Source organism: Aquidulcibacter paucihalophilus (genome assembly GCA_030285985.1).
Lineage (GTDB): Bacteria > Pseudomonadota > Alphaproteobacteria > Caulobacterales > Caulobacteraceae > Brevundimonas.
In genome coordinates, this window is the sequence record CP127384.1 from 451050 (window position 1) to 564520 (window position 113471).

At 68.4% G+C, this 113471-nt stretch carries 109 protein-coding genes (2 of these 109 cut by a window edge); 70 read left to right on the top strand and 39 right to left on the bottom strand.

Annotation, left to right across the window (positions count from 1 at the left end):
- The 3 genes in view from KB221_02320 to KB221_02330 are tightly spaced (at most 35 nt apart) and all read left to right on the top strand, a layout consistent with a single transcriptional unit that may run on beyond the window.
- Positions 1-224, top strand: the final stretch of a protein-coding gene (locus KB221_02320; protein WIY69866.1) for a helix-turn-helix domain-containing protein. 598 nt of this gene lie to the left of the window's left edge; only the last 224 of its 822 coding nucleotides appear in the window; the start codon falls outside the window, past its left edge; it ends in the stop codon at positions 222-224.
- A 35-nt stretch (positions 225-259) separates the two neighbouring features.
- A complete protein-coding gene (locus KB221_02325) occupies positions 260-715 on the top strand; it encodes a DUF6265 family protein (protein WIY69867.1) in 456 nt (151 codons plus the stop codon).
- The gene (locus tag KB221_02330; GenBank protein ID WIY69868.1) at positions 670-1209 is read left to right on the top strand and encodes a GNAT family N-acetyltransferase; all 540 of its coding nucleotides are present in this window, start codon (positions 670-672) and stop codon (positions 1207-1209) included. Before KB221_02325 ends, KB221_02330 begins: the two co-directional genes overlap by 46 nt.
- Here KB221_02330 and KB221_02335 read toward each other — a convergent pair.
- Positions 1206-1427, bottom strand: coding sequence for a hypothetical protein (locus KB221_02335; GenBank protein WIY69869.1), 222 nt, complete (start codon positions 1425-1427; stop codon positions 1206-1208). The genes KB221_02330 and KB221_02335 overlap by 4 nt on opposite strands.
- 106 nt (positions 1428-1533) lie before the next feature.
- The gene (gene ubiG, locus KB221_02340) at positions 1534-2337 is read right to left on the bottom strand and encodes a bifunctional 2-polyprenyl-6-hydroxyphenol methylase/3-demethylubiquinol 3-O-methyltransferase UbiG (GenBank protein WIY69870.1); all 804 of its coding nucleotides are present in this window, start codon (positions 2335-2337) and stop codon (positions 1534-1536) included.
- A 55-nt stretch (positions 2338-2392) separates the two neighbouring features.
- Between ubiG and KB221_02345 the strand changes: the two genes are divergently transcribed.
- From KB221_02345 to KB221_02390, 10 genes are all read left to right on the top strand, one after another.
- Positions 2393-3667 carry an aspartate kinase gene (locus tag KB221_02345; GenBank protein WIY69871.1) on the top strand — a complete coding sequence of 425 codons (1275 nt, stop codon included), beginning with the start codon at positions 2393-2395 and terminating at the stop codon, positions 3665-3667.
- 110 nt (positions 3668-3777) lie between these two features.
- Entirely contained in the window at positions 3778-5982 is a 2205-nt protein-coding gene (ptsP, locus tag KB221_02350; protein WIY69872.1) for a phosphoenolpyruvate--protein phosphotransferase, read from the top strand.
- A 194-nt stretch (positions 5983-6176) separates the two neighbouring features.
- A complete protein-coding gene (locus KB221_02355) occupies positions 6177-7274 on the top strand; it encodes a helix-turn-helix domain-containing protein (protein WIY69873.1) in 1098 nt (365 codons plus the stop codon).
- A gap of 56 nt (positions 7275-7330) precedes the next feature.
- A complete protein-coding gene (gene ispG, locus KB221_02360) occupies positions 7331-8479 on the top strand; it encodes a flavodoxin-dependent (E)-4-hydroxy-3-methylbut-2-enyl-diphosphate synthase (GenBank protein WIY69874.1) in 1149 nt (382 codons plus the stop codon).
- Positions 8480-8521: 42 nt separating this feature from the next.
- Positions 8522-8695 (top strand): hypothetical protein, encoded by a 174-nt coding sequence (locus tag KB221_02365; protein ID WIY69875.1) that lies wholly within the window; start codon positions 8522-8524, stop codon positions 8693-8695.
- Between the two features lie 2 nt (positions 8696-8697).
- On the top strand, positions 8698-8973 hold the full coding sequence (locus KB221_02370) for a type II toxin-antitoxin system RelE/ParE family toxin (protein ID WIY69876.1): 276 nt from the start codon (positions 8698-8700) through the stop codon (positions 8971-8973).
- A 28-nt stretch (positions 8974-9001) separates the two neighbouring features.
- A complete protein-coding gene (locus tag KB221_02375) occupies positions 9002-9598 on the top strand; it encodes a glutathione S-transferase N-terminal domain-containing protein (GenBank protein ID WIY69877.1) in 597 nt (198 codons plus the stop codon).
- Positions 9599-9655: 57 nt separating this feature from the next.
- Entirely contained in the window at positions 9656-10603 is a 948-nt protein-coding gene (locus KB221_02380; GenBank protein ID WIY69878.1) for a CsgG/HfaB family protein, read from the top strand.
- A gap of 307 nt (positions 10604-10910) precedes the next feature.
- Positions 10911-11273, top strand: coding sequence for a DUF4810 domain-containing protein (locus KB221_02385; protein ID WIY69879.1), 363 nt, complete (start codon positions 10911-10913; stop codon positions 11271-11273).
- Positions 11270-11959: a DUF799 family lipoprotein gene (locus tag KB221_02390; protein ID WIY69880.1), complete on the top strand. Its 690-nt coding sequence runs from the start codon at positions 11270-11272 to the stop codon at positions 11957-11959. Before KB221_02385 ends, KB221_02390 begins: the two co-directional genes overlap by 4 nt.
- Positions 11960-12010: 51 nt before the next feature.
- Here KB221_02390 and KB221_02395 read toward each other — a convergent pair whose 3' ends face one another.
- Together KB221_02395 and KB221_02400 are read right to left on the bottom strand one after the other, a co-directional pair.
- Positions 12011-12790, bottom strand: a complete 780-nt coding sequence (locus tag KB221_02395; GenBank protein ID WIY69881.1) for a sulfite exporter TauE/SafE family protein — start codon at positions 12788-12790, stop codon at positions 12011-12013.
- A gap of 64 nt (positions 12791-12854) precedes the next feature.
- Positions 12855-13484 carry a response regulator gene (locus tag KB221_02400; GenBank protein WIY69882.1) on the bottom strand — a complete coding sequence of 210 codons (630 nt, stop codon included), beginning with the start codon at positions 13482-13484 and terminating at the stop codon, positions 12855-12857.
- 165 nt (positions 13485-13649) lie between these two features.
- On the opposite strand from KB221_02400, the gene prfA reads away from it, so the two are divergent.
- Positions 13650-14717, top strand: a complete 1068-nt coding sequence (prfA, locus tag KB221_02405) for a peptide chain release factor 1 (GenBank protein ID WIY69883.1) — start codon at positions 13650-13652, stop codon at positions 14715-14717.
- Here the strand turns inward: prfA and KB221_02410 are convergent, their stop codons facing one another.
- Complete coding sequence (locus KB221_02410; protein ID WIY69884.1) at positions 14718-15938, bottom strand: YihY/virulence factor BrkB family protein; 1221 nt, start codon at positions 15936-15938, stop codon at positions 14718-14720.
- A 74-nt stretch (positions 15939-16012) separates the two neighbouring features.
- Between KB221_02410 and KB221_02415 the strand changes: the two genes are divergently transcribed.
- The 6 genes from KB221_02415 (at position 16013) to KB221_02440 (ending at position 21401) form a co-directional block, all read left to right on the top strand.
- A complete protein-coding gene (locus KB221_02415) occupies positions 16013-16801 on the top strand; it encodes an MOSC domain-containing protein (protein WIY69885.1) in 789 nt (262 codons plus the stop codon).
- A complete protein-coding gene (prmC, locus tag KB221_02420) occupies positions 16798-17688 on the top strand; it encodes a peptide chain release factor N(5)-glutamine methyltransferase (protein WIY69886.1) in 891 nt (296 codons plus the stop codon). The genes KB221_02415 and prmC overlap by 4 nt, the downstream gene beginning before the upstream one ends.
- Positions 17689-17984: 296 nt before the next feature.
- Entirely contained in the window at positions 17985-18941 is a 957-nt protein-coding gene (locus KB221_02425) for a DUF4167 domain-containing protein (GenBank protein ID WIY69887.1), read from the top strand.
- 78 nt (positions 18942-19019) lie between these two features.
- Positions 19020-19697, top strand: coding sequence for a DUF4893 domain-containing protein (locus KB221_02430; protein WIY69888.1), 678 nt, complete (start codon positions 19020-19022; stop codon positions 19695-19697).
- Positions 19698-19710: 13 nt separating this feature from the next.
- Entirely contained in the window at positions 19711-20904 is a 1194-nt protein-coding gene (locus KB221_02435; GenBank protein WIY69889.1) for an NAD(P)/FAD-dependent oxidoreductase, read from the top strand.
- 86 nt (positions 20905-20990) lie between these two features.
- Positions 20991-21401: a hypothetical protein gene (locus tag KB221_02440; GenBank protein ID WIY69890.1), complete on the top strand. Its 411-nt coding sequence runs from the start codon at positions 20991-20993 to the stop codon at positions 21399-21401.
- 6 nt (positions 21402-21407) lie between these two features.
- On the opposite strand, the gene KB221_02445 is transcribed toward KB221_02440, so the two are convergent.
- Complete coding sequence (locus KB221_02445; protein ID WIY69891.1) at positions 21408-23021, bottom strand: serine hydrolase; 1614 nt, start codon at positions 23019-23021, stop codon at positions 21408-21410.
- Between the two features lie 78 nt (positions 23022-23099).
- Positions 23100-23747, bottom strand: coding sequence for a LysE family translocator (locus tag KB221_02450; protein ID WIY69892.1), 648 nt, complete (start codon positions 23745-23747; stop codon positions 23100-23102).
- Positions 23748-23977: 230 nt separating this feature from the next.
- Here KB221_02450 and KB221_02455 point away from each other — a divergent pair, with 230 nt between their 5' ends.
- The 3 genes from KB221_02455 (at position 23978) to KB221_02465 (ending at position 29515) form a co-directional block, all read left to right on the top strand.
- Positions 23978-26242 (top strand): TonB-dependent receptor, encoded by a 2265-nt coding sequence (locus KB221_02455; protein ID WIY69893.1) that lies wholly within the window; start codon positions 23978-23980, stop codon positions 26240-26242.
- 136 nt (positions 26243-26378) lie between these two features.
- Positions 26379-28967 carry an ATP-dependent chaperone ClpB gene (gene clpB / locus KB221_02460; GenBank protein ID WIY69894.1) on the top strand — a complete coding sequence of 863 codons (2589 nt, stop codon included), beginning with the start codon at positions 26379-26381 and terminating at the stop codon, positions 28965-28967.
- A 206-nt stretch (positions 28968-29173) separates the two neighbouring features.
- The gene (locus tag KB221_02465) at positions 29174-29515 is read left to right on the top strand and encodes a GIY-YIG nuclease family protein (GenBank protein ID WIY69895.1); all 342 of its coding nucleotides are present in this window, start codon (positions 29174-29176) and stop codon (positions 29513-29515) included.
- 4 nt (positions 29516-29519) lie between these two features.
- Here the strand turns inward: KB221_02465 and KB221_02470 are convergent, their stop codons facing one another.
- On the bottom strand, positions 29520-30035 hold the full coding sequence (locus KB221_02470) for a GrpB family protein (protein WIY69896.1): 516 nt from the start codon (positions 30033-30035) through the stop codon (positions 29520-29522).
- A 92-nt stretch (positions 30036-30127) separates the two neighbouring features.
- Between KB221_02470 and KB221_02475 the strand changes: the two genes are divergently transcribed.
- The 3 genes from KB221_02475 to KB221_02485 all read left to right on the top strand — a co-directional run bounded on the left by KB221_02475 (position 30128) and on the right by KB221_02485 (position 33050).
- Positions 30128-30586: a hypothetical protein gene (locus tag KB221_02475; protein ID WIY69897.1), complete on the top strand. Its 459-nt coding sequence runs from the start codon at positions 30128-30130 to the stop codon at positions 30584-30586.
- A 539-nt stretch (positions 30587-31125) separates the two neighbouring features.
- The gene (locus tag KB221_02480; GenBank protein WIY69898.1) at positions 31126-31554 is read left to right on the top strand and encodes a DUF2141 domain-containing protein; all 429 of its coding nucleotides are present in this window, start codon (positions 31126-31128) and stop codon (positions 31552-31554) included.
- A gap of 35 nt (positions 31555-31589) precedes the next feature.
- Positions 31590-33050, top strand: a complete 1461-nt coding sequence (locus tag KB221_02485; GenBank protein ID WIY69899.1) for a carotenoid oxygenase family protein — start codon at positions 31590-31592, stop codon at positions 33048-33050.
- A 9-nt stretch (positions 33051-33059) separates the two neighbouring features.
- Here KB221_02485 and KB221_02490 read toward each other — a convergent pair whose 3' ends face one another.
- On the bottom strand, positions 33060-33839 hold the full coding sequence (locus KB221_02490) for a LytTR family DNA-binding domain-containing protein (protein WIY69900.1): 780 nt from the start codon (positions 33837-33839) through the stop codon (positions 33060-33062).
- A 119-nt stretch (positions 33840-33958) separates the two neighbouring features.
- On the opposite strand from KB221_02490, the gene KB221_02495 reads away from it, so the two are divergent.
- Complete coding sequence (locus tag KB221_02495; protein ID WIY69901.1) at positions 33959-34483, top strand: DUF2306 domain-containing protein; 525 nt, start codon at positions 33959-33961, stop codon at positions 34481-34483.
- Here the strand turns inward: KB221_02495 and KB221_02500 are convergent.
- Entirely contained in the window at positions 34480-35178 is a 699-nt protein-coding gene (locus KB221_02500; protein WIY69902.1) for a TetR/AcrR family transcriptional regulator, read from the bottom strand. The genes KB221_02495 and KB221_02500 overlap by 4 nt on opposite strands.
- 177 nt (positions 35179-35355) lie before the next feature.
- Between KB221_02500 and KB221_02505 the strand changes: the two genes are divergently transcribed.
- The 8 genes from KB221_02505 to KB221_02540 all read left to right on the top strand — a co-directional run bounded on the left by KB221_02505 (position 35356) and on the right by KB221_02540 (position 47042).
- Positions 35356-37554, top strand: a complete 2199-nt coding sequence (locus KB221_02505; GenBank protein ID WIY69903.1) for a TonB-dependent receptor — start codon at positions 35356-35358, stop codon at positions 37552-37554.
- A 147-nt stretch (positions 37555-37701) separates the two neighbouring features.
- Positions 37702-39045, top strand: coding sequence for an MFS transporter (locus tag KB221_02510; GenBank protein ID WIY70853.1), 1344 nt, complete (start codon positions 37702-37704; stop codon positions 39043-39045).
- Between the two features lie 82 nt (positions 39046-39127).
- Positions 39128-40318: an ADP-forming succinate--CoA ligase subunit beta gene (gene sucC / locus KB221_02515; protein WIY69904.1), complete on the top strand. Its 1191-nt coding sequence runs from the start codon at positions 39128-39130 to the stop codon at positions 40316-40318.
- 53 nt (positions 40319-40371) lie between these two features.
- A complete protein-coding gene (gene sucD, locus KB221_02520) occupies positions 40372-41274 on the top strand; it encodes a succinate--CoA ligase subunit alpha (protein ID WIY69905.1) in 903 nt (300 codons plus the stop codon).
- 76 nt (positions 41275-41350) lie between these two features.
- Positions 41351-41719 carry a hypothetical protein gene (locus KB221_02525; protein ID WIY69906.1) on the top strand — a complete coding sequence of 123 codons (369 nt, stop codon included), beginning with the start codon at positions 41351-41353 and terminating at the stop codon, positions 41717-41719.
- A 285-nt stretch (positions 41720-42004) separates the two neighbouring features.
- On the top strand, positions 42005-45010 hold the full coding sequence (locus KB221_02530) for a 2-oxoglutarate dehydrogenase E1 component (GenBank protein WIY69907.1): 3006 nt from the start codon (positions 42005-42007) through the stop codon (positions 45008-45010).
- Positions 45011-45078: 68 nt separating this feature from the next.
- Positions 45079-46620: a 2-oxoglutarate dehydrogenase complex dihydrolipoyllysine-residue succinyltransferase gene (gene odhB, locus KB221_02535; GenBank protein WIY69908.1), complete on the top strand. Its 1542-nt coding sequence runs from the start codon at positions 45079-45081 to the stop codon at positions 46618-46620.
- A gap of 2 nt (positions 46621-46622) precedes the next feature.
- On the top strand, positions 46623-47042 hold the full coding sequence (locus KB221_02540) for a hypothetical protein (protein ID WIY69909.1): 420 nt from the start codon (positions 46623-46625) through the stop codon (positions 47040-47042).
- On the opposite strand, the gene KB221_02545 is transcribed toward KB221_02540, so the two are convergent.
- Positions 47039-48217: a CaiB/BaiF CoA-transferase family protein gene (locus KB221_02545; protein ID WIY69910.1), complete on the bottom strand. Its 1179-nt coding sequence runs from the start codon at positions 48215-48217 to the stop codon at positions 47039-47041. The genes KB221_02540 and KB221_02545 overlap by 4 nt on opposite strands.
- Positions 48218-48222: 5 nt before the next feature.
- Complete coding sequence (locus tag KB221_02550) at positions 48223-48489, bottom strand: DUF6356 family protein (GenBank protein ID WIY69911.1); 267 nt, start codon at positions 48487-48489, stop codon at positions 48223-48225.
- Between the two features lie 95 nt (positions 48490-48584).
- On the opposite strand from KB221_02550, the gene KB221_02555 reads away from it, so the two are divergent.
- Entirely contained in the window at positions 48585-49775 is a 1191-nt protein-coding gene (locus KB221_02555) for an acyl-CoA dehydrogenase (protein ID WIY69912.1), read from the top strand.
- Here the strand turns inward: KB221_02555 and KB221_02560 are convergent.
- A complete protein-coding gene (locus tag KB221_02560) occupies positions 49772-50566 on the bottom strand; it encodes a DUF3313 family protein (GenBank protein ID WIY69913.1) in 795 nt (264 codons plus the stop codon). The two genes, KB221_02555 and KB221_02560, sit on opposite strands and share 4 nt — an antisense overlap.
- A gap of 139 nt (positions 50567-50705) precedes the next feature.
- Here KB221_02560 and KB221_02565 point away from each other — a divergent pair, with 139 nt between their 5' ends.
- From KB221_02565 to KB221_02580, 4 genes are all read left to right on the top strand, one after another.
- On the top strand, positions 50706-51575 hold the full coding sequence (locus tag KB221_02565) for a response regulator transcription factor (protein WIY69914.1): 870 nt from the start codon (positions 50706-50708) through the stop codon (positions 51573-51575).
- A gap of 7 nt (positions 51576-51582) precedes the next feature.
- Positions 51583-53031 carry an ATP-binding protein gene (locus tag KB221_02570; GenBank protein ID WIY69915.1) on the top strand — a complete coding sequence of 483 codons (1449 nt, stop codon included), beginning with the start codon at positions 51583-51585 and terminating at the stop codon, positions 53029-53031.
- 27 nt (positions 53032-53058) lie between these two features.
- Positions 53059-54372 (top strand): trypsin-like peptidase domain-containing protein, encoded by a 1314-nt coding sequence (locus tag KB221_02575; protein ID WIY69916.1) that lies wholly within the window; start codon positions 53059-53061, stop codon positions 54370-54372.
- 363 nt (positions 54373-54735) lie between these two features.
- Positions 54736-55068, top strand: a complete 333-nt coding sequence (locus tag KB221_02580) for a DUF2794 domain-containing protein (GenBank protein WIY69917.1) — start codon at positions 54736-54738, stop codon at positions 55066-55068.
- A 120-nt stretch (positions 55069-55188) separates the two neighbouring features.
- Here the strand turns inward: KB221_02580 and KB221_02585 are convergent, their stop codons facing one another.
- A complete protein-coding gene (locus tag KB221_02585) occupies positions 55189-55947 on the bottom strand; it encodes a Bax inhibitor-1/YccA family protein (GenBank protein ID WIY69918.1) in 759 nt (252 codons plus the stop codon).
- 124 nt (positions 55948-56071) lie between these two features.
- On the opposite strand from KB221_02585, the gene thpR reads away from it, so the two are divergent.
- The 4 genes from thpR to KB221_02605 all read left to right on the top strand — a co-directional run bounded on the left by thpR (position 56072) and on the right by KB221_02605 (position 59352).
- Positions 56072-56611, top strand: a complete 540-nt coding sequence (gene thpR, locus KB221_02590) for an RNA 2',3'-cyclic phosphodiesterase (protein WIY69919.1) — start codon at positions 56072-56074, stop codon at positions 56609-56611.
- A gap of 47 nt (positions 56612-56658) precedes the next feature.
- Positions 56659-57144: a GNAT family N-acetyltransferase gene (locus KB221_02595; protein WIY70854.1), complete on the top strand. Its 486-nt coding sequence runs from the start codon at positions 56659-56661 to the stop codon at positions 57142-57144.
- 84 nt (positions 57145-57228) lie between these two features.
- Positions 57229-58464 (top strand): NAD-dependent epimerase/dehydratase family protein, encoded by a 1236-nt coding sequence (locus tag KB221_02600; protein WIY69920.1) that lies wholly within the window; start codon positions 57229-57231, stop codon positions 58462-58464.
- A 3-nt stretch (positions 58465-58467) separates the two neighbouring features.
- Complete coding sequence (locus tag KB221_02605; protein WIY69921.1) at positions 58468-59352, top strand: SDR family NAD(P)-dependent oxidoreductase; 885 nt, start codon at positions 58468-58470, stop codon at positions 59350-59352.
- Positions 59353-59412: 60 nt separating this feature from the next.
- Here KB221_02605 and KB221_02610 read toward each other — a convergent pair whose 3' ends face one another.
- The 13 genes from KB221_02610 to KB221_02670 form a co-directional block, all read right to left on the bottom strand.
- Positions 59413-60030 carry an EipA family protein gene (locus KB221_02610; GenBank protein ID WIY69922.1) on the bottom strand — a complete coding sequence of 206 codons (618 nt, stop codon included), beginning with the start codon at positions 60028-60030 and terminating at the stop codon, positions 59413-59415.
- A 104-nt stretch (positions 60031-60134) separates the two neighbouring features.
- Positions 60135-60665 (bottom strand): TIGR00645 family protein, encoded by a 531-nt coding sequence (locus KB221_02615; protein ID WIY69923.1) that lies wholly within the window; start codon positions 60663-60665, stop codon positions 60135-60137.
- A 2-nt stretch (positions 60666-60667) separates the two neighbouring features.
- On the bottom strand, positions 60668-63076 hold the full coding sequence (gene pheT, locus KB221_02620) for a phenylalanine--tRNA ligase subunit beta (GenBank protein ID WIY69924.1): 2409 nt from the start codon (positions 63074-63076) through the stop codon (positions 60668-60670).
- Entirely contained in the window at positions 63073-63504 is a 432-nt protein-coding gene (locus tag KB221_02625; GenBank protein ID WIY69925.1) for a hypothetical protein, read from the bottom strand. The genes pheT and KB221_02625 overlap by 4 nt, the downstream gene beginning before the upstream one ends.
- A 20-nt stretch (positions 63505-63524) precedes the next feature.
- Positions 63525-63935, bottom strand: coding sequence for a hypothetical protein (locus KB221_02630; protein WIY69926.1), 411 nt, complete (start codon positions 63933-63935; stop codon positions 63525-63527).
- A complete protein-coding gene (pheS, locus tag KB221_02635; protein WIY69927.1) occupies positions 63935-65011 on the bottom strand; it encodes a phenylalanine--tRNA ligase subunit alpha in 1077 nt (358 codons plus the stop codon). Before pheS ends, KB221_02630 begins: the two co-directional genes overlap by 1 nt.
- An 87-nt stretch (positions 65012-65098) precedes the next feature.
- Positions 65099-65455 carry a 50S ribosomal protein L20 gene (gene rplT, locus KB221_02640; protein ID WIY69928.1) on the bottom strand — a complete coding sequence of 119 codons (357 nt, stop codon included), beginning with the start codon at positions 65453-65455 and terminating at the stop codon, positions 65099-65101.
- Positions 65456-65504: 49 nt separating this feature from the next.
- A complete protein-coding gene (rpmI, locus tag KB221_02645; protein ID WIY69929.1) occupies positions 65505-65702 on the bottom strand; it encodes a 50S ribosomal protein L35 in 198 nt (65 codons plus the stop codon).
- A 170-nt stretch (positions 65703-65872) separates the two neighbouring features.
- Positions 65873-67870 carry a S9 family peptidase gene (locus tag KB221_02650; protein ID WIY69930.1) on the bottom strand — a complete coding sequence of 666 codons (1998 nt, stop codon included), beginning with the start codon at positions 67868-67870 and terminating at the stop codon, positions 65873-65875.
- A 43-nt stretch (positions 67871-67913) separates the two neighbouring features.
- Positions 67914-69185 carry an MFS transporter gene (locus KB221_02655; protein ID WIY69931.1) on the bottom strand — a complete coding sequence of 424 codons (1272 nt, stop codon included), beginning with the start codon at positions 69183-69185 and terminating at the stop codon, positions 67914-67916.
- A gap of 75 nt (positions 69186-69260) precedes the next feature.
- On the bottom strand, positions 69261-71246 hold the full coding sequence (locus KB221_02660) for a S9 family peptidase (protein WIY69932.1): 1986 nt from the start codon (positions 71244-71246) through the stop codon (positions 69261-69263).
- A gap of 128 nt (positions 71247-71374) precedes the next feature.
- The gene (gene infC / locus KB221_02665; GenBank protein ID WIY69933.1) at positions 71375-71896 is read right to left on the bottom strand and encodes a translation initiation factor IF-3; all 522 of its coding nucleotides are present in this window, start codon (positions 71894-71896) and stop codon (positions 71375-71377) included.
- Between the two features lie 137 nt (positions 71897-72033).
- Positions 72034-73011 (bottom strand): glycosyltransferase family 9 protein, encoded by a 978-nt coding sequence (locus KB221_02670; GenBank protein ID WIY69934.1) that lies wholly within the window; start codon positions 73009-73011, stop codon positions 72034-72036.
- A gap of 74 nt (positions 73012-73085) precedes the next feature.
- Between KB221_02670 and KB221_02675 the strand changes: the two genes are divergently transcribed.
- Positions 73086-73838: an alpha/beta hydrolase gene (locus KB221_02675; protein WIY69935.1), complete on the top strand. Its 753-nt coding sequence runs from the start codon at positions 73086-73088 to the stop codon at positions 73836-73838.
- 26 nt (positions 73839-73864) lie between these two features.
- Complete coding sequence (locus KB221_02680; GenBank protein ID WIY69936.1) at positions 73865-74092, top strand: hypothetical protein; 228 nt, start codon at positions 73865-73867, stop codon at positions 74090-74092.
- A gap of 43 nt (positions 74093-74135) precedes the next feature.
- On the opposite strand, the gene galU is transcribed toward KB221_02680, so the two are convergent.
- The gene (gene galU / locus KB221_02685; protein ID WIY69937.1) at positions 74136-75014 is read right to left on the bottom strand and encodes a UTP--glucose-1-phosphate uridylyltransferase GalU; all 879 of its coding nucleotides are present in this window, start codon (positions 75012-75014) and stop codon (positions 74136-74138) included.
- A gap of 127 nt (positions 75015-75141) precedes the next feature.
- The gene (glmS, locus tag KB221_02690; protein WIY69938.1) at positions 75142-76956 is read right to left on the bottom strand and encodes a glutamine--fructose-6-phosphate transaminase (isomerizing); all 1815 of its coding nucleotides are present in this window, start codon (positions 76954-76956) and stop codon (positions 75142-75144) included.
- A 166-nt stretch (positions 76957-77122) separates the two neighbouring features.
- On the opposite strand from glmS, the gene glmM reads away from it, so the two are divergent.
- Both glmM and KB221_02700 read left to right on the top strand, forming a co-directional pair.
- Entirely contained in the window at positions 77123-78472 is a 1350-nt protein-coding gene (glmM, locus tag KB221_02695) for a phosphoglucosamine mutase (protein WIY69939.1), read from the top strand.
- A gap of 17 nt (positions 78473-78489) precedes the next feature.
- Positions 78490-79569 (top strand): putative sulfate exporter family transporter, encoded by a 1080-nt coding sequence (locus KB221_02700; GenBank protein WIY69940.1) that lies wholly within the window; start codon positions 78490-78492, stop codon positions 79567-79569.
- Here KB221_02700 and KB221_02705 read toward each other — a convergent pair.
- Positions 79548-80873, bottom strand: coding sequence for an FAD/NAD(P)-binding protein (locus KB221_02705; GenBank protein ID WIY69941.1), 1326 nt, complete (start codon positions 80871-80873; stop codon positions 79548-79550). The genes KB221_02700 and KB221_02705 overlap by 22 nt on opposite strands.
- A 19-nt stretch (positions 80874-80892) precedes the next feature.
- On the bottom strand, positions 80893-82392 hold the full coding sequence (locus KB221_02710; protein WIY69942.1) for a phosphomannomutase/phosphoglucomutase: 1500 nt from the start codon (positions 82390-82392) through the stop codon (positions 80893-80895).
- A 155-nt stretch (positions 82393-82547) separates the two neighbouring features.
- Between KB221_02710 and gpmA the strand changes: the two genes are divergently transcribed.
- The 4 genes from gpmA (at position 82548) to KB221_02730 (ending at position 86595) form a co-directional block, all read left to right on the top strand.
- Positions 82548-83270, top strand: a complete 723-nt coding sequence (gene gpmA / locus KB221_02715; protein WIY69943.1) for a 2,3-diphosphoglycerate-dependent phosphoglycerate mutase — start codon at positions 82548-82550, stop codon at positions 83268-83270.
- Entirely contained in the window at positions 83267-83905 is a 639-nt protein-coding gene (locus KB221_02720) for a bifunctional diaminohydroxyphosphoribosylaminopyrimidine deaminase/5-amino-6-(5-phosphoribosylamino)uracil reductase RibD (protein ID WIY69944.1), read from the top strand. Before gpmA ends, KB221_02720 begins: the two co-directional genes overlap by 4 nt.
- Before the next feature lie 186 nt (positions 83906-84091).
- Positions 84092-85366: a pentapeptide repeat-containing protein gene (locus KB221_02725; protein ID WIY69945.1), complete on the top strand. Its 1275-nt coding sequence runs from the start codon at positions 84092-84094 to the stop codon at positions 85364-85366.
- Positions 85363-86595, top strand: coding sequence for a pentapeptide repeat-containing protein (locus tag KB221_02730; GenBank protein WIY69946.1), 1233 nt, complete (start codon positions 85363-85365; stop codon positions 86593-86595). Before KB221_02725 ends, KB221_02730 begins: the two co-directional genes overlap by 4 nt.
- A gap of 103 nt (positions 86596-86698) precedes the next feature.
- On the opposite strand, the gene KB221_02735 is transcribed toward KB221_02730, so the two are convergent.
- The gene (locus tag KB221_02735) at positions 86699-87175 is read right to left on the bottom strand and encodes an Hsp20 family protein (protein ID WIY69947.1); all 477 of its coding nucleotides are present in this window, start codon (positions 87173-87175) and stop codon (positions 86699-86701) included.
- A 271-nt stretch (positions 87176-87446) separates the two neighbouring features.
- Between KB221_02735 and KB221_02740 the strand changes: the two genes are divergently transcribed.
- The 5 genes from KB221_02740 (at position 87447) to KB221_02760 (ending at position 93331) form a co-directional block, all read left to right on the top strand.
- Positions 87447-88280, top strand: coding sequence for a methyltransferase (locus tag KB221_02740; GenBank protein WIY69948.1), 834 nt, complete (start codon positions 87447-87449; stop codon positions 88278-88280).
- Positions 88281-88545: 265 nt separating this feature from the next.
- Positions 88546-89409 carry a methyltransferase gene (locus tag KB221_02745; GenBank protein WIY69949.1) on the top strand — a complete coding sequence of 288 codons (864 nt, stop codon included), beginning with the start codon at positions 88546-88548 and terminating at the stop codon, positions 89407-89409.
- Positions 89406-90461 (top strand): alpha/beta hydrolase, encoded by a 1056-nt coding sequence (locus KB221_02750; GenBank protein ID WIY69950.1) that lies wholly within the window; start codon positions 89406-89408, stop codon positions 90459-90461. Before KB221_02745 ends, KB221_02750 begins: the two co-directional genes overlap by 4 nt.
- A gap of 233 nt (positions 90462-90694) precedes the next feature.
- Positions 90695-91555: a universal stress protein gene (locus KB221_02755; protein WIY69951.1), complete on the top strand. Its 861-nt coding sequence runs from the start codon at positions 90695-90697 to the stop codon at positions 91553-91555.
- A 180-nt stretch (positions 91556-91735) separates the two neighbouring features.
- A complete protein-coding gene (locus tag KB221_02760) occupies positions 91736-93331 on the top strand; it encodes an MBL fold metallo-hydrolase (GenBank protein WIY69952.1) in 1596 nt (531 codons plus the stop codon).
- 31 nt (positions 93332-93362) lie between these two features.
- Here the strand turns inward: KB221_02760 and hisN are convergent, their stop codons facing one another.
- On the bottom strand, positions 93363-94148 hold the full coding sequence (hisN, locus tag KB221_02765; GenBank protein WIY70855.1) for a histidinol-phosphatase: 786 nt from the start codon (positions 94146-94148) through the stop codon (positions 93363-93365).
- Positions 94149-94290: 142 nt separating this feature from the next.
- On the bottom strand, positions 94291-94668 hold the full coding sequence (locus KB221_02770) for a helix-turn-helix transcriptional regulator (protein ID WIY69953.1): 378 nt from the start codon (positions 94666-94668) through the stop codon (positions 94291-94293).
- A 193-nt stretch (positions 94669-94861) separates the two neighbouring features.
- Here KB221_02770 and KB221_02775 point away from each other — a divergent pair, with 193 nt between their 5' ends.
- Positions 94862-95116 carry a GlsB/YeaQ/YmgE family stress response membrane protein gene (locus KB221_02775; protein ID WIY69954.1) on the top strand — a complete coding sequence of 85 codons (255 nt, stop codon included), beginning with the start codon at positions 94862-94864 and terminating at the stop codon, positions 95114-95116.
- Positions 95117-95187: 71 nt separating this feature from the next.
- On the opposite strand, the gene KB221_02780 is transcribed toward KB221_02775, so the two are convergent.
- The 3 genes from KB221_02780 to KB221_02790 form a co-directional block, all read right to left on the bottom strand.
- A complete protein-coding gene (locus KB221_02780; GenBank protein WIY69955.1) occupies positions 95188-95694 on the bottom strand; it encodes a superoxide dismutase in 507 nt (168 codons plus the stop codon).
- A 237-nt stretch (positions 95695-95931) separates the two neighbouring features.
- Positions 95932-97761, bottom strand: a complete 1830-nt coding sequence (typA, locus tag KB221_02785) for a translational GTPase TypA (GenBank protein WIY69956.1) — start codon at positions 97759-97761, stop codon at positions 95932-95934.
- 185 nt (positions 97762-97946) lie between these two features.
- Entirely contained in the window at positions 97947-100004 is a 2058-nt protein-coding gene (locus KB221_02790) for an oligopeptide transporter, OPT family (GenBank protein WIY69957.1), read from the bottom strand.
- A 138-nt stretch (positions 100005-100142) separates the two neighbouring features.
- Here KB221_02790 and KB221_02795 point away from each other — a divergent pair, with 138 nt between their 5' ends.
- The 12 genes from KB221_02795 (at position 100143) to gyrB (ending at position 112279) form a co-directional block, all read left to right on the top strand.
- Positions 100143-100601 (top strand): cytochrome c, encoded by a 459-nt coding sequence (locus KB221_02795; GenBank protein WIY69958.1) that lies wholly within the window; start codon positions 100143-100145, stop codon positions 100599-100601.
- 96 nt (positions 100602-100697) lie between these two features.
- Positions 100698-101561 carry a bifunctional DNA-formamidopyrimidine glycosylase/DNA-(apurinic or apyrimidinic site) lyase gene (mutM, locus tag KB221_02800; protein WIY69959.1) on the top strand — a complete coding sequence of 288 codons (864 nt, stop codon included), beginning with the start codon at positions 100698-100700 and terminating at the stop codon, positions 101559-101561.
- A gap of 106 nt (positions 101562-101667) precedes the next feature.
- Positions 101668-102207 carry a DUF1697 domain-containing protein gene (locus tag KB221_02805; GenBank protein ID WIY69960.1) on the top strand — a complete coding sequence of 180 codons (540 nt, stop codon included), beginning with the start codon at positions 101668-101670 and terminating at the stop codon, positions 102205-102207.
- 10 nt (positions 102208-102217) lie between these two features.
- Entirely contained in the window at positions 102218-102667 is a 450-nt protein-coding gene (locus KB221_02810) for a hypothetical protein (protein WIY69961.1), read from the top strand.
- A gap of 139 nt (positions 102668-102806) precedes the next feature.
- On the top strand, positions 102807-103595 hold the full coding sequence (locus KB221_02815; GenBank protein ID WIY69962.1) for an enoyl-CoA hydratase-related protein: 789 nt from the start codon (positions 102807-102809) through the stop codon (positions 103593-103595).
- A gap of 3 nt (positions 103596-103598) precedes the next feature.
- A complete protein-coding gene (locus KB221_02820) occupies positions 103599-104354 on the top strand; it encodes a DUF4241 domain-containing protein (GenBank protein WIY69963.1) in 756 nt (251 codons plus the stop codon).
- A 94-nt stretch (positions 104355-104448) separates the two neighbouring features.
- The gene (gene rpsT, locus KB221_02825; GenBank protein ID WIY69964.1) at positions 104449-104718 is read left to right on the top strand and encodes a 30S ribosomal protein S20; all 270 of its coding nucleotides are present in this window, start codon (positions 104449-104451) and stop codon (positions 104716-104718) included.
- Between the two features lie 461 nt (positions 104719-105179).
- Entirely contained in the window at positions 105180-106610 is a 1431-nt protein-coding gene (gene dnaA / locus KB221_02830) for a chromosomal replication initiator protein DnaA (GenBank protein WIY69965.1), read from the top strand.
- A 207-nt stretch (positions 106611-106817) separates the two neighbouring features.
- On the top strand, positions 106818-107936 hold the full coding sequence (dnaN, locus tag KB221_02835; protein ID WIY69966.1) for a DNA polymerase III subunit beta: 1119 nt from the start codon (positions 106818-106820) through the stop codon (positions 107934-107936).
- A 69-nt stretch (positions 107937-108005) separates the two neighbouring features.
- A complete protein-coding gene (locus KB221_02840) occupies positions 108006-108290 on the top strand; it encodes a GIY-YIG nuclease family protein (protein ID WIY69967.1) in 285 nt (94 codons plus the stop codon).
- Between the two features lie 60 nt (positions 108291-108350).
- On the top strand, positions 108351-109481 hold the full coding sequence (gene recF, locus KB221_02845; protein ID WIY69968.1) for a DNA replication/repair protein RecF: 1131 nt from the start codon (positions 108351-108353) through the stop codon (positions 109479-109481).
- A 359-nt stretch (positions 109482-109840) separates the two neighbouring features.
- Positions 109841-112279, top strand: coding sequence for a DNA topoisomerase (ATP-hydrolyzing) subunit B (gene gyrB / locus KB221_02850; protein ID WIY69969.1), 2439 nt, complete (start codon positions 109841-109843; stop codon positions 112277-112279).
- Between the two features lie 6 nt (positions 112280-112285).
- Here gyrB and KB221_02855 read toward each other — a convergent pair whose 3' ends face one another.
- Together KB221_02855 and KB221_02860 are read right to left on the bottom strand one after the other, a co-directional pair.
- Positions 112286-112720, bottom strand: a complete 435-nt coding sequence (locus tag KB221_02855) for a hypothetical protein (GenBank protein WIY69970.1) — start codon at positions 112718-112720, stop codon at positions 112286-112288.
- A 61-nt stretch (positions 112721-112781) separates the two neighbouring features.
- On the bottom strand, positions 112782-113471 hold the 3' portion of the coding sequence (locus KB221_02860) for a DNA cytosine methyltransferase (protein ID WIY69971.1). It continues 480 nt past the right edge of the window; the window shows 690 of its 1170 coding nt (coding positions 481-1170); its start codon lies beyond the right edge, outside the window; it ends in the stop codon at positions 112782-112784.

The following is a 113471-nucleotide window of genomic DNA, read 5'->3' on the forward strand; positions in this document are numbered from 1 at the left end:
TCCGCTTCCGCCGCGTCTTCGATCACGCCGCCGAACCCGGCCCCGAGGCCCTGGGCTGGCTCGAGGCGGGGCTGGAGGCCGGCTATTTCGATCAGCCCCAGCTGGCCCGCGACTTCCGCCGCTTCCTCGGCTGCACCGCCACCGAATGGGCCCGCGACCAGGCCGGTCTGGCGCGACGGCTGGCGTCGCAATCCTACAAGCCGGGACCGCTGTCGCCGCACTAGGGTGCCGCTAATGCCGAACCCAAGGGGAGTTTCCCATGCTGACCGCCGCCCTCGCCGCCGCCCTGATCCAGACCGCCGCGCCGGCCACGCCTGACATGTCATGGATGGCCGGCTACTGGCTGGATTGCGCCAACGGCCGCGAGGTCTCCGAGACCTGGAGCGATCCGCGGCGTGGTCTCAGCGTCGGCCACGCCCTGACGGTCGAGAACGGCCGGGTCTCGTTCGAGGTCTCCCATCTCCGGCGCACGGCCCAGGGCTTCGCCTATGTCGCCCAGCCCGGCGGCGCCGCGCCCACGGTTTTCGTCCTCGCCGAAAGCGGCCCGAACCGCGCGGTCTTCGCCAATCCGGAAAACGACTTCCCGACCCGTATCGTCTATGAACGCGACGGCGACGCCCTCAAGGCCCGGATCGAGGGCGAGATCAACGGGCAGGCGCAGAGCATGGAATGGACCTTCACCTCGGCCCCGCTGAACACACGCTGTCCCGGCTGAACTGGCGGGCGATGAGGGCGGCTGATCTGGACGCCGTCGCCGCCATCGCCGCCGTCGGTTTTCCGGATCATTTCGAGGACCGCGACTGTTTCGGGAACCGGCTGGTGCTCAACCCTGCCGGTTGCTTCGTGCTGGCCGGGGAGGACGGCGCGCCGCACGGCTATCTGGTCGCCTATCCGTGGACGGCCGACGCCGCCCCCGCGCTCAACACCCTGATCCCGGCGATCCCGGACGAGGCGGCGGTGATGTACCTGCACGACCTCGCTATCGGCCCTGCGGCGCGCGGCGGCGGCTGGTCCCGCCCTATCGTCGAGCGGCTGGCAAAGGACGCGTGCGCTGCCGGCTGGCCGGCCCTGACGCTGGTGGCCGTCAACGACGCCGCGCCGTTCTGGGAACGGCACGGCTTCGTGGTCGCCGATCCGCCGGGCATGGCGGACAAACTGGCCGGCTACGGCCCGGATGCCCGCTACATGGTCCGGCGTCTGAAGGCCTAGCTGCGGGTCCAGCCCTTGGCGGCCATGCACTGGCGGAAGGCATCGCTGCGCGGGCCCTCGCCGGTCGAGGCGCGGCATTCGGCGCGCGCGCCGTCGAAGGGCTGGGCATTTTCGCCGTGCCAGCCGAAATCATCATCGTGGTCGGCGTCGATCACGGTGATGCAGGCCGAGGTCATGAGGGCGGCCGACAGGGCGGCGAGGATCAGCAGGCGTTTCATGGGGGGCTCCTGTGCGGGAGGTGGAGGGGAGCCCCGTCATCCCACCGTCAAGCTTTCCTGTCCCGTTACTTCGAGGTCAGGTCGATGAACCGCCGATGAACCGCCCTCAGTCGCGCGTCGCGACCATCATGTAGTTGATGCCGACGTCGTCGCTCTCGCTCCACCGATCCGTGAACGGATCATAGACCAGGCCAAAGGGCCCGCTGACCGCCACCGGCTCCTCGCCCAGCATCCGGCGGATCTCCTCCGGCTTGAGGAACTGGCTCCAGTCGTGCGTCCCCGCCGGTACCCAGCGCAGCACATATTCCGCCGCGACCTTGCCGAGCGCCAGCGCCTTCAGCGTCCGGTTCAGGGTCGCCACGATCATCATCCCGCCCGGCTTCACCAGTCGCGAACAGGCGCGGATGAAGGCTTCCGGGTCGGCGACGTGCTCGATCACCTCCAGCGTCAGCACGACGTCGAACGGCCCGGCCCCCCCGGCCTCCAGCTGTTCGACCGTCGCGGCGCGATAGGCGATGTCCAGTCCCTGCTGTTCCGCATGGGCCCGCGCCGTGCCGATGTTCTCGGCCGAGGCGTCGACGGCGGTGACCTCAAACCCCATCCGCCGCATCGGTTCGGCGATCAGCCCGCCGCCACAGCCGACGTCCAGCAGGGTCAGGCCCTCGAAGGCTCCCCGCGTCCTGACATCCCGCCCGAACCGCTCCGACGCCCGGTCGCGGACAAAGGCCAGCCGGGCCGGATTGAATTTGTGCAGCGGCGCAAACGGTCCGTGGGCATCCCACCATTCCGCCGCCTGGGCCGAAAACCGGGCCACATCGGCGGGATCGATCGAGGGGCCGGCGGCCCCGTCGTCGAATTCCGCGCCGCTTTGGGGTTTGCGCGTTGATACCGTGTCGTTAGAAGCGGCCATGGGCCGAGGGATGAACCCGCGCGGCCCTCCACGCAAGATGGGGCGATCCGCCACGATGACGCGGCCAGCTACGACGCGACTGGTGATGAAGTTCGGCGGCACCTCGATGGGCGACCTCGAACGCATCCGCCGCGCCGCCCGTATCGTCGCGGCCGAGGCCGCCGCGGGCAAACAGGTCGCCGTCGTCGTCTCTGCCATGGCCGGCAAGACCAATGAGCTGGTCGCCTGGACCGACGGCGCCGGCCGACCGGGTGCGGGCATCGCACCGTCGGACGACGAATACGATATCGTCGTCGCCTCGGGCGAACAGGTCACCGCGGGCCTCCTGGCCCTGACCCTGCGCAACATGGGTCTGAACGCCCGCAGCTGGATGGGCTGGCAGATTCCGATCCTCACCGACGACGCCCACGGCCGCGCCCGTATCGAGGACGTGCCGGGCGAGGTCCTGGGGGCCGCCATGGACAAGGGCGAGATCGCCGTGGTCCCGGGCTTCCAGGGCGTCAGCCGCTCGGGCCGGATCACCACCCTGGGCCGGGGCGGCTCGGATACCTCGGCCGTCGCCGTGGCCGCCGCCCTCGACTGTCCCTGTGACATCTACACCGACGTCGACGGCGTCTACACGACCGACCCGCGCATCGAATCCAAGGCCCGCCGCCTCGAAAAGATTTCCTACGAAGAGATGCTGGAAATGGCCTCGCTCGGGGCCAAGGTGCTGCAGACCCGTTCGGTCGAACTGGCCATGGCCAAGCGCGTGCCGCTGCGGGTGCTGTCCAGCTTCATCGAACCCGACGAAAACGGCGTCCTGCCCGCCAAGTCCGGCACCCTGATCTGCGACGAGGAGGAAATCGTGGAAAAACGCATCGTATCCGGCGTGACCATGAGCCGTGACGAGGCCCGCATCACCCTGCTGGGCCTGTCCGATCGGGTCGAGGCCCCGGCCGACGTCTTCACCCGGCTGGCTGAGGCCAACGTCAATGTCGACATGATCGTGCAGAGCCAGGCCCGCAGCGGGGACGCGGTCAACCTGACCTTCACCACCGGCCGCCGCGACGCCGCCCGCGCCGCCGAACTGATGCGCGCCGCCCAGGGCCAGCTCGGCTTCGAGGAGCTCCGCGTTGACGAGGACGTGGCCAAGGTCTCGGTCGTCGGCGTCGGCATGCGAAGCCACGCGGGCGTGGCCCAGACCATGTTCCGGGCCCTCGCGGACAAGGGCGTGAAGTTCCAGGCCATCTCGACATCCGAGATCAAGATCAGCGTATTGATCGACGCCGCCTATGCGGAACTGGCGGTTCGTGCGCTTCATGCGGCCTATGGACTGGAACAAGTCTAGGAATTGAGCCGGACGGTGCCCATCTGCGGCATCGTTCATTGGGAGGGGCCATGCCGGTTGGCGGATTGACGACGGGGCCACGGAACCTCCTTCGCCAGATTCGCGAAGCCATGGCCGGCGCGTCCCCGGCCCAGGACCGGCTCGATACCGTCGTGCGCATCATCGCCCAGTCGATGGTGGCCGAGGTCTGTTCGATCTATCTGCGCCGCGCCTCGGGCGAGCTTGAGCTGTTCGCTACCCAGGGCCTGAAGCCCGAAGCCGTCCACACCACCCGCCTGCGCCCCGGCGAGGGTCTGGTCGGCGAGGTGGCGCGCACCGCCGCCCCCATCAGCCTGTCGGACGCCCCGGCACACCCCAGCTTCGCCTACCGGCCGGAGACGGGGGAGGATCCGTACCACGCCTTCCTCGGTGCCCCCCTGCTGCGCGGCGGCCGGGCCATCGGTGTGCTGGTCGTCCAGAACCGCTCCGAGCGGCGCTATGACGATGAGGAAGTCGAGGACATCCAGACCATCGCCATGGTCCTGGCCGAGACCGTGGCCTCGGGCGAACTGCTGGCGCAGGACGAGCTGCGCGACATCGAGGTCGCGCCGCATCGGCCGGAGCGCCTCAAGGGCCAGCGCTTCGCCGAGGGCCTCGCCTATGGCCACGTCATCCTGCACGAGGCGCCGGTTCCGCCCGAAAACCTGCTGGCCGAGAACCAGCAGGTCGAGGAGATCCGCCTGCGTGAGGCCCTGATCACGCTCAAGGCCGGGATCGACTCCATCCTCGACGGAGGTCAGGGCAAGCTGGCAGGCCAGTCGTTCGAGGTGCTGGAAACCTACCGGATGTTCGCCGACGACCGCGGCTGGAACCGGTCGCTGGAAGAGGCCGTGCGCACCGGCCTGACCGCCGAGGCCGCCGTCGACCGCGTCCGCAATGAGCACCGGGCCCGCTTCGCCCAGGCCCGTGACCCCTATATCAAGGAGCGGCTGCACGATTTCGAGGACCTGGCCAACCGCCTGCTGCGCGTCCTCGCCGGGGACCGGCCGGGCGAACGCGACATTCCGCCCGACGCCATCCTGGTCGCCCGTAACCTCGGCCCCGCCGACCTGCTGGAGTATCCGCGCCACAAGCTGCGCGGCCTGCTGCTTGAGGAAGGCTCGGCCGCCAGCCACGCCGCCATCGTCGCCCGCGCCCTGCAGATCCCCTGCGTCGGCCGTATCATGGGCCTGCGCGACCGTCTGTCCGAGGGCGACCTCGTCATCGTCGACGGCGAGACGGGCGAGACCTATCTGCGGCCCCGCCCGGACATGCTGGCCGCCGTCCAGTCGCGGATGCTGGTCCGCAGCGAACGCCAGGCCGAGTTCACCAAGCTTCGCGACGTCGCCGCCGTCACCCTCGACGGGACCCGCATCACCGTCCTGACCAATGCCGGTCTGGCTGTCGATCTGGAGAATCTGGACGCAACGGGCGCGGAGGGCATCGGCCTGTTCCGCACCGAGTTCCAGTTCATGGTCTCCGAGGAACTGCCCCGGCTGACCAGCCAGACCGCCCTGTACAAACTGGTCCTGGACACCGCCGGCGACCGGCCCGTGACCTTCCGGACGCTGGATATCGGCGGCGACAAGGTCCTGCCCTATCTGGAGACGGAGCGGGAGGAGAACCCCGCCCTCGGCCGCCGCGCCATCCGCCTCGGCCTCGACCGGCCCGGCCTGCTCCGGCTGCAGCTGCGCGCCCTGCTGACCGCCGCCGCCGGTCGCGAGCTGCGTGTCATGTTCCCGATGATCGCCACGGTCGACGAGTTCCGGGCCGCGCGCGAGCTGGTCGACGTCGAATGCGCCTGGGCCAGACGCCGGGGCCGGGCGCTTCCGGCCCTGCTGCGCGTGGGGGCCATGATCGAATGCCCGTCGCTGCTCTGGCACCTCGATGCCCTTCTGCCGCTGACGGATTTCGTCTCCGTCGGGACTAACGACCTGTTCCAGTACATGTTCGCCGCCGACCGAACGAACCCGCTGGTCTCCGACCGCTACGACCCGCTCTCGCCACCCGCCCTGCGCGCCCTGGCCGAGATCCAGAAGAAATGCGCCGACACCGGCACCCCCGTGTCCGTCTGCGGTGAACTGGCCGGCCGCCCGCTTGAGGCCTTCGCCCTGCTGACCCTCGGCTTTACCCGACTGTCGGCCCCGGCCGGCGGCGTCGGACCGGTCAAGCGGATGATCCTGTCCGCCGATCTGACCGCCGCCCGGCGCGGCATGGCCAATCTGCTCGGCTCCTCCGCCGGCTCGATCCGGGGCGAGCTGGAATCGCTGGCCCGGAAGTTGAACGTCACGATCTGAACCGTCCCGGTCCGACACGCCGGGATGCCTAACAAATCGTTGATCGGGCGGCTCTTATGAGTTATCCACAAGCCGGAACGTGGTGGTCTGCGGGGGCAGGTCCGGGCTGTCATCCCGATATGATACAGGCCACGGGTTCGAGTATGGCGATGCGTGAGGAACCCTCGCGCGCGCAGAGTGTGGGGTCAGGCGTAATGGCGCTGGATACGGGGGGCATCTCCCAGGAGCTCAGGGCTCATCCAGACTGGAAGGATGTCGTTCCTTCCGTCACCGACGCTCCGACTCTCGGCGACGGCCTGCGGATCGCCCGCGAACATTCCGGCCGCTCGCTTGCCGAACTGTCCAGCCTGACCCGCGTGCCGTCGCGCTACCTGACCGCGCTGGAGCAGAACGACTTCTCGACCCTGCCCAACCGCGTCTTCTCGATCGGCTATGTCCGCGCCTACGCCGGCTCGCTGGGCCTCGACGAACAGCTCGCGGTCGAGCGGTTCAAGCGCGAAAGCCCCGATCCCTCGGTCCCGCTCCAGGCCCCCGTGGGCGTCGCCTTCGAGGAGGTGCGTCGTTATTCGCCCCGCCTGATCGCCGCCGGCATGGCCCTGGTCCTCGCCGTGGTCGGCTGGAACGTCTTCCAGCGCGTCAGCCTGATGCGCGCGCCCCAGCCCTCCGACCTGACTGCCATCCCGGAAAGCTGGACCCTGGGCGCCGTCCCCGGCCAGCCCGCCGCTCTCAGCCTGGCCGCGCCGCGGCCGGCACCGCCCGACCAGACCATTCCGGCCCTCTACATCACGCCCGGCCTCGAGGCCGAACTGACCGGCGTCGATCCGGCTTCGCCCGAAGCCATCGCCGCCGCCACCGCCGGCGCGCCGCCGGTGCAGCGGGCCTTCAATCCGCGCGGCGCCATCTACGGCGCCTCGGCCAACGCGTCCCAGGTGGTGATCCAGGCCCGCAAGGCCGCCAGTCTGGTGGTCCGCATGGCTGACGGCCGGGTGCTGTTCGCCCGCCAGCTGGCCGCCGGCGACGCCTGGCGCGCGCCGGCCGGGGTCGCGGCTGTCGTGGACGTCTCCAGCCATTTCTCGGACTTCGACGTCTATCTGAACGGTGAGCACGGCGGCACGCTGACGGCCGAGCAGACGCCGCTCAGCCAGCTGAACACCCGCGCCCAGGCCCTGGCCCGTCAGGCCGCCGCCGAGGTCGCGGCCCGGACCCAGGCCGCCCAGATCGAGGCCCAGGCCGAGGCCCAGGCCCGCGCCGCCACGGTCCAGACGGCGATGGCCACCACGACCGGCGGCTGATTGCGGCAGTCTGCCGTCGTGGCCATGCCGCAATCGAACGCCTATGTTGCGGTCGCATGAGCTCTGACCTTTCCCACGTCCGCCCGTGGCGCCACATCGAGCGCCGCAAGAGTCGCCAGATCATGGTGGGGAACGTCCCCGTGGGCGGCGACGCGCCCATCACCGTCCAGTCGATGACCAATACGCCGACGTCCGACGCGGCGGCCACGCTCGAGCAGATCCGCCAGCTGGAAGAGGCCGGCGCCGACATCGTCCGCGTCTCCTGCCCGGACGAGGCCTCGACGGCCGCCTTCCGGACCATCGCCCGCGAGTCCCGGGTCCCGCTCGTCGCCGACATCCATTTTCACTACAAGCGCGGCATCGAGGCCGCCGAGGCCGGGGCCGCCTGCCTGCGCATCAATCCGGGCAACATCGGCTCGGCGGACCGCGTCCGCGACGTCATCCAGGCCGCCCGCGACCACGGCTGCTCCATGCGTATCGGCGTCAATGCCGGCTCGCTGGAGAAGGAGCTGCTCGAGAAATACGGCGAGCCCTGCCCCGAGGCCATGGTAGAGTCCGCCCTCAACCACGCCCGCATCCTGCAGGACCACGACTTCCACGAGTTCAAGATCTCGGTGAAGGCGTCCGATCCCTTCCTGACCGTCGCCGCCTACCAGCAGCTGGCCGACGCCATCGACTGCCCCCTGCACCTCGGCGTCACCGAGGCCGGGCCGCTGCGCTCGGGGACGATCAAGTCGTCCATCGGCCTCGGCAACATGCTGTGGTCGGGCATCGGCGACACGATTCGCGTCAGTCTTGCCGCGGACCCCGTGGAGGAGATCAAGGTCGGCTTCGACATCCTCAAGTCGCTGGGGCTGCGCCACCGCGGCGTCAACATCATCGCCTGCCCCTCCTGCGCGCGTCAGGGGTTCAACGTCATCGAGACCGTCGGCATCCTGGAGGAGCGGCTGGCCCATGTGACCACGCCCATGTCGCTGTCGATCATCGGCTGTGTGGTCAACGGCCCGGGCGAGGCCCTGTACACGGACGTCGGCTTCACGGGCGGCGGGGCCGGCTCGGGCATGGTCTATGTCAACGGCCGGATGGCCCACAAACAGCACAACGACGGCATGGTCGACCACATCGTCGAACTGGTCGAGGCCAGGGCCGCCGAGCTGGACGCCGCGCGGGCGGTAGAAGCAAAACCGCCGGTCGCCGTAGGGTAGCAACCGGTTGCGGGCTGGCAGGGGCGGGCGCATATTCCGCCCATGCCCGCGCTCGATCCCACAGAATCCGAGTTTGGCTCGACCGAAGAGGCCGAAGCCTATGACGCTTGGTTCCGGGCGAAGGTAGAGCGGTCTCTGGCGGATACCCGGCCTCCGATTCCGCATGAACAGGTCATGGCGGAAATGAAGGCCTTGATCGAGAGCTACCGCAGATAGTCGTGGCCCGGGTCGCCTGGGCCGAAGATGCGCGGTCCGACCTGCGCTCGATTCTTGCCTTCATCGCCGAGCGAAATCCCGATGCTTCCGAGGCTATGAACAACCTCTTCGAGGCCGCTGCCGACCGGCTTGCCCGGTTTTCGATGGCAGGGCGACCCGGGCGCCGAGCCGGCACGCGGGAGATGGTCGTCCATCCCAACTACATTCTGGTCTATCGCGAGGAAGAGAAACTGGTGCGGATCGTGAACGTGCTGCACACCAGCCGACAATACCCGTGACCGGTCTCCTGAATCTGGGAAGAGCAGCATGAAACTCTACATCACCGTCCCGTCCCCCTTCGCCCGCAAATGCCGGATCGTGGCCCGTGAGAAGGGGCTGATCGGCCGGATCGAGGAGATCGTGGTCGATCCCTATGCCAATGCGCCCGAGCTGCTGGCCTCCAATCCGGTGGTCCAGGTCCCGACCCTGATCGCGGAGGACGGCCTGCCGCTCAACGACAGCCCGGTGATCTGCGAATACCTCGACAGCCTCGGCGACGGCCCGCGCCTGCTGCCGGCCGACGGTGCCGACCGGCTGCGCGTGCGGCGGCTCGAAACCCTCGGCAATCAGGCACTGGAGATGGGCGTCAAACTGGTGCTGGAAAAGCGTCGTCCCGAAGCCGAGCGGTCGCCCTCGTGGATCGCCCGCTGGACCGAAAACATGGCCCGCGCCCTCGACGCGCTGGAGGCCGCCCGTCCGGACCCGGACCGGCTCGACATCGGCGTCATCACCGCCGGCGTCGCCGTCACCTGGATCGGCTTCCGCCATCCGGACTTCGACCTGGCCACCGGCCGGCCGGGACTGGTGGCCCTGCAGGCCGCGCTGGAAGCCCGGCCGAGCTTCGCTGACACCCGGCCAAGTTGAGATTGCTTGCTGATACCTCTCGCGTGTGCGACTAGCTCCAAGGAGCTAGGGGGCGTTATGAAATATTTGGTTGGTTTGGGGGCCTTGGCGGGCGCCCTGGCCCTTGCTGTGCCAGCTTTCGCTGAACTGCCAGCTTTACCGAGCTTCGCGGCCGAAGCGGCTTTCTCAAACCCGCAGGAACAAGCGCCGACGTTGAGAAGGCGAATTGCCGTAGGGCGATTCAGCAATAGCTCCCCCTACGGCAGGGCCCTGTTGTTGCCGGGTGAACCGGACCCGATTGCATCGCAGGCGTCGGACATGCTGACCAATGCACTGGTCGGCTCCGAAAAATTCATTGTGTTCGAGCGCCAGGATTTGGATGCCGTCACGAGAGAAAGGACCATCTCGGACGTCGAAGGCGCGACGCTGAGCGGTGTCGACGCTTTGGTGGTCGGTTCGGTCACCCAATTGGGGCGGCGCAATGAAGGCCAGGCTGGCTTTCTCAACTCTCGCCGCCGCCAGACTGTTGCCGCCACCGTGGAGATTCGACTGGTCGATATCCGAAGCGGGCACGTCTTCTTCACAACCTCGGGAACGGGCGAAGCGTCTACCGAAGTGAGCGAAGTCGCCGGATTTGGTTCGCGAGCAGGATACGATTCGACCCTGAACGACCGCGCAATCGCCGCGGCGATTGCTGACACCATGACCAACGTCATACGGCGCCTCGAGGAGCGCGCATGGTTTACGGATGTCCTGCGTGTCGATGGTTCTCGCGTCTTCATAACCGGTGGAGCCTCGCAGGGTATTCGGCCGGGTACCGAGTTTGTTGTCGAGACTGCGGGTGATGTCGTGATCAGTGGTCAAACCGGTTTGCCGATCACCCTTCCTGGAGCTCCTGTCGCTCGTATCCGTGTCGATAGCTCGTTCGGTGACAGCGCTGAGACTGAAGGATCGATCACTTCGATCACTTCCGGCTCCCTGGAGGGCCAGAACCTGCATCGCCTTCGCGTCATGGAGATTCGCTGATGCGCCTGCCAAAGATACCCGCGGTCGTTGTGATGATGGTCCTGTCGGGATGTGCCTCCTACCCCACGTCGTCCGTCAGCCAAGGAGCGGCGGACGCCGGGATCTGGATTTCCGGGGCTCCTGCAGGAGCGCAAATCCGTGTCGCCGGCACGGTCTTGGGTCCAGTGATTTCATTCGGCGACAGTCGCCATGTCGCGCCTCTCGAACCGGGACGGCATGAAGTTGAGATTGTCTCCGCTGGTGGTGAAGTCGTCTCCAGACAGGTTGTCGTCCTGTCTGCGGGCGCGAAATATGAGGTACGCGTGCGATGAGGACCGTCAGTAGGCTGCTATTGATCGGGGCTGTGCTTGCGGTGTCCGCCTGTGCGCCAGCGTCGCGATTCGAGTGGGGAACGTATGAGAGTACTCTTTACGCTTACTCCAAGACCCCAGAGGCGAAGGAAGCCTATAGAAACTCATTGGTTGCCGCTCTCCGCAACGGAGAGGCTTCCAACCGGGTCGCGCCGGGTCTGAATGCCGAGCTGGGCTACCTCTATATGGAGGAGGGGCGGACAGCAGAGGCGATCCAGTGTTTTGAAGCCGAGAAGCGTCTGTTTCCGGAAGCTCAGCAGTTCATGGATGGGGTGATCATTCGGTTGCGCTCCGGTGAATCCGTAGGAGCAAACCGATGAGCATCGTTAAGAACATCAAGACTCTCGTGATTCTAGCCGTGGGCGCTTTGTTTTTGACGGCCTGCGTCACGGCGCCCGCGCCGAAAAACTACTCGCCATTTTACAATGAAAATCCGCGGAGCATCCTTGTGGTGCCTGCGCTGAACAATACAGTTTCCGTCACTGCTTCTGACTTTTTTGTTTCCACTGTATCTCGACCCTTCGCAGAGCGTGGTTACTACGTTTACCCGGCCTACATGGTGAAGCGTGTTCTCGAAGACCAAGGTTTGTCTGACGCGGGGCTTGTCCATTCTGCTGACGCATCTCGTCTCGGAAATCTGTTCGGATGCGATGCAGTCTTGTTCGTTGAAATTCAGCGGTGGGAAAGCCAGTACATTGTGATTTCGACGTCGACGAACGTGCAGTTCGACTACGTCCTGAAAAGCTGCAAGACTGGCGAAGAGCTCTGGCGCGATACTCAATCGCTGACCTATTCGCCTCAAGCCTCAAATTCGGGCAACCCGCTTGCTGACCTGCTGGTTCAAGCGATCGTTTCCGCGATTGAGAAGGGGGCCCCGAACTACATTCCTCTTACGCAGCAGGCTAACCTGCTCGCTTCCTCGATGCCTGGCCAAGGACTGCCTGCCGGTCCCTACCTCCCGACCACCTATGGTCAGGATCGGGCACAGTTCCCGGCGGGGCAGTAAAATCCGACGATGAGGGCGGGACAGGCGCAGGCCGGTCCCGCCCTTGTCGTTTCACCCCAGCACCCCCGCCAGCTGCAGCCCCTGGAACGCCGCCAGCGCCAGCAGCAGCAAGCCGACCGCATAGGTCAGGACCTTTCGCGGCACCCGTTTGGCGATCAGGCCCGCGAACGGCGCCGCCAGCAGCCCGCCGGCCACCAGACCGCCCACTGCCGACGCGTGGTTCTCCAGCGCGCCCGCCTCGGCCCAGTGTCCCGTGACCAGGGCCCAGACGAAGGTCGCGCTGATGGCCACGGTCAGAAAGAACTCGGCCGTATTGACCGTGCCGATGGCGCGGCGCGGCTCCTGTCCCGCCGCGACCAGGGTGGAAGACACCGTCGGACCCCAGCCGCCGCCGCCGACCGCATCGAGGAATCCCCCGACCGCGCCCGTCGGGGCCATCAGCCATGACGGCAGGCGGCGTGGCTGGATGTCATGGCCGGCCCGCCAGACGATGTAACCGCCGATCACAGCCAGATAGAGGACGATGAACGGCTTGATCACATCGCCCTCGATCCCGCTCAGCACATAGGCGCCGAGGCAGCCGCCGATCACGCCGGCCAGGGCCAGGGGCCGCAACAGCCGCCAGTCCACATTCCTGTGCCACACATGGCTGCCCGCCGAGGCCGCGGTGGTGAAGACCTCCGCGCCGTGCACGCTGGCCGAGGCCATGGCGGGCGGCACGCCGAAGGCCAGCAGCACCGAGGAGGAGATCACCCCATAGGCCATGCCCAGCGCCCCATCGACGGCCTGGGCCAGCGCGCCGACCACGAAGAACAGCAGGAAGGTTTCCATTCAGTCCGATCTGAAACAGCAAGGCTGACGAAAGCAAAGCCCTGCCCGAACATTGGTTGCGCGGTCAGGCCGCCACAGCGCCGCTGTCCACCGCCCGCGCGATCGCCGCCAGCACGTCCCGGCGGCCATAGGGCTTGAGCACCAGGGCGGTCGCCAGCCGGGCATGGCGCGCCGCCGCCGCCACGTCGCCGGACAGGAACATCACGGGCACGCCCCATGTCTCCTTCAGCGCCCGGGCCAGGGCGAGGCCGTCGCCGTCGCCGATCAGATTGATGTCGACCAGCGCAAGGTCGATCCCATGCAGGCCCGCCGCCGTAATGGCCGCCGCCGGATCCGAAAATGGGCCCACGACGCCGTGCCCTGCCTCGACCAGCACATCCATCAGGTCTGCCGCCGTGACCGGATCATCCTCGACCACCATGATCGTCAGCGGCGGTGTGGTCGGGGCGATGGCTTCGTCTCCGGCCTGCAGCGGCACCGCCTGTCGCGTCAGCACCGCGCGCAGGTCGCGCCACACCCCGGCCGCGGGCCGCTCTGCGTCGAGGTCGAAGATCCGCGCCATGGCGTCCAGATCGACCCGCGCCGCATCGGAAATCTCCGCGGGCGCGGGCTCCAGCAGCCCGTCGTACAACGCTCTCAGCCGGGCCAGTTCGCTCCCCTCGTCCTGCCTCGTCTTCAACGTGCCATCAAACATGCGACCTCCGGTTCCGGATCGAAACTGGGGTCCCGACCGGCCCGGCGAAACCGGCCTGACGGCCTTGTGACGCCCGGTCACGATCACGCCATCGCCGCGCCGCATCGACAGGGCGGCGTCCGTCGGAGTAAACACCGCCTCCCGTTTTGAAGAGGCGCTTCCCCCTTGCGACTGCCCCAGGCCCGGCTCGATCAGGTGCTCGACCGTTTCCACCAGGTGGAGGCGCGCATGGGTGCGGCCAGCGATGGTCAGGAGATCGTCCGGCTCTCGAAAGAGCATGCGGAGATGAAGCCCATCGCCGACGCCGTCATGGCGCTGGCGAAGACGCGCGCCGAGATGGCCGATCTGGAGGCCATGGCGTCGGACCCGGAAATGGCCGAGATGGCCGCCGACGAGCTTCAGACCCTGAAGGACACCCTGCCGGACATGGAGCGGGACGTCGCCCTGCTGCTGGCCCCGCGCGACGCTGACGAGAACGCCTCGGCCGTGCTGGAAGTCCGCGCCGGCACCGGTGGCGACGAGGCCGCCCTGTTCGCGGGCGACCTGTTCCGCATGTACTCCCGCTACGCCTCGACCCGCGGCTGGAAGGTCGAGCTGGACTCGGCCACCGAGGGTGACGCCGGCGGCTACAAGGAAATCATCGCCACGGTTACCGGCGACGGCGTCTTCGGCCGGCTGAAGTTCGAAAGCGGCGTCCACCGCGTCCAGCGCGTCCCGACCACCGAGGCCGGCGGCCGCATCCACACTTCGGCCGCCACCGTCGCGGTCCTGCCCGAGGTCGAGGATGTCGAGATCGACATCCAGGACAAGGATATTCGTATCGACACCTTCCGCGCCTCGGGCTCGGGCGGTCAGCACGTCAACAAGACCGACTCGGCCGTGCGCATCACCCACTTCCCGTCGGGGATCGTGGTGACCTCCTCGGAGAAGTCGCAGCACGTCAACCGCGACAAGGCGATGAAGAACCTGCGCGTCCGGCTGTACGACATGCAGCGCCAGATGAAGGACGACGCCCGGTCCGACTCGCGCAAATCCCAGGTCGGCTCCGGCGACCGCTCGGAACGCATCCGCACCTACAATTTCCCGCAGGGCCGCGTCACCGACCACCGCATCGGCCTGACCCTGCACAGCCTGCCGCAGATCCTCGAGGGCGACATCGACCCCCTGCTGAACGCGCTCATCGCCGAGGACCAAGCCGCGCGGCTGGCGGATCTGGAGGCGGAGTTCAGCTGATCAGGGCTTCCTGATCCGCCGCTTCAGCAGCCGGTCCGACAACGCCTCCGCATGCTTCAGCGTGAACGCCAGCGCCGCCGGCGACCCGCGCTTCGGCCCGACCGTATCCGCCACCACCGCGCCCCGCTCGCCGATCGCCCGCGCATCGCCGGTGGTCGTGTCCATGGCCGTCTGGTGCTCGATCTCGGCGTTCAGCTCGGCCCCCATCAGCACGATCTGGACGGTCAGCCAGGTCCACAGCAGGAAGCCCATCATCGCTGCCAGCGGGCCGTAGTAGGCCGTGCGCACGAAGGTCTGCAGGTACCAGCTGAAGATTAGCGACAGGGTCAGGCTCAGCAGGGCGGCGAAGATCGCGCCCGGCGTCAGCCAGCGCCAGCGCGCCTTCTGACGGCATGGCCCCATCCGGTAGATCAGCGTCAGGGCGGCACCATAGACCAGCAGCAGGACCGGCCAGCGGAACGGCGCCAGATAGCTCCACTCGGCGGCCCAGCCGAACACGCCCAGCACCAAGGGTACGCCGACGATGGCCGCGGCAGTGATCAGGATCGAGGCGAGCCCGCCGACGGTGAAGGCCATGCACATCAGATTGTAGCGGACGATGTTGCGCTTCTCGACCTCGTGATAGGCGACGTTCAGGCCATAGAAGAGCACCTTGATCGCCCCGTTCGCGGTCCACAGTGACAGGGCCAGGGTCCAGATCAGGGTGAAGGTCAGCTGGGTGTTTGAATTGGCCGCCAGCCGGTTCATCTCCTCCGCCAGGAAGCGGGCCACCCCCGACGGCATCACCGAATAGAGGAATGAGATGCGTGAGGCGGCGTCCGCCGGATCGGCGAACAGGCCGTAGACGGTCACGAAGGCCGCGAGCGTCGGGAACAGCGACAGCATGACGAAGAAGGTTACGCCCCCGGCCAGGAATCCTATCCGGTCGCCGAAATAGGACATGCCCAGTCGCCAGAAGATGTCGACCCAGCCCTTGTGCGGAATATGCTCCGGGCGCTGGGCCAGACGCCCCCGGCCGGGTTCCTTCGCCTCGAAATCCTCCGGCGTCGCCGGACGCGGGGGGAGGGGCTCCGGCCGCTCCTTGCGCAGTTCGACCCCGAATTTGTGCCCGCGCGAATACAGCAGGTGCGCCGCGCCGGCACCCGCCGCCAGTCCGCCTGCGACGGCACCGAACACACCCCAGACGCCGATTTTCCCGGCCTTTTTCGATCGTCCCTGCATCCCGGCCACAACGGCTCCCCGTGCGGCCCTGTTCCACCGCTTGCGCAAGGGGCCATGCTCCGGCACGAAACGCCATGGTTGAGCCACTGTTTCCATCCGCCTCCGGCATTGTGACCGCCCTCTGGCGCCACCCGGTCAAGGGTTTCACGCCCGAGCCGCTGGACGCTGTCGACCTGCCGACCGGGGGCTGGTTCCCCGGCGACCGGATGTTCGCCGTCGAGGACGGCCCCTCCGGCTTCGATCGCGCCGCCCCGGAGCATCTGCCCAAGCAGAAATTCACCGTCCTGATGCGCACGGCCGAGGTGGCCGGAGTCCGGACGCGCTGGAATGAAGCGACCCGAATGATCGACGCCGCGTCTGACGATCACGGCTCGATATCGTTTTCCGTCGATGATCCCCGGTCGCGTGACTATTTCTCGGCCTGGCTGGCCGACGTGCTGGGTGACGCCGTCATCGGGCCCCTGCGGCTGGTGTCTGCCGAAGGACTCGACCACCGCTTCATGGACCACCCGCTGGGCCGCATCTCCCTGCTCAATCTGGCCAGCGTGCGCGATTTCGAGGCCCGCGTCGGCCGTCCCGTCGATCCGCGCCGCTTCCGCGCCAACGTCTGGATCGAGGGCTGGCCGGCCTGGATCGAGAACGACGGCACCGACCGCGACCTGGCCCTCGGCGGAGCCCGCCTGCGCGGGGTCAAGCCGATCGTCCGCTGCGCCGCCACCCATGTGGACCCGGACACCGCCGCGCGCGATTTCGATCTGGTCCCGGCGCTGTTCGATCTCTATGGGCACCGCTGGTGCGGCCTGTATGCCACCCTCGCCGCGGGCGGAGCGGTGCGCGTCGGCGACCGTGTGGAGATGACATGACCCAGACCCCCGGTCCGACCCTCGTCGCCGCCTGGAAGGCCGCGACCGCCACGCTCAAGGCCGGCCGTATCGACAGCCCGTCCATCGACGCCCGTCTTCTGCTCGAGGTCGCCACCGGCGCGACCCGCACCGACATCCTGACCGACCCCTACCGCGTCGTGACCGCTGACCAGCAGGCCGCGCTGGACGCCTTCGTCGAACGCCGTCTGCGCCGCGAGCCCGTGTCGCGCATCCTCGGCAAGAAGGGCTTCTGGAAGATCATGCTGAACGTCACACCCGACGTGCTCAGCCCCCGACCGGACACCGAGGCCATTCTCGACGTCGTCATGCTGGCCTTCCCGCCGCACAAGGCCTTCGAGATGATCGACCTGGGCACCGGCTCCGGCGCCATCCTGCTGGCCACCCTGGCCGAGCGATTCGGCGCCCGTGGCGTCGGCACCGACATCTCCTTCGAGGCCCTGGCCGTCGCGAAAGAGAACGCCACCAACCTCGAGCTCGACAACCGCGCCACCTTCCTGCGCACCGAATGGGCCGCCGGTTTCGGCGACGCCAGCTTCGATCTGGTGGTGTCCAATCCGCCCTACATCCCCTCTGGCGACATTCCCGGCCTCGACCCCGAGGTCCGCGACCACGACCCGCTTCTGGCCCTCGACGGCGGCCCCGACGGCCTCACCGCCTATCGCGAACTGGCCCCCGAAATCCGCCGCATCCTCCGCCCCGAGGGCATCTTCGCCGTCGAGATCGGCTGGGACCAGGGCCCGCAGGTCAAGGCCCTGTTCGAGGCCGCGGGCTTCGAGCACGTCATCATCGTCAAGGACCTGTCCGACCGCGACCGCGTCATCACCAACGGCCCGGACCCGAGGACAAACCCCATCCCGAAGATGTAGGCGGCTCCAAACAAACCCCTTGGAAACGGCCCCATGCCGCGCTAAGTCTTCGCCTGTCTCCCACCCAAAACGCACGCCTTGGACCGCTTCAGGCCCATCCACGCGCGCCCGGGACAGTGACGGTCGGGCCAGTCGCCCGGCGGACCACGGGGCCGACAACGGATTTCCGATCACATCGTCAGCGGGGATTGGCCTCGCGCGAGACGGAACGACGACACGGACAGACCCAGGCGCATGGCGCGTCGGGCGGTCCCTCATAAAAAGCACGGTAGCGTCCGATGAGAGATTTCAAGGGCATGAAGCGTCAGCGCGGACGCAACAGAAAGCCCGGCGGCGGCAGCGGCAACAACAATGCCAACGCCACCAACCCGAACCGCTCGTGGGACTCGCAAGGCCCCGAGAACATCAAGGTTCGCGGCAACGCCCAGACCGTCTATGAGCGCTACATGCAGCTGGCGCGCGACGCCTCGGCCGCGGGCGACCGCGTCCTGGCCGAGAACTACACCCAGCACGCCGAACACTATTTCCGCGTCCTGCGCGCCCTCCAGCCCTCGCGTCCCGTGTCCGAGATCGCCCAGCGCGAACTGGCCGGCCAGGGCTTCGACATCGATTTCGAGGACGAGACCGGCGCCCAGGCTGCCGCCATCATGGCCGCCGAAAAGGTCGAGGCCGACCGTCTCGCCCAGATCGAGGCCCGCCAGCGCGAAGCCGAGGAACGCCAGAACGACCGCTCGAACGACCGTCCCAACGATCGTCAGGGTGAACAGCCCCGCCGCGAATGGCGCGACCGCGACGACCAGCCGCGTCAGGACCGCGAGCCGCGCGAACCCCGTGAGCCCCGCGCCGAAGGCGAGGGCGGCTTCAACCCCGACGGCAGCCGTCGCGAGACCCGCCGCGAACGCTGGGAGCGTCGCCAGCTGGAACGCAACGCCCGCTTCGAACGCGAAGGCGGCGAGCCCCGCGCCGAAGGCGACGCCCCTCCTGCCGAGGCCGTTGAGGCTGCACCCGAGGTCCGCGCCGAACGTCCCGAACGCGCCGAGCGCCCGGCCCGCGCGGAACGTCCCGAGCGCAAGCCCCGCCGCGACGCCGGCGTGGCCACCGACGACGGCCCGTCGGCCCTGCCGGGCTTCCTGACCCGTTCGACCGCCCCCGCGCCCGCCGCGCCGGACGCTGTCGAAGCCCCGGAAGAAGCCGCCGCGCCCAAGCGTCGCGCGCCCCGCCGCAAGGTCGAGGCACCCGCCGCCGAGGACTGATCCGCCTGCGACGCGTGCGCGCTTGACGCGACGGCACATGACTGGCCCAAGGAGCGCCAGACCTGTCCCGGAGCGCCCATGTCCCGCCTGTCCCGGCCCGCGGCCCTGATTGTGCTGGCGAGCCTCGTCCTCGCCGCCTGTGCGTCCACGCCCCCGCCCCCGCCCCCGCCCCCGCCTCCGCCGCCGCCGCCGCCCGCCGGGTCCGACGGTCCCGTCGCCCTGCGTGACTGGCGCAGCATCGTCACCGCCGGCGATCGCGACCGCTACAGCCGCCGCGCCGCCGCCTGGTCCCTCGCCCTGCAGCAGGCCCGCCGCCAGCCCGGCTCGGGCGACCTGACCGGCCTGGGCGATCTGATCGACCCGCGCGCGGCCCTGTCATCCGTCGCACCCCCGCCCGGCGACTATCGCTGCCGGACCGTCAAACTGGGCTCCCAGGGCGGCGAGGATGGCCTCGGCTACGTCGTCTACGGCTGGTTCGCCTGCCGTATCGAACAGACCCCGCGCGGCCTGAAATTCTCCAAACTGACCGGGAGCCAGCGTCAGGGCGGTCTGCTCTTCCCGGAGAACGACCGCGAGATGGTCATGCTCGGCTCCCTCGCCCTCGCCGCCGAGCCGCCCGCCAACTCCTACGGCCAGCGTCCCGACCGCGATCTGATCGCCGTGCTGGAACGCATCGGCGACCGCCGCTGGCGGCTGGTCATCCCCTGGCCCCAGGCGGAGTCCAACCTCGATCTGATCGAGCTCGTTCCAGCCTGATCATCATCGGACCATGCCGCCGCCCGTGAGCTCGATCGCCATCATCGGTGCCGGACCCGCCGGCCTGGCCGCCGCCCTGATACTGGCGCGGCAGGGACGGACCGTGGACGTCTTCGAACGCTTCGAACAGGCCGGTCCGGTCGGGGCCGGCTTCATGCTCCAGCCGACCGGCCTCGCCGTTCTCGACGACCTCGGCCTGACCCCGGCCGTCGAGGCCATGGCCCAGCCGATCGACCATCTGTTCGGCCGGGAGTTCCGGCGCGGCCGGGTCGTCCTGGACGTGCGCTACGCCGACCTGAAGCGGCCGCGCCCGGCCCTCGGCGTCCATCGCGCGGCCCTGTTCGACGTCCTGTATCGCGCCTGTGTCGAGGCCGGCGTCCGCTTCGAGACCGGCCGGGAAATGGTCGTCGCCGAAGGGGGCCGGCTCACGGATGTCCGCGGTGCTTCCACCCCCGCCTTCGATCTCGTCATTGATGCCTCGGGCGCGCGCTCGCGGATCGCCGCCGCCCACGGCGCCGCGCCGCGCCCGCTGACCTGGGGTGCCCTGTGGGCGACCGTCCCCTGGCCCGGCGAACCCTTCGACGCCCGCGCCCTGCAACAGGTCTATCGCGGGGCCTCGAAGATGGTCGGCGTCCTGCCCGTCGGGGCCCGGCCCGGCAGCCCTGATCGCCTCGCCACCTTCTTCTGGAGCCTGCGGACCGACGACCATGCCGCCTGGCGCGCCGCCGGCCTGGACGCCTGGAAGGCCGAGGTCCGCGCCCTCTGGCCAGACACCGCCGGCCTGCTCGAGGCCCTGACCGACCCGGACCAGCTGACCCTCGCCCGCTACGGCCACCACACCCTCGCCCGACCGGTCGCCGACCGGCTGGCGATCATCGGCGACGCCGCCCATTCGACCAGTCCGCAGCTGGGGCAGGGGGTCAACATGGGCCTGCTCGACGCATGGAGCCTGACGCAGGCGCTGTCGTCCCATGCCGATCTCCCGGCTGCCCTGTCCGCCTATGCCGCCGCCCGACGCTGGCATGTGCGGTTCTATCAGGCCCTCAGCCTCGGGTTCACGCCCTTCTACCAGGCCGACGGCCGTGTGCTGCCGTGGATCCGCGACCATGTGTTGGGCAAGGTGGCGCGCCTGCCGCTGGCCCCGCGTCTGCTGGCCGCGACCGTCTCCGGCCTGCTGCTGGACCCCCGCCCGCGCGACCGCCGCTGATCCGTCACGCACGCCGCCCTTGACCCTGGCGGCCCCGACGGCGAGTCTGGCGACGCGGGGCGGTCCCGCCCTGTCAGGAGGCTCTCATGCGCGGCGTCAGCATAACCATCGGCTCGGTCATCGCTGTGGTGATCGTTCTCGCCATCGTCATGATCGGCCTGCCGACCTACAACGTCTATTCCAAGCAGATGCAGGGCAAGGCCGCCTATGAGGAGGCGGTGCAGAACCGCCGCATCCGCGTGCTGGAGGCCCAGGCCGCCCTCGATTCGGCCCAGCTCACCGCCCAGGCCGAGGTCGCCCGCGCCCGCGGCACCAACGAGGCCAACCGCATCATGGCCGAAAGCCTCGGCGGCCCGGACAACTACCTGCGCTGGGCCTATATCGACATGCTCAAGGAAACCGCCGGCAAGGCGGGCCGCGAAACCATCTACATCCCCACCGAGGCCGGCATGCCCCTGCTTGAGGCGGGCCGGGTGTCGCGCCGACAGGCGGAGTAGGGGACCTCAAATCTTCGTCAGGCGCAGGTCGTGATAGTCGTAGCTGAAGTCCGCATCCGGACTGACCGCCTTCATCGTCGCTGACACCGGCCGGCCGTTCTCCAGCGTGAAGGTGATGAAGACGTCCTCCTCGCGCCGGTCGGTGAACCGGGTCCGCAGGGTGTCGCCGTCGTACGGCTCGACCGGCCCGTTCAGCGACGGCGTCCGGCTGAAGCTCAGCCACAGCTGCAGGTCCCGAGCCTGTATCGTGATGTCGCCGTACCAGGGGTCGCGCCAGGTCCCGGCATAGGCCGCCAGCGGCAGGGACGGCGGCGCGCCCGCGGCCTGTTTCGCATCGATCTCTGCCGCCGCCGCGCCCGAGGCCGCGTCGCCCTCGCGGTGCAGCCGCTGGCCGTCCGCGATCCAGTCGAAGCCGGTCTTGCCCATCACGATGTCGGTGATGCCGCTGCGCAGCGCCCGCGTCAGGAAGCTTTCCTCGGCATTGGTGAAATACGAAAAGCCGGCGTTGCGTCCGGGGATCAGCACCGTGCCCGAGACGAATCCGGGCGCCCCGCCGCCATGGGTGATCATCCGCTCGCCGCGATAGTCCTGCACCTGCCAGCCGGTGGCATAGGTCGAGGCGATGGCCCGCCCGGGCAGGGTCTCCGTCGGCCCCGCCGAGTTGGAGATGATGATATTGGGCCGCCACATCTCATTGGCCCGCGCCTCGGAATACAGACGCGTCCCGTCCGGCAGGGCACCGCGCGCCAACTGCACCGCGATCCATTTGGCCCAGTCGACCGGCGTGGTGACGAAGCCGCCCGCCGCCCCCGCCGACGACCAGTTCCAGACTTCCTGGATCGACTGGCCGATCGTCTGCATCGCACCCTGGTACCGCAGCGGCGGCCCGACCCGACCGTGCGGCAGGGCCGATTTCGCCGGATCGGCCGCGGTCATCAGCGGCAGGGTCTCGCTCATGCCCAGACGGTCGAGAATCCGCGTCTGGATGAAATCCTCCCACGCCATGCCGGAGGCTGCGGCGACGACCTCGCCGGCCACCACGAACATCAGATTGCAGTAGTGGTAGCTGGTGCGGAACGTGTCCTCGATCGGCACATGCGGCACGGCCGCCATGATCTCGGCCCGGGTCCGGTCGCTATTGGGCCAGAACAGCAGGTCCCCGGCGCCGAGGCCGAAACCGATCCGGTGGCTGACCAGGTCGCGCACCGTGACCATGTCGTTCAGCTCGGGCTTGGACAGGCTGAAGCCGGGCAGATAGGTCCGCACCGGCTCGTCCCACTTCACCTTGCCTTCGTCGATCAGGATGGCGAGGGCGGCGCAGGTCACCGCCTTGGTGTTGGAGGCGATGGCGAACAGGGTGTGCTCATCCACCGCCGCTCCGCCGATCGCCCGCACACCATAGCCGCGCGTCAGCACCGCCTGACCGTCCTTGACCAGCGCCACCGACACCGCCGGCTGCTCCGGAAAACCGGCCATGACCCGTTTCACATAGGCGTCGACCTGATCGGCCAGCGAGGCGCCGTCGTTCGCCGCCGCCTGCGCCCAGCCGGTCGCGGGCAGGGCGGCCGCTCCGGCCACCGAGGAAACCAGGGCCGCGCGGCGGGTGAGGCGGATCGACATGGGGGGACTCCGGACAGGTTCGGCGCGGACGCTAGCCCGCGCGTGCGGAGCCTGTCCATCGCCGCCTCAGCCCCGGCGCTAGGCCCGTGTCTCCCACGCCATCCATACGGCGACCAGGGCGATGCCGCCGGCCATCAGGGCGCGCGCCGCGGGTCCCTGCATGCGTTTCAGCACCAGGCCGCCGGCGCTCGCCGCGCCCAGCACGATCAGCGAATGGATCGCCACCGCCACCGCCAGATGCAGCCCGCCGAGGGTCAGCGCCTGCGCCAGCGGCGACCCGTGATCGGGGCGCATGAAGGTCGGCAGCAGGGCGACATAGAAGACCGCCGCCTTGGGGTTCAGCAGATTGCCTGTCATGCCGCGCAGGAACAGGCCGCGCAGGGTGCTGTGGTCGGGGCCGTCGGGCGCGGCCGGGTCGCTGTCGCCGCGCCAGGCCTCCCAGGCCAGCCACAGCAGGAAGACGACGCCCGCCCAGCGGATGATCTGGAACAGCGGTGGCCAGATCAGCAGGACCTGGGTCAGGCCGAAGGCGGCGGCCAGCATCCAGGCCGCCAGCCCGACCGTCACCCCCGCGACCGCCGCGAACCCCGCCGGCCGTCCCCGCCCGAGCGACACCAGCGCCAGCCAGCCCATGTTCGGCCCCGGCGTCAGCTCGATCAGGGCCACGGCCAGCAGGAAGGGCGCGATGACGGCGGGATCGACGGGCCAGGCGGCATGCGGGATCAAACGGGCGCTCCGGGGGTCATGAAGGTCCGCCTCCGACCTATCCCCCTGCCGGCCGGAAGGCCAGAGACCCGCCGGGACCACCCACGGACACCCCATGCTCTGCGGCGGGGAGGCGGCCGGTTCTGACGGCGGCATAATGAAAAAGATGTAACTCGCTCCGGCTCACCGCGGTCGATATGGAAAGGAAACTTGACGGGCTGACGCCCGATCACGCGCAGGGGGCGCACGCCATGACTTCCATCCGTTTCCTGCTGCTCGTCGGCACGGCCCTTGCGACCTCGTCGGGTGCCGCCTTCGCCCAGACCCCCGCGCCGGCCCAGGGCCAGACCCCGCCGCCGGCACCTGCGCCCGCCGCCACGCCGCAGGAAGAGGCTCCGGCCGAGGGTGCTGAAAAGCCCGCCGAGGCCGCGGCGCTCGACGAAGTGGTCGTCACCGCCCGCCCCAATGACATCCGCACCTCCAGCGAAGGCACCAGCTACAGCCTCGCCAACGATCTCCAGGCCCAGACCGGCACCCTGGCCGAGGCGCTGCGCAACATTCCCTCGGTCGAGGTCGACCCGGACGGCAATGTCAGCCTGCGCGGCGATGCCAATGTCACCATCCTCGTCGACGGCCGGCCCGCCAGCCAGTTCAACGGGCCCAGCCGGGGCCAGCTGCTGCAGCAGATTCCCGCCGCCCAGTACGCCCGTATCGAAATCCTGACCAATCCGTCCGCCGCCTACAGCCCCGAGGGCTCGGGCGGGGTCATCAATCTCATCTCCAAGCCGGCTACGGTCCGGCCCGGTCAGACCACGACCGGCTCGCTGCGCGCCAATATCGGCGACACCGGCCGCTACAATATCGGCGGCAGCCTCTCGCATGTGAACGGCCCGACGACCCTGTCCGCCGACGTCGGCGTGCGCCACGACGCCTATCTGCAGGAGCTCGAGCGGCTGCGGACGCGGTTTGACGCCGGTTCCGGCCGGTTCCTCGAGGCGCGCCAGAGCCAGAATGTCGAGGGCGATTCCGACAGCGTCTTCATCCGCCTGGCGGTCGAGCACAATCTCGACGACAAGACCCAGCTGACCGGCGATGTGCGCCATACGGACGTCGACAGCTTCGCCGACAGTCTCGACCTGTATGAGGCCGACGCCGCCGGCGGCGGCATCGCCTCGGCCTATCGTCGTGTCTCGGGCGGCGGCTTCCAGGGCCAGTTCTCCGGCGCGAGCGCCCGGGTCCTGCGCCGCTTCGACGCGGCGGGCCATGAGTGGTCCAACGAGCTGCGCTACGACCGCAACCGCTTCGGCATTGAGCTCGCCACTCTGGCCGACCAGCTGATCCCGGTGACGGCCCCCTTCAATGAGCTGCTCAGCAACCAGAACCGCCAGGACCAGATCGGGTTCACCAGCGCCTATGTCCGGCCGATGGCCGACGGCGGCCGCCTGCGCCTGGGCTATGAGCGTCAGGGCCTGACCCTCGAACAGGACAACCTCTTCGCCCGCGGTCCTACCCCGGCGACGCTGGTCACCGATCCCGTCGTGTCCAATGAATTCCACCTCGATCAGACGGTGCACGCCGTCTATGCGACCCTGGAACGGCCGTTCGGCGAGAAGCTGACCGCCCAGTTCGGCCTGCGTCTCGAACAGGCGGATCTCGAACTGAACCAGATCACCTCCGGCCTGCGGTCGTCGCAGGACTATTTCCGCGCCTATCCGACCCTGAACGTCTCGTACCAGCTGGACGAGACCCAGACCCTGCGGGCCAGCTACGGCCGCCGGATCCAGCGCCCCGGCCCCGGCGACCTCAACCCCTTCCTGACCTACCAGGACAGTCTGAACCGCCGCTCCGGCAATCCCGACCTGCTGCCGCAGGAGACGGACGCGCTGGAGCTGATCTGGGGCTACCGCCAGCAGCAGACCTTCTACCAGGCCACCCTCTATTACCGTGACACCCGCGACGCCTTCACCCCGGTCACGACCGATCTGGGCGGCGGCGTCTTCCTGACCCGTCCCGAAAACCTCGGGGCCAGCACCTCGACCGGCCTCGAACTGGTGGCCAGCGGGGCCCTGCATCCGACCCTGCGCTACAATGCCAGCCTCAACGTCTTCCGCCAGGAGATCGATGCCGCCGGCCTCGTCGGCACCGTCGACAGCGAGGGCGAGAGCGTCTCCGGCCGTCTGACCATGAACTGGACACCGACACAGGAGGACTTCCTCCAGGTGTCCGGCATCTGGGGCGGCGAGCAGCTGCTGGCCCAGGGCAGCCGCGAACAGTCGACCCTCGTCAATCTCGGCTATCGCCGGAAGATCAATGACGCCTGGTCGTTCAATGTGACGGTCCGGGATGTGTTCGACGATTTCGGCTCCACCACCACCCTGACCACCCCGACCTTCACCGACCGGGCGGACCAGGTGTTCGGCGGCCGCGCGGCCTTCATCGGCCTGACGTGGAATTTCGGGGGCGGTCAGCGGCGGCCCGAACAGTTCGACTTCTCGGCACCGACCACCGGCGGGTGATCCCGCCGGCTTCGGCCGGCTCCCAGCCTCCCCCTTGCGTGGCGTTTCGGTCACACCCACCTGAGCTGCAGCCGCACGGCGCGTTGCTTGCATCAGAGGGCGCGTCGGCGGATTCCGCCTGACACAGGGGACCACATTGAACCTCGACCTCTACTCCGACCGCGCCAAACAGGCCGTCCAGTCCGCCCAGTCGCTGGCCCTCGCCCGCCGGCACCAGCAGTTCGCCCCCGAACACCTGCTCAAGGTGCTGCTGGAAGAGCGCGACGGCCTCGCCCGCAATCTGATCACCGCCGCCGGCGGCGACCCGGCCAGGGCCGAGACCGCCACCGAAACCGCCCTGAAAAAGCGCGCCCAGGTCACCGGCGGCAACGGCCAGATCTATCTCGACGGCGACACCGCCCGCGTCTTCTCCTCCGCTGAAGAGGCCTCGAAAAAAGCCGGCGACGCCTTCGTCACCACCGAACGCCTGCTCAGCGCCATCGCGCGTGAAGGCGGCGTCGCGGCCGAAGTCCTGAAATCCGTCGGGGCCACCCCCGCCGCCCTCGACGCCGCTATCGCCGAGGTCCGCAAGGGCAAGACCGCCGACAGCGCCGGGGCCGAGGACGCCTATGACGCCCTCAAACGCTATGCCCGCGACCTGACCCTGGCCGCCCGCGACGGCAAGATCGACCCGGTCATCGGCCGCGACGAGGAGATCCGCCGCACCATCCAGGTCCTCGCCCGCCGCACCAAGAATAACCCCGTCCTGATCGGCGAGCCCGGCGTCGGCAAGACCGCCATTGTCGAGGGCCTGGCCCTGCGTATCGTCAACGGCGACGTGCCCGAATCCTTGCGCGACAAGACCGTCATGGCCCTCGACATGGGCTCCCTGATCGCCGGCGCCAAATACCGCGGCGAGTTCGAGGAACGGCTGAAGGCGGTCCTCGCCGAGGTCACGGCGGCCGAGGGCGGGATCATCCTGTTCATCGATGAGATGCACACCCTGGTCGGCGCCGGAAAGGGCGACGGCGCCATGGACGCCTCCAACCTGCTCAAGCCCGCGCTCGCCCGTGGCGAGCTGCACTGCGTCGGCGCCACCACGCTGGATGAATACCGCAAGCACGTCGAGAAGGACGCGGCTCTCGCCCGCCGCTTCCAGCCCGTCTTCATCGAGGAGCCCAGCGTCGAGGACACCGTCTCCATCCTGCGCGGCATCAAGGAGAAGTATGAGGTCCACCACGGGGTGCGCATCTCCGACAGCGCCATCGTCGCCGCCGCCACCCTCAGCCACCGCTACATCACCGACCGCTTCCTGCCCGATAAGGCCATCGACCTGATCGATGAGGCCGGCAGCCGCGTGCGCATGGCCGTCGACTCCAAGCCCGAGGCCCTCGACGAGATCGACCGCCGTCTGGTCCAGCTGAAGATCGAGCGCGAGGCCCTGAAGAAGGAATCCGATGCAGCGTCCAAAGCCCGGCTCGAAAAGCTTGAGGACGAGATCATCGACCTCGAGGGCCAGTCCGACGACCTCACCGGTCGCTGGAAGTCCGAGAAGGAAAAGGTCGGGCAGGGGGCCCAGCTGCGCGAAACCCTCGACCGCCTGCGCGCCGAACTGATCGCCGTCCAGCGCGCCGGCGACCTCGGCCGTGCCTCCGAGATCGCCTACGGCCAGATCCCCCAGATCGAGAAACAACTCGCCGACGCCGAGGCCGCGGAGGCCGACAAGTCCGGCCCGCTCACGCCAGAAGTGGTCGACGCCGAACAGATCGCCCAGGTCGTCTCCCGCTGGACCGGCGTCCCCGTGGACAAGATGCTGGAGGGCGAGCGCGAGAAACTGCTGGCCATGGAGGACGCCCTGCGCCGCCGCGTGGTCGGCCAGGACGAGGCCCTCACCGCCGTCGCCGACGCCGTCCGCCGCGCCCGCGCCGGCCTCAACGACCCCAACCGCCCGCTGGGCAGCTTCCTCTTCCTCGGCCCCACCGGCGTCGGCAAGACCGAGCTGACCAAGGCGCTCGCCGCCTTCCTGTTCGACGACGAGGCCGCCATCACCCGGATGGACATGTCGGAGTACATGGAGAAGCACAGCGTCTCCCGCCTGATCGGTGCCCCGCCCGGATACGTCGGCTATGACGAGGGCGGCGCCCTGACAGAAGCTGTCCGCAGGCGCCCCTATCAGGTCGTCCTGTTCGACGAGGTCGAGAAGGCCCACCCCGATGTCTTCAACGTGCTCCTGCAGGTGCTGGACGACGGCCGCCTGACGGACGGCCAGGGCCGGGTGATCGATTTCAAGAACACCCTGATCATCATGACCTCCAACCTCGGGTCAGAGGCCCTGGCCAACCAGGGCGAGGGCGACGACGTCGAGTCGGTCCGCCCCTACGTCATGGAACAGGTCCGCGGCCATTTCCGCCCCGAATTCCTGAACCGCATCGACGAGATCATCCTCTTCCGCCGCCTCGGCCGCGACCAGATGGCCGGCATCGTCCGCATACAGATGGCCCGGTTCGAGAAACTGCTGGCCGACCGCCGCCTGACCCTCTCGCTGGACGACAGCGCCTACGCCTGGCTGGCCGACAAGGGCTATGACCCGGTGTACGGGGCGCGTCCGCTGAAGCGCGTCATCCAGAAGGACCTCGTCGACCCGATCGCGAAGAAGCTGCTGGCCGGGGAGATCGAGGACGGGTCGGTGATCGCCGTGTCAGCCGGGGAGGGCGGGCTGGAGATCGGGAAGGCGCGGGTGCACTAGACCTCCACCTTCGTCATCCTCCGGCAAGCCGCGCCTTCGCGGCGCAGACCGGGGGACCCAGCGGCGCGCGCGAGCGCGACCCTGCCGGGAGCTCGACGTTCACGACAGCCTGCCTGAACAGGTCGCCTTCGGCGCCGCTGGGTCCCCCGGTCTCGCTGCGCTCGCCGGAGGATGACGAAAGGAATGGAAACGTATAAGTTGTGCGTATGCGCACGCACCGCACCTTCATCGCCACCTATATGATGGGCAGCGGACGGAACGGGACGATCTACACCGGCATGACCTCCAACCTGTTCTCGCGGGTGTGGAAGCACAAGGCGCACACCTTCGCCGGGTTCACCGACGATTACGATTGCACCCGACTGCTCTGGTTCGAGCGCCATGCCTGGGTGGTCGAAGCGATCCGGCGCGAGAAGCGGATCAAGAAATGGCTTCGCGACTGGAAGCTGGCGCTGATCGAGAAAGACAATCCAGGTTGGCTCGACCTCGCCGCCGACTGGTTCCCCGTAAATGATCCGAACTGGGTCCCGCCCGAAGAGCCGGACTGAATCATCAGCCCCGCACCGCCTCCCCCGCCACCCGATCCGTCCAGGCCTTCTTGCACGCCGCATACGCCCCGCTGTCCCCCGGATGCCGCGCCGCGCACCGCGCCTTCTCCCGCGCATAGGCCGCCGCCGTCTCCGGCTCGGCCCTCAGCCGATCCCGGAACGCCAGATGCCAGGCGATCATCGGGTCCCCCGCCGCATGGACGTGCAGATGGGCGGCCCGCTCGCCCGTCTCCGGATCGTCCATCGTGAAATACCGCCGCCCGGTCGCGCCGTTCTCGCCGCGCCAGCGCCAGCCCAGCGCCTCCAGCGCCGGCCGCGCCGCCTCGATCGCCGCCAGACTTCCCGCCTCGCCCAGCAGGTCGATCACCGGCTTGGCCGCCAGCCCCGGCACGGCGGTCGAGCCGATGTGATGCAGGGCCGTGAAGGCGTCGGGCGCCGCCGCCCGCAGGGCCGCGATCAGCGCCGCCGCCCGGACGGCCCACTGCGGATCATGGGGCGCGAGCGCGACGGGTCTGGGCATGCGCCATGTTCCCGAGCGGCGCGGGCGGGGTCAAGGCGGGGGAGGGGCTCCAACCGCTTGACCTCATCCCCTCCGCCCCACACCCTCCGCCCATGAAACGCGCGCCCGTCCTCCTCATCCTCGCCGCCGTCGCCTTCGCGGCTTCCGCCGGAACCTGCGCCTGGCTCATGAGCCGTTACACGCCCGGCTACTCCGCCGCGCAGATGTTCATGGACGCGGATCCCGTCGCCAAACTGGTCATTCTGTTCGTCCAGACCCTGACCTTCGGCGTGGTGGTGTTCGGGGTGATCGGTCTGTTCGCGCGCGGCGCCGCCGGCGCCATGCGGCTGCTGCTGGCGCTCGCCGCCGGCCTCTCGGCGGCCCTCGGACTGCTGGCCGGCCTCTACGGCTGGATGAATATCCAGACGGCCATCCGCAACGTCGGCCCCGTCAGGTTCGAGGTCGCAGCGCCGTCCTACGCCGAGACCCTGCTGGCCCTGTCGGTCGGCCTGTTCGGCGCCCTCGTCGCCCTCGGCCTCCACGCCCTGATCGGCCGCCGGCACAGGATGTAACCGGGTCCGGGCCCGACCTTCCCGCCCCCGATCATCCCGCCCTTTCGAACCCCCGACCGTTCCTTCTCGCCCCCTCAAACGCGGGCGCAGACTTTATTTGCCATCCCCCCTCCGGCGCCCGGCTAGACTCCGGGGTCGAGGCCCGCGTGGCCTCGCCGTCGCCTGCCCGGTCTTTGACAATCCCATCCCGACCCCGCCCGACCGCCCCAGGTCCGGCGCGCATCCCCCCAAGGCCGAGGGGCGAGAAGACAGCTTTTCGCAATTTTTCGAGGGTAGCCCGCGCGAAGCGCCAGGCCGCGTCGGGTCGACCCGAAGGGCGGCGCGTAGCAGTCACAGGGCGGAGCCCTGTGACCGCGGCCCACCAAGGATGTTTGTTGGCGTTTCGCGAATGAACACCTGCCGTCATTCGCGAACGGCAGCCGCCCGAAACCGCAATCGACATGGCGGCGGCCCCGGCGGCCCCTCACGGTCCGTCCATCGAAACGGCCCGCCCAAAACCACCTCCGGAAATCGGGCTGCTCACACAAGGGACTTCCGCCATGATCCGCATCGCCTCCGTCGCCGCCGCCCTGCTGCTCACCGCCGCCCCGGCCTTCGCCCAGTCCGCCGACAACAAGGTCGTCCTGACCTTCGAGACCGGCGCCCGCACCGGCATGGTCATGGTCGCCCTGTATGACTCGGCCTCGGCCTTCGACGGCGGCTCGGCCCGTCCCGTCGCCGCCACCGCTGTCAGCGCCTCGGGCAGCCGGGTCGTCGCCACCTTCGAGAACCTGCCCGCCGGCGACTACGCGATGAAGGCGTTCCACGACGTCAACGGCGACGGCGAGATGAACACCAACCCCTTCGGCATGCCGGTCGAGCCCTACGCCTTCTCCAACAATGCCGTCGGCAACATGGGCCCCGCCCGCTGGTCCGCCGCCCATTTCGCCGTCTCCGGCGAGACGACGCAGACCATCAGCATCCGCTGATCCGACCCGCACAGCGCCCGTCAGGAGAGACCGTCATGATCGCCAACCGCCGAAACTTCCTGATGGGCGCCGCCGCCCTGTCAGCCGCCGTCGTCACACCCGAAACCGTCCGCGCCATGGCCGCGCAACAGGCCGCCGCCGACTGGGCCCTGGCCACCGCCGACCTTGAGGCCGACGTCGCGCCGCACGCCATGCACCTCGTCCACGGCCGCGCGCCGGCCGACTTGACGGGGACCCTGTTCCGCAACGGTCCGGGCAAATTCCGGCGCCCCGGCGGCTCGGCCACCCACTGGTTCGACGGCGACGGCCTGATGCGGGCCTTCCGCGTCAACGACGGCCAGGTCACGCTCGACGCCCGGTTCGCCGACACCCCCAAACGCCGCTGGGAAAGCGAGATCGACGCCGTCGTCACCCCCGGCTTCGGCACCCCCGGCGACGACCGCGCCCGCATCGGCTCCAACGATGACGCCAATGCCGCCAACACCGCCGTCATGGTCGCCGGCGACGAGGTCTGGGCCCTCTGGGAAGGCGGTGCGGCCCTCGCCCTGTCGGCCTCGGACCTGTCGACGAAGCGGTTCGTCACCCTGCGCGACGACCTCAAGGGCATGCCCTTCCAGGCCCACCCCCGCTACGACCCCGATGGCACGATCTGGAACATCGGCCTGAACGGCGACAAGGCCGTCGTCTGGCATCTGAATGCCGACCGCAGCCTGAGCACGGCCGAGGTCATCGACCTGCCGCGCGCCAGCTATATGCACGACTTCACCGCCACCGCCCGCCACCTGATCATCGTGCTGCAGCCCTGGGTCTTCGACCACCGCGGCATGCCCTTCTCGAGCCGGTTCGCCTGGCGGCCCGAACTGGGCACCCAGGTGCTGGTCATCGACAAGGCCGACCTGACGCGCCGCCGGATCTATGAGCTGCCGACCTTCAGCTATTTCCACCTCGGCGACGCCTGGGAGGACGCCTCGGGCACGATCCGCTTCGACGTCGCCGCCGGGAAGGACGTGGCCTTCGCCGTCGAGGGCGCCCGCGTCATGGTCGCCCAGCGCGGCTCGGTCCCCGGCGAACATGCCGTGCTGAACCTGATTACGCTGCATACGGACGGTCGCGCCGAGATGGTCGCCTCGGGCGTCACCGCCGAGTTCCCGAAAAGCGACCCGCGCCGCGCCGGCCTGCCCCGCCGCCTGACCGTCCACGTCGCCGGTGAACGCCCCGATCGCCCGCTACCCACCGGCCTCGCGACCTGGGACTGGGACACGGGCCGGTCCGACGCCTTCCTCTTCGGCGACACCCAGATCGTGGAAGAGGCCGTCTTCGTCCCGCGCGGCCCGGATGAGGCCGACGCCTGGCTGATCGCCCCCTCGATCAACCTCGCCGAGGGCGTCACCGAACTGCACGCCTTCAACGCCGCCCGCGTCGCCGACGGCCCGGTCGCGACCTGGCGCGCCGAGGTGGCCCTGCCGGCCGGCTTCCACGGCGTGTGGGCGGGCTAGGTGGAAGCTTCAATACCAGCCGGCGTCGCGCAGGGCCTTGGCATAGCGGCGGCTGACCGGGGCTTCGATGCCGCCCTCCAGCGTCAGGGTCGCGCGGCCGTCGCCACGGCTGACGTCGCGCACGGCCTCCCTGGCGACCCACCAGCTGCGGTGCGTCTGCGCGCCCTCCAGTCCCTCCAGCTCGACGAGGGCGTCGGACAGCCGCATCAGGATCAGGTCCGATCCGCGGTCGGTGTGGATGCGCAGGTAGTGGTCCTCGGACGACACCGCCCGGATGGCCGCGCCGCGCAGCTTGAACGGCAGCCGGTCGATGAACCGCGCCGGTTTCGCCCCGGGCAGGGCCGCATGCGTCTGCACCGGCGTCCGCGCGAGGAAGACGTTCAGGGCGCTGACCGTCCCCGTCACCACCAGCACCGGCCCGATGAAGTCCGGCAGCCGCGCCAGGTCGACCGACCGGTCCTCGTCAAAGAACCAGCCGGTGAAGGCCCAGACCAGGACCACCAGTGGCCCGGACATCACCACGGTCAGGGCCACGACCGCCATCAGGGGCCGCCGGTCCATATCGAGATAGCGCTCGACCAGCAGGGAGCACAGATGCCCCCAGAGCGAGCCCAGCAGCATGAGTGGCAGCCAGTAGCCCAGCCGGAACAGCAGGGAGGTCCCGCTCATGCCGAACGCCTCGGTCAGGGCCAGCAGCAGGCCGGCGGCCAGCGCTACAGCGAGGCCACGCAGCAGCCCGCGATCGATGGAGATGCGCACGACATCCTGTGCCGGCTCGCTCGCGCTCATGCTGGACGGCCCCCTGTCCGCGTGGTCTGTCGGACTGCCTTGAGACCACGAAACGGGCCGGGAATGAAGCGCGGATCTGTCACGGACAAACGACCGACCCTTCGACCAGGACATACCCAATGGAGACCCTTGTGACCCACCAGAGCCCCGCCGCCTCCGCCACCTTTCCTGCCCGTCGCCTGTGGCTGCTCGCCGCCGTCACGGCCGGTGCCGGTCTGGCCCTGGCGGCCGTATCGACCGTCGCCCACGCCCCCGACTGGGCCCTGCTCGCCCGCCAGCCGTGGGTGATCCAGCTCCATATCGCCGCCGCCCTGCTCGCCCTCCTGCTCGGGACGGTCCAGCTGGTGGGGATCAAGGGCACGGGCGTGCACCGGCTGATCGGCTGGACCTGGGTCGTCGCCATGGTGACCGTCGCGATCAGCTCCCTGTTCATTCGCCAGATCAATCCGGGCTCCTTCTCCCTGATTCACCTGCTGAGCGGCTGGACCCTGATCGCCCTGCCCATGGCGCTGTTCGCCATCCGTCGGGGTCGGGTCGCCCGTCACGCCAGCGGCATGACCTGGACCTTCGTCGGCGGCCTGATCGTCGCCGGTGCGTTCACCTTCCTGCCGGGCCGCCTGCTGTGGGAGGTGTTCTTCGGCTAGGCCGGCTCGGGCCCGCAGACCGCCCGGAACCCGGCCGCGGCGAACCGCACGATATAGTCGCAGGCGCTCTCCAGATCCCCCGACCGGCACAGTCCGCCCGATAGCCGGTCCAGCCGCCCGGTCTCACCCAGCGTCAGCGTCAGCGCGCCCGACAGGTTGTGATAGGCCCAGTAAAGATCGACCTCGCGGGCGTCCGGCAGAACCCGCTTGATCAGCTCGATCAGCCGCCGGATCGCCGGATCATAGTAGCGGGCCATGGTCTCGCCGCCGAAGGTCGGGTTGGCGTTGGTCTGGGCCACGAGCGCCGAATAGTGCTTCCAACCCGGCCCGCCCTTCATGGACCACTGGAACGGTGGCCGGAGAAACGCCTCGAACAGGCCCTCCAGCGTCATCGCATCACCCATCTCGGCGGCATAGCGGTTGATGGCGTCGACCCGCTCGTTGTTCCAGACCTCGGCGCGCCGCAGGAAGACCGCGTCGAACAGCCCCCGCTTGGCCCCGAAATAGTAGTGGACCAGGGCCGTATCCACCCCGGCCTCGCGCGCCACTTCGCGGATGGTGACGCCATAGAAGCCGTGTTTGGAAAACAGGTCCTCCGCCGCGTCGAGGATCAGGTCCCGTGTATCGGCGGTGCCTGCGGCCTTTGCCTTGGGCGGGCGGCCCCGTTTTGCGGTCGGCGCGTCGATCTTGGTCATGACGCCGAAGCTAGGCCGCATCGCCCTGCCTGTGCAACGGCGCCACAGGTCGGACCGCAGGTGACCAACGGTAAGCTGGACCGTTTGACAGGCGGCTGAAAACGATTACGTTCCGGAAAATCATTGAACGCTGAATAAAAGCGTCATCGGGCTGGAAATCACAGGACTGGGGCTACCATGAACCGCTATGTAAAGACCGCCTTGCTTGCCGGAGCCGCCTGGAGCGCGCTCTCCACCTTCGCGATGGCGCAAGACGCCGCGCCGCAGGACGGGGCTTCCTCGCTGGACGACATCGTCGTCAGCGCCCGTCGCCGCGACGAACTGCTGAAGGACGTGCCGATCTCGGTGTCGGCCATCGGCGAGGAGCGTCTGGAGCAGACCGGCGCTTCGGACATCACCGCCCTGCAGCAGCAGACCCCGAACGCCACCGTCCAGGTCGCGCGCGGTTCGAACTCGACCCTGATCTCCTTCATCCGCGGCGTCGGCCAGCAGGACCCGCTCTGGGGCTTCGAGCCCGGCGTGGGTCTCTACGTCGATGACGTCTATGTCGCCCGTCCGCAGGGCGCTGTGCTCGACATCTACGACGTCCAGCGCATCGAGGTGCTGCGCGGTCCGCAAGGTTCGCTGTACGGCCGCAACACCGTCGGCGGCGCGATCAAATACGTCACCAATACCCTGTCGAGCGACCCGGAGCTTACGCTGCGCGGTGCCTACGGCAGCTATAACCAGGTCGACCTGATGGCTGTGGGCAGCGTCCCGCTGGCCGACAATTTCCGCGTCGGCGGTGCCATCGCTTCCTATCAGCGCGACGGCTACGGAACCAACCTCACCACCGGTGCCGAACACTACAACAAGGACGTGCTGGCCGGCCGCCTGAGTGCCGAGTGGGAGCCGCGCGACGACATCTCCATCCGCCTCGCCTATGACCGGGTCCAGGACGACTCCAACCCCCGCCACGGCAGCCGACTGGTCGCCGGTGCCACCCCGGCCGGTGCCGTCCTGCCGAGCGTCTACGACACCCGCGCAGGGCTCGGCGACGTCAACTCGGTGGAGAGCCAGGGCGCGTCTGCGACCGTCCAGATCAATCTGAACGACAACTGGACCTTCAAGTCGATCACGGCCTGGCGCGAGGGCGAGACCACCACGGTCATCGACTTCGACAACACGCCGGCGGCGACTCTGGACATCCCGGGCTTCTATGCCGATGACCAGTTCACGCAGGAGTTCCAGTTCCTGTTCGACTTTGACCGGATCCAGGGTGTGGCCGGCTTCTTCTATCTGGACGGCCACGCCGAAGGCGCTTTCGACACCATCCTGGCCAATGCCGGCATCGTCATCGGCACCAACGGCCAGGTGGAAACCGAGAGCTGGGCCGGCTTCGCCGACGTCAACCTCGACCTGACCGATCGCCTGCACCTTGGCCTCGGCGTTCGCTATACGCTGGACGACAAGGAAGGGACCGTGTTCCGCGCCAACTATCTCGGTGCCACTCGCAGCCCCCTGCTCGGTGGCACGGTGCGTGCGCCGCTGCTGGTCCGCTCCAACTATACCAACGACAACGATTTCAGCCAGTTCACGCCGCGCATCGCCCTGTCCTATGACCTGACGGATGACCTGACGACCTACGCGTCCTACTCGCAGGGCTTCAAGTCCGGCGGCTTCGACATGCGAGGCGACGTGATCCTGACGCCGAACACGGTCAATGGCTACGATCCCGAGACGGTCGACTCCTATGAGATCGGACTGAAGGGTGCCCTTGATCGCCTGACCTTCTCGACCGCGATCTTCTACAATGAATACCAGGACCAGCAGGTCACCACCCAGGTTCCCTCGGGTGCCAGCATTGCCAGCTTCGTCGACAACGTCGGTTCCTCGACCTTCTACGGTGCCGAGTTCGAAGGCCGGCTGCGCATCCTCGACAACCTGTCGGCCAACTTCGCGGTCGGCTACCTGCACTCCGACTTCGAAGAGTTCCTGCGCTACAATCTGACGACCATGGTGTTCGAGGACATCTCCAATCAGGTCGTGCTGCAGAACGCCCCGGAGTGGACCGGCTACCTCGGCTTCACCTGGATCGGCGATGTGGCCGGCGGTGCCCTGGCGGTGACCCCGTCGGTCAGCTACCGCGGCGACTCGAGCATGTTCGAGTTCCCGAACCCGGTCCTCGACCAGCAGGCCTATTCGCTGGTTGATCTGTCGATCGTCTGGACCGATCCGACCGACCGCTTCACCCTGGGCCTCTACGGCAAGAACCTGACCGACGAAGAGTACCGCGTCGGCGGCTACAACTTCCCGGGCGCGCTCTTCGACAACTCGCTGATCGGCTACTACGGCCCGCCGCAGACGGTTACCGCCTCGCTGCAGGTCAAGTTCTGATCCGACCAAACGACTCCTGAAGCCTGATCGCATCTGATCCAGGGCGGCGGTTCACCTGAGCCGCCGCCCTTTTTCTTTGGCGCTGCTGAAAAGCGACGCTACCGTTCCGACCAACAAGAAGACCAAGTCGAGGGAAGCGCCATGAGCATGACGGATCAGGGCATCGGGCCCGCCGCCAATCCGGGTTACCGCGCCTACGTTCTGGCGCTGCTGATGGTGGTCTACACCTTCAACTTCATCGACCGGCAGATCCTCGCCATCCTGCTGCCCTACATCAAGGCCGAGCTGCATTTCACCGACAGCCAGTTGGGCCTGCTGGGCGGGCCGGCCTTCGCCGTCGTCTATTCGACGCTCGCCATTCCCATCGCCTGGCTGGCTGACCGGGTCAGCCGGGTTTCCATCGTCGGCGTGTCGCTGGCGGTGTGGAGCGGCTTTACGGCCCTGTGCGGGTTCGCGACCGGCTTCTGGACCCTGTTCGGCGCCCGCATGGGCGTCGGTGTCGGCGAGGCGGGCGGCGTCGCCCCGTCCTATTCGCTGGTGGCCGACTATTTCCCCAAGTCGCAGCGCGCGCGGGCCCTGGCCTTCTATTCGTTCGGCGTCCCGATCGGCACGGCCCTGGGCTATCTGTTCGGCGGCCTGCTGGCCGAGCACATCAACTGGCGAATCGCCTTCATGATCGTCGGCGGCGTCGGCGTCCTGCTGTTCCCGCTGCTGAAATTTACCGTCAAGGACCCCGTCCGCGGCGGCTTTGACCGGCCCGAACCGGTCGCGGGCGAGGCCGAGGTCGAGCATGTGCCCACCAAGGCCGCCGGTTTCGGCGAGGTCTGGAACGTCCTGCTCAAGAAGCCCAGCTTCTGGTTCCTCGCCTTCGGTGCCGCCTGTTCGTCGGTCTATGGCTACGGGGCGGCCTTCTGGCTGCCCAGCTTCTTCCAGCGCTCCATGGGCATGGAGGGGGTCGACCGGGCGCTCTACATCGCCGGCATCGCCTTCATCGGCGGCACGATCGGCATCTGGCTCGGCGGCTGGCTGGCCGACAAGCTCGGCAAGGGCGTGAAGAAGGCGGCCTATCCGCTGGTCCCGGCGATCGGTTTCATCATTGCCGTGCCGATGTTCTGGCTGGCCATGAATGTGCCGGACCGGTCGTTCGACATCCTCGGCTTCGCCGTGGCCGGCAAATGGGTGGCCTTCGTGCTGTTCCTCGTGCCCCAGGCGCTCAGCCTCGCCTGGCTGGGTCCGGTCGTCACTTCGGTGCAGCATCTGGTCCCGGCGCACATGCGCTCGACCGCCTCGGCCAGCTTCCTGCTGATCAACAATCTGGTCGGCATCGGTCTGGGCATCTACCTCCTCGGTGCCGTGTCGGACTATCTGACACCGCGCTTCGGCGAGGAGGCGCTGCGCTATTCGCTGTACGTCGGACAGTGGTTCTACGCCCTGGCCGCCATCCTTCTGATCATCTCGGCGCGGAGCCTGAAGAAGGACTGGGTGGACTGATCGCGGGGGGACGGTTGCGCCTGCGAAGGCGCAGACCCTATAAGCGCCGCAACTCCTCCCAGCAGTCCGGCGGCGCCTCTCCATGAACATCCACGAATACCAGGCCAAACAGGTCCTGAAGGGCTTTGGCGCACCGGTCGCCGAAGGCGTCGCCATCACCTCGGCCGACCAGGCCGAGGCCGCCGCGAAGCAACTGCCCGGCCCGCTGTATGTGGTGAAGTCGCAGATCCACGCCGGCGGCCGCGGCAAGGGCAAGTTCAAGGAACTGGGCCCCGACGCCAAGGGCGGCGTCCGTCTGGCCTTCTCGATCGAGGACGTGGTCAAGAACGCCCGTGAGATGCTGGGCAATACCCTGGTCACCGCCCAGACGGGCCCGGCCGGGAAGCAGGTCAACCGCCTCTATATCGAAGACGGCGCTGACATCGACCGCGAACTCTACTGCTCGCTGCTGGTCGACCGCGCGACGGGCCGCGTCTCCTTCGTCGTCTCGACCGAGGGCGGCATGGACATCGAGGCGGTCGCCCACGACACGCCCGAGAAGATCCTCACCATCGACATCAACCCGGAAGCCGGCGTCACCCCCGCCAATGTCGCCGAGATCAACGGTGCCTACGGCCTGACCGGCGATGCGGCCAGGGACGGCGAGAGCCTGTTCCCGATTCTCTACAAAGCCTTCGTCGAGAAGGACATGGCCATGCTGGAGGTCAATCCGCTGATCGTCATGAAGGACGGTCATCTGCGGGTGCTGGACGCCAAGGTCAGCTTCGACGGCAATGCCCTGTTCCGCCACGAGGACATGAAGGCGCTGCGCGACGAGACCGAGGAAGACGCCAAGGAGATCGAGGCCTCGGAGTGGGACCTCGCCTATGTCGCCCTCGACGGCAACATCGGCTGCATGGTCAACGGTGCCGGCCTGGCCATGGCGACGATGGACATCATCAAGCTGTACGGCAAAGAGCCCGCCAACTTCTGCGACGTCGGCGGCGGCGCCTCCAAGGAAAAGGTCGCGGCGGCCTTCAAGATCATCACCGCCGACCCGGCCGTCCAGGGCATTCTGGTCAACATCTTCGGCGGCATCATGAAATGTGACGTCATCGCCGAGGGCGTGGTCGCCGCGGTGAAGGAAGTGGGCCTGAAGGTGCCGCTGGTCGTCCGCCTCGAAGGCACCAATGTCACCGAGGGCAAGCGCATCCTCAACGAATCGGGCCTCGCCATCACCGCCGCCGATGACCTCGACGACGCCGCCCAGAAGATCGTCGCGGCGGTCGGCTGAGCCTTCCGGCCCGCCACCGACCGTCCCGCTGACCGAATAATCAGAGCAGACCCATGTCCATCCTCGTCGACAAGAACACCAAGGTCATCGTCCAGGGCCTGACCGGCAAGACCGGCGGCTTCCACACCGAACAGGCGCTGGCCTATCACGGCACCCAGATGGTCGGCGGTGTCCACCCGGCCAAGGGTGGCCAGACCTGGACCGGCTCGCATGGCGAGACCCTGCCGATCTTCGCCTCGGTCGCCGAAGCGAAGGAAGCCACCGGCGCGACCGCCTCGGTCATCTATGTCCCGCCGGCAGGCGCTGCGGACGCTATCATCGAGGCCATTGAGGCCGAGGTGGCCTTCATTACCTGCATCACCGAGGGCATTCCGGTGCTCGACATGGTGCGGGTCAAGGCGCGGCTGGACCGGTCGAACTCCCGCCTGCTGGGCCCCAACTGCCCCGGCATCCTGACCCCCGAAGAGTGCAAGATCGGCATCATGCCGGGCTCCATCTTCAAGAAGGGCAATGTCGGCATCGTGTCGCGCTCGGGCACCCTGACCTATGAGGCTGTGTTCCAGACCTCGAACGAAGGCCTCGGCCAGACCACGGCCGTCGGCATCGGTGGCGACCCGGTCAAGGGAACGGAATTCATCGATGTGCTGGAGCTGTTCCTGGCCGACCCCGAGACCCTCTCGATCGTCATGATCGGCGAGATCGGCGGCGGGGCCGAGGAAGACGCCGCCCAGTTCCTGATCGACGAGGCGAAGAAGGGCCGCAAGAAGCCCATGGTCGGCTTCATTGCCGGTGTCACCGCGCCCAAGGGCCGGACCATGGGCCACGCCGGGGCCGTCGTATCGGGCGGCAAGGGCGATGCGGAATCCAAGATCGCCGCCATGCAGGCTGCCGGTATTCGCGTCTCGCCGTCGCCGGCCCGTCTGGGCGCGACGCTGGTGGAAGTGCTGAAGGGCTGAGGCCTGCCCGTACGGGCGGGTTGATCCGTCGCCTTCGTCCCGTATCGTCGCGTCGCCGGAACAGCGAGAAAGTCCGATGCGCCGCCTGCTGATCGTCACCCTGCTGCCGCTTCTCGGGGCCTGCGCTCCGGCGATTGCGCAGGAACAGCCCGTCTTGGTGCCCGCCCCGGGCTGGGGCACGGCACATATCGTTCTGTCGGGCGATTACCGGGGCAAGCAGATCCGCCTTTCGAGGAACGGGAGGGTGATGATGGATCGTCGCTTCACCTCGCCAGCGGGGTCGGAGGACCGCCTGCCCCTGTTCACCGATCGGTTCGACATGTGGGTGCAGGTGGAGATCGAGGGATGCCCCACGGCCGTGGAAGTGCGCGTCCCGGTCGAGCCCGCAAAATCGACGTCGCTGGTGTTCGACGGCTGCTCGGTCCGCGCGCGGATGCCAGAGTGACCCGCGCGAATTTTCGCGCTTTTCGCCAGAGTTGAGCCCTGACCGGCAGGCGAATGAAGCCTGCAGGGCCTCACCGGGTCCCGGCGCTGCTGTCCCGAACGGCGCGGATAGACGTGCTGAAGGGCTGATTTTTGTCCCGGTAGCGGGACAAAAATCTCCGAATTCCGGCGAATTTCGACGCTTTCGCCCCCATTCGGTCATGACCCATAAGGAAACAGCGCCTATATCAGCGGCGCCGGTTGCGCGCAGGCGTGCGCGCGCCGCCTCAGGGACGTGACGAGAACAATGGCGGACGATGCCGGTCGGCTGAACCAGGTCTTTGCCGAGACCAGCTTCCTGTATGGCTCCAACGCCTCGTTCATCGAGGATTTGCACGAGAAATGGGCGGCCGATCCGGCGTCCGTTTCCGCCGAGTGGCGCGCCTTCTTCGACCAGCTGCGGGACAATGCCGAGAGCGTGAAAGCCTCGGGCGCGGCGGGCTCCTGGGGCCGTCCGGTGACCACCGAGCCGACCGAGGCGACCGGGGTGTTCGATGGCCGCTGGCCCGCTCCGAAGCCCGATCCGAAAAAGCCGGCCGCTGCCGCTGCGGCCCCCGCCGCCGCGCCGGCCGCGGACGCCGCCGTCCTGGCCGAGGCTGTCCGCACCGCCGCCCATGATTCGATCCGGGCGCTGATGCTGATCCGCAGCTACCGTGTCCGCGGTCACCTGCAGGCCAACCTCGACCCGCTGGGCATCGAACAGGCGACCAGCAATCCTGAGCTGACCCCGGAATTCTACGGCTTCAGCGAGGCCGACCTCGACCGCCCGATCTTCCTCGACGGCGTGCTGGGCTTCCAGACCGGCACTATCCGCGAGGTCCTGGCCCTGCTCAAGCGCACCTACTGCGGCACGCTCGGCATCCAGTTCATGCATATCGCCGAGCCGGACGAGAAGAACTGGCTGCAGGCGCGCTTCGAGGGCTCGGACAAGTTCGCCCAGAACGGCTTCACCCGCGAGGGCAAGCTGGCGATCCTTTACAAGCTGATCGAGGCCGAGGGCTTCGAGCGCTTCCTGCACAAACGCTTCCCCGGCACCAAGCGGTTCGGCCTGGACGGCGGCGAGGCCATGGTCCCGGCGCTTGAGCAGATCATCAAGCGCGGCGGCGCGCTCGGCGTCGACGAGGTGGTCTTCGGCATGGCCCACCGCGGCCGCCTGAACACGCTCGCGGCGGTGATGGGCAAGCCCTATCGCGCCATCTTCCATGAGTTCCAGGGCGGCTCGACCGTGCCGTCGGACATCGAGGGTTCGGGCGACGTCAAATATCACATGGGCGCCTCGTCGGACCGGTCGTTCGACGGCAACAACGTTCACCTGTCCCTGACCGCCAACCCGTCGCACCTCGAGATCGTCAATCCGGTGGTGCTGGGCAAGGCGCGGGCGAAACAGGCCTTCGACATCCGCGAGGCCAACGCCGGCCAGCCCGAAGAACAGTGGGCGCTCGACCGTTCCAAGGTCATGCCCCTGCTGATCCACGGCGACGCCGCCTTCGCCGGCCAGGGCGTTGTGGCCGAATGCTTCGCCCTGATGGGGCTGAAGGGCTATCGCACCGGCGGGACGATGCATTTCGTCGTCAACAACCAGATCGGTTTCACGACCAGCCCGCGCAACAGCCGCTCCTCGCCCTATCCGTCGGATGTGGCCCTGATGGTCCAGGCGCCGATCTTCCACGTCAACGGCGACGACCCGGAAGCCGTGGTCTTCGCTGCCAAGGTGGCGACCGAGTTCCGGCAGAAATTCCACAAGGACGTGGTGGTGGACATGTTCTGCTACCGCCGCTTCGGCCACAACGAGGGCGACGATCCGACCTTCACCCAGCCGCTGATGTATTCGAAGATCCGCGCTCTGAAATCGACGCGTGAGATCTACGCCGAGCGTCTGATCGCCGAGGGCGTGATCGACCAGGCCGCCGTCGATGCGGAGGTGACCCGGTTCGAGGCCTTCCTCGACGCCGAGTTCGAGGCCGGCAAGACCTTCAAGGCCCACAAGGCCGACTGGATGGACGGCCAGTGGCAGGGCATCGGCCAGCCGGACGGCGAGGAACGCCGTGGCGAGACCTCGGTCCCGGCGGCCAAACTGGCTGACCTCGGCCACAAGCTGACGACGATTCCTAACTCCGTCGACATGCACAAGACGCTGAAGCGCGTCATCGACGGTCGCCGTGAGATGATCACGACCGGCGAGAACATCGACTGGGCCACGGCCGAGAGCCTGGCCTTCGGTTCTCTTCTGGACGAGGGCTTCCCGGTCCGCCTGTCCGGCCAGGATTCGGTGCGTGGCACCTTCTCCCAGCGCCACTCGGGCATCGTCGACCAGACCACCGAGGCGCGCTACGTCCCGCTGAACAACATCCGCGACGGCCAGGCCGAGTTCGAGGTCATCGACTCCGCCCTGTCCGAAGAAGCAGTGCTCGGCTTCGAATACGGCTACGCCCTGACCGACCCCAACACCCTGGTGATGTGGGAGGCTCAGTTCGGCGATTTCGTGAACGGCGCCCAGGTGGTGATCGACCAGTTCATCAGCTCGGGCGAGCGCAAATGGCTGCGTATGTGCGGCCTGACCATGCTGTTGCCGCACGGCTACGAAGGGCAGGGGCCGGAACACTCCTCGGCCCGTCTCGAGCGCTTCCTGCAGGCCTGCGCCGAGGACAATATGCAGGTCGCCAACTGCTCGACCCCGGCCAACTATTTCCACATCCTGCGTCGCCAGATGCACCGGCCGTTCCGCAAGCCGCTGATCATCATGACGCCCAAGAGCCTGCTGCGGCACAAGAAGGCGGTCTCCAGCATCGCAGACCTGGCCGAGGGCAGCTCCTTCCACCGCGTGCTGCACGACGACGCCCAGCGTCGGCCCGACGTCGCCGGGATCACGATCAAGCCGGACGCGGACATCCGTCGCGTCATCCTCTGCTCGGGCAAGGTCTATTACGACCTGCTGGAGCGGCGCGAGCGGGACCAGATCGACAACGTCTATCTGATGCGGCTCGAGCAGTTCTATCCTTGGCCGATGAAGTCGCTGATGACGGAACTGGCGCGCTTCCCGAATGCCGAACTGGTCTGGTGCCAGGAAGAACCCAAGAACATGGGTGGCTGGACCTTCGTCGATCCGTGGATCGAACTGACGCTGGAGAAGCTTTCGGTGAAGTCGAAACGGGCCCGCTACGTCGGCCGCCCGGCCTCGGCCTCGACCGCCGCGGGCCTGATGAGCCGGCACCTGAAAGAACTCGACGCCTTCCTGACCGACGCCTTCGCCTGACCCCGTCCCGGACCACGGCCGCGCCGTTTCCGGGATGACAAAAGAACGAACGAGAGAGAGCCCGTCCCATGGCCGACATCCTGACCCCCGCCCTCGGCGAATCCGTTTCTGAAGCCACGATCGGCAAGTGGACGAAGAAGGCCGGCGACGCCGTGAAGAAGGACGAGGTCCTGGTCGAGCTCGAGACCGACAAGGTCTCGCTGGAAGTCGTCTCGCCGTCTGACGGCGTCCTGACCGAAATCCGCGCCGCCGACGGCGCGACCGTGACACCCGGTGCCGTTCTGGGCGTGATCAGCGAGGCCGCCGCCGCCGCACCCGCCGCCGAGGCTCCCAAGGCCGAAGCGCCGAAGGCCGCGGCCGCACCGGCTGCCGAACCGGCTCCTGCCGCACCGGTTGCCCCCGCCGCCGCCACGGGCGGCACGGTTCCGATCATGACCCCGACCATGGGCGAGAGCGTCGCCGAGGGCACGATGGGGACCTGGCTGAAGAAGTCCGGCGACACCGTCGCCAAGGATGAAATGCTGGTCGAAATCGAGACCGACAAGGTCGCGGTCGAGGTGTCGGCACCCGTCGCCGGCGTCCTGACCATCGCCGCCGAAGCCGGTTCGAGCGTCACGCCCGGCCAGCAGATCGGCTCGATCGCCGCTTCGGGCGAGGGTGCCAGCCCGGCACCGGCTCAAGCCGCCGCCGCGCCCGCCGCTGCGCCGGCATCCGACGCCCCCCACCTGTCGCCCGCCGTCCAGCGCGTGGTGACCGAGAACAACCTCGACCCCAAGGCCATCGCCGCGACCGGCCCCAAGGGCAACATCACCAAGGCTGACGCTGTGAACGCCATCTCCGCCGCTCCCCCGGCCCCTGCCGCCGCCGCTCCGGCTCCCGCCGCCGCCCCGGCCGCCCCGCGCGCCGACCAGCCGCGCGAGGAGCGGGTCAAGATGACCCGGCTGCGCCAGACCATCGCGCGCCGCCTCAAGGAATCGCAGAACACCGCCGCCCAGCTGACCACCTTCAACGAGGTGGACATGACCAACGTCATGGCCCTGCGCAGCCAGTACAAGGACGTCTTCGAGAAGCGCCACGGCGTGAAGCTGGGCTTCATGTCCTTCTTCACCAAGGCGGTGGTCGCGGCCCTGAAGGAGATCCCGGCGGTCAACGCCGAGATCGACGGCACGGACATCATCTACAAGAACCACTATGACATCGGCGTCGCCGTCGGCACCGAGAAGGGCCTCGTCGTGCCGGTCCTGCGGGACGCCGACGAACTGTCGCTGGCGGGCATCGAAAAGGGCATTGCGGCCCTCGGCAAGGCCGCCCGCGACGGCGCCCTGACCCTCGACCAGCTGCAGGGCGGCACCTTCACCATCACCAACGGCGGCACCTATGGCTCGCTGATGTCGACGCCGATCCTGAACGCCCCGCAGTCGGGCATCCTCGGCATGCACAACATCGTCCAGCGCCCGATGGCGGTGAACGGCGAGGTGCTGATCCGGCCGATGATGTACCTGGCCCTGAGCTACGACCACCGCATCGTCGACGGCAAGGAAGCCGTGACCTTCCTCGTCCGCGTCAAGGAACTGCTGGAAGACCCGGCGCGGGCGCTGCTGGACCTCTGACCGTGACCGGGACCGCGGACGTCCTTGAAGTCGCGCGGTTCTCGACGATACCCGAAGCGGAACTCGCCGCCTCCTTCCTGCAGCAGCAGGGCGTTCGCGCTTGGCTGCCGGATCGCGACATGGCGACGATGAACCCCGACCTGCTGATCGCCATCGGCGGCGTGCGGGTGGTCACAACGACCGCGCAGATCGTCGAGGCGCGGGCCATCATCGCCCGCATGCGCGCCGGCGAGTTCGTTGATGAGGCGGACGAGTCCGGCGACTGGATGCTCGAGCACACGCCGGGCAAGGTCGGCGACCTGCACGATCATGAAATCAGCGGCGTGATGGGCTGGGCGAAGAAGACCGGCGCGATCGTGGTCGTGGTGGCCTTCGTGGTCTTTCCGGTGGCCGGCTGCATCGTCACGGCCCTGGGCGGCTAGGGCCGCAGGCCGCCCAGCACCTCGTCGGTGTCCGCTCCCAACGCCGGCGGCGCCCGGTCGTAGGCCACCGGCGTCACCGACATCCGGATCGGCGAGGCCACCGTCCGCACCGGCCCGGCCAGGTCGGCGCGCGCCTGCGTCACTTCCAGCCCGCGATGCCTGGCCTGGGGCTCGTCGAACACCTGATCGATCGTATTGACCGGGCCGCAAGGCACGCCCGCCGCCTCCAGCGCCGCCATCAGGCCGTGCATGGTCAGTCCCGCTGTCAGGGCCGACAGCTCCGCGGTCATCGCCGCGCGGTGCTCGATCCGGAGGGCATTGGTCAGGAAGCGCGGGTCCGCCCCCATGCCGCTGGCCCCCAGAGCCACGCACAGCGCCCGGAACTGGCCGTCGTTGCCGACGGCGATGACCACCATGCCGTCCGTACACGGAAAAGGCTGATAGGGCGCGAGGTTCGGGTGGGCATTGCCCATCCGCGTCGGGGCCTTGCCCGAAACGAACCAGTTGGTCGCCTGATTGGCCAGCATGGCGGCCTGGACGTCGAACAGGGCGATGTCGATGTGCTGGCCCTGACCCGTGGCCCGCGCGTGCAGCAGGGCCGCCATGATGGCGTTGGAGGCGTACAGGCCGGTGAACAGGTCGACCACCGCGACCCCGACCTTCATCGGCTCGGCCCCGGCGGCGCCGTCGGGCTGGCCTGTGATCGACATCAGTCCGCCCATGGCCTGGATCATATAGTCATAGCCGGCGCGGTGAGCGTCGGGCCCGTCCTGTCCGAAGCCTGTGATCGAGCAATAGACCAGCTTCGGATTGATCGCCGACAGGGCGGCGTGGTCGAGCCCGTACTTCCTCAGCCCGCCGGTCTTGAAATTCTCGACCACCACATCGCAGGTCTTGCTCAGCTCACGGATGATCTCCGCGCCTTCGGACGAGGCGAGGTCCAGTTCGACCGACTTCTTGCCCCGGTTGGCGCACAGGAAATAGGCCGCGTCGCCTTTCGAACCGTCAGCCTTCGTCGTGAAGGGCGGGCCCCAGGCGCGGGTGTCGTCGCCGACCCGGGGCCGTTCGATCTTGATCACCTCGGCGCCGAGATCGGCCAGCATCTGCGTCGCCCACGGCCCGGCGAGGACGCGGCTGAGGTCGAGGACGCGAACGCCCGCGAGCGGACCGCCCATTGTGGTCAAAGACCCGGATCCCAGACGCCGGCGTCCCGCATCCGGCACTCCCGCGCCTCCCGGGCCCGGCCGTCCATCTCCTCGGCCATGCAGCACACCGCCTTCGACACCGTCGCCTTGTGCACGCCGGGGATCAGGGCATGCAGGAAGGCGCAGCTGGCCAGCTTCAGAAGGCGGAATCCGAACCGCGACGAGGCGGCCATATGTTCGAAATAGCTCTCTTCGACTTCGCGCGGGTGCTGAACGAAGAGGCGATGGAAGGTGCGGCTCATCCCGGCATCCTGAACTGCGTCGGGCCGTCCCACTACCCGACCGGAGCATTTTGGCCTAAACCGCGCGCCTCCGCCACGCTCACGAAAGACGACCCATGGCCGACGGCGCCTCCGCTTCGCAAAAGTCCTTCCGCTGGGACGATCCGCTGGACCTGTCAGGCCGGCTGACCGACGACGAGCGGATGATCCAGGACGCGGCTCGGTCCTACGCCCGCGAGAAGCTGCTGCCCCGGGTGGTCGAGGCCTTCCGCGACGAGACCTTCGATCGCGCCATCATGACCGAACTGGGCGAGATGGGCTTCCTCGGTGCCATGCTGCCGGAACAGTACGGCGGCTCCTCGGTCAGCCACGTCGCCTACGGCCTGATCGCGCGCGAGATCGAGGCGGTCGACAGTGGCTATCGCTCGGCCATGTCGGTCCAGTCGTCCCTGGCCATGTACCCGATCTACGCCTTCGGCTCGGAAGAGCAGAAGATGCGCTTCCTGCCGCGCATGGCGGCCGGCGAACTGGTCGGCTGTTTCGGCCTGACCGAGGCCGACGGCGGCTCCGACCCGGCCTCGATGAAGACCAGGGCCGTCGCCGTGGACGGCGGCTACAGGCTGAACGGTGCCAAATACTGGATCACCAACTCGCCGATCAGCGACCTCGCCGTCGTCTGGGCCAAGCTGGATGACGTCATCCGCGGCTTCATCGTCGAACGCGGCATGGACGGCTTCACCACCGACAAGATCGGCGACAAGCTTTCGCTGCGGGCCTCCATCACCGGCGACATCGGCCTGAACGACGTCTTCGTGCCGGAAGAGAACCTGCTGCCCGGCGTGAAAGGCCTTCGCGGTCCCTTCTCCTGCCTGAACAAGGCCCGCTACGGCATCGCCTGGGGTGCCATGGGCGCGGCCGAGGCCTGTTTCCACCTGACCCGCGACTATGTCGGCGAGCGGATGCTGTTCGGCCGCCCCCTGTCCTCGCGCCAGCTGGTGCAGAAGAAGCTGGCCGACATGCAGACCGAGATCTTCCTCGGCTTCGAGGGCGCCCTGGCGCTCGGCCGACTGCTCGACCAGGGGGCCTGGGTCCCCGAGGCCATCTCGATGATGAAGCGCAACAACTGCGGCAAGGCGCTGGATATCGCCCGCGTCGCCCGCGACATGCACGGCGGCGCCGGCATCACCGGCGAGATGCACGTCATGCGCCACGCCATGAACCTCGAGACGGTCAACACCTACGAGGGCGCCCACGACGTCCACGCCCTGATCCTCGGCCGCGCGATCACGGGGCAGAGCGCCTTCTAGGGGCGGGGCGCTTCCGTCGGCGCATCCTCACGCGTCCCGGTATTGACCTCGGGCACATAGAGGCCGGTGACCAGCCGCGTCAGGAAGCCGCCCGGCTGGTTCCGCGGCCCGAAGCGGCCGCAGGGGTCCGGCTCCGCGATCGGCCGGACGGGTCGATCCGCGGGCGCGAAGGCGTCGCCCAAGGCGTCGGCGAAGGGCTCGGCCATCTGCAGGGCGTCGCCGACCCGCGAGAGCGACGGCGAATCGGTCCCGAGCACATTGGCGTTGCGGGCCCAGGCAAGGGCGGCGGCCTGGCCGCCCCGGGCGTCCAGCAGTTCCGCCTCGGCCGCCAGCCCTCCGGTCGTGCCGGGTACCCGGACCGTGCCCGGACCGGGGATGAAGGCGTTGGCGACGGCCGCCACGGCCGACCCTTCGGGCCCCGTCGGGTCGATCCGCACCACGGCGGTCCGGACGCGCGAGGCACCGTCGGGGGCAGCGGCGAGGGTGAACCGCTCGCTGATCTCATAGCAAACCTGCCGGTCGACCTCGCGCAGCACCATGGCGCGATCCTCATCGGTGAGGCTCTCGCCGACCGGGCCGATCAGGACCGTCGGCTCCAGCCAGACCTGCTCGATGCCGGAGGCCCGCGTCTCGTCCCGGTGCTGCCGGATCGAGGCGCGCACGGTTCCTTCCTGGGCCTCAAGCCGATCGTAGGTGGACAGGAATCCGCTGTTCGCGGTCGGCGCGGTCTGACAGGCGGTGAGGCCACAAACGGCCAGAAGGCCGGCGGGAAGCAGGGATTTGAGGGTCATTGAGGCTCCTTGGCCTCAAACTACGCGCGGGAGGCCCATCCGGATGCATCGGGCGACTGCAATGCGCCCACCTCATGGCGTCAGGAACCGTCATCCCGCGCAAGAGGGCGCAGGCCGTAACCTGCCGGAACGCGGTCCGTTGAGCATTGTCATTCCGCTTCAACGCCGTATCGTCGGTGAAGGCGGGAGTGGCTCCATGGACGGGGAAGCGGCAGGCATCGACGGCGACGACCCCTTCGCCCAGCTGCGCGAAGTCTTCGCCGGCCGCCGTGCCCTGCTGCTGGAAGACGACCCGGCCCTGTCGGAACATGTCGCCGAACGTCTGCTGCGCGCCGGTTTCGAGGCCGTGGAGCGGGTCGACCGTGGCGAGGCGGCCATCGCCGCCGCCGCCGCCCCCTTTGACGTCCTCATTCTCGACCGCCTGACGGCCGGACTGGACGGGCTGGAGACGCTGAAGCGCATCCGGGCCGGCGGCGGCCCCTGTGCGGATGCCCCCGCCCTGATGCTGACGGCTCTGGGCGGCGAACGGCAGAAGGTCGAGGGCCTGCTGGGCGGTGCCGACGACTATCTGTCCAAGCCGGTCGGCGACGAGGAACTGCTGGCGCGCATCGCCGCCCAGTTGCGCCGCGCCGCCCGTCGCGCGGCCCCGGTCAGTGGCGACCTGGTCAACGGGCCGTTCCGGCTCTCCTTCGGCGCGCGAACCCTGAAATTCGATGGTGCCGGCGCTTCGCGCCTGATCGACCTGTCCCCGCTGGAGTTCGCGATCGTCTGTGAACTGATGACCGCCCGCGGCCAGCCGGTGACCAAGACCATGCTGTGGGACCGGTGCTGGGTCGAATGGCGCTTCCTGCCGGACAATTTCGTCAACATCATCGACGCCCGGATCAGCGCCCTGCGCCGCCGGCTCAAGGAACAGGCCTCCGAACTGGGCGATGACCTCCACCCCCTGATCGTCTCGGCCCGCAGCCAGAGCCTGATCTTCCGCGACCTGTCCGTCTGGACCGGCTGACGCGGCCGTGAACTTCCGCTTTCTTCGCCTTCGCGCCTGGCTGGGACGGCGAACCTCGACCCAGCTGGCGGCCGGTATTGCCGTCATGGCCGCCGTCGCCCTGATCGGCTCCCTGATCGCCACCAGCACGGCGGTCCGCATGGATCAGCGCGAGAAGGCGGCCCTCGCTGCGCTGAACGACTACAGTTCCATGGCCAGCAAGCTGGGGGGGGAATCCAGCCTCACCGCCGCCAACATCACCGAGGCGGACGCCGCCTATCTCTCCGGCTGGCTGAGCGCCTTCCAGGCCGGACCGACGCGCGAAGCCGGCAGTCTGGCGGAAACCTGCCGCACCGGTCAGGGCGGGGCCGGCGTCCGGTTCATCCGCGCGCCGGTCGGAAAGCCCGCGGGCCTCGCCGCGCTGGAAACCGTCCGAGGCGAGCGCGCGCCGCGGCTGGGGGACGGGGTCTATGTCGTACAGCTTGAGCGGGGCATGCTGTGCCCGTCCCGGGCGGTAGAGGTGGTTGTGGTCCGCCAGTCGGTGGGCGCGCTCGATATCGCAGTCGGGCGCGTGGTCGACCGGTCCGGCCAGGCCTGGGGCTGGGCCGTCGCCGCCGTGGCGGCCGCGGGCGTGCTGTTGCTGGCGTTTGGCCTGACGGCCGCGACCTTCGCCCGCCGCCGCCTGACCAGCGCCGTGGCCGATGTCAGCCGGGCGCTGGACCTCGCCTCCGTCGGAGACTTCTCGGTCCGGGCACCCGAGACCGCGGTGGCACCCGAACTGACCGAACTGACCGGCCAGGTGAACCTGACCCTCGACCGTCTGGAGGAGCTGCTCAGCTGGCTGCGGGATTCGGCCGACCAGCTGGCCCATGACTTCCGCACGCCCCTGGCCCGCGCCTCGGCCCGGCTGGACCGGTTGAAGGAGGCCTCGACCACGCCCGAGGCCCGTGCCCTCGCCGATGAGGCCCGGGCCGATCTGACCCGGCTGACCCGGGCGATGAACGAGGCCATGACCCTCCGCGACGGCGAGGCCTGGGTGTTCGAGACCGTCCGGCTGGACCGGTTGGCAGCCTCGGCGGCAGAGCTCTACCAGCCGCTGGCCGAGGAACGCGACGTGGTGATCCGGGTCGAGGCCTCGCCCGTCTCCGTCCTCGGGGTGCGGTCCCTGTTGCAGCGGGCCGTGACCAATCTGGTGGACAATGCGGTCAAATTCTCGCCGGAGGGCGGAGTGGTGACGCTGTCCGTGCGGCGGGACGACGGCAAGCCCGCGCTTTCGGTCGCCGATCAGGGGCCGGGGCTGGACCCCGAGCTGCTCGACGACCCGGCCCGCGCGGTCTCCCGGGCCGCCGACGAGGGACGGGAAAGCCACGGTATGGGGCTGGCCTTCGTGCGCGCCATCCTCAAACGGCACGGCGCGGCCATGACGATTGATGACGCCCGTCCGGGGGCTGTCGTCACGGCGCGTTTCTCGCGCTAAGGTCTGATCAACAACAGGGGATTGGCGATGCGTTCCATCATCCGTGCTGGCGGTCTGTCCGTGCTGGCGCTTGTCGCGGCGGTTCCCCTGCTGGCGACCACACCCGCGGCCGCGCAACAGTCGCCCGTGCCGTTCGACGCCCAGCGCGGCGTCTTCACCTTCGCCACCGGTCTGGAACGCGCCCTGCCGGCGGTGGTCCAGGTCACCACCCTGGGCCAGTCCGAGGGCCCCAGCTCCGGCGAGAATGAGCCGCGACCGATCTCCAGCGGCTCGGGGGCCATCATCGACGCCCGCGAAGGCATCATCGTCACCAACAATCACGTCGTCGAGGGCGGGCGGAAATTCACCGTCGACATGACCGACGGCCGCATCTTCGACGCCGTCCTGATCGGCACCGACAAGGCGACCGACCTGGCCGTGCTGAAGATCGAGGCGACCGGCCTGTCCCAGATCGAGGTGGTCAATTCCGACGCCCTGCGCACGGGCGATCTCGCCTTCGCGGTCGGCTATCCGCTGGGCCTCGACCAGACCCTGACCATGGGCGTGATCTCGGGCATGGGCCGCTCGGGCATGGGCGACCGGATCGAGGACTATATCCAGACCGACGCGGCGGTGAACTCGGGCAACTCCGGCGGCCCGCTGCTGGACAGCCGCGGCCGTCTGATCGGCATCAACACCTCCATCCTCTCGGGCGGCGGTGGCGGCAATGACGGTATCGCCTTCGCCGTGCCCAGCCGCATCCTGATGTATGTCGTCGCCCAGCTGCGCGAGACCGGGGAGGTCAAGCGCGGGACCACCGGCGCCATCTTCGGCTCCCTGAACGCCCAGCGGTCGCGTGATCTCGGCCTCGGCATCGTGCGCGGCGCTGTGATTGAAGATGTGGCACCCGGCTCCTCGGCCGAGGCCGCGGGTCTGAAGCGTGGCGACGTCATCACCCGCATCCAGAACCGCCCCGTCTCCAATGCCGGGACCGTCGCGGCCACCATCGGCATCGCCGCACGCGGGACGCGGCTTGAGGTCGTCTATCTGCGGGAAGGCCGTGAAGGGCGCACCACCCTGACGGTCGAGACTCCCTCGGAGAGCACCGCCATCACCGGCGCAGACGTCGTCATGGCGCGCGGCGCTTCGGTGCGGGTCGCATCGGATGGTCTGCAGGTGTTTGCGGTCGAGGGTGGATCCGCCGCGGCGGCCGCCGGTTTGCAGGCCGGCGACCTGATCGCCCAGGTCGACGGCGCTCCGGTGTCCGGTCTTGAGGGCCTGGCCGCGGCCATGGCCGCTGATAGCGCCCGGGTTCTGTCGGTCGTGCGGGGCGGAGAGCCGCTCGAGATCACCCTGCCCTGATCCGCGAGGCGTCTCGCGCGCCCTGCCCCGGACAGCAAAACGCCCGCTCTGCCGGAGGGGGGAGGGTGGCTGAGCGGGCGTCTCTGCTTGGAGGAAGCATCGACCCGCCGGAGCCCTTTGTGGAGTGATCCAGGAGGGGCTGGGGGGGCTGTTCAGGATCCGGAAACGCTCCGAACTCCAACGGGCCGATGCATCCGGTGTCGTCCCCCAAGGCGGCGGGCGATGGGCGGAAGCGAGGCGATTTCATGTTCGTGGCGAATTGTTCGCCGCGCGATGTTCCGGACACAGGGTTCGGTGACGCGATGGCTGTGAACCGGTGCCGGGCCACTGGCGTTTTCCGGATGGCGGCGTAACGTTCGCAGGATGAGCGACGCCGCTGACCTGCAGTCCGTTCCCGGTCCGGTCTTCTTCGACCGGCGCGAGCTCGACCTGATCCTGCGGGTCTATGGCCGGATGGTCGCGGCGGCCGAGTGGCGCGACTACGCCATGGTCGGCCACAAGGACGTTGCCGAGTTCGCCGTCTTCCGCCGCTCGGGTGACGCCCCGCTTTATCGCATCGAGAAGCGCCCGGCCCTCCGCCTCAAACAGGGGCAATGGGCGGTCATCGGCGAGGGCGGCGTGGTGCTGCGCCGCGGCCGCGAACTGGCCCAGGTCCTGCGCGTCTTCGACAGTCGCAAATTCACGATCGTGGAATAGAAAAAGGGCCCGGATTGCTCCGGGCCCTATCTCGTTTGGCCGACCGCCCTTCGGGCTGCCTGAGGCCGGGGAAACCCGCGCTCAAGCAGGCCGGGACCGCGTCCCGGCCGTTAGCGCAACCTACCTGCGTCCGCCGAACAGCATCAGCAGGAACTGGAACATATTGATAAAGTTGATGTACAGGCTCAGCGCGCCGTAGCTGGTGGCCACGCTCATGGCGGTCTGGTTCCCGCCGAGGGCGTAGTAGGTCATCTTCAGCCGCTGGGTGTCATAGGCGGTCAGGCCGGCGAAGATCAGAACGCCGGCGGCGCTGATGATCAACTGCATCATGCCGCTCTGCAGGAACATGTTGACCACCGAGGCGATGATCAGGCCGATCACGCCCATGATCAGGAAGCTGCCGAAGCCGCTCAGGTCCTTCTTGGTCGAATAGCCGAACAGGCTCAGCGCGCCGAAGGCGGCGGCCGTGATCAGGAAGGTCTGGACGACCGAGGTGCCGGTATAGAGCAGCACGACCGTGCCCATCGAGGCACCGATCAGGGCCACGATCAGCCAGTAGAGCGCACTGGCTCCGCCCGAGGTCGGGTTCTTCATGACGAAGTTCGAACCCAGCAGGATGACCAGCGGCGAGAAGGCCACGATCATGCCCGGCAGGGTGTAGCCGGTCAGGCGGGTCACGCCGTCCGGGAACACGGCCGTCGAGAACAACAGCTCGCGCACCGCAGGCACTGTGCCGGTGACATAGGCCAGGACCGCCGAGACCAGCAGGCCGAGGGCCACCTTGTTGTAGACGCCCAGCATGAAGCTGCGCAGGCCCGCGTCCACCGACATGTCGGCGGTGGCGGGCGCGGTCGTATAGCCGTTTCTGAAATCGCTCATGGCGAGATCGATCCTCCATTGGGCCGGTCAATCCCGGCCTTTGCGCAAATATCGGGCCGGTTCGACCCTTCCGCAAGGAAAACCGGACTTGGGCCGGGGGTTTCCAGCCGCTACCAAGGGTCGCATGATCCGGCTGTTCACCGCCCTGTCTGTCCCCGACGACGTCGCCGAGGCCCTCGCCCGACGCCAGACCGGCCTGCCCGGCGCGAACTGGCGCACCGCCGACCAGCTCCACATCACCCTGGCCTTCTATGGCGGCGTCGATGAGCGCCGCGCCGACGATCTGTCGGTCGAACTGGAGCGTGCGGCGACCGGCGGGCCGTTCGAGATCGTCCTGTCCGGCGTCGGTGCCTTCGGGGACGGCCATCGCACGCACGCCGTCTGGGCCGGCGTCGCGCCGAACGAACGGCTGTCCGTCCTGGCCGGGCGCTGCCGCAGCGCCGCCGAACGCGCCGCCATCTCCATCGAGCGCCGCGACTATCGTCCGCACCTGACCCTCGCCTATCTCAACGCCCAGGCGGATCCTGCCCGCATCGGCCACTGGATCGCGGACCACAACCTGCTGCAGTCGCCGCCGATCCGTGTCGAGCGGTTCGGCCTTTACTCCAGCGTCCTCAGCGAGGGCGGCAGCCGCTATGACCTTGAGAGGGAGTACGTCCTGTGACCGGACCCGTGCTGGAGACCGAACGCCTGACCCTGCGCCCCATCGCCATGGAAGACTTCCCGCGCTGGGCTGAAATGATGGGAGACCCCGAGGCGGCGAAATTCCTCGGCGGGGCCCAGCCGGCGGCGGTGGCCTGGCGCGGCTTCATGAGCATGGCCGGGGCCTGGAGCCTGACGGGCGTCTCCATGTTCTCGCTGGTCGAACGCGACACGGGCCTGTGGCTGGGCCGAATCGGTCCGTGGCGGCCCCACGGCTGGCCGGGCACCGAGGTCGGCTGGGGTCTGCACCCGGACGCCCAAGGCAAGGGCTACGGCGTCGAGGCGGCGACGGCGACGATCGACTACGCCTTCGATGTGCTCGGCTGGACCGACGTCATCCACTGCATCGACCCCGACAACACGCCGTCGCAGCGGCTGGCCGAACGAATCGGCTCGCACAATCTCGGCCCCACCCGTCTGCCGCCGCCGTTCCATGAACTGCCGATCGACCGCTGGGGCCAGAGCCGGGAAGAATGGCGGGCCCGGCCCCGATGACGGGATACTGCCGATGACATACTGACGCTTTGACCGATCCGCGCGTTCCGCTAGTCAGGATGCAGGAAACGACGAGGATGGGCGATGCGGGTACTGGTTCTGGGCGGCGATGGTTTCTGCGGTTGGCCGACGGCGCTGCATCTGTCGGCGCAGGGCTGGGATGTCTGCATCATCGACAACCTCAGCCGCCGCAACATCGACAATGAGCTCGAGGTCCAGTCCCTGACCCCGATCCGGACCATGGGCGAGCGCATCGCCGCCTGGAAGGACGTCAGCGGCAAGACCATCGAATTCGTCAACATGACCGTCGGCAAGGAGTTCGACCGGCTGGTCGCCCTGATCAACGACTGGAAGCCCGACAGCGTCGTCCATTTCGCGGAGCAGCGCGCTGCTCCCTATTCGATGAAGTCGGCGCGGCACAAGCTCTACACCGTCGACAACAACATCAACGCCACCAACCACCTGCTGGCCGCCATCGTCGAGAGCGGCCGCGATGTCCATCTGGCCCACCTCGGCACCATGGGTGTCTACGGCTACACCACCGCCGGGCTGCGCATCCCCGAGGGCTATCTGAAGGTCACGGTCGATACCGACTTCGGCCCGGCCGAACAGGAAATCCTGTTCCCGCCGAACCCCGGCTCGATCTATCACATGACCAAGACCCAGGACGCCCTGCTGTTCCAGTTCTACGCCCGGAACGACGGCCTGCGAATCACCGACCTGCACCAGGGCATCGTCTGGGGTGCCCAGACGGAGGAGACCCGCAAGGACGAGCGGCTGATCAACCGGTTCGACTATGACGGCGACTACGGCACCGTTCTGAACCGGTTCCTGATGCAGGCGGCGGTGGGCTATCCGCTGACCGTGCACGGCACCGGCGGCCAGACGCGGGCCTTCATCCACATCCAGGACACGGTGCGCTGCGTCGAACTGGCCCTGAACAACCCGCCCAAGGTCGGCGACCGGGTCAAGATCCTCAACCAGATGACGGAAAGCCGCCGCGTCCGCGATCTCGCCGCCATGATCGCCGACATGACGGGGGCCGAGGTGCACAATGTGCCCAACCCGCGTCAGGAGGCCGACGAGAACGAGCTGGTCGTCGCCAACGACCAGTTCCGCGAACTGGGCCTCAAACCGATCACCCTCGCCGAGGGGCTGATGCAGGACGTGACCGAAATCGCCCGCCGCTACGCCGACCGCGCCGACCTGTCGAAGGTGCCGTGCGTCTCGACCTGGAACGGCAAGCGGGCGGAGGCCGTGAAGGCCGCGCCGACGGTCGCCGCCCCGCCCACGGCCCCGGTGCAGGCGCTTACGGCCTGACACATGCCTGAAGCCTCAGCCCCTCCTTCGCTGCTGGTCTTCGGCGGCGGCTGGCTGGGCCGCACGGCGGGGCTCGAGGCCGTGCGTCGCGGCGGTCGCGCTGTCCTGACCAGCCGGGACCCGGATCGGCGTGCCTCGCTATCGGCGGAAGGGCTCGCAGCGATTGACCCGGCGGACGCGGCGGCGCTGGCCGAAGCCGTCGCGACTGCCTCCGCCGTCCTCGTTTGCGCCCCGCCTCTCCCGGACGGCTGTCCGGGCCTGAAGGCCCTGTCGCCGGCCCTGGCAGGCGCGGACGTCTGGCCCGACTGGATCGGCTATGTTTCCTCGACCGCCGTCTATGGTGACCGCGCCGGCGGCTGGGCGCTGGAGGACAGCGAACTGAACGCCGCCTCTCTCGAGGGCGCGCGCCGCGTGCGGGCCGAGCGCGACTGGCTGGATGCCGGCCAGGGCATGGGGCTGACGGTGCAGGTCTTCCGGCTGCCGGCCCTCTATGGCCCCGGACGCTCGCCCCTGGACCGGTTGCGCGATGGCACAGCGCGGATCGTGCGCAAGCCCGGTCAGGTCTTCAACCGGGTCCATGTCGACGACGTCGTCTCGGGCCTGTTCGCCTCTATGGCCCGTCCCCGGCCCGGCGCCGCCTACATCCTGTGCGACGACGAGCCGGCCCCCGCAGACGTGGTCATGGAAGGCGCCGCGCGCCGCCTCGGCCTGCCCCTGCCGCCCGAGATCGACCTCGACGACCCCTCGGTGTCCGACGCCATGCGGCGCTTCTACCTCGACTCCAAACGCCTCTCCAACGCGAAGGCCAAGGCCGAGTTGGGCTGGCGACCGAAATATCCGAGCTGGCGGGACGGGCTGGAAGCGATGGTCCGCGACGCGGCGTCATAGTCTTCCGCACCGTCCGCGCTCAAGCAGCGAGCGACCGCGTCGCTAGCGTTAGCGCCCCTTCTAGAAGGGCAGCAGGTTCCGCTGACGGCTGTAGGCCATGGTCCCGACGTTCGCGCCCAGTCGCAGGCCGACGCCGGTGCGGATCGGGGCCAGGATGATGCCGTCGGCGCGCTGGTAGTTCACGCCCAGGCCGCCGACCAGATAGGCCGTGCCTTCGACGCCGGGGTAGCGGCGGTAGATCATGTCGGGGTGGTAGAGGCCGTAGACCAGCGTGAAGACCCGGCTGGCGTTGCCGCCGACATCCCAACCGATCGAAATGCCCTGCCAGAACACTTCCTGCGAGGCCGACAGGTCCTTCATGTGCAGGGCACCGCGGCCGTAGCGGGCACCGACGGCCATGGCACCGGAAGCCTCTTCCCCGGCGATATAGGCGGTCGGGCGGTCGCCCTGTTCGGCGAAGATGCGTTCGATGGCGGCACCGATGGCCTCGGCGGCAATGCCCAGTTCGCGCGACCCGGCGGCGACCAGTTCATCGGCGGTATAGGCGGGCGCCTGGCCGTCCGATGCGATCGGATAGGCGGGATCGGTCTGCTGCTGGCCGGTGGTGGCGCAGGCGGACAGGCCCGCTGCGCCGGCGGTGGCGGCGAGGCCCGACAGGATCAGTTGGCGGCGATGCATGGCGACTCTCTCTGTACGGCGGGACAGGGGACCGTCTCCGCATTTTGCGTCAGCCTTGCGGCGGCAAGGTTAACGAGAGATTGCCGGACGGCCGTCGTGGCGGCCTAGTGCCGGTTTGTCTGCGCCGTCAGCCAGTCCATCAGGGCCAGCAGGACGCCGGAGACCACGAACGTCAGATGGATGATCACCAGCCACATCAGCTGCGGCTCATCCAGGGGCGCGCTGGTCTCGCCGATCTCCATGAACCGCTTCAGCAGATGAATGCCGGAGATCGCCACGATCGAGGCGATCAGCTTCATCTTGAGTCCCGAAAAATCCACGGTTCCCATCCACGGCGGCCGGTCGGTCGTGTCGTCGATATCCAGTTTGGACACGAAATTCTCGTAGCCGGAAAACAGGACGATCAGCAGCAGATTTCCGGCGAGGGACAGGTCGATCAGGGTCAGAACGACCAGGATCACCTGCTCGCTGGTCATGGTGAAGGCCTGGGGCGCGTAGTAGATCAGCTCGCGCGCGAAGACGATGACCAGCATGGCGAGGGACACGATCAGTCCCAGATACATGGGGGCCATCAACCAGCGTGAGGCGAACAGGCCTCGCTCGAACCGGGTCTCGATCTGTGGCTTCTGTCCCACGGTCAGCTCCTCAAGGTCGCGCCCAGCTTCTGCGCCGCCGCCACCACCTTCGCCGACAGCGCCTCGATCTCGGCCTCCGTCAGGGTCGCCTCGACGGGCTGGATCGACACTTCCAGCGCCACCGACTTCATGCCCTCGGGCACGCCCGCGCCGCGATAGACGTCGAACACCGACACGCCGGCGACCAGCGCCTTGTCGGCGCCGGCGACGGCGCGAACGAGGTCCCCCACGGCCTTGCCGTCCTCGACCACGAAGGCGAAGTCGCGGGTCAGGGGCATGAGGTTGGCCAGATTGGCGGCTCCCCGCGCCTTGGACTTCGCGCCGCGCGGCTCGGGCACAGCATCCAGCACGATCTCGAACGCCAGCATCGGCGCATCGGCGTCCAGCGCCTTGAGCACGCGCGGATGCAGGGCACCGAACTCGACCATGACGTTCTTGGGCCCGAGTTGCAGGCGGGCGGAGCGGCCCGGGTGCCACCAGTCGCGGTTCTGGCCCTGGGCCAGCTGCAGCGAGGCTACGGGCGCGCCCAGAGCCTCAAGCAGGGCCATCAGGTCGCCCTTGAGGCCGAACAGGGCGTCTTCCGGCGCGGTGCCCCAGTGGCGGGCGGCGCGCGGGGCGATCAGTCCGGCGATGACCGTGCGCTGGCCGGTCGGGCTGTCATCCAGATAGATGGGGCCGATCTCGAACAGGGCGGCGTCGGCATGGCCGCGCGCCGCGTTGCGCGCTGCCGCCTGGATCAGGTTGGGCAGGGCCGAGGGCCGCATGCAGTCCAGATCGGCCGCGATCGGGTTCTCGACCCGCAGGGCGTCATCGCCGCCGCCGAACAGGGCGGCCGTCGACTGTTTGGTGAAGGACCAGGTGACCGCCTCGGCATAGCCCATGGCCGCCAGCGCGCGTCGGGCCAGCCGGACCCGCGCCTGACGCGGGTTGAGCACACCCTTCGACGGCGCGCCGAGGTCGGGCAGGGGCGTGGACGGCAGGGCACCGTAGCCCTCGATCCGCGCGACTTCCTCGACCAGATCGGCCGGGCCCTCGACGTCGCGACGCCAGGACGGCGGCGTCACGGTCCAGGGGGCACCCCGGGCGACTTCGAACCCGAGCCGGGTCAGGATTTCGGCGATCCGGTCGTCGTCGAGCGACAGGCCGGTCAGGGAGGCCACGCGGACCGGGTCAAAGGCGAAGGCGGCCGGGTCGGCCGGCGCCTGGCCCGTCACCACGATCTCCGACGGCTCGCCGCCGCACAGGTCGAGGATCATCCGGGTGGCCAGCTCGAGGCCCGGCACGACGGACGCCGGATCGACGCCCCGCGCGAACCGGTACTGGGCGTCGGAGTTCAGCGACAGGGTCCGGCCCGTCTGGGCCGTGACCAGCGGATCGAACCAGGCGCATTCGACGAAAACGTCGACGGTCTCGTCCGAACAGCCGGTGGACTCGCCGCCCATGACGCCGCCGAGGCCGATAGGGCGCTCGCCGCCCGCGTCGGCGATCATGCACATGGCCGGATCGGCGGTGTAGGTCTTGCCGTCGAGGGCAATCAGATGCTCGTGCTCGCCGGTGGGTGCGGCCACTTGTCCGCCGCGCACCACGATCTCGCTCCCGACCAGCCGGGCCGCGTCATAGACGTGCAGGGGTCGGCAGCGGTCGTAGGCGACCAGATTGGTCACATCGACAAGCCGGTTGATCGAACGCAGGCCGATGGCCGTCAGCCGCCGCTGCAGCCACTCGGGCGAGGGGCCGTTCTTCACGCCCCGGATCAGCCGACCGGCGAACACCGGACACATCTCCGGCGCATCGATGCGCACCGAGATCGGCGAGGGGAAGGTCCCCGGGACCGGCAGGATCGACGGCGTCTTCAGCGGGCCGAGGCCCGCCGCCGCCAGATCACGCGCAATGCCTGCGACGCCGAGCCAATCGGGCCGGTTCGGGGTGACTTCGAAATCGATGACCGGCTCGGCGCCGAAGACCCCTGCGGCCGGAGTCCCGACGGCGAGGTCGTCAGCCAGTTCGAGGATGCCGTCACTGTCGCCTGCCAGCTCCAGCTCCGAGGCGGAGCACAGCATGCCGTTGGACACGACGCCCCGCACCGGCTTCTCGACCAGGGTCACGCCGAGGCCGGGCACATAGGCGCCGATCGGCGCATAGATGGTGGTCAGGCCCGCACGCGCATTGGGCGCCCCGCAGACGATCTCTTTCATGCCGTCGACGGTGTCGACCTGACAGACCCTAAGCCGGTCGGCGTTGGGATGCTGTTCGGCCGAGACGATACGCGCCACGGTGAAGGGCGCGAGCGCCGCGATCGGATCATGGACGTCCTCGACCTCCAGACCGGCCATGGTCATGGCGTCGGCCACGGCCGCGACGTCGGCGGCCGTGTCGAGATGCTCCTTCAGCCAGGAGAGAGTGAATTTCACGCCGCGCCGCCCCCGGCCTTCTCCATGGCGCTGTTGCCGGCGGTGATGCCCGACTCCAGCTCGGCCAGCAGATCGTCACTGCCGGTGAAGGCCACCTGGGCGAAGCGGCAACGCACGAAGCGGCAGTCAGCCATGCCGATGGCGCCGACGATCTTGTCGCCCAGCGGCTTGAGCAGCAGGTTCCGCGGATTGGCCGCCGCGCCCATGTTGCAGCCGTCGAACGTCGTGCCGTTCATCACCGCCATCACGGCCGGGCCCTCGATGACGCAGTCGGTGAAGGTCTTGCCGGTGATCGCCATCTCGCCGGCGTTCCAGTGGTTCACCGCCAGGACGGGAAGCCAGACGGCCTCCTTTTCGAAGCTGGTGCGCGCGACCATGGCGCGGCCGGCGGCCTCGGCGGGGGACATTTTCGCGGTTTCGTCGGTCATGCTCGCAAGTCTTTCAAGGTTCAGTTCTGGCTGTCGTCGACGGTCGTGACCTGCTCGATCAGCATGTTGAGCAGTTCGTCGTTCCCCGTGATCCCGAGCGTGAGGAACCGGCAGTTGGTGAAGGTGCAGTTGCGCACCGGAATGGCACCGATGCCCATATCGCCCATCGGGCGGAACAGCATGTTGCGCATGTCCCCGCCTGTCGGGCCGAAATTGGTCCGGTCGAAACTGACATTCTCGAGCACCAGCATCAGGGCCGGACCCTCGATGGTGCAGTCAACAAAGGTGCGCCCCTCGATCACCGCTCCGCCGCCCGCCTGCATACTGGCGCGGTAGAGGTCGACAAGGCCGAAGCGTCCCCCGCGGAGCTCGGTCGAGCGGGGATCCATGGGGCGGGAAGCGACGTCCGGAGACATGGGCTGGTCGGTCATCAGGACAGTCCGCTGGCGGGATTGGGGGCGGCGAAGGCCGAGAAACCGTAGTGGGCCAGCCACCGGGTGTCGGCGTCAAACATCGGACGCAGGTCGGGGATGCCGTATTTCAGCATGGCCAGGCGATCCACGCCCATGCCGAAGGCGAAGCCCTGGTATTCGTCCGGATCGATACCGCAGTTGCGCAGCACATTGGGGTGGACCATCCCGCAGCCGAGGATCTCCATCCAGCTGTCGCCCTGGTTGAGCTTTAGCTCCCCGCCCGAGCGGTCGCAGCGGATGTCCATCTCGGCCGAGGGCTCGGTGAAGGGGAAATGGTGCGGGCGGAAGCGCGCATCGACGCCGTCGACCTCGAAGAAGCGGGCGACGAAGGTCTCCAGCGTCCACTTCAGATGGCCCATGTGGATGTCGCGGTCGATGACCAGCCCCTCGACCTGATGGAACATCGGCGTGTGGGTGGCGTCCGAGTCCTTCCGGAAGGTCCGGCCCGGGGCGATGATCCGGATCGGCGGCGTCTGCGTCATCATGGTCCGCACCTGCACCGGGCTGGTGTGGGTCCGCAGGACCTTGCGCTCGCCCGTCTCCGGGTCGGGACGCAGGAAGAAGGTGTCGTGCATCTCCCGCGCCGGGTGTTTGGGCGGGAAGTTCAGGGCGGTGAAATTATGGAAATCGTCCTCGATGTCCGGGCCTTCGGCGACGGCGAAGCCCATGTCGGCGAAGACGGCGATCATCTCGTCCATCACCTGCATGGTCGGATGCACCGAACCGGCGCGGCGCGGGCGCGAGGGCAGGGTCAGGTCGACGTGCTCGGCCTGAAGCCGGGCGTCCATCTCGGCGGCTTCCAGGTCTGCCTTGCGGACTGCCAGCGCCGCCGACACCCGGTCGCGCAGGCCGTTGATCATCGGCCCCTGTTCGCGGCGCTCATCCGGCGACAGGGCCCCCATGCCCTTGAGCAGGCCGGAGATCGAGCCGGACTTGCCGAGGGCGGCGACACGCAGATCCTCGACCGCCGAAGCGGTCTCTGCGCCCCCGATGGCGTTGATCAGGTCGAGTTCGAGTTGGGCGAGGTCAGTCATTGCGTCTGTCGTCTAGCGGGTAGGGCGCAAAGCAAAAAGCCCCCCGGCGCGGGCCGGAGGGCTTTTGCGTCTTCCGTTGCCGGAAAATCAGGCCTTCAGGGCGTCGCGGACCTTGTCGGCCACGGCCTTGAAGGCGACTTCGTCAGCGGCCATCGCGGCCAGGACCTTGCGGTCCAGCTCGATGCCGGCTTCGCCGAGGCCGTGCATGAATTGCGAATAGGTGAAGCCTTCCAGACGCGCGGCGGCGTTGATGCGCTGGATCCACAGGGCGCGGAACGAGCGCTTCTTGTTGCGACGGTCGCGGTAGGCATATTGCCCGGCGCGATCGACCGCGGCCTTGGCGGTGCGGATGGTGTTCTTGCGGCGGCCGTAGAAACCCTTGGCCTGCTTCAGAACCTTCTTGTGTTTGGCGTGGGAAACTACGCCCCGTTTGACGCGAGCCATGTCGCTATCCTTTCAAATTCAGTGTGGAGATCAGGTCTGCGCGCGCCGATCAGGCGTACGGCATGTAGGACTTGATCTTCTTGGCGTCGGCGTCGGCCATGACCGAGGTGCCGCGGTTCTGGCGGATGTATTTGCTGTTGTGGCTGATCAAGCGGTGCCGCTTGCCTGCCACGCCGGCTTTGACCTTGCCAGTCGCCGTGAATTTGAAGCGCTTCTTGGCGCCAGACTTTGTCTTCAGTTTGGGCATTTTCACTCTCTTTTTGAGTGGGTTGCCGGTTCTTCAGGCCTTTGGAGCCGTCCGATTGGAAACCCTGATGAGAACCGCCCAGGCATGCCTTTTAGCCCGGCGGTTCGGTACGCGAAGGCGCGGCTTCTAGGCCAGCCAGCGCGGGAAAGCAAGGCCGCGAAGGTCGGGCGTCAGTCCGGCGGGTTGTGCGCCTCGATGAAGCGAAGACTTTCGGTCAGCATCCGCAGACGCGTGTCGGCGCGGGAAAGCCAGTGATCCTCGCCCTCGAGTTCGATCATCTCGTAGGGCTTGCCGGCCGCCCGGAGGGCGGAGGCCATGATGCGGCTCTGTTCCATGGGCACAACGGTGTCGTCCCGGCCGTGCAGCAGCATGATCGGCATCCCGGCCTCCTCCGCCAGTCTGGCCGGGGACAGCGCTTCGAGCGATGGATCGTTCGCGCGCTCCACGCCCATGAACCGGTTCCAGTAGCGAACCACCTGGTTGTCACGGCGGGGCCCCTGCTGGGCTTCCCATTCCAGCATGCGGCGCAGGTCCGACACGCCCGCCACCGAAACAGCGCAACGGTAGGCGGACGGGTCGATGGTCGCGCCCGCCAGCGCGGCATACCCGCCATAGGACGCACCCACGATGCAGACCCGGGCCGGGTCGGCGATGCCCTGGCTGGCCAGCCAGCGGACGCCGTCCGACAGGTCGGTCTGCATCTTGCGGCCCCATTCGCCGTAGCCGGCCTCCAGGAAGGCCTCGCCATAGCCTGAGGAGCCACGGAAATTGGGCTGGAGCACCGCATAGCCGCGCGAAGCGATCGCCTGGGCCCACCAGTCGAAGCCCATCACGTCCCGCGACGCCGGTCCGCCGTGCGCCAGCACAATCAGGGGCAGGTTTTTCGGATCCGTCACGCCGGGCGGCAAGGTCAGATAGCCGTTGATCTCCAGCCCGTCCCCGGCCGCGTACTGGATCGCACGCACCGTTCCGACGCGGTCGGCGGTCAGGGCCGGGTAGGTCTCGCCGACGATCCGCGACGCCCGGGTATCGAGGTCGACCAGGTGGTAGCCGCCGGAATCGCCTGACCCGCCGCTCATGACCACCAGGGTGCGAAGGTCGTCGCTCCACGAGACAATCTCCGGCGCCCGGCCCGCGAATGCGCGGGCAATTGTGGACCAGATGCGTCCGGCGGCCGGGTCGATGAAGGCGTATTCGGTCCCCTCATCCCCGACCCGCCCGCTGCCGATCAGCAGTCGCGAGCGGGGATGATGGATCAGGAAGCTGGGATGGGCCTCGAAATCCAGGCGCGTCCAGGTCCCGGTCACCACATCGACCTCGAAAAGGTCGTCGAGGGCCTCCTCGGGCGTATCGGCGTCCGGCCCCTCGCCCGTCGCCTCGCCGGTCAGGTCAGGGCGCCGCGCATTGACCAGCACCGTGCCGTCCGTCCGGCCGAGGCCGAGGAGCGCGGGCGAGTCCAGGGGGGCATGGGTCGTCCATCCCAGACGCAACCGCTCACCAGCGGCGGCGATGTACAGGGTCCACTGTTTGCGCCGTTCGTCGTATTCGGACCGGGCGATCAGGACGCCGTCAGAACTGAGCACATCGGTCTCGACGTCGAAGTCGGACCGGACCAGCATGCGGGCATTGCCGGTCGCCGGATTGATTCCGAACAGGCTGACTTCGCCGGCGGTGAAGTTGAAGCCCGCCACGAACAGGCGGGGACCGTCCGGCGTCTGCCGGACCATCGGCGGACCCACCATGATCGGCCACATACCGGTCTGGTCGCTGAAGACCTGTCGCATCCGGCGCCCGCTCAGGTCGTGCATCTGCCCCATGAAAAATTCGGTCTTGGAGACGCCGAACAGCGGAATCGACTGGGTCGTCGAGGTGGTCGAGAGCACGGCGTCCTCACCCACCCACTCGACGTCGCGAACCTTCGCGTCTCCGACCCGGGCTCCGGTCAGGAGCTGGCCGTCAGCGACCTGCGTCACCACCAGAGCGCGCTGGTCTCCGGCGACCGTGACATAGGCGAGGCGATCTCCGGACGGCGAGACCTGGACGAACTCGATCGCCGGCAGGGCCCCATAGGCCTCCAGCGGCGCGGCCTCCTGCGCCTGCGCGCCCGAAGACACCAGGCCGAGCGCCAGCGCAATCCGTGCCGAAGCACGGGCCCTTTTGAAACTCACTTGCACTGAAACTCCCCCGGCGCACACGAGCGCCCGGACATTGCTAGCCCTGAACCTGCGCTGGCGGCAAGGGACCCGGCGAAGTTGCGGCGGCCTGACGCTTCCGGAAGGCCTTTCCGGCATTGATCGCCATCACCGCCGCCGGAATGGTCAGGGCCGCGCCGATCAGGAACGGCCAGTCGTGGCCGATCTGCGAGAAGATGGCGCCGGCGATGATCGGCCCGAAGATCCGCGCGATCGAGCTGGAAGCCATGTTCAGCCCAAGCATGGCCCCCTGACGGTCCGGATCGACCGAGCGCGAGATCAGGGCCGAGATATTGGGCATGGTCATCGCCATGCCTGAGGCCCCTACCGCCATGATCGCCGGCACCAGCCAGTCGGCATCGGGCAACAGGCGGCTGGCGAAGACCTGGGCAATCAGGCTGGTGCCGAAGGTCAGGCAGCCGACCGCAAGCACGCGGGACTCACCGAACCGGCGTGCCAGCCGGCCGGCCAGAAAGCCCTGGCAGATCACCGAGACGATCCCGACGACCATGAAACACAGGCCGACCTCGCGCGCGGTCCAGCTGTAGCGGGCCTCGGTCCAGAAGCCGAAGGTCGATTCCCACCCCGAGAAGCCGGCCATATAGATCAGGGTGACCAGCAGGACCCGTGACACCACCGGATTGGCAACGGCGTCCCGGACACCGCCGAGGAAGGGCGGGCGCGGCGCGGCGGCATCGGCCTTGACCCGGCTTTCCTTGAGCAGGAAGGCCACGCCGAGGGCGGCGAGCAGGCACATGCCGGAGGCGGTGAAGATCGGCAGCTGGTAGCCCAGCGGCCCCAGGTCCGGCCGGGTCAGCAGACCGCCGATCGCCGGGCCGAAGATGAAGCCCAGACCGAAGGCGGCGCCGATCAGTCCCATCCGGCCCGCGCGCAGCTCGGGCGGGGTCACGTCGGCGACATAGCCCTGGGCGGTCGAGACATTGCCGGCGCCGAGGCCGGTGAACAGCCTCACCCCGATGGCCAGCCAGATGTTGGGCACGAAGGCGAGGGCCAGATAGCCGGCCGCGTTGGCGAGGATGGTGATCATCAGCACCGGCTTGCGCCCGATGCGATCCGACAGCCGCCCCCAGAACGGCTCGGCCACGAACTGGCCCAGCGAATAGGCCGAGAACATCAGCGCCACCTGCCACGGCGGCGCGTCCAGCGTCTGGCCGTAGAAGGGCAGCAACGGAATGACGATGCCGAACCCGACCAGGTTGATGAACACTACCCCGAACAGGACGAACAGCGCCGAGCGCGACGGAGGCTGGGGCAGGGCGGCTGACGTCACGGGGCGTTACTCGGGCGGGGGGCGATCCCTGTGTGAGTCAGATCGCGCGGCCGCGCAAGGTGAAGCTGGCGAAGGTCAGTTCGCCGGGCCTGCTGGATTGTTCACCTCGAGGAAGCGGACCGTCTCGGCCAGCATTTGCTGCCGCGTCGCGGAGCGCGACAGCCAGTGGTCCTCGCCCGGCAATTCCACGAACTCGACCGGCTTGCCCGCACGCCGCAGGGCCTCGGCCATGACCCGGCTCTGTTCGATCGGGACGACCGTATCGTCCCGGCCGTGGATCAACAGCAGGGGGCTGTCGACCGAGGCCGCAAGAAAGGCCGGTGAGAGCGCGTCCAGGGCGCGGTCGTTGAGCCGGGCCGCCCCCATGAACCGGTTCCAGTAGCGGACGGTCTGATTGTTCTTGTGGCGCGCCTGCTCCGCCTCCCAGTTGACCATGCGGCGCAGGTCCGACACGCCGGCGACGGAGACGCCGCAGCGATAGACGTCGCTGTCCAGGGTCAGGCCCGCCATCGCCGCATAGCCGCCGTAGCTGGCGCCGACGATGCAGACGCGGGCGGGGTCGATGATGCCCTCCGCCGCCAGCCAGCGCACGCCGTCGGACAGGTCCGTCTGCATCTTGCGGCCCCATTCGCCATAACCCGCCTCGAGGAAGGCGCGGCCATAGCCGGTCGAACCCCGGAAATTGGCCTGCAGCACCGCATAGCCGCGCGACGCCAGCGCCTGGGCCCACCAGTCGAAGCCCGCCACATCCCGCGAGGCCGGCCCGCCGTGGGCCAGCACCACCAGCGGCAGGCCCGAAGGATCGGTCACGCCCGGCGGAAGGGTCAGGTATGCGGGAATGTCGAGCCCGTCCCGTGCGGCGTAGTGGATGGATCGCACCGCGCCCACCTGCTCGGGCGCGATGGCCGGATAGGCATCCGCCACGATGTCCGCGGTGCGGCGATCGAAATCGACCAGATGATACTGACCGGCCTCGCCCGTGTCGGTGAAGACGACAACCTGGCTCAGCGCATCGTTCCAGGACACCAGTTGCGGGGCCTTGCCCCGGAAGGCCCGTTCGACGGACTGCCACCGCCGCGCGGCCTGCGGGTCGAGAAATTCGTACCGGACTCCGGCCTCTTCATCGCGGCCGCCGCCGATCAGCATACGGGTGCGGGGGTGACGCACCAGAAAGCCCGGCTGGCGTTCGAACGGCAGGCGGCTCCATTCGCCGGTGTCGACATTGACCTCGAACACCTCGTCCGCGGGCTCCGCGTCCTCAGACGCGAGGTCCGGCCGATCGGCGCTGATGATGATGGTGCGGGGCGTGCGCCCCATGCCCAGCAGCGCCGGAACATCGACCGGCGCATCGACCGTCCAGACCTCGCGGTGACCCGACCCCTGGGGCAGGCGCAGGGACCAGCGGCCGGTGCGCTCATCATAGCGCGACAGGGCGATGATCTCGCCTTCGCCGTCGAGCACATAGTCGTCGGTCGTGCTGTCCATATAGGCCACCGAGCGGCCGCGCCCGGTTCTGGGGTCGACGCGGTGCAGGTTGGCCTGGTCATTGACGGTGCTGACGCCGCGCACGAACAGGGTGTCTCCCTCGCTGGTGTTGCGGACCAGTGCGGGTCCGTAAAGCACCGGCAGCACATCCGTCGTGCGGTCCAGCATCTGCACCACCCTTCCGGTCTCCAGGTCGAGCACCTGGCCGAAGAAGAGTTCCTGGCGCGGTACGCCCAGGGAGGCGATGTTGCGGGTCTGCGACGTCACCACCAGAACCCGGCTCTCGCCGATCCAGCGCAGGTCGCGCACCTTGATGACGCTGATATCGCCGACGAAAAGGTCCTCGGCCGTCGCGATCCGGGTGACGGCGAGAGAGCGTGTTTCGCCCCTGACCGTGATGCGGGCGATCAGCGCGCCGCTGGGCGACAGCTCGACGAGCTCTATGCCGGGGGTCGCGCCATAGGCCTCGAGCGGCGGGGCTGCAGGAACGGCGCTCTGGGCCCAGGTTTCCGTATTCGCACCAAGGCAAAGCGCGGCGACCGCGAGCGCGCACGCCCTCACCCATGACTTGAACACGACGCACGCTCCCCTTTGCCGGGTATCCTTTTCCATCGCCCCGAGCCCCGGTTGCAAGGAGGCGCGGCCAAAAGAAAAGCCCCGGCCGTTTCCGGTCGGGGCTTTTCGAAGTCGATGGTGCGCGACCGTTATTTCGGCGCGAGGATCATGATCATCTGACGGCCTTCCATACGCGGGGCGTATTCGACCTTGGCGATTTCCTCGAAATCAGCCTGGACCTTGTTGAGCAGCTTCATGCCCAGTTCCGGGTGGGCCATTTCGCGGCCGCGGAAGCGCAGCGTCACCTTGACCTTGTCGCCCTCGTCGAAGAAGCGGTGCATGGCCTTGGCCTTCACCTCATAGTCGTGGACGTCGATGTTGGGGCGGAGCTTGATCTCTTTCAGCTCGACGACCTTCTGGCGCTTGCGCGCCTCGGCCTTCTTCTTCTGCTCCTGGAAGCGGAATTTGCCGTAATCGAGAATCTTGCAGACCGGCGGCTCGGACGTGGAGACGATCTGAACCAGATCCATGCCGGCCTCTTCGGCGGCTTCCAGCGCGGCTGACGTCGGCATGACGCCCTGCTTCTCGCCGTTCTGATCGATGAGCAGAACGCGCGGTGCGCGGATATCTTGGTTCATGGGCGGCCCGTCCTTGACGGGCGGCTGGTTCATCGGACGGCGAATGAGCGTCGGTTCCTTGCGTGGATGGGGAGTCGTGGATGAGGAGGCGGAGTTCTGACGAGGATGAGCGCGCGATGGATCGCGGCGTTCCCCTACGGGGGCCTATATGACCGTGAAAGCCCCGGTCTTCAAGGTTTGGGCGCCCCGTGACCTGCGATGTAGGCGTCGTGAAGGTCGAGGACGGCCTCAAAGACACGGTCCACGGTCAGCGCCTCGATCGGCGCGAACGCGCCGCGGGTCTCATTCGAGGCTGCGGTGCGGGTCCGCGGGCCCCACGGACCATACAGCCACCACTCGGTCGGGCCGAACAGGCCCAGTGTCGGCCGGCCGAGGGCGGCGGAGACGTGCATCAGTCCGGAATCATTGCCGACGAACAGGTCGGCGACGTCGATCGCCGCGGCCGAGGCCAGGATGTCACCCTTGCCGATGAAGTCGATGCCGCGCGGCCCGGCGGCCTCGAGGGCCGGCGTCGCCGGTGGCCGGTCGCCCGGCCCGCCCACGGCCATGAAGCGCCAGCCGTCGAACCGGGGCTCGGCCTTCAGCTTTTCGACCAGCTGGCCCCACCGCTCGGCGGGCCAGCTCTTGCCGGGCTGGTGGGCGATGGGGGCGAGGGCGATAATCGGGCCGGGCCCGCTGCCGCCGGCCAGTTGCGGATCAAGCACCGCCTGACGGTCGGCGACGGCCCGGGCGTCGAGGAAGATTTCGGGATCCAGCGGGGCCGGCGCGCCCATCATGCGCGACACCATCTCGACCTTGCGCAGGCCTGTCTCCCAGCTGCGATTGTAGACCACCCGCCGTTTCGCAGGGATCAGATAGCTGAGCGCCGAGCCGCGGATGTCGATGACCATGTCCCAGCGCGTGCCGACGACCTGACGCCACAGGTCGACCCAGTGTCCGGCCAGCTTCTTCTTGTCGAGGATGATGACCCGTTCCACATCGGGCGCTGAACGGAAGAAGGGCGCGGGCGGTCGTCCGCAGGCGACGGTGATCCGGGCACCCGGAACCTGCCGCGCGATCTCCCGGATCACACCGGAGGATATGACGCAGTCGCCGATGCGGTTAGAAGTGACGAACAGGACCTTCCTGGCAGCCTTGGTATCTGTCACGCGTTTTTGGCCTTCGCTTCGCTTTCCCGGGGTTCGCTATCAGTCCACGAGGACTTTCGCGAGAGGAGCCGCGATTGGACGACATCCAGCACCTGACCTGCCGGGGCGGCGAGACCCTGGCATACCGCCGAGTCGACGGCGAAGGCCCCACCGTGGTCTGGATCGGCGGCTTCCGCTCCGACATGGAGGGAACCAAGGCCGTGGCGCTGGACGTCACGGCCCGCGAACGCGGCTGGGACTATGTCCGCTACGACCATTTCGCTCACGGCAAGTCCTCGGGCGACTGGCGCAAGGCCACGATCGGGCGATGGCGGGAGGACGCCATCTGCATGATCGACAGCCTGAAGGGGCCCGTCGTGCTGGTCGGCTCGTCCATGGGAGGCTGGGTGGCGCTGCTGGCGGCCCTGGCCCGGCCCGGGCGGATGGCCGGCCTCGTGCTGATCAATCCGGCCCAGGACTTCACCGAACGGCTGATGTGGCCCAGCCTCGCCGATCATGAGCGCCACGCCATCCTGCGCGACGGCGAGATCGTCATCCTCGAGGAGGGGTTCGGCGAATACGTCCTGACCCTGAGCATGTTCGAGGAAGGCCGCGACTGGCTGCTGCTCGGGGCCCCCCTGCCGATCGCCGCGCCGGTTCACATCTTCCAGGGCCGGGCGGACGATGTGGTGCCCTGGCGGCATTCGACCGCCCTCGTCGAGCGTCTGGTCGGCGGGGACGTGCGTCTGGACCTGATTGAGGGCGGGGACCATCGCCTTTCCACGCCCGACGATCTGGAGCGACTGATCGAGGCGGTTGAACGAATGCGGCTTCAGGCGTTTAGATAGAGGCCCCATCGCAAGGAGACCCCGCCATGCGCCCCCTGATCCTCGCCGCCCCCGCCACCCTTCTGCTCGCCCTCGCCGCCTGCGCCCCGACCACCGGCTCCAGCACCTATGCCCAGGAGCTTCAGCAGCTGTCCGACAGTTGCGAGGCACGGGGCGGCATTCTCTCCCCGACGGGCCAGCAGAGCGGCCGTCCGCAGAATGACAATGTCTGCCGCATCTCCGGCGGCGCCTCGCGCCTGACCACCGGCGGCTGAGCCGGGCAGGGCGATCACCGGCGCGCTTGCGCGCCGGTCTTGCCTAGAGAAGCGCGACTATGGCCGCGCGGGCGGCCTCGCCGAGGTCCGGTCGCTTCAGCGCCAGGGCGACATTCGCTCGCAACAGGCCGATCTTGTCGCCGCAGTCGTGGGTGACGCCCTCATATTCGACCGCCGTGAAGGTCTGGTCCTTCATCAGCCGCGCCATGCCGTCGGTCAGCTGGATTTCGCCGCCCGCCCCGCGCGGCTGGTTCTCCAGAATGCCGAAGATTTCCGGCTGCAGGATGTAGCGGCCCGAGATCGAAAGGTTCGACGGCGCCTCGCCCCGGGGCGGCTTTTCGACCATCCCCTTCATGCGGATATGCCGGCCGTCCCGGTTCTCCGGATCGACGATGCCGTATTTGTGGGTCTCGCTCTCCGGCACCGCCTCAACGCCGATGACATTGCCGCCGACGCGGGCATAGACGTCGGCCAGCTGCTTCAGGGCACCCGGCTGTGAATCCACGATGACGTCGGGCAACAGGACGGCGAACGGCTCATCGCCGATGATGTCCCGCGCGCACCAGACCGCGTGGCCCAGACCGAGGGGCTGCATCTGCCGGGTGAAACTCATCTCGCCGGCGGTGGCCAGTTCGGCAATCATCATGTCCAGCAGCTGGGTCTTGCCCTTGGCCAGCAGTTGGGCCTCGAGCTCGATCTGGTGATCGAAATAGTCCTCGATCGCCCCCTTCGACCGCCCGGTGACGAAGACGATGTGCTCGATCCCCGCCTCGCGCGCTTCCTCGACGATGTAGCTGAGGATCGGCCGGTCGACGACGTTCAGCAGTTCCTTGGGCGTGGTCTTGGTCCCGGGCAGAACCCGGGTGCCGAGACCGGCGACAGGGAGGACGGCCTTGCGAAGGCGGCGGGCGGGAGCGGTCATGGGAAATCCTGAACGGCGGGGTCGGGCAGCCTAACGCATTTCCTCCCAATTCGCTTCGCGAACGGGGAGGAGCACCACCCGTGCGCTCTTGCGCGAGTGGTGGAGGGGGTGGCGAAGCCCGTTACGATCACTCGACGGTGACGGACTTGGCCAGGTTGCGGGGCTGGTCGACATCCGTGCCCTTCTGGACGGCGGTGTAATAGGCCAGCAGCTGCACCGGGATGGCGTAGATCAGCGGCGCGATCAGCGAATGGCACTCGGGCGCATCGACGCGGCGGATGCCGGCGCCGTGCGGATCGGGCGCGGACTTCGGCGCGATCATGATCACCGGCCCGCCGCGCGCGGCCACTTCCTGCAGGTTCGAGGCGGTCTTTTCGAACACCTCATCCATCGGGGCGAGGGCGACGATCGGCGTCAGTTCGTCGACGAGAGCGATGGGCCCGTGCTTCAGCTCGCCGGCGGCATAGCCCTCGGCATGGATGTAGCTGATCTCCTTCAGCTTCAGCGCGCCTTCCATGGCCAGCGGGAACATCGCGCCGCGGCCGAGGAACAGAACGTCCGTGGCCTTGGAGATGTCATGGGCCACCGCCTTCAGGTCGTCCTCCATGCCCATGGCCTCGGCGATCAGCCGGGGGGCTTCGAACAGGGCCTTGACGAGTTCGGCCTCCTTCGCGACGTCGATGACCCCGCGCTGCACCCCGGCGGCGACGGCGAGCGCCAGCAGGGCAGCGACCTGGGCGGTGAACGCCTTGGTCGAGGCCACGCCGATCTCGGGGCCGGCGTGGGTCGGCCAGAGGGTCTCGGCCTCCCGCGCCATCGATGACGAGTGGACATTGACGAGGGCGGCCGTGCGCAGGCCCTTGCCCTTGCACCAGGACAGGCTGGCCAGGGTGTCCGCGGTCTCGCCGGACTGGCTGACCGCCACGGCCAGGGTGCCCGGCGTCAGCGCCGGCTGGCGGTAGCGGAACTCCGAGGCGATCTCGACGTCGCAGGGCAGGTTGGCCAGTTTCTCGAACGCATAACGCCCGATCTGGCCGGCATAGAAGGCGGTGCCGCAGGCAATGATCTGCAGGCGGTCGATGGCGGCGAAGTCCGCCGAGTCCGTCTTGGCCTTGCCGTTCACGAAGTCGAGGTAGTGCGAGAGGGTGTGCTGGACGCTGTCCGGCTGCTCATGGATCTCCTTTTCCATGAAGTGCCGGTATTCGCCCTTCTCGACGAGGGCCGAGGAGGCGGAGACCTGGACGATCGGCCGGGTGACAGCATTGCCGCCGACGTCGAACATCCGCGCGCCGCTGCGGTCGAGGCCGACGTAGTCGCCTTCCTCGAGGTAGGAGATCTGCGTGGTGAACGGTCCGACCGCCAGGGCGTCAGAGCCGAGATACATCTCGCCTTCGCCCCAGCCGACCACCAGGGGGCTGCCGCGCCGGGCACCGAGGATCAGTCCGTCCTCGCCCTCGATCAGGACCGCGAGCGCATAGGCACCGGTCAGCCGGTCGAGCACGCTCTTGAACGCCACCATCGGGTCGTTGGCGGTTTCGAGCGCGCGGTCGAGGGCGTGGGCCACGACCTCGGTGTCGGTCTGGCTTTCGAACACATGGCCCTCGGCCATCAGTTCGGCCTTCAGCTCGGCGAAATTCTCGATGATGCCGTTGTGCACCAGCACCACGCGCCCTGCCTTGTGCGGGTGGGCGTTGATCGTGGTCGGGGCACCGTGGGTGGCCCAACGCGTGTGGCCGATGCCGACCGTGGCGGCCAACGGCTCGGCGAGCAGCACCGCTTCCAGTTCCCGGATCTTGCCCTTGGCCCGACGCCGCTCGATGCGACCATCGACCAGGGCGGCCACGCCGGCGGAGTCATAGCCCCGGTATTCCAGCCGCTTCAGGCTGTCGATCAGACGGGGAACGGCCGGGCCAACGCCTGTCACGCCAATGATGCCGCACATGGATTATATCCTCGAGATTCTGGCTTTCCGCGCTTTGCGCACGGGCGGTGGAGAGTCTAAGCCACCGTCATCGTCAGATGTCGTGTAGGCGACAGGCGGCTGGATTTGCATCTAAAATGCGGTTTCGCAAGATTTCTGCGACGCCGTAGTCATAAGGAAGCGACAGTTGGGAGAACGCAGGTACTTCGGCACGGACGGCATCCGTGGCCGGGCCAACACCCATCCGATGACCCCGGAGGTGGCCCTGCGTGTCGGCCTCGCGGCGGGCCGTCTGTTCATGTCGTCCGACGAACGCCGCCACCTTGTCGTCATCGGCAAGGACACGCGTCTGTCGGGCTATATGATCGAGCCGGCGCTGGTCGCGGGCTTCTCCTCGGCCGGGATGGACGTGCGGACCTTCGGTCCGCTGCCGACGCCGGGCGTGGCCATGATGACCCGCTCGATGCGCGCCGACATCGGGGTGATGATCTCGGCCTCCCACAACTCCTATCTCGACAACGGCATCAAGCTGTTCGGCCCCGACGGTTACAAGTTGTCGGATGCGGTCGAGCTGAAGATTGAATCGATGATGGATCAGGCGCTGGACGCCGATCTGGCGCCGCCCGACGCCCTAGGCCGGGTCAAGCGCATCGACGACGCCCAGGCCCGCTACGTCGAGATCGCCAAGGCCAGCTTCCCCAAGGGCCTGAGCCTGCAGGGCCTGCGCGTCGCCGTCGACTGCGCCAACGGGGCCGGCTACCGGGTCGCGCCGACCACCCTCTATGAGCTGGGCGCGGAAGTCTGCGCGGTGGGCGTCGAGCCCAACGGCCTGAACATCAACGCCGACTGCGGTTCGACCCATCCCGAAACCCTGGCCGAGGCGGTCAAACGCTACCGCGCCGACATCGGCATTGCCCTCGACGGCGACGCCGACCGGGTCATCATCTGTGACGAGAAGGGTCAGGTCGTCGACGGCGACCAGATCATGGCCCTCGTCGCCCTGGACTGGGCAAAACGTGGCCTGCTCAAGGGCGGTGGTGTCGTCGCCACGGTGATGTCCAACCTCGGGCTCGAGCGGCTGTTGAACAGCCACGACCTCTCGCTGGAGCGCACCAAGGTCGGCGACCGCTATGTCATGGAACGGATGCGCGAGGGCGGCTTCAACCTCGGTGGCGAACAGTCCGGCCACATCATCCTGCACGACCACGCCACCACCGGCGACGGCTTGATGTCCGCACTTCAGGTGCTGGCGGTGCTCGTGGAAAGCGGCAAGCCGATGAGCGAACTGGCCAGGCAGTTCGAGACCGTGCCGCAGAAGCTGGAAAACGTCCGCTACACCTCGGGCAAGCCGCTCCAGGACGCCGGCGTCAAGGCGGCCATCGCCGAGGCGGAGGCGCGGCTCGCCGGCGTCGGCCGCCTGCTGGTACGCCCCTCGGGGACCGAAAAACTGATCCGGGTCATGGCCGAGGGCGACGACGCGAAGCTGGTGAAATCTGTGGTCGCTGATGTGGTCGCGGCGGTGAAGGCGGCGGGCTAGGGGCTCCAAACTCAACGATGGAACCCGCCGCCGGACCGGCGCAGTCTCACCCCATGATTCCCGCCCGCCGCACCGGCGTCCTTGCCCTGATCCCCGGCCTGATCGCCTGTGTCGCGGTCGCCCTGGCGGCGGTCGCCGTCCAGACGCTGGAGTTGCGGCTGTTCGGACGCGGCTGGGTCGACGCCATCGTCCTTGCCATCCTCATCGGTGCCGCGATCCGCAGTGTCTGGACTCCGCCTGCGGCCCTGAAGCCCGGCGTCGAGTTCAGCGCCCGCACCCTGCTCGAGATCGCCGTGGTCCTGCTGGGTGCCTCGGTCAGCGCCGCGACGGTCATGGCCATCGGACCCGGACTGCTCGCGGGCACGGCGGTGGTGGTCGTCCTTGCGCTGATCATCAGCTACGGGATCGGGCGGCTGCTGCGCCTGCCGCACCGGATGGCGGTGCTGATCGCCTGCGGCAACGCCATCTGCGGCAACTCCGCCATTGCCGCCGTAGCCCCGGTGATCGACGCCGAGGCCGACGACGTCTCCGCCGCCATTGCCTTCACCGCGGTGCTGGGGGTGGCGGTGGTCTTGCTCCTGCCCCTGCTGGGCGCGGCCCTTGGCATGTCGGACGTCCGCTACGGCGTCCTCGCAGGCCTGACCGTCTATGCCGTGCCACAGGTCCTCGCCGCCACCCTGCCCGTGGGTGCCGTCGCCAACCAGGCCGGGACGCTGATCAAGCTCGTGCGCGTGCTGATGCTGGGGCCTGTCTGCCTCGGCCTGGCGATCCTGACGGCGGTCCGCGGTCGCAAGGGGGAGGCGGTGACGGCACCCCGGCGCGGCGTCGCGATCCATCAGCTGGTCCCGTGGTTCATCATCGGCTTCCTGCTGATGATGGCGGCGCGGTCCATGGACCTGATCCCGGCCGCCGCCGTGCCGGTGATGGCGGACACCGCCAAGATCCTGACCGGGCTGTCGATGGCCGCCCTTGGGCTCAGCACGGACGCCCGGGCGGTCGCCCGTTCCGGCGTCCGTATCGCGGCGGTGGTGATCCTGTCGCTGCTGGCCCTGCTCGGACTGGCCCTCGCCCTGATCTACCTGCTGGCGGTGACCTGAGCCCCGGCCAGACGATCGACCAGACCTTCGATCCGCTTGCGGATATCCGGCACGGCGGTCGTTTCCCAGAAGGCGGCACGGGCGGGCGGGCCGAGGGCGAACAGGCGGCCGTCGGACGATCCGTCGGCGGCCAGCAGCCGCCCTTCGGCATCCAGATCGAGACCCAGACCGACAGGATCAAGGCGTGCGCGACGGGCCTTGATCAGGGGACCGGTCAGGGGATTCTCAAGCGGGGCGTGACCGGGGCCTGTGCAGTCGATCAGCCACTGGCCGGTGATCGAGGACCGGGCCGATCCATCCCGCGCGCGCCAGTGCAGCGCCACGCCGTCGTCGCCTGCCTCGATCCGCTCGATCCGGCCCGGCACCAGGCCAAGGCGTCCGGCGGCCTGGAACCGCTTCACGGTCTCATCGACGTGGGCCGGGATGCGGTGGCGATGAACATCCCACCAGGGTCGGAGATGCCGCAGCCAGCGCGCGCGGGTGCCGGCATCCGCCGCGAACCACAGCCCCGCCGTCAGGGGCCGCAGGCCTTCCATCAGGCCACGCCAGTCGCCGTGTGACGTCAGACGACGGGCTTCCGCCAGCCGACCCGAAAGGCGGCCGGTCAGCAGGGCTTCGGTCGGCGTTCCGGGGCGGTCGTGACCCGCGCCGTGAACCCGGGGCATCAGGCCGCGACGGGACAGGGCCGTGATCCGGCCCCGGCGGCCCGTCGCGTCCAGCCACAGGACCATATCGACCATGGTCAGGCCCGTCCCGACGATGATCACCTCATCCTCCGGGCCGATCCGCTCCAGGGCGGTGAGCGCCCAGGGATCCGGGATGATGCGGCGAGACCCTTTGCCGGCCGTCTTCGGGGCGGGGTTGCCGGTCGCCAGCACGACTGCGCGCGCGGCGACGACCCGTCCGTCGGACAGGCGCACGCTGTCGGGCCCGATCGCCGCCACCTCGCCGGTGATGAGCTCGATCATTCCGGGATGGGCGAGGCGTGCGGTGTTCAGCCGGTGCTGCAGATATTCGCCGTAAAGCCGGCGCGCTGCGAACCCGTCCGGGTCTGCCTGTTGCGGACAGTTGTCCCGAAGCCAGTCCACGAAGTCGCCGGGCCTGCCTTCCACCGCGCTCATGCGGTCGGACCGGACATTGAGCAGATGCCCTTCGAACGGTGTCGAATAGGCCAGGCCGGGTCCGAACGTCCCCGTGCGGTCGATCAGGCTGCAGGCGACGCCGCGTTCGGTCAGCCGCGCGGCCAGCATGGCCCCGGAGAAGCCGCCGCCAACGATCACCACGCCCGGTCCGCCGTCGGACACCCCGTCCCCTCCGAAGGCTTCAGAGCTCCTGATTATAGGCCCCGATCTCTGGGTATTTCGCCAGCCGCGGCTTCACCTCTTCACGGAACAGTGCGCGCATATCGGCTTCGGAGCGCATGCTCTCGACCACCACCACCAGCTCCGGCTTGTTGGACGAGGCGCGCACCAGCACCCACGACCCGTCGTCCAGGTGCACCCGCACCCCGTTGACCGTGATTGCCTCGACGATCCTGCGTCCCAGGATCGAACCGCCGGCGTCGGCCAGCGCCTGATACTCGGCGACGATCCGCTCCAGTACGCCGTATTTCAGCTCGTCGTCGCAGTGCGGCGACATGGTCATCGAAGTCCAGGCATCGGGTAGGGCGGCCTTGAGCTGCGACAGGGACTTGCCCGGGTTGCGGTCCAGCATGGCCAGCACGGCCCCGGCGGCGACGATGCCGTCGTCATAGCCTCGGCCCAGCGGCGCGTTGAAGAAGAAGTGGCCCGACTTCTCGAACCCGGCCAGGGCCCCCAGTTCGGCGGTCTTGCGCTTGATGTAGCTGTGGCCCGTCTTCCAGTAGACGACGTCGGCGCCATTCGACTTCAGCACCGGGTCGGTCTTGTACAGGCCGGTCGATTTCACATCGACGACGAAGGTGGCGTTGGGGTGCAGGGCCGACAGGTCGCGCCCCAGCATCAGGCCGATCTTGTCGGCATAGATCTCCTCGCCGGTGTCATCCACGACGCCGCAGCGGTCGCCGTCGCCGTCGAAGCCCAGCGCCAGCTCGGCGCCGGTCTCACGCACCCGCGCCGCCATCTGCATGAGCATGGCGTGGTCTTCGGGGTTGGGATTGTATTTCGGGAAGGTCCAGTCGAGGTCGGTGTCCATCTCGATGACCTCGGCCCCCATTCGGCGCAGGGCCTCGGGCGCAAAGGCCCCGGCCGTGCCGTTGCCGCAGGCGGCGACGACCTTGATCGGCCGGCTCAGCTTCACCGTGGACGTGATCTCTTCCAGATAGCGTTCGCGGAAGCCCTCGACCCGGGTCAGCGAACCGCCCGGGCGGTTCACGCCCTCGCCGTTCAGGACGATGTCCTTCAGGCGCCCGATCTCGTCGGGGCCGAAGGTCAGGGGCGGATTGGCCCCCATCTTGACCCCGGTCCAGCCGTTCTCGTTGTGGCTGGCCGTGACCATGGCCACGCATGGTGCGTCGAGGGCGAACTGGGCGAAATAGGCCGTCGGCGACAGGGCCAGCCCGATGTCCAGCACCTCCATCCCGCCTTCCAGCAGGCCGAGGGTCAGGGCCTGTTTCACGCTCAGCGAATAGGAGCGGAAATCGTGGCCGACCACGATCCGCGGCCTTTGCCCGATCTCATGGACATAGGTCGCCAGTCCCAGACCCAGGGCCTGTATGCCGAGCAGATTGATCTCCTTCTCCAGGATCCAGCGCGCGTCGTATTCGCGGAACCCCGTCGCCTTGACCAGCGGAACGGTCTCGTACTCGGCGGTGTTGGGGCGCAGGTCGGAGCGGGGCTTTTGCATCGGGAGCCTTGGGAGAGACAGGGAACAGCGTGGCTATAGGGCATCCGGTGGTGCCCGGACAACAACGCCCCGGCTTCGGCAAGGCTGCGTCCGATCGCTCGTCTTGACCCGCGCCGCCGCCGGTCCTACCCCCAACATCCTATCCGGAGACCCGAATGCCCCGTTTGATCCTGCTGCGTCACGGCCAGAGCCAGTGGAACCTCGACAATCGGTTCACCGGCTGGGTCGACGTCGATCTGACGGCCGAGGGCGAGGCCCAGGCGCGGCGTGCGGGCGAACAGATCGCCGCGGCGGGTTTCCGGCCCGCGGTCATGTTCACCTCGGTGCTGAAGCGGGCGACGCGGACGGGCGCGCTGGCGCTCGACGCGGCCGGCCTGCGCGACGTGCCGGTGGTCAACGACTGGCGGCTGAACGAACGCCACTACGGCGGCCTCACCGGCCTGGACAAGGCCGAGACGGCGGCGAAGCATGGCGAGGACCAGGTGAAGATCTGGCGGCGCAGCTACGACATTCCGCCCCCGCCGCTGGTTCCGGGCGGCGAATGGGATTTCGCCGGCGATCCGCGCTACGCGGGCCAGGCCATCCCCGACACCGAAAGCCTCAAGACCACGCTGGACCGGGTCCTTCCCTACTGGGACGAGGCCATCGCGCCGCGTCTCAAAGCCGGTGAGGATGTTCTCATCGCCGCCCACGGCAACTCCCTGCGCGCCATCGTCAAACATCTGTTCGGCGTGCCCGACGACCGGATCGTCGGGGTCGAAATCCCGACCGGCAATCCACTGGAGATCGACCTCGACGCCGCGCTCAGGCCCGTCGCCGCCCGCTATCTGGACGCGGCGCGCGCGACGGAACTGCCGCCCCTGGGAGCCGGCGCGTGAGCACGCCGCAGCAGGCCTCCGACGATATCCGGTTCATGGGCCGGGCCATCGCCCTGGCCAAGGACCGCATGGGCCAGACCTGGCCCAATCCGGCGGTCGGGTGCGTGATCGTCAAGGACGGGGAGATCCTTTCCGAGGCCGCCACCGCGCCGGGCGGCCGTCCGCATGCCGAGGAACAGGCCGCGCCGGCCGCCGGCGACCGGGCCCGCGGCGCGACGGCCTATGTGACCATGGAGCCCTGCGGCGCGCGGTCCTCGGGCCGTACCTCCTGCTCCCATTTCCTGATGGACGCCGGCGTCAGCCGCGTTGTCGTCGCCGCGGTCGACCCCTCGCCCTTCGCCTCGGGCCGCGGCGTGGAACGGTTGAAGAAGGCCGGTCTTCAGGTCGAGACCGGTCTGCTCGCCCCGGAGGCGGCGGTCCTCTACGAGGGCTATCTGCACAGGGTTGAGACTGGCCGGCCGATGGTCCGGATCAGCGCCGACGGGGCCGGCTTCGACGCCCGCTTCGCAGCCTCGGCCAAGGCCGACCTGGCCACCGAACTGAAGCGCCTCGGGGAGGCCGGCTACACCCGCGTCTGGGTCAGTCCCGGCGAACTGGCCGACGCCCTGGCCGAACAGGGCCTGCTGACGCTCTAGGCTGCGCGGCTGGCTGCGGAAGGGGTTGGCTGGTGATTGGTGGTTGGTGGCTGGCCGACGCCTGCGCGACGGCGCGGTCCGCGCCGCCCTTCTGCCGTCATCGCGGCAACCACCAATCACCAATCACCAATCACCAAACTCCCCCTACACACGCTTCCTTAAGCGGAGGCGTGCCATATCGGGACCATGTCGGGGAACGCCGTCCAACCAGCCGCCAGAAGGCGCATTGAACAATCGGAGCTGGACGCCATCTGCGTCCGGCACGACCGGTTGTGGCAGGCCAAGCCCGGCGGCGCGCGGGCGGTCCTAGCCTGGCTCGACCTCTCCGGCCTTTCGCTCAGGGGCCGCAACCTCGCGGACGCGGACTTCGCCGCGGCCAACCTGATCGGGGCGGACCTCTCCGGCGCCAAGCTGGACAATGCCACCTTCTTCGGCGCGGACATGCAGGACTGCCTGCTGGTCGAGGCCAGCCTGCGTCGGACCGATCTGCGCGGCGCCTGCCTCCGCGGGGCGGACCTGACCGGTGCCGACCTGTTCGAAGCCGATCTGCGCGAAGGCACCATCGCGGCCGCCGACGCCAAACTGGGCTTCAAGATCGTCGAGGCCAAGGTGCGCAGCGACACCCAGGCCAACGGGGCCTGCCTCGCTGGGGCCAATCTGGAACGCTCGAAGCTCACTGGAATCGTGGCCGTGGCGGCGGACTTCTCCGACGCCATCATGAAGGACTGCAAGATGGTCCGGGCCAATCTGAAGCAGGCCAGCTTCCGTGGTGCCGACCTGTCCGGGGCCGACCTCTCGGGCGCGGACCTGTCCGGCGCCGACCTCCGCGATGCGGTCCTTGTCGGCGTCAAGAGCGCCATGTGGCGGACGGACGGAGCCAATATGACCGGCGTCCTGACGGACGAGCGCTCGTCCGGCAGCCCGGTCGGCAAGATGCCGGCCGCGGACATGCTCGCCGAGCACGCCCAGTGGTGCGAGACCGGCGGCGCGGAAGGGCGGCCCTCGGTCTTCGACGGCGTCGACCTGCGGGCCCTGCGGTCGATCCGCGGCTACAATCTGACCGCCCTGTCGGCGCGGGGCGCCGTCTTCTACGGGCTCGATATGGAGGGGGTGCAGCTCCAGGGCGCGCATCTCGAGGATGCGGACCTGCGGTCCGTGAATCTGAAGGGCGCCGACCTCCGCGGGGCCCGGCTGGCGAGGGCACGACTGAACGGCGCCGATCTGCGCGCGGCAAAGCTGGGCCCGTTGATGATCGGGCCCGACCGGCTGCTGCCCGCCGATCTGACCGGGGTTTGCCTGCGCGGAACGGACCTGTCCGGCGCAGACCTCAATCGCGCGATCATGACCGGCGCGGACCTTGGCCGGGCCATTCTGTTCGGTGCCTGCCTGCGCGACGCCGATCTGGGCGATGCGATCACCAAGGGCGCGCGCGGCCTTGAGACCATGGATACCGTCGCATGACCTTTGTCCGTCGATCCTTGTCCCAGGGCGACCTCGATATGTTCATCGCGGCGCATGAACGTCTGGTCGAAGGCCGTCCCGGCGGTCGTCGCCTGATGCTGAAATTCGTCGACCTCAACGGCCTGGACCTGTCGGGCCGCAATCTGGCCGAGGCCGACTTCACCGGCTGCGCGCTGGAAAACGCCCGGCTGGTCGGCGCCCGGATGAACGGGGCCGTCCTGTTCTGCGCCGACCTCAGGGGGGCGGACTTCACCGGTGCCCAGCTGGTAAGGGCGGACCTGCGCGGCGCCTGCCTGCGCGGCGCCAGCCTGATGAACGCCGACCTGACCCGGGCGGACTTCCGCGAGGGCGTCATCGCCGTGCCGCATGCGACCCGGGGTCTGGCGGCGGTCCGGCACGAGACCCGTCAGGGCGTCGCCGACGGCGCGACCTTCGCCGGGGCCACCCTGGACGGCGGCCACCTCGACGGTATCACCGCCATGAAGGCGGATTTCAGCGACTGCTCCATGCGCGGAGCCATGCTGACCAAGGCCAATCTCAAGGAAGCCAATCTGACCGGCGCGATGCTGGAAGATGCGTCCGTTGACGGCTGCAATCTGGAGGGCGCGCGGCTCATGGGGGCGATCCTGACCGGGGTGGCCGTCGAGCGCGCCGACACCAGCCGCGCCGACATGACCGGCGCGCTGCGCAGTCCGAGCTCGGATGCCCGGTCCCGCGCCGAGGGGCTGGCGGAGCGGGCGCTGGACGCCAACGCCTGGGCCGAAAGCGGTGGCGTATTCGGTGAGCCGGCGATCTTCGACGGCGAGGACCTGCGTCCGCTGGGGGACCGGCTGAAGGGTCTGAGACTGCCCGGCCTCAGCGCCAGACAGGCCTGCCTCGCCGGGATGGATCTCCGGGGCGTCGGCCTTCAGGGCGCGGGCCTTGAAGGGTCTGACCTGCGCGGTTGCGATCTGCGCGGGGCGGATCTGCGCGGTGCGCGCCTGAACGGCGTGCTGCTGAACAAGGCCGACCTCCGCGGGGCCAATCTGGGTGCCCTGGCGATCGGCAAGGATCGCTCGATGCCGGTCATTCTGGTCGAGGCCAACCTGCGCTTCGCCCGTCTCGAAGGCGCCGTGCTTGACGGAGTCCGGCTGGACGGTGCCGATCTGTCCGGTGCCCGGATCGACCCCGGTGCCCTGACGGACGAGCAGCGACGCGCCATTGAAGCCAGGGCCGCCATCGCCGCCTGAGACCGCCCATGAAAAAGAGGGCGACGCGAACGCCGCCCCCTTGGCAGGCCGCCTGACGCTCGCCTCGCGGAGGCTCGCGGCTTGAGGCGGACTATGTGGTGACTCAGGCCGCCTTGGCCTTCTTGCCCTCGATCAGCGGCTTGGCCGAGGCCTGGGCGCCGATCTCGATACGGCGCGGCTTGAGCGCCTCGGGCAGTTCGCGGGCCAGTTCGATCGACAGCAGGCCGTCGGCCAGATCCGCACTCTTGACCACGACATAGTCGGCCAGCTGGAACCGGCGCTCGAAGTCGCGTTCGGCGAGGCCGCGGTGCAGATAGGTCCGCCCGGCTCCCGCATCGTCATTGGCGGTCTTGCGGCCGGTGACGGTGAGCAGGTTCTCCTTGACCTCAAGGGTCAGCTCGTCGGGCTTGAAGCCCGCTACAGCGATCTCGATCCGGTAGGCATTCTCGCCCGTGGTCTCGATATTGTAGGGCGGCCAGCCGTTTTCCTGCCGGGTCGCGGCGGCGCTTTCCAGCAGTCCTGCCAGACGGTCGAAGCCGACGGCGGAACGGTACAGCGGGGTGAAATCATAGGTACGCATGGGTCATCCTCCTGGGGATCAGCAAGGTTGAGCCGGTCCCGCGGTTTGATGCCCGGACCGGCGATGGGAGTTCAGTCCGGTCGGCCCGATGATCGGCCCCGTCCGGTCTGGAGGCCCCGAAATCGGCAGCCTCGGATCCGATGTGGGAAGCGCCGCGAAACCGTCAAGGGGCACCTCGTCCGCGCCAATCTGTCGCCCGCCGGCCGTCATGGGTTGCCCCTCGCCCCGGAGGCCTTAGGGTTCGCCGTCCAATTCGTCCGGGAGATCCTCAATGCGCCTGCTCGCCCTCGTTATGACGACCGCCCTGGCCCTGCCGGCCATGGCCGCTGCCCAGACTCTGCCCGCGATGCCGACGCTGGATGAATCCCCGGCCCAGCGCACAGCCCGCCGCGCCGCCATGACGCCGCCCGAGCTGCAGGAAGACACGGCGCTCCAGGCCGCCATCGGTTCGGCCGCCCGCCCGGCCGCCGACGTCGCCCGGGATGCCTATCGCCACCCCTTCGAAACCCTGACCTTCTGGGGCCTGACGCCCGGATCGACGATCGTGGAGATCGAGCCCGGTCGCGGTGGTTGGTGGAGCGCCATCCTGCAGCCCTATGCCGAGGCCACCGGCGGACGCTATGTCGCCGTCAGCCGCCCGCTGGAGAGCATGGGTGTCGAGGACGGGACCGCCGACATGATCGTGGTCGCGCGCGCCTTCCACAATTGGCACCGCTCGAACCCGTCGCGGACCGGCCCCTATCTGGAGGCCTTCTTCAAGGCCCTGAAGCCCGGTGGCGTCCTCGCCGTCGAGCAGCACCGCAGCGTCGACGGCCTGAATCCCGACGTGACCGCCCCGACCGGCTACATGCCGGAGAGCCACATCATCCGCGCCGCCCAGGCCGCCGGCTTCGTGCTGGAGGCCCGCAGCGAACTGAATGCCAATCCGAAGGATGATCACGACCATCCCTACGGCGTCTGGACCCTGCCGCCGGTGCGCACCAGCGCCCCGCGCGCCGGAGTCGCCACGGACCGGCCCACGCCCCTGACCGAGGCAGAGCGGGCCGAGTTTGACGCCATCGGCGAGAGCGACCGCATGACCCTGCGATTCCGCAAGCCGGGCTGATGTTCGGCGATATCCGGAACCGTTTTGACCGGGCCTGGGAACAGGGTTAAGCCCGGCCGTGGAGCGAAATCGGTCTTGTGGACGCAGTTCTCCAAGGCTCAGATTTCGCTCCAGCGTAATTTTGGACCATTTTTTGGATTCAGGTCGATTCGACCTGAAGCAAAACTGGTCCAGCGGCTGGTCCGAAACGTGCAGGGCCGGACTCCAGGGGAACTGGATGATTAATTCGAGACAGGATTGGCGGTTGTCGCTGTCGCGCCGGGGCATGTTGTCCGGCGTTGCGGCCCTGACGCTGACCGGTCTCGCCGCCTGTGGTCGCAAGGAAAAGACGGCTGAACCGCCGCCGACGCCCGACGGTCCGCCGAAGGGGTCGCTGGAGTGGGCGGTCGCCGGTCCCTGGCGGGCGCAGGACAAGGTTCGTGACGCCGCCCGGCATCCGATGGAGACCCTCCGCTTTTTCGGTCTCCAGCCCCGTATGACGGTGGTCGAGTTCTGGCCGGGCAGCGGCTGGTGGACCGAAATTCTCGCCCCCTATCTGGCCGAGGGCGCGGGCAAATACGTCGCCGCCGGGTTCCAGACCGGTCCGGGTGCCGATCCGTCGCAGGTCGCCCTGATGGCGGCCTTCCAGCAGCGGTTCACCAATGATCGCCGCCTCTATGGAGAGATCGAACTCTCGTCCTTCGGACCGACCTCGGGGCCGGTCGTCCTGGCCGGCACGGCCGACATCGCCCTGTTCATGCGCAATATCCACGCGTGGATGGCGGCCGGGATCGCCGAAAAGGCCTTCGCCGACGCCTATGCGGCCCTGCGTCCCGGCGGCGTGCTGGGTATCGAGCAGCACCGGCTCGGGCCTGAAGAGGATCAGGACCCCGCCGCCGCGAACGGATACGTCCAGGAGGCGTTTGTGAAACAGCTGGCGGCCGAAGCGGGCTTTGCCTTCGTCGCCGCCTCTGAAATCAACGCGAATGAAAGGGATACCAAGGATCATCCGTTCGGCGTCGAAACCCTGCCACCCATGGGGCTGACGGCACCGCGCGGTTCGCCGCCGAACCCGACCTTCGACCGATCCAAATACGACGAGATCGGTGAGAGTGACCGCATGACCTTGAGATTCAGGAAGCCAGAGTGAACCGAGCCGCCGCCTATGCCGCCAATGCGCCCCTGATGGGGGTCCCGGGTGCGTCCGCGCCTCCGGGAGGCGTGGGCGAATGGTTCCGCGGTGCCGGCGGCCTGCGCCTGCGCGCGGCCTTCTGGACGCCGTCGACCCTGGTGGCGAAGAAGCCGCGCGGGACCGTGATCGTCAGCCCGGGCCGCACCGAGCCGATCGAGAAATATTTCGAGGTCATCGGCAATTTCCTCGCGCGCGGCTGGTGCGTCCTGGCCCACGACTGGCGGGGTCAGGGCCTGTCCGCCCGCCTGCTGCCGGATCGGCTGAAGGGCCACGCCCGCGCGGTCGAGGAATTCCTCGACGACTACGCCCGCCTGCTGGACACCTGGGAAGGCCGTGCCCCCAAGCCGTGGGTCATGGTCGGTCACTCCATGGGCGGCACCCTGAACCTGATGACGCTCGAAGGCGGTGAGAGCCGGTTCTCCGGTGCCATCCTGTCCAGCCCCATGCTGCGCATCCGCACCGGCAAGCGCTCGATGTGGTCGGTCAAGCTGGCGGTCCGCTGGAACCTGCGTCACGGCAAGGCGGGGGACTATGTCCTCGACGACGCCGATGATCCCTTCGACCACACCTTCGAGAAGGACGCCCTGACGTCCGACGAAAGCCGCTACGAACAGTGGCGGCAGCAGCTCTACGCCTGCCCCCACCTGGCCGTGGGCGGCCCGACCTGGGGCTGGCTGGCCTTCGCCCTGGACGCCGGTGAACGCGTGCTCAAGCCCAAGGCCCTGAAGGCCGTCCGCATTCCGGTCGCCGTGGTTCAGGCGGCCGAGGACGACCGCGTCTGGAAACAGACCAACAAATGGGCCGCCAAACGCCTCGGCCGCGGCCGCTACGTCGAGATCCCGGGCGCCAAGCACGAGATCATCATGGAGGCTGACGACATGCGCGCGGTCTTCCTGGAAGAGTTCGACGCCATGGGTGCCTATGTCTCGCCCGTCGAGGATCTGTCGCCCGCGGCGGTTCCCCCGGCACCCGAACCCGTCCTCCAGTCCGAGCCTGACGAAGCGGCCTGAAGCCCGACACCCCTGATCCCGGCATTCGCCGGCCCTGTCAGCCAGGTGCCGGAATGCCACCGGGCGAGGCTGCTCAAATCCTTGTCGGGGAAGGGGGCGGCGAAGCCGGCTTCCTTCCAGCGCCGCCTTGGCAGCACCCGTTGGCGCCCCGTCGCGCCTTGGGTCCGGATATTGCTGTCGATCAAAGCGAGGCCCCTCCCGCCGGCTATTCTGGCACCAGAGGGAGATCAGACATGAGCCTCAAACAGACGATTGTGATCGCTTCCGGCGGAGACGGCGACAGCCAGGCGCTCGGCCTGGCCGGCAGTCTCGCGAGGCAGCACGGCGGGGCAGTCTCCATTCTGCCGGCCTATCCCGACACCGCAGCCGATATGATCGCCCTGGGCATCACCCTGGGGGCCTCCCTGTCGCGGGAAGCCGTCGAGGAGTTGGTTGCGGCCGAGCATGACCTTCATCTCCGGATTGAGACGGCTGCGCGCGCCGCCGCCGATGCCGCCGATGTCGTGTTCGGCCCCGGCGAGGGAGCCCCACGGATCTCGGTGCTGAGCCGCGGCCTCAGGCCGGGACTGGCCCTGAGCCGTCACGTGGCGATCTCGGATCTTGTCGTCTTTGGCCAGGGCCATCTGGACTGCGGCGTCGGCCCCGACCTGTTCTCGCGGTGCCTGCTCAGCGACCGCGCACCGGTGCTGGTTGCCCGCCACGATGCGGATTCGCTGTCAGGCCCAGCGGCCATCGCATGGGACGGCAGCCCACAGGCCGGACGTGCAGTGAAGGCGGCCCTGCCGCTGCTGGCGATGGCGAGCGAGATCCACGTCATCCAGTGCGTAACCGGTCTCGACCGCGATGCAACCGACCCCGACATTGACTCGCTCAATGCCTATCTGAAGCTCCACGGGGTGGGCGAAGGTGTCTCTGTCCTCGTCGAAGGCCATGACGAGGGGGCGGCGCTGATCGCTGCCGCCCAGGGCCGGTCCGCGACGCTTCTGGTCGCCGGTGCCTGGGGTCATTCCCGCCTCCGCGAGGCGGTCTTCGGGGGGGCCACACGCGCCTTTCTGCGGTGCAAGTCCGGGCCAAACCTGCTGCTGACCCACTGAAATGGGGGAACAGGGTATCGGTCCCGCCGGCGTTCCGGCTCCCCCTCTGGCCATGGCCATGATCGCGCCGCCACCGGGGCCCGATCCCGGTCTTCCGGTGCCGTTGTCGGCCTCGCGCGAGTGGCGCGTCTTCAGAGCCCCGAGGCCAGGCGTCTTTCCGCCTTGTGCAGGACCCGCGACATGACCGTACACCTCACCTTCCACGGTGCCGCCGGGTGCGTCACCGGATCCTGCATGCTTCTCGATACGGGCCGGAGCCGCCTCCTTGTTGATTGCGGCATGTTCCAGGGCCCCAAGACCCTGAAAGCCCTCAACTACGAGCCGTTTCCCTTCGACGCGAGCCGGATCGACGCCGTGCTGCTGACCCATGCGCACATCGATCATTCCGGCCTGCTGCCGAAACTGGTCCGTGCGGGGTTCCGCGGTCGTATCCTCGCTACGCGGGGCACGCGCGACCTCTGCGAAGTCATGCTGGCGGATGCGGCCGGCATCCAGGAGAGCGAGGTCCGCAACCTCAACCGCCGGAATGAGCAGCGCGGTCTCAAGCGGGTGGAGCCGATCTATACGACCTCTGACGTCGAACCGACCTTGCGTCTGTTCGAGACGGTGAAATTCAACAAGGCCCACGAGGTGGTGGCAGGCGTCGAGGCGGTGTGGTGGCCCGCCGGCCATCTGCTGGGCGCCGCCTCGATCGAGGTGCGCATCGGTCACGATGACGATCCTCTGACCCTTCTCTTCTCGGGTGACCTCGGTTCGGGCCGTCAGCCCTTCCTGCCGGTCCCGTCGGGACCGGTCGATGTCGACCACATCATTCTGGAAAGCACCTATGGCGACCGGGAACGGATCGACCTGGAGCTCTCCGCGCGCCGTCGGGCGCTGGCCGTGGAACTGCGCGCCGCCAGGGCCGCCGGCGGTCCCCTGCTGATGCCGACCTTCGCCATCGGCCGCGCGCAGGAATTGATCCTCGATCTTCTCGCCGTCATGGAGGCCGAGCCCGACCTGGCCACGGAAATCTTCCTCGACTCGCCCCTGGCAATTGAAGCGACCGAGGTGTTTCTCCTGCGCGGCTGGAACGCCGATTCAGGTGAAAATCCCTTCGAGCCGCTGCGTACTGCGACGCGGCTGCATCATCTCCGGCGGCCGCAGGAGAGCGATCGCCTCGAGCGGCTGAGCGGCTGGCACATCATCCTCGCCGGCAGCGGCATGTGCGATGCAGGCCGTATCCGGCGTCATCTGAAGCGCCTGCTTTGGCGCAAGGACGTCACGGTTCTGATCACGGGATTCCAGGCGGCCGGCACCCTGGGGCGGCTGCTGGTCGAGGGCCGGACAGCGATCCGGATCCAGGGCGAGGATGTTCATGTCGGTGCCCGCATCCGCAGTCTGGACAACTATTCGGGCCATGGAGATGCGACCGATCTGGTCGACTGGCTGAAAGCCCGGGGAGGCGTCGGAGGAAATGTCCTCCTCGACCATGGCGAGCCCGACGCTCTCGCGACCCTGGCCGCCCGCCTCTCCGGGCTCGGCTACCGGACCGTGACCGCACAGTTTGATCAGACCTATGTCATGACCCGCGAGAAAGCTGAGCCGATCGGCACGGGTCGCGCGCGGCTGTTGCCCGGTCAGGCCACCCGGCCGGACTGGCACAACGACCGGGCGGCCTTCCTCGCCAGCCTGAACACCATCCTGCAGCAATTGCCCGACGACGCCGGGCGACAGAAGCTGATCCGCAGCCTGGAGGCAGCCATAAACACCGCAGCGCCGCCGGGTAGCGCCTGACCGGTGTGTCAGGTCGACGGACGTCCGTCTTCTAGAGGCTGGCCCGCCGCAACGTCACCAGCGCCTGCTCGCGGATTCCGACGTCGCCGACAGCCAGAATCTGGCCGCTGCCGTCCGGTGTCTCGCCGCGCCAGTTGGTGACCGCGCCGCCGGCCGCTTCAATCACGGGAACCAAAGCGGACCAGTCCCAGACCTTCAGCCCGCTTTCGACCACCAGGTCGATCCGGCCCGCGGCCAGCATGGCGTAGGCATAGGCGTCGCAACCCAGCCGGGCCAGCCGGGCGGCGGCGCGCACCTGGGTCCACGCCCCCAGTTCGGCACCGGTGAACAGGTCGGGGTCGGTGGTGGCGATGAGGGCGTCGGTCAGGCGGGGGCAGGGCCGAACGGCCAGCGGCGTCTCGCCTCCGCCCTTGAGCAGACGCGCGCCCGACGGGCCGCCGAGGAAGATTTCATCCAGATACGGCTGGCCGATCACGCCGACGGTCGGCCGGCCTTCGCTGCGCAGGGCGATCAGATTGGTCCAGAGGGGCAGGCCGGCGATGAAGGCGCGGGTGCCGTCGATGGGATCGAGGATCCAGACATGGTCGGCGTCCGGCCGGTCCTCGCCATATTCCTCCCCGATCACGCCGTGATCGGGATAGCGGGCCGCGATCAGGCTGCGGATCGCCGCCTCGGCCTCGCGGTCGGCCTGGGTCACCGGATCGAAGGCACCCGGGCCGCCCTTGTCGGTCTCCTCATACGCGCCGCGGAAATACGGCAGGGAGATGCGGGCGGCCTCGCGGGCCAGGTCGACGGCGAACAGTTCGTACTCGGTCATGACAGGCGGGATACTCACGCCCCGCCTTCATGTCACTTTGTTAGTGGCCTACCGCCTCGCGGCTACTTGAGGCCGGTTGCAGGTCGCGCCGTGCAATGCGCGAGACCGCCCTCAAGTAGCGCGAAGCGCGGTAGGGCAAACATCAGGCCGCGTCGCCTTCGGCGTGCAGAGACTTGGCGAGATCGAGCAGGCGGCGGCGCGGACGCTCACCCAGCTGGTAGTAGGCCTGGATCAGGTCGAGGGTTTCTTTGCGGGAAAACATCTCGCCGCCCTGGTTGGCCGCCTCCTTGCGTTCGATCGCTTCTTCGAGGCCGTCGTAGAAATAGCTGACGGGCGATTCCAGCGCTTCGGCCAGTTGCCACAGGCGCGCGGCCGAGATGCGGTTGGCGCCGCATTCGTATTTCTGGATCTGCTGGAAACGGATCCCGACCTGGGTGGCCAGCTGTTGTTGCGTCAGGCCCAGAAGGCGCCGGCGGCGGCGCAGGCGGCGGCCCAGGTGGAGGTCGATATCGGTGGCCATGGCCCAATTTCCCCTTGTTGGCGCGCTGTCCCGAAGCGGGACGGCTCGCCCTTCAAGTGGCAAGCACCATGCCGCGCTCCCGTGACGGGGGATTGTCAATGAGCGGCGTTTTGCGGCCCGCCGCGCAACCGTTGCCGCATCAGCGCATTACCGCGACAGAGCGATCGCGCTTGGGAATGTCAGGAGAAACACTATGGGCTTGGGAATTATCGGCTGGATAGTCATCGGTATCGTCGCCGGCTGGCTGGCTGAAAAGGTCATGGGCCGGAGCCACGGTCTGGTCACCAATCTGATCGTCGGCGTCATCGGCGCCCTGCTGGGTGGCTGGATCTCCGGCCAGTTCCTCGGCATGGCCGTGGGCGGCTTCAACGTCATGACGCTGCTGGTTGCCTTCCTCGGCGCCTGTCTGCTGCTGTTCCTTCTGGGACTGGTGAAGCGCCGCGCCTGAACGACCATTGCCTGAAACGACGAAGGGCGGCTCCATAAGGAGCCGCCCTTTTTCTTGTCCGCTACGACGGATCAGGCGCCGGGGGCGTCCGGTTCGGCCGTCTGACCTTCGTCAGGTTCCGGCGCGCCCGAGTCATCGGCCGGCGGCAGGGTCGGCGGGGTCGCCGGAGCCATGCCGGTTTCAGCCGGTGGCGTCATCGTGCCGGCTGGCGGCATCGGGGCGGCGGCGGGTTCGGCGACGTCAGCCGCCGGGTCGGTGATCGCCGGAGCAGCGGCGAACTGGGCGGTGGTCCAGCCGACAGCGACGCCTTCGCCGTCCTGACGCACGCCGCCGGCGACGGGCACGCCGCGCAGCTGGCCATCGGTCCCGCGCACGGTCAGCTCCTGGCCGGCTTCGGTATTACGGGCGCCTTCCAGCTGGCCCAGCACGGCACCGTCCGAACCCTTGACGTCGGAGCCGGGCTGAAGGGTCAGGGTCGGCTGTTCAGCAGCCGGCTGGGCGGCCGCAGCGGCCGCGGCCGGAGCGGGTTCCTGGGTCTGCGGGGCCGTGCTGTCCTGTGCGAACGCGGGAGCGGTCATGAGGAACAGGCCGGCGACGCCAGTGAGGAGCGCGGTCTTTCGCATGATATCTGCCTTGTCTACGCGAGCGGGGAGGGCTCGCACCGACAGGGGAACACACGCTGTGGCCGTTTGTTTCGACCGCCCCGAAATGACCTTGGGTCTGCCCGGATTGGCCGATTCAGGCGCGATGCGTGCCACAAGGCCGCGTCGGATCGACAAGGCGAAGCCTTGTGACCGCGGCCCAATGGAAGACTCTTACTCTTCGCGGACGCGCTTCTTGCGGAACGAGGGGTTCAGCACGGCCTTGCGCAGACGGATCGACTTGGGCGTGACCTCGACCAGTTCGTCTTCCTCGATATAGGCGATGGCCTGTTCCAGCGACGGACGGCGCGGCGGCGTCAGTCGAACGGCCTCATCCTTGCCGGCGGCGCGGATGTTGTTCAGCTGCTTGGCCTTCATCGGGTTGACGTCGAGGTCGTCCCAACGGGCGTTCTCGCCGATGATCATGCCCTGGTAGGTCTTCTCGCCGCCGCCCACGAACATGATGCCGCGGTCCTCGAGGTTCCACAGGGCGAAGGCGGCGGTCTCGCCGTCGCCGTTCGAGACCAGCACGCCCTTCAGACGGCCCTCGATGGCACCCTTGTGCGGCTCATAGTGGCTGAACACGCGGTTCAGCACGCCCGAACCGCGCGTGTCGGTCAGGAATTCACCCTGGTAGCCGATCAGCGAGCGCGACGGCGACTTCAGCGTCAGGCGCGTCTTGCCGGCGCCCGACGGGCCCATGTCCTTCAGCTCGGCCTTGCGGGCCGACAGCTTCTCGATGACCACACCGGTGTATTCGTCGTCGACGTCGATGACGACGTCCTCGATCGGCTCCAGACGCTCGCCGTTCTCGCCGGTCTGATAGACCACGCGCGGACGCGAGATCGACAGCTCAAAGCCTTCGCGGCGCATGTTCTCGATCAGCACGCCCAGCTGCAGTTCGCCACGGCCGGCGACCTCGAAGGCGTCCTTGCCGCCCGTCTCGGTGACGCGGATGGCGACGTTGGCCTCGGCTTCCTTCAGCAGGCGGTCACGGATGACGCGCGACTGGACCTTGTCGCCTTCGCGGCCGGCCAGCGGGCTGTCGTTGACCGAGACGGTCATGGAGATGGTCGGCGGATCAATCGGCTGGGCGGGCAGGGCGTCGGTGACTTCCAGCGCGCACAGGGTGTCGGCCACGGTGGCCTTGGACATGCCCGCGATGGCGACGATGTCGCCGGCCTCGGCGCTGTCGACCGGCTGGCGCTTCAGGCCGCGGAAGGCCAGCACCTTGGTGATGCGGCCCTGTTCCAGGATCTTGCCGTCGCGCGACAGGGCCTTGATGGCCATGCCGGGAACGGCCTTGCCGCTCTCGATGCGGCCGGTCAGCAGGCGGCCGAGGAAGGGATCGCTCTCGATCAGCACGTTCAGGATCTGGAACGGCTTTTCGGCGGCCTCAACCTGCTTGGGCGCGGGCACATGTTCGACGATCAGGTCGAACAGCGGGCCGAGGTTGTCGCTCGGCTGGTTCAGGTCCAGCGTCGCCCAGCCGGCGCGGCCCGAGGCGTAGATGTGCGGGAAGTCCAGCTGCTCGTCCGTCGCGCCGATGGCGGCGAACAGGTCGAAGGCGGCGTTGTGGACCTTGTCGGGATCGGCGTGGGCGCGGTCGACCTTGTTGATGCACAGGATCGGACGCAGGCCCATCTTCAGGGCCTTGGTCAGCACGAATTTCGTCTGGGGCATGACGCCCTCTTCGGCATCGACCAGCAGGACGCAGCCGTCCACCATCCCGAGGATGCGCTCAACCTCGCCGCCGAAGTCGGCGTGGCCGGGGGTGTCGATGATGTTGATCCGGGTCTCGCCCGCCTTGCCGTTCCACAGCACGGACGTGCATTTGGCCAGGATGGTGATGCCGCGCTCGCGCTCCTGGTCGTTGGAGTCCATGGCGCGCTCGGTCGTCGCCTCATTGGCTCGGAAGACGCCCGACTGGGCCAGAAGCTGGTCGACCAGCGTGGTCTTGCCGTGGTCGACGTGGGCGATGATGGCGACGTTGCGCAGGTTCATTTGACTATCAGACGTGCAAGGCGGCCGGCCCGGGCGAAAGTTTGGGACGGCGGCTGGGTTCAGGCGACGGTGCGGGGAGCGCGCGCCTCTTACAGGGGCGCACGCGGAAACGCCAGTGCGTGACGAACACGCACCGGCGTAACGGCGGTTCTATCGCCGAGGAAAGCGGCGACGAGAGGGCGGCGTCAGACTTTCGCCGACCGGTTCCGCACCCATCCGTAGAGCGTCAGCGTCAGCACGGCGAAGGCTGCGAGCCCCGCCAGCATGGCCGGCCAGGTCGAGCCCTCGGGCAACATGGCGAAGGGCGCGTCATTGCCGGTGGCGACGATGACCCCCGCCGTCATGACCAGGAACAGGCTCTCGCCCACGATCAGGCCCGAGGCGAGCAGCACGCCCATCCGGCGGCCGACGTCGGCGAACCGGGTGTTCTTGATCGCCTTGTCGTAGAACCAGCCACAGATCGCCCCGACCACCAGCATCGTGGTCACGGCCGCCGGCAGGTAGAAGCCGATGCCCACGGCCAGCGGCGGCAGTTTCATCCTGCCCTTGGTGGCACCGTTCAGCACGGCGTCCAGGATGATGATCACCACGCCGATGGCGGCGCCGAGGCCGATCAGGTCCCAGCGCAGGTCGCCGCCGATGACCCCCTTGGCGAGGGCCGAGATCAGGGTCGCCTGCGGGGCGGCCAGAGGCTCGTCTGCGATACCGGCCGGACCGCCCTCGAAGCCGAAGGCCTTGTTCAGCAGGTTCAGGATCAGGGGGATGACGATGGCGCCGGCGAAGACGCCGACGATCAGGGCCGTCTGCTGCCGCCACGGCGTGGCCTGCACCAGCTGGCCGGTCTTCAGGTCCTGAAGGTTGTCGTTGGCGATGACGGCGACGGCGAAGACGACCGCCGTCACGATCAGGGCGAAGGCCACCACCGACGGGTCTGCGGGCAGACCGGCGAGGGCCAGCACGCCCAGCATCAGCACCGAGGCGATGACGATGGCGAGGATGCCCACGCCCGACACCGGGCTGTTCGACGAGCCGATCAGCCCGGCCATGTAGCCGCAGATGGCCGCCACGGCGAAGCCGATGAAGACCACATAGATCAGGCCGCCGCCGACCAGCAGGGCGGTCGAGCCGGCCAGGGTCGGATTGCCCTGGGCGAACCAGGCCAGGATGAAGCCGATGCCGACCAGGCAGGCGACCGACAGGCCGGCGACGATGTTGATCGGAATGTCCTGCTCGGTGCGGTCCAGCACCTCGCCGCTCTGGCGGCGCCGGTTGGCGGCCAGGGCCGAGGTCAGGCCGCCGATCAGCGGGCCGGCCAGTTTGATCAGGGTCCAGATGGCGGCCACGCCAATGACGCCCGCGCCCGTGAACCGGACCTCGCGCCGCCAGACCGTGCTGGCCAGCTCCTCGGCGCTCACGCCCGCGGGCAGGGTGGTCGCGATCGACGGAATGCCGTGCGCCGTCAGCCAGGCGATGGTCTCGGGCGAGGTCAGGACCGGCACGGCGATGCACCAGGCCAGGATCAGGCCGAACAGCTGGGCCAGACCCACGCTGAGGCCGATCAGGTGACCGGCGCCCAGAAGCGCGAACTGCATGCCGAAGCCGATGCCCGTCGCGCCGCCGCCCAGGGAGGCCGGCAGTTTGATGAACCGCGCCGCCTCGCCGGCGAACACGCGTCCGGCGACCAGCAGGGCGTAGCCGGCCGAAACGATGGAGCCCCAGATCACGACCCACAGGCCCGACGCATTCTCACGCACCGCGCTCTCGGTCTGTTCGGCACCGCGCGAACCGACGGTCAGGACCTCGGCCGCGGCGACGCCCTCGGGATAGGGCAGGCCGGCGTCAACGACGAGCGCGCGGCGCAGGGGAATGGAGAAGGTCACGCCGAGGATGCCGCCGAAGACGCAGATCAGCACCGATTCCCAGAACGGGAACTCCAGCCACCAGCCGACCATGACCAGGCCGGGCAGGACGAAGATGATGGAACTCATGGCACCGCCAACCGATGCCACGGTCTGGACGGTCATGTTCTCCCAGATGGTCGAGTCCTTGAACATCCGCAGGATGGCCATGGAAATGACCGCCGCCGGGATGGCCGAGGCGAAGGTCAGCCCGACCTTCAGACCCAGATAGGTGTTGGCGGCGGTGAAGACGACGGCCAGCAGACAGCCCAGCACCAGGGCGCGCAGCGTCAGTTCGATCCGTTTGACGCCGCTGACGGGCGCGCTCGCGGGTGTGTCGGTCATTTGGGTTTCCTCTCCCTCGTTGCCGCGGAGGTAAGCCGGAAAGCGCCCGGGTGGCTAGAGGCAAGTGCCTGGAACCCGTTCGCTCATTGACAGCGGCCATGGTCCGGCGGAGCCTCGCCTCAAACGGGGAGAGACACGATGAAGCGGATACTGACAGCGGCCGTGGTCGGCCTCATGTGCCTCGGCGGTACGGCCGGTGCCCAGGATGCCCGCACCCCCTCGGCCGATATTGTCGAGGCGCGGCAGGCGGCGATGATGCTTTCGGGCGTCGCCATGGGCTCCATCAAGGCGGCCATCGACGCCGGCCAGCCGATCGCCAGCCAGCGCTTCCCGACCCGCGCCCTGTCGCGCTGGGCCCATGCCGTCCCCGGTGCCTTCCCCGCCGGCAGCGGTGCCGAGGCGGGTGTGCGGACCAACGCCAAACCCGAGATCTGGAGCGACCGCGCCGGCTTCGAGGCGAAGGCCGCCGACTACGCCGCCGCCGCCGACCGCCTCGCCGAACTCGCCGCCGGCGAGGACGCCGCCGCCTTCGCCGCCCAGTGGGCCGTGGTGCGGGCGAGCTGCCAGTCGTGCCACGACGGGTACAAGGCAGGCTGAGGTCGTAGGGCTTAGGGCTTAGGAAGTAGGAACTGGGCTGCTAGACCGATCCTGGTCATCCCTAACACCTAAGCCCCAACACCTAAGCCCTCCGTCATGCCAGAGCTTCCCGAGGTCGAAACCGTCCGTCGTGGCCTTGAGCCCGTGCTCACCGGCGCGCGCCTGACCCGCGTGCGCCAGAACCGGCCGGACCTGCGCTTTCCCTTCCCCGAGCGGTTCGTCGAGCGTCTCGAGGGCGCGACCGTCGAACGCCTCGACCGCCGCGCCAAGTACCTGCTCTTCCCCCTGTCGACCGGCGAGACCTGGGTCAGCCACCTCGGCATGACCGGCCGCTTCACCCTCGACGGCGAACAGCTGGGCGAGTTCGAGGAGGCCGCGCCCATCGCCGGCAAGCACGAGCATATGAGCCTCTGTGCCCTGCGCGACGGCGTCACGACCCGCGTCGGTTTCGCCGACGCCCGCCGCTTCGGCTTCATGGGCCTGATCCCTACGGACGCGGTCGAGGCCCATCCGTGGTTCGCCGCCCTCGGCCCCGAGCCGCTCGGCAACGGCTTCTCCGGCGCGCACCTCGCCGAGGCCTTCTCGGGCCGCAAGCAGAACATCAAGGTCAGCCTGCTGGACCAGCGCAACGTCGCCGGCCTCGGCAACATCTATGTCTGCGAGGCTCTCTACCGCGCCCGCATCTCGCCGCTGGTCGCCGCCGGAAAGGTCTCGAAGCCCCGGCTCGAAACCCTCGCCGCCGTGGTCCGCGACGTCCTCAACGAGGCCATCCTCGCCGGCGGCTCGACGCTCAAGGATTTCGCCAACGCCGACGGCGGCCAGGGCTATTTCCAGCATCGCTTCGACGTCTACGGCCGCGAGGGCCAGCCTTGCCTGGCGGAGGGGTGTTCCGGCGTCATCAAACGCACCGTCCAGGCCGGCCGCTCGACCTTCTGGTGTCCGGTCTGTCAGAAGCGGTGATTGGTGATTGGTGATTGGTGGTTGGTGATTGGTGTCTTCTGAGCGACCGTTCCGCCGCCTGTTCTTCACACCCGCCAATCACCAACCACCAATCACCAACCACCCCATGACCCACCGCATCATCCTCTTCCGCGGCATGAACACCGGCGGCGTCCGCGCTCCGGTGGCGGAACAGCGCGTCATGGCCGCCGCCATGGGACTGAAGAACCCCCGCACCCTTCTCGCCAGCGGCAATCTGGTGGTCGAGACCGACTGCGCCCCGGACGCTCTCGAACACGATATCGAGGCCGCGATGGAGAAGACCTTCGGCCTCAAGGTCGCCGCCATGGTCCGGACGCGTGAGCAGTGGGCCGCGCTCATCGCCGCCAATCCGTTCGCCGCAGAAGCTACCGCCCATCCCTCGAAAATGCTGGCCATGGTCATGAAGGCCGGGATCAGGGACGGCGCGCTCGAGGCCTGCCGCGACCTGGCCGAAGGCGGTGAACGGGTCGAGGCGATCGAAGACGTCCTCTATTTCTGGTTCCCCAACGGGCAGGGCGAGAGCGGCATCTTCAAAAAGGCCATGCCCCGCATGCTGGGCATGGGCACCGGCCGCAACTGGAACACCGTCCTCAAGCTGGCGGACATGGTCGGGCTGACGCGGTAAGGAGCGGGCCATGACCCACCGCCGCACCCATCTCTGGATCAGCTTCATCGTCGGCCTCGCCGTCTGGGGCGCCTATTTCGGCCATTTCCTGCAGCAGATGCAGCGCGGCGAGACGGGCGGCCTGGCCCTCTGGTTCCTCGGCGCCCTGGCTGTGATCGTTCTCGCCGAGACCGTGGCCACCGGCCTGATCGCCTGGCTGTTCCGCCGTCGCGCCCGCGTGCTGGACGAAGGCCCGACGCTCGACGCCGCGCTGAAGGCCAGCCACGTCGCCCTGATGCTGCTCATCGGCCTCGCCCTGACCGCGGCCGCGGCGCTCGCCTTCGCCTCCCTGTTCGGCTGGAGCCTCGACCTGTCCGGCGCGCGCGGTCAGGTCATCGCCGCCAACGCCCTTCTGGCCATGGTGGTGAGCGCGGAACTGCTGCGGGCGGGGCTGACCCTGGCGCTGATCCCGCGCCGCTGAAGCGGGTGGTTGGTGGTTGGTGGTTAGTGATTGCACCGCAGCCACCGGAGCCTGAAAACGTCGTGCCGATGTTGGACGCATTAACCACCAACCACTAATCACCAATCACCCGACACATCTCGTCTCCGGAAGCCCGCCCATGGCCGACACCTATTCCACCCTCCTGATCGAACGCCACGCTGACGGCTATGCGCTGGTGACCCTGAACCGGCCCGAGGCGCTGAACGCCCTCAACTCGGCGCTGTTCAGGGACCTGTCGGACTTCCTCGACAGCGTCGAGCACGATGACAGCGTCCGCTGCCTCATCCTGACCGGCTCGGGCGACAAGGCCTTCGCCGCCGGCGCCGACATCAAGGAGATGTCGGACCAGACCTATGCCCAGATGTATACGGGCAATTTCTTCGCCCTCGGCCACGACCGCATCACCCGTTTCCGCAAGCCGATCATTGCGGCGGTCAACGGCTTCGCCCTCGGCGGCGGCTGCGAACTGGCCATGCTGTGCGACTTCATCGTGGCCTCGGAGAAGGCCAAATTCGGCCAGCCCGAGATCAACCTCGGCGTCGCTCCCGGCATCGGCGGCTCCCAGCGCCTGACCCGTCTGGTCGGCAAGTCCAAGGCCATGGACATGGTCCTGACTGCCCGGATGATGGATGCCGCCGAGGCCGAACGCGCCGGCCTCGCCAGCCGCGTCGTCCCGCACGAGACCCTGCTGGACGAGGTCCGCAAGATCGCCGCGAAGATCGCCTCGCAAAGCCCGCTCGCCGTCATGGCCAACAAGGAAATGGTCAATGCCGCCCTCGAGACCACCCTGACCCAGGGCGTCCAGTTCGAGCGCCGCCTGTTCCACTCCCTCTTCGCCTTCGAGGACCAGAAGGAGGGCATGGCGGCCTTCGTCGAGAAGCGGAAGCCGGTCTTCACGGGGAAATAGGCCGTGTTCCGCAAGGTTCTGGCCGCCGTCGGGCTGCTGGCCGCCTGCGCCCCGGCGGCCCAGGCGCAGATCACGCCGCGGCCCGAGGTCCTGACAGGGGCCTTCACGCCGGGCTTCGTCGGCGAGGCCGATGAGGAACGCTATCCGGTCCGGACCGTCCGGATCGGCACGGTGCACATTTCGAGCGGGCGCGTGATCCTCGCCGACCCCTTCCTGATGTCCACGCGCGACCGCCCGCTGACGCTATCCGTGCCGCCGGGCCGCTATCCGGTCGATCTGGCGGTGGCCGACGCGGGCGACAGCGGCCAGCGGGTCGCCCTGGCCCGGCTGCTGATCTCGGACGTGCCGCCCGTCCGCTGGGCCCTGGCGGTGACGGAGGAACAGGATCCGGCCACCCTGACCGGCGCTGACATCTTCGGCTACGGTGTGGATGCCGGTACCGGGGCCTTCGTCGATGCTGCGGTCCCGGCCTGGCTGGCAGACCGCTATCCGCCGGCGGATGTCGAGGGCTACACCGCCCTGGTGGATGACTGGCAGGTCCGGGGCGAGGCGGCGGCCCCGGCGCTCGGAATCCCGTACGGCTTCGCCCTGGTCGAGCCGCTCGGGCCCGGCGGCGCAGCCATGTTCTCGTCCGGATGGGGCGACGGCTACTATGCGTCATGGGTCGGCTACGATGCGGACGATCATCCCGTGGTCATTGTGACGGACTTCGCCGTCATCACCGCAGTGAACTTTCCGCCCACGTCGGACTCGCGTTGACCGTCATACCCCTTTCCGCTATAGCCGCGCGCTCTTCGAGATTTCCCCGCCGTGGACCGTGCTCCGCGGCGTTTCCGTTCGTAAGGTTTGACTGATGGCCAACAATGCCGGCGCCAAGAAAGCGATCCGCAAGATCGCTGCCCGCACCGAAGTGAACAAGGCGCGCCGTACGCGTGTCCGCACCTTCCTGCGCAAATTCCAGGAAGCCGTCACGGGCGGCGACGCCGGTGCGGCCAAGACGGCCTTCATCGAGGCCCAGTCCGAGCTGATGCGCGCCGTCTCCAAGGGCGTGGTGCACAAGAACACGGGTTCGCGGAAAGTGGGCCGCCTGGCCGCCCAGCTGAAGAAGATGGCCGCCGCCTGATTTCTCGGCACCCGGACGGCCTTTCATAGGGCCTTCATGGTAAATATCAGCGATTCCAACGGCGAGGGCGCGAAGGCTCCCTCGCCGTTTGCACGTGCGCCGGTAACCGCTGTCAGGCGTATTGGCACTCGCTTGTGTGGCGAAAACGCGTTTTTCGTTGACGGTGTTTGGCTTTAGCGGAGTCAACAATTTTAACTGCAATTCGAGTCGCGAATCAGCGTTGACGCCCCCCTCCTCGAGGGTAAGTTCGAGCCGCTGACGCACTTCCATTCCCATACGGAATGAAAGCGGCGCGGAACCAGTTTTCGTGTCGGCGTGAGACGCCTGTTCAAGAGTTCGACCCCACCCGCGAGGCGCCAGCCGCACGGGACAGGAGAAGTCGTCCCGGATCAGGCCTCTCCCGAAGTGCGTCGGGTGATGGGTTTCGAAGGGTGGCTTTGACGATGACGGGGAGCGCGCAAATGGCGGGGATGACGGATCCGGATCGCATCTGGACCGAGGCGGCCGGTCGCCTGCGCAGCGAGATCGGCGAGGGGCCCTTCAGCTCCTATATCGCCCCCTCGGCCGTGCGCGCCGACGGTGCCGGCCAGCTGATCCTCGTCACCCCGACCGCCTATGCCCGCGACTGGGTTCGCAAGAACGCCCTGCGCCGCATGAACGAACTGTGGCTCGGTCTCGACGGCCTGTCGCGCCGCCTCGATGTCCGCTGCCGCGCCGAGATGGGCTCGACCCCCTCGGCCTCCCAGGTCGCCGCCGGCCGCGCCGAGGGCGCCGCTGTCATTCCGCTGCAGCCCGTTCCCATGCCCATGGCGACCGTGCCCCCGGTCGCCGACGGCGCCCGCGCTGTGCGCGCCGCCGGCCTGCAGGACCGCCTGACCTTCGACAGTTTCGTGGAAGGGCAGGGCAATGCCTTCGCCCTGGCTATCGCCCGCCAGGCCGCCGCCTGGGCCGACGGCCATTTCAACCCGATCTTCTTCTGCGGCCCCTATGGCTACGGCAAGACCCACCTGCTCAACGCCATCGCCTGGGAGGCCCAGCGCCTGCGGCCGGACGCGCGCGTCGTCTATCTGACCGCCGAACGCTTCCTGTCGACCTTCGTCCGCGCCGCCCAGGACCGGACCATGGCGGCCTTCAAGGACAGCCTGCGCAACGCCGACATGCTGCTGATCGACGACGTCCAGTTCGTCGGCGGCAAGGCCGGCACCCAGGAAGAACTGCTCTCGACGCTCACCGCCCTGATCGAGGACGGCAAGAAGATCATCCTCTCGGCCGACCGCCCGCCGATGGCCTTGACCGAGGTCGAGCCGCGCCTGCGCAGCCACCTGGCCTCGGGCCTGACCTGCCCGGTCGAGCCCGCGGACCGCGCCCTGAAACTGGCCGTCGCCCGCAATCGCATCCAGGCCCTGGCCAACCTCGGCGTCGTCTCGGGCGAGGCCCAGGCCGAGGTGCTGGAACATCTGGTCGACCGCACCCCCGGTTCGATGCGCGAACTCGAGGGCGCCGTGAATACCCTGGCCGCCGTCGCCGGCGCTCGCCTGTCGGCCCTCAGCGTCGACGAGACCCAGGCCCTGCTCGGCTCGGCCCTGCGTGGCGGACCCGAACGCCGCATCACCGTCGACGAGATCCAGAAGACGGTCGCTGATCATTTCAGCCTCAAACAGGCCGATCTGCTCTCTGAGCGTCGGACCCGCGCCGTGGCCCGCCCGCGCCAGATCGCCATGTGGCTGTGCAAACAGCACACGACCCGCTCCTACCCCGACATCGGTCGCCGTTTCGGCGGGCGCGATCACACCACGGTCCTGCACGGCGTGCGCAAGATCGAGGAACTGATGGCGCTGGACGACCAGATCGCCCGGGATGTCGAGACGCTGACGCGCAAGCTGCGCGGCTGAAACGAGGGACTAGGGATGAGGGAATAGGGACCAGGTTTTGGCCGGGGCCCTGTCGGTGGGGATTATCCACACATCGATGGGGCGGCGTCCCTCATCCCTCATCCCTCATCCCTCGTCCCTTCCTTGCCCCGCCCGGCCAATCCGCTAGAGTCCGTAGCCCTATCTCTTTGCGGCGGCTTGTGAGTCGCTGACGGCGGGCGAGACCACATGCAACTGACCATCGAACGATCCGCGCTCCTCAAGGCCCTTGGCCACGTGCAGAGTGTCGTCGAGCGCCGCAACACCATTCCGATCCTGTCCAACGTCCTGCTCAGCGCCGGGCACGACAAGCTGTCGTTCGCCGCCACCGACCTCGACATGGAGATGGTCGACGAGGCCGAGGCCCAGGTGAATGTCGAGGGCCAGATCACCGCCCCCGCCCACACCCTCTATGAAATCGTCCGCAAACTGCCGGACGGTGCCGAGGTCTCGCTCAGCTACAACGGCGACGATCCCCGTCTGGTGGTCCAGGCCGGCCGTTCGAAATTCAACCTGCCGGTCCTGCCGGCCGGCGACTTCCCGGTCATGTCGACCGACACCTCGGGCACGCGCTTCACCCTGCCCAAGGAAGACCTCGCCCGGCTGATCGACAAGACCCGGTTCGCCGTCTCGACCGAAGAGACCCGCTACTATCTGAACGGCCTCTACCTCCACACCGTGGCCGAGGCCGGCATCCCGCTGCTGCGGGCCGTCGCCACCGATGGCCACCGACTGGCCCTCGCCGAGACGCCCGCCCCTGAGGGCGCCGCCGGCGGTCCCGGAGTCATCGTCCCGCGCAAGACCATCGACCAGGTCCGCCGCCTGCTCGACGACGGCTCCGGCCCGGTCGAGGTCATGGTCAGCCCGCAGAAGATCCGCTTCGAATTCGGCCAGGCCAGCCTGACCTCCAAGGTCATCGACGGTGCCTTCCCCGACTACATGCGCGTCATTCCCAAGGGGAACGACAAACAGGCCGACATCGACAACGCCCTGTTCGCCCAGGCCGTCGACCGCGTCGCCACCATCTCGGCCGAGAAGAGCCGTTCGGTGAAACTGGCCTTCGAGCTGGACCGCGTCACCCTGACGGTGCGCAACATGGAGGCCGGGCAGGGGGTCGAGGAGGTCGAGATCGGCTATTCCGAAGAGCCCTTCGAGATCGGCTTCAACGCCCGCTATCTGCTGGACGTCGCCGGCCAGATCACCGGCGAGACTGCCCACTTCAAATTCGCCGACCCGGCCTCGCCTACGCTCGTGCTCGATCCGGGCGATCCGGGCGTGCAATATGTGCTGATGCCGCTGAGGGTGTAGGCACACAAATTCCCGCTCATCCCGGCGAAAGCCGGGACCCAGTGCTTTCGTTACGTACGGAGGTTCCGGTTGGCGTTTTTCACCTACATCATCGCCAGCCGTCGAAACGGGACCCTCTACACCGGCTCGACCGACAATCTTATCAAGCGGATCGTCGAGCACCGCGACAAACGGCGCGACGGCTTCACCGCGAAATACGGCGTGGCCATCCTCGTCTGGTATGAAGTCCACGAAAGCCGCCATGCCGCCTTCGTCCGGGAGCGTCAGATCAAGGAATGGAAACGGACCTGGAAGCTGGAACTGATCGAGCGGACCAACCCCGGCTGGACCGACCTGTTCGAAAAGCTCTTCTGAACCGCCCGCGTTCTTGCGAAAGAACTGGGTCCCGGCTTTCGCCGGGATGAGCGGAAAATCTTGATCACCACCCTCACCCTCACCGATTTCCGCTCCTATGCGAGCGCGACCCTGCCCGTCGCGGCGGGGGCGGTGGTGCTTCACGGCCCTAACGGCGCGGGCAAGACCAATCTGCTGGAGGCCCTCAGCCTCTTCACCCCCGGCAAGGGGCTGCGTGGTGCCACGGCCCCCGAGATGGGTCGCCGCGAGCCGGGCGAGGCGACCGGCCGCGCCTGGGCCGTCGCGGCCGTCCTGACCGACGGGGAGGAGGAAACGAAGCTGGGCACCGGCGTCCAGTCGCCCGGCGCCGCCCGCCGCATCGTCCGCATCGACGGCGAGACGGCCCAGCCCGGCCGGCTGCTCGACCATCTGCGCCCGGTCTGGGCCACGCCGGAGCAGGACCGGCTGTTCTCCGACGCCCGCGCCGCGCGGCTGAAATTCCTCGACCGGCTGGTCTTCGCCGCCGACCCTGCCCACGCCGCCTCGGTCTCCGCCTATGAAAAGGCCCTGCGCGAGCGGCTGCGCCTGCTGACCGAGGGCTCGGAAGGCCGCGCCGCCGACCCCCTCTGGCTCGATGCCCTCGAACTGCGCCTTGGCGAGGCCGGGGCCGAGGCCGCCATCGCCCGCGCCGCCGCCCTGACCACGCTCCAGGCCGCCATCGACGCCCGCAACGACCGTCCCTTCCCCCAGGCCGACCTCGGCCTGAGCGGAGAGGCGGAAGGCTTGGCGACCGCCGGCGCCGGCCCCGAGGCCATCGCCGCCGCCATTCGCGAGGGCCTGACCCGCAGCCGCGCCCGCGACGCCGCCGCCGGCCGCTCCCTGTTCGGCCCGCACCGCTCGGACCTGACGGCCCTGCACCGCGAAAAGAACCGCCCCGCCGCCGAGGGGTCCTCGGGCGAACAGAAGGCGCTGGTGCTCAACCTGATCCTCGCCCAGATCACCCGTCTGGCCGACCAGCCGGCCCCGCCGGTGCTTCTGCTCGACGAGGCCCCCGCCCACCTCGACACGGCCCGCCGCGCCGCCCTGTTCGACGAGATCGAGGCCCTCGGCCTGCAGGCCTTCATGACCGGCACCGAGGCGGAGCTGTTCGCTCCCCTGCGCGGCCGGGCGCAGTTCGTGCGGGTGGAGGGCGGGGCGCTGACAGTGGAGTAGCCGTTTTCGTCTCCTCCCTGTTCGCGAAGCGAATGGGGAGGGGGACCACGCGAAGCGTGGTGGAGGGGGGCCGCGCCGCGATCGTTGCTCACCACCCCTCCGTCACGGCGCGAAGACGCGCCGCGCCACCTCCCCATTCGCCCAGGCGAACGGGGAGGAGACAGGACTCTGGCGCCCTCTCAGCTGACCATACGCGACGCCCCCTTCAGACACCGCTTTTCCTCGCAATTCCGCCCTGAATCCCTATATGTTGCAGGCCTCGGCGCGACCCGGATTCGCGTCCTGAAAACCGTCCGTTCAAGGCGGCCCCGCCGCCGCCTTCAGAAGCCCTCCCGGAGGGCGTTTCACCGACCGAATGCATGACCGACCAGACCCCGACCGCGCGTAACGAAGACACCGCCGAAGAGGCCGCCTACGGCGCCGATTCCATCAAGGTCCTGAAGGGCCTGGACGCGGTGCGCAAACGCCCCGGCATGTATATCGGCGACACCGACGACGGCTCGGGCCTGCACCACATGGTCTATGAGGTGGTCGACAACGCCATCGACGAGGCCCTGGCCGGCCACGCCGACCTGGTCCAGGTCATCCTCAATGCCGACGGCTCGGTCACCGTGACCGACAACGGCCGCGGCATCCCCACCGACATCCACGAGGGCGAGGGCGTCTCGGCGGCCGAGGTCATCATGACCCAGCTGCACGCGGGCGGTAAATTCGACCAGAATTCCTACAAGGTCTCCGGCGGCCTGCACGGCGTCGGCGTCTCGGTCGTCAATGCGCTTTCGGACTGGCTCAAGCTGGTCATCTACCGCAACGGCAAACGCCATGAGATGAAGTTCGCCCGCGGCGACACGGTCGAGAGCCTCAAGGTCACCGGCGACGCCCCGATGCGCGACAATGGCAAGGTCCTGTCCGGCACCGAGGTCACCTTCTTCCCCTCGGTCACCACCTTCGCCCACATCGATTTCGATCTGAAGACGCTCGAGCACCGCCTGCGCGAGCTGGCCTTCCTCAACTCGGGCGTGGTCATCAAGCTGCAGGATCACCGCGGGGCCGAGCCCTTCGAGGAAATCCTGCACTATGAGGGCGGCGTCGAGGCCTTCGTGCGCCACCTGGACAAGTCCAAGTCGCCCATCCTCAAGGACGTCATCGTCATCCGCGGCAAGAAGGAAGGGATCGAGATCGATCTCGCCCTGTGGTGGAACGACAGCTACCACGAGACCATGCTGTGCTTCACGAACAACATCCCCCAGCGGGATGGAGGCACCCACCTGTCGGCCTTCCGCGCCAGCCTGACCCGCGTCATGGGCGGCTATATCGACGCCGCCGGAGCCGCCAAGAAGGAGAAGGTTTCGGTCTCGGGCGAGGACGCCCGCGAGGGCCTGACCTGCGTCCTGTCGGTCAAGGTGCCGGACCCCAAATTCTCGTCCCAAACCAAGGACAAGCTGGTCTCGTCCGAGGTGCGTCCCGCCGTTGAGGGCCTGTGCTCCGAAGGTCTCTCGACCTGGTTCGAGGAACATCCCGTCGAGGCCAAGGCCGTCGTCGCCAAGATCATCGAGGCCGCCGCTGCCCGTGAGGCCGCGCGCAAGGCCCGCGACCTGACCCGCCGCAAGACCTCAATGGATATGGCCTCCCTGCCCGGCAAGCTGGCCGACTGTCAGGAACGCGATCCTGCCAAGTCCGAACTGTTCATCGTCGAGGGCGATTCCGCCGGCGGCTCGGCCAAACAGGCCCGCAACCGCGAAAACCAGGCTGTCCTGCCCCTGCGTGGCAAGATCCTCAACGTCGAGCGCGCCCGCTTCGACCGCATGCTGTCGTCAGAACTGATCGGGACCCTGATCCTGGCGCTCGGCACCGGCATCGGCCGTGACGACTTCAACGCCGACAAGCTGCGCTATCACAAGATCATCCTGATGGCCGACGCCGACGTCGACGGCGCCCACATCCGGACCCTGCTGCTGACCTTCTTCTACCGGCAGATGCCGGAGCTGATCGAGCGCGGGCACGTCTATATCGCCCAGCCGCCGCTCTACAAGGTCTCCAAGGGCAAGCAGTCGCGCTACCTCAAGGACCAGTCCGAGATGGACTCCTACCTCATCGAGGAGGGCTCGTCCGAGGCCGAGCTGGACCTGCCCACCGGCGAACGCCGCACCGGCCTGGACCTGCAATCGCTCGTCCGCGAGGCCAAGGCCTTCAAGGCCGGGGTCGATCGTCTGTCGCAACGCGCCCCCGCCTTCGCCATTGAACAGTCGGCCCTCGCCGGCCTGTTCGACGAAGAGGCCGCCGACCCGTCGAAGGCCGCCGCTCGCCTCAACCTCTACGCCGAGGAAGGCGATGGCGACTGGACGGGCCAGGCGGGTGCCCAGGGGGCCGTGGCCTTCGAACGCGTCCGCCGCGCCGTCACCGAACGGATCGTGCTGGAAGAGGCCCTGATCCGCTCACTGGACGCCCGCCGTCTGTCCGAGCGCTCGGCCGCCTTCGAGGGCCTGTTCGACAAGCCGGCGGTGTTCCGCCGCAAGGACAAGGCCGTCACCGTCCGCGGCCCGCTGGACCTGCTCGAAGCGGTGCTCGACGCCGGCAAGAAGGGCATCGCAATCCAGCGCTACAAGGGCCTGGGCGAGATGAACCCGGAGCAGCTGTGGGAGACCACGCTCGACGTCAACGCCCGCACCCTGCTGAAGGTGCAGGTCGAGCATCAGGAAGACGCGTCGGACCTGTTCGCCAAGCTGATGGGCGACGTGGTCGAACCCCGCCGCGAGTTCATCCAGGCCAATGCGCTGGATGCGGCGGTCGACGCCTGAGATGGCTCAGGCCGACGGGACCCGCGCCTCGACAAAGGCGTCGATCGTCGGCCATTGGGGCGGATTGGCCCGCACGCCGTCGCAGGCGATCTCTTTCAGGATGCCCGGGATCGTCCCGCTCCGGGCGTTCAGCCAGTCGCCCTGGTCCGGATAGCTGCCCGTCTCGACGCCGTCGGGGCCGTATTCCACCGACAGGGTGCTGCGCCACTCGTTCGAGCCGCATTTGAATTCATAGCTGTCGACGGTGTGGCTCTTGTCGCCGGCCTCGCCCCGCAGCGGCACGATGGCCAGCTGGATACGGGTGATGTCGCCCTCCACCACGATGCCGTCGACCTCGGCCATATAGGCCGAGTTGGCGCTGCGCGAGAACACGTGCCAGGTTTCCGCCGCCGCCGGCGTCGCAAACCCCAGAACCGCCAGCCCTGCCAGTACGAATTTCATGATGTCCTCCCCGGATCCCCGGCGACATGATGCCCCGCTGTACGGCTTTGGCAAGGGGCTGTCAGGCGGCCCGGCGAAGCCCGGCCTGCGCCGCCAGCAAGGGCTCGATCAGCCATTGCGCCAGATGCCGCACCACCGGCACCGCGACTCCGTCGCCGGTCAGGTGACAGGCCGCGCTGTAGGAGTCCGGCAGGCGGTAGCTGTCCGGCAGTCCCATCAACCGCGCCGTCTCCCGCGCTGACATCAGGCGGGACCGGACCTGCCCGCCCTCGACCACCAGCAGGGTCTGGCGGCTCGACCCGCCGCCCGGCGTGCGCAGGCAGCCGGCGACGTCGAACCGGACCTCGGCGCGCTGGACCCGCTCGCCCGCCGCATCGCGCCGTGTCCGTCGGTACAGCCCCCCGACGCAGCGTTCCCCGGTCCGCCGCGCCGCCTCGACCTTGGCCAGGTTCGTCGGCGACATGAGGGCCAGCAGCGTCCTGGTCTCGGCGGCCGAATGCCAGCGGACCCCCGACGGTTCGGGCTCGATCACCGATCCCAGGCTCGCGTTGGAAAGGCCGGGCTCCGGCAGCCGCCACCAGACCATCCGGGACTGCAGTTCGGCTGGCAGCCGCTCGACCGCCCGGCGCAGGGCCGGCGTGTGAAACGGTCCATCCGCGCTTCCCGTTGTCAGGGCCTGATCGAGCACGGCGTCGTCGCGCACGCCGATCACGAACAGGCGCGGTCGGGACTGCGGCAGAAACCGGTCGGC

Excerpts from the sequence above, each read along its gene's own strand:
- KB221_02375 (WIY69877.1), top strand. The coding sequence starts at position 9,002 with ATGAAACTCTACATCACCGTCCCGTCCCCCTTCGCCCGCAAATGCCGG.
- KB221_02735 (WIY69947.1), bottom strand. The coding sequence starts at position 87,175 with ATGCGTACCTATGATTTCACCCCGCTGTACCGTTCCGCCGTCGGCTTC.
- galU (WIY69937.1), bottom strand. The coding sequence starts at position 75,014 with ATGACCGCTCCCGCCCGCCGCCTTCGCAAGGCCGTCCTCCCTGTCGCC.
- prmC (WIY69886.1), top strand. The coding sequence starts at position 16,798 with ATGACCCAGACCCCCGGTCCGACCCTCGTCGCCGCCTGGAAGGCCGCG.
- sucD (WIY69905.1), top strand. The coding sequence starts at position 40,372 with ATGTCCATCCTCGTCGACAAGAACACCAAGGTCATCGTCCAGGGCCTG.
- KB221_02475 (WIY69897.1), top strand. The coding sequence starts at position 30,128 with ATGAAACGCGCGCCCGTCCTCCTCATCCTCGCCGCCGTCGCCTTCGCG.
- KB221_02400 (WIY69882.1), bottom strand. The coding sequence starts at position 13,484 with ATGTTTGATGGCACGTTGAAGACGAGGCAGGACGAGGGGAGCGAACTG.
- KB221_02395 (WIY69881.1), bottom strand. The coding sequence starts at position 12,790 with ATGGAAACCTTCCTGCTGTTCTTCGTGGTCGGCGCGCTGGCCCAGGCC.
- KB221_02415 (WIY69885.1), top strand. The coding sequence starts at position 16,013 with ATGGTTGAGCCACTGTTTCCATCCGCCTCCGGCATTGTGACCGCCCTC.
- KB221_02610 (WIY69922.1), bottom strand. The coding sequence starts at position 60,030 with ATGCATCGCCGCCAACTGATCCTGTCGGGCCTCGCCGCCACCGCCGGC.
- KB221_02780 (WIY69955.1), bottom strand. The coding sequence starts at position 95,694 with ATGACCGCTCCCGCGTTCGCACAGGACAGCACGGCCCCGCAGACCCAG.
- KB221_02525 (WIY69906.1), top strand. The coding sequence starts at position 41,351 with ATGCGCCGCCTGCTGATCGTCACCCTGCTGCCGCTTCTCGGGGCCTGC.
- typA (WIY69956.1), bottom strand. The coding sequence starts at position 97,761 with ATGAACCTGCGCAACGTCGCCATCATCGCCCACGTCGACCACGGCAAG.
- KB221_02435 (WIY69889.1), top strand. The coding sequence starts at position 19,711 with ATGCCGCCGCCCGTGAGCTCGATCGCCATCATCGGTGCCGGACCCGCC.
- KB221_02345 (WIY69871.1), top strand. The coding sequence starts at position 2,393 with ATGACGCGGCCAGCTACGACGCGACTGGTGATGAAGTTCGGCGGCACC.
- KB221_02770 (WIY69953.1), bottom strand. The coding sequence starts at position 94,668 with ATGGCCACCGATATCGACCTCCACCTGGGCCGCCGCCTGCGCCGCCGC.
- KB221_02365 (WIY69875.1), top strand. The coding sequence starts at position 8,522 with ATGCCCGCGCTCGATCCCACAGAATCCGAGTTTGGCTCGACCGAAGAG.
- KB221_02465 (WIY69895.1), top strand. The coding sequence starts at position 29,174 with ATGCGCACGCACCGCACCTTCATCGCCACCTATATGATGGGCAGCGGA.
- odhB (WIY69908.1), top strand. The coding sequence starts at position 45,079 with ATGGCCGACATCCTGACCCCCGCCCTCGGCGAATCCGTTTCTGAAGCC.
- KB221_02385 (WIY69879.1), top strand. The coding sequence starts at position 10,911 with ATGAGGACCGTCAGTAGGCTGCTATTGATCGGGGCTGTGCTTGCGGTG.
- rpsT (WIY69964.1), top strand. The coding sequence starts at position 104,449 with ATGGCCAACAATGCCGGCGCCAAGAAAGCGATCCGCAAGATCGCTGCC.
- KB221_02815 (WIY69962.1), top strand. The coding sequence starts at position 102,807 with ATGGCCGACACCTATTCCACCCTCCTGATCGAACGCCACGCTGACGGC.
- KB221_02505 (WIY69903.1), top strand. The coding sequence starts at position 35,356 with ATGAACCGCTATGTAAAGACCGCCTTGCTTGCCGGAGCCGCCTGGAGC.
- KB221_02545 (WIY69910.1), bottom strand. The coding sequence starts at position 48,217 with ATGGGCGGTCCGCTCGCGGGCGTTCGCGTCCTCGACCTCAGCCGCGTC.
- KB221_02325 (WIY69867.1), top strand. The coding sequence starts at position 260 with ATGCTGACCGCCGCCCTCGCCGCCGCCCTGATCCAGACCGCCGCGCCG.
- dnaN (WIY69966.1), top strand. The coding sequence starts at position 106,818 with ATGCAACTGACCATCGAACGATCCGCGCTCCTCAAGGCCCTTGGCCAC.
- KB221_02445 (WIY69891.1), bottom strand. The coding sequence starts at position 23,021 with ATGTCGATCCGCCTCACCCGCCGCGCGGCCCTGGTTTCCTCGGTGGCC.
- KB221_02810 (WIY69961.1), top strand. The coding sequence starts at position 102,218 with ATGACCCACCGCCGCACCCATCTCTGGATCAGCTTCATCGTCGGCCTC.
- gpmA (WIY69943.1), top strand. The coding sequence starts at position 82,548 with ATGCCCCGTTTGATCCTGCTGCGTCACGGCCAGAGCCAGTGGAACCTC.
- KB221_02805 (WIY69960.1), top strand. The coding sequence starts at position 101,668 with ATGACCCACCGCATCATCCTCTTCCGCGGCATGAACACCGGCGGCGTC.
- KB221_02585 (WIY69918.1), bottom strand. The coding sequence starts at position 55,947 with ATGAGCGATTTCAGAAACGGCTATACGACCGCGCCCGCCACCGCCGAC.
- KB221_02335 (WIY69869.1), bottom strand. The coding sequence starts at position 1,427 with ATGAAACGCCTGCTGATCCTCGCCGCCCTGTCGGCCGCCCTCATGACC.
- KB221_02550 (WIY69911.1), bottom strand. The coding sequence starts at position 48,489 with ATGAGCCGCACCTTCCATCGCCTCTTCGTTCAGCACCCGCGCGAAGTC.
- KB221_02725 (WIY69945.1), top strand. The coding sequence starts at position 84,092 with ATGTCGGGGAACGCCGTCCAACCAGCCGCCAGAAGGCGCATTGAACAA.
- dnaA (WIY69965.1), top strand. The coding sequence starts at position 105,180 with ATGGCGGGGATGACGGATCCGGATCGCATCTGGACCGAGGCGGCCGGT.
- pheS (WIY69927.1), bottom strand. The coding sequence starts at position 65,011 with ATGACTGACCTCGCCCAACTCGAACTCGACCTGATCAACGCCATCGGG.
- KB221_02755 (WIY69951.1), top strand. The coding sequence starts at position 90,695 with ATGAGCCTCAAACAGACGATTGTGATCGCTTCCGGCGGAGACGGCGAC.
- infC (WIY69933.1), bottom strand. The coding sequence starts at position 71,896 with ATGAACCAGCCGCCCGTCAAGGACGGGCCGCCCATGAACCAAGATATC.
- KB221_02710 (WIY69942.1), bottom strand. The coding sequence starts at position 82,392 with ATGCAAAAGCCCCGCTCCGACCTGCGCCCCAACACCGCCGAGTACGAG.
- KB221_02490 (WIY69900.1), bottom strand. The coding sequence starts at position 33,839 with ATGAGCGCGAGCGAGCCGGCACAGGATGTCGTGCGCATCTCCATCGAT.
- KB221_02745 (WIY69949.1), top strand. The coding sequence starts at position 88,546 with ATGTTGTCCGGCGTTGCGGCCCTGACGCTGACCGGTCTCGCCGCCTGT.
- KB221_02410 (WIY69884.1), bottom strand. The coding sequence starts at position 15,938 with ATGCAGGGACGATCGAAAAAGGCCGGGAAAATCGGCGTCTGGGGTGTG.
- KB221_02730 (WIY69946.1), top strand. The coding sequence starts at position 85,363 with ATGACCTTTGTCCGTCGATCCTTGTCCCAGGGCGACCTCGATATGTTC.
- KB221_02430 (WIY69888.1), top strand. The coding sequence starts at position 19,020 with ATGTCCCGCCTGTCCCGGCCCGCGGCCCTGATTGTGCTGGCGAGCCTC.
- KB221_02700 (WIY69940.1), top strand. The coding sequence starts at position 78,490 with ATGGAACCCGCCGCCGGACCGGCGCAGTCTCACCCCATGATTCCCGCC.
- KB221_02775 (WIY69954.1), top strand. The coding sequence starts at position 94,862 with ATGGGCTTGGGAATTATCGGCTGGATAGTCATCGGTATCGTCGCCGGC.
- KB221_02580 (WIY69917.1), top strand. The coding sequence starts at position 54,736 with ATGAGCGACGCCGCTGACCTGCAGTCCGTTCCCGGTCCGGTCTTCTTC.
- KB221_02455 (WIY69893.1), top strand. The coding sequence starts at position 23,978 with ATGACTTCCATCCGTTTCCTGCTGCTCGTCGGCACGGCCCTTGCGACC.
- KB221_02390 (WIY69880.1), top strand. The coding sequence starts at position 11,270 with ATGAGCATCGTTAAGAACATCAAGACTCTCGTGATTCTAGCCGTGGGC.
- KB221_02600 (WIY69920.1), top strand. The coding sequence starts at position 57,229 with ATGCGGGTACTGGTTCTGGGCGGCGATGGTTTCTGCGGTTGGCCGACG.
- KB221_02530 (WIY69907.1), top strand. The coding sequence starts at position 42,005 with ATGGCGGACGATGCCGGTCGGCTGAACCAGGTCTTTGCCGAGACCAGC.
- KB221_02510 (WIY70853.1), top strand. The coding sequence starts at position 37,702 with ATGACGGATCAGGGCATCGGGCCCGCCGCCAATCCGGGTTACCGCGCC.
- KB221_02380 (WIY69878.1), top strand. The coding sequence starts at position 9,656 with ATGAAATATTTGGTTGGTTTGGGGGCCTTGGCGGGCGCCCTGGCCCTT.
- KB221_02470 (WIY69896.1), bottom strand. The coding sequence starts at position 30,035 with ATGCCCAGACCCGTCGCGCTCGCGCCCCATGATCCGCAGTGGGCCGTC.
- KB221_02555 (WIY69912.1), top strand. The coding sequence starts at position 48,585 with ATGGCCGACGGCGCCTCCGCTTCGCAAAAGTCCTTCCGCTGGGACGAT.
- KB221_02795 (WIY69958.1), top strand. The coding sequence starts at position 100,143 with ATGAAGCGGATACTGACAGCGGCCGTGGTCGGCCTCATGTGCCTCGGC.
- KB221_02485 (WIY69899.1), top strand. The coding sequence starts at position 31,590 with ATGATCGCCAACCGCCGAAACTTCCTGATGGGCGCCGCCGCCCTGTCA.
- ubiG (WIY69870.1), bottom strand. The coding sequence starts at position 2,337 with ATGGCCGCTTCTAACGACACGGTATCAACGCGCAAACCCCAAAGCGGC.
- ptsP (WIY69872.1), top strand. The coding sequence starts at position 3,778 with ATGGCCGGCGCGTCCCCGGCCCAGGACCGGCTCGATACCGTCGTGCGC.
- KB221_02595 (WIY70854.1), top strand. The coding sequence starts at position 56,659 with ATGGAAGACTTCCCGCGCTGGGCTGAAATGATGGGAGACCCCGAGGCG.
- KB221_02560 (WIY69913.1), bottom strand. The coding sequence starts at position 50,566 with ATGACCCTCAAATCCCTGCTTCCCGCCGGCCTTCTGGCCGTTTGTGGC.
- KB221_02790 (WIY69957.1), bottom strand. The coding sequence starts at position 100,004 with ATGACCGACACACCCGCGAGCGCGCCCGTCAGCGGCGTCAAACGGATC.
- hisN (WIY70855.1), bottom strand. The coding sequence starts at position 94,148 with ATGACCGAGTACGAACTGTTCGCCGTCGACCTGGCCCGCGAGGCCGCC.
- KB221_02440 (WIY69890.1), top strand. The coding sequence starts at position 20,991 with ATGCGCGGCGTCAGCATAACCATCGGCTCGGTCATCGCTGTGGTGATC.
- KB221_02760 (WIY69952.1), top strand. The coding sequence starts at position 91,736 with ATGACCGTACACCTCACCTTCCACGGTGCCGCCGGGTGCGTCACCGGA.
- KB221_02630 (WIY69926.1), bottom strand. The coding sequence starts at position 63,935 with ATGACCGACCAGCCCATGTCTCCGGACGTCGCTTCCCGCCCCATGGAT.
- KB221_02740 (WIY69948.1), top strand. The coding sequence starts at position 87,447 with ATGCGCCTGCTCGCCCTCGTTATGACGACCGCCCTGGCCCTGCCGGCC.
- KB221_02495 (WIY69901.1), top strand. The coding sequence starts at position 33,959 with ATGGAGACCCTTGTGACCCACCAGAGCCCCGCCGCCTCCGCCACCTTT.
- KB221_02625 (WIY69925.1), bottom strand. The coding sequence starts at position 63,504 with ATGACCGACGAAACCGCGAAAATGTCCCCCGCCGAGGCCGCCGGCCGC.
- KB221_02605 (WIY69921.1), top strand. The coding sequence starts at position 58,468 with ATGCCTGAAGCCTCAGCCCCTCCTTCGCTGCTGGTCTTCGGCGGCGGC.
- KB221_02425 (WIY69887.1), top strand. The coding sequence starts at position 17,985 with ATGAAGCGTCAGCGCGGACGCAACAGAAAGCCCGGCGGCGGCAGCGGC.
- sucC (WIY69904.1), top strand. The coding sequence starts at position 39,128 with ATGAACATCCACGAATACCAGGCCAAACAGGTCCTGAAGGGCTTTGGC.
- thpR (WIY69919.1), top strand. The coding sequence starts at position 56,072 with ATGATCCGGCTGTTCACCGCCCTGTCTGTCCCCGACGACGTCGCCGAG.
- KB221_02855 (WIY69970.1), bottom strand. The coding sequence starts at position 112,720 with ATGAAATTCGTACTGGCAGGGCTGGCGGTTCTGGGGTTTGCGACGCCG.
- mutM (WIY69959.1), top strand. The coding sequence starts at position 100,698 with ATGCCAGAGCTTCCCGAGGTCGAAACCGTCCGTCGTGGCCTTGAGCCC.
- rpmI (WIY69929.1), bottom strand. The coding sequence starts at position 65,702 with ATGCCCAAACTGAAGACAAAGTCTGGCGCCAAGAAGCGCTTCAAATTC.
- ispG (WIY69874.1), top strand. The coding sequence starts at position 7,331 with ATGAGCTCTGACCTTTCCCACGTCCGCCCGTGGCGCCACATCGAGCGC.
- KB221_02575 (WIY69916.1), top strand. The coding sequence starts at position 53,059 with ATGCGTTCCATCATCCGTGCTGGCGGTCTGTCCGTGCTGGCGCTTGTC.
- KB221_02330 (WIY69868.1), top strand. The coding sequence starts at position 670 with ATGGACCTTCACCTCGGCCCCGCTGAACACACGCTGTCCCGGCTGAAC.
- KB221_02680 (WIY69936.1), top strand. The coding sequence starts at position 73,865 with ATGCGCCCCCTGATCCTCGCCGCCCCCGCCACCCTTCTGCTCGCCCTC.
- KB221_02355 (WIY69873.1), top strand. The coding sequence starts at position 6,177 with ATGGCGCTGGATACGGGGGGCATCTCCCAGGAGCTCAGGGCTCATCCA.
- rplT (WIY69928.1), bottom strand. The coding sequence starts at position 65,455 with ATGGCTCGCGTCAAACGGGGCGTAGTTTCCCACGCCAAACACAAGAAG.
- KB221_02500 (WIY69902.1), bottom strand. The coding sequence starts at position 35,178 with ATGACCAAGATCGACGCGCCGACCGCAAAACGGGGCCGCCCGCCCAAG.
- glmS (WIY69938.1), bottom strand. The coding sequence starts at position 76,956 with ATGTGCGGCATCATTGGCGTGACAGGCGTTGGCCCGGCCGTTCCCCGT.
- KB221_02480 (WIY69898.1), top strand. The coding sequence starts at position 31,126 with ATGATCCGCATCGCCTCCGTCGCCGCCGCCCTGCTGCTCACCGCCGCC.
- gyrB (WIY69969.1), top strand. The coding sequence starts at position 109,841 with ATGACCGACCAGACCCCGACCGCGCGTAACGAAGACACCGCCGAAGAG.